Annotated in this window: 84 protein-coding genes and 1 pseudogene (2 of these 85 only partly in view); 21 read left to right on the plus strand and 64 right to left on the minus strand. The window is 43.6% G+C overall.

Going from position 1 to position 115343, the window contains the following annotated elements:
* The 9 genes in view from ACFWMP_RS05825 to essC are tightly spaced (at most 27 nt apart) and all read right to left on the minus strand, a layout consistent with a single transcriptional unit that may run on beyond the window.
* Window positions 1–1650, minus strand: partial view of an ATPase, T2SS/T4P/T4SS family gene (locus ACFWMP_RS05825; RefSeq protein WP_081383100.1) — the 5' portion only. Its footprint begins 198 nt before the window's first position; only the first 1650 of its 1848 coding nucleotides appear in the window; its start codon is at window positions 1648–1650; its stop codon lies beyond the left edge, outside the window.
* Window positions 1643–2476, minus strand: coding sequence for a hypothetical protein (locus ACFWMP_RS05830; protein WP_379422479.1), 834 nt, complete (start codon window positions 2474–2476; stop codon window positions 1643–1645). The genes ACFWMP_RS05825 and ACFWMP_RS05830 overlap by 8 nt, the downstream gene beginning before the upstream one ends.
* A 6-nt stretch (window positions 2477–2482) precedes the next feature.
* Entirely contained in the window at window positions 2483–3052 is a 570-nt protein-coding gene (locus ACFWMP_RS05835; protein WP_094878481.1) for a hypothetical protein, read from the minus strand.
* A 5-nt stretch (window positions 3053–3057) separates the two neighbouring features.
* Window positions 3058–4107: an SAF domain-containing protein gene (locus ACFWMP_RS05840; protein ID WP_379422482.1), complete on the minus strand. Its 1050-nt coding sequence runs from the start codon at window positions 4105–4107 to the stop codon at window positions 3058–3060.
* A 21-nt stretch (window positions 4108–4128) separates the two neighbouring features.
* Window positions 4129–4476, minus strand: a complete 348-nt coding sequence (locus ACFWMP_RS05845; RefSeq protein ID WP_379422484.1) for a hypothetical protein — start codon at window positions 4474–4476, stop codon at window positions 4129–4131.
* A 21-nt stretch (window positions 4477–4497) separates the two neighbouring features.
* Window positions 4498–5955 (minus strand): hypothetical protein, encoded by a 1458-nt coding sequence (locus tag ACFWMP_RS05850; protein ID WP_379422486.1) that lies wholly within the window; start codon window positions 5953–5955, stop codon window positions 4498–4500.
* Window positions 5956–5982: 27 nt separating this feature from the next.
* A complete protein-coding gene (locus ACFWMP_RS05855) occupies window positions 5983–6234 on the minus strand; it encodes a hypothetical protein (protein WP_076286996.1) in 252 nt (83 codons plus the stop codon).
* Window positions 6235–6254: 20 nt separating this feature from the next.
* Window positions 6255–6962, minus strand: a complete 708-nt coding sequence (locus tag ACFWMP_RS05860) for a hypothetical protein (protein ID WP_379422488.1) — start codon at window positions 6960–6962, stop codon at window positions 6255–6257.
* Between the two features lie 20 nt (window positions 6963–6982).
* Entirely contained in the window at window positions 6983–10978 is a 3996-nt protein-coding gene (gene essC / locus ACFWMP_RS05865) for a type VII secretion protein EssC (protein ID WP_379422490.1), read from the minus strand.
* A 668-nt stretch (window positions 10979–11646) separates the two neighbouring features.
* On the opposite strand from essC, the gene ACFWMP_RS05870 reads away from it, so the two are divergent.
* On the plus strand, window positions 11647–11982 hold the full coding sequence (locus ACFWMP_RS05870) for a cyclic nucleotide-binding domain-containing protein (protein ID WP_379422492.1): 336 nt from the start codon (window positions 11647–11649) through the stop codon (window positions 11980–11982).
* Between the two features lie 242 nt (window positions 11983–12224).
* On the opposite strand, the gene ACFWMP_RS05875 is transcribed toward ACFWMP_RS05870, so the two are convergent.
* The 4 genes from ACFWMP_RS05875 to ACFWMP_RS05890 form a co-directional block, all read right to left on the minus strand.
* Window positions 12225–12365 (minus strand): hypothetical protein, encoded by a 141-nt coding sequence (locus ACFWMP_RS05875; RefSeq protein ID WP_379422494.1) that lies wholly within the window; start codon window positions 12363–12365, stop codon window positions 12225–12227.
* A 685-nt stretch (window positions 12366–13050) separates the two neighbouring features.
* Window positions 13051–13464, minus strand: coding sequence for a hypothetical protein (locus ACFWMP_RS05880; protein ID WP_379422496.1), 414 nt, complete (start codon window positions 13462–13464; stop codon window positions 13051–13053).
* An 18-nt stretch (window positions 13465–13482) separates the two neighbouring features.
* Complete coding sequence (locus tag ACFWMP_RS05885; protein ID WP_379422498.1) at window positions 13483–15447, minus strand: hypothetical protein; 1965 nt, start codon at window positions 15445–15447, stop codon at window positions 13483–13485.
* 959 nt (window positions 15448–16406) lie between these two features.
* Window positions 16407–17156, minus strand: a complete 750-nt coding sequence (locus tag ACFWMP_RS05890) for an AraC family transcriptional regulator (protein WP_379422500.1) — start codon at window positions 17154–17156, stop codon at window positions 16407–16409.
* Window positions 17157–17267: 111 nt separating this feature from the next.
* On the opposite strand from ACFWMP_RS05890, the gene ACFWMP_RS05895 reads away from it, so the two are divergent.
* On the plus strand, window positions 17268–19556 hold the full coding sequence (locus ACFWMP_RS05895) for a glycoside hydrolase family 65 protein (RefSeq protein ID WP_379422502.1): 2289 nt from the start codon (window positions 17268–17270) through the stop codon (window positions 19554–19556).
* Window positions 19557–19576: 20 nt separating this feature from the next.
* Entirely contained in the window at window positions 19577–20269 is a 693-nt protein-coding gene (gene pgmB, locus ACFWMP_RS05900) for a beta-phosphoglucomutase (protein ID WP_379422504.1), read from the plus strand.
* Window positions 20270–20401: 132 nt separating this feature from the next.
* Here pgmB (ACFWMP_RS05900) and ACFWMP_RS05905 read toward each other — a convergent pair whose 3' ends face one another.
* Together ACFWMP_RS05905 and ACFWMP_RS05910 are read right to left on the minus strand one after the other, a co-directional pair.
* Window positions 20402–21781, minus strand: coding sequence for an MATE family efflux transporter (locus ACFWMP_RS05905; protein WP_042186397.1), 1380 nt, complete (start codon window positions 21779–21781; stop codon window positions 20402–20404).
* On the minus strand, window positions 21778–22140 hold the full coding sequence (locus tag ACFWMP_RS05910) for an MmcQ/YjbR family DNA-binding protein (protein WP_042193530.1): 363 nt from the start codon (window positions 22138–22140) through the stop codon (window positions 21778–21780). The genes ACFWMP_RS05905 and ACFWMP_RS05910 overlap by 4 nt, the downstream gene beginning before the upstream one ends.
* Before the next feature lie 272 nt (window positions 22141–22412).
* Here ACFWMP_RS05910 and ACFWMP_RS05915 point away from each other — a divergent pair, with 272 nt between their 5' ends.
* Complete coding sequence (locus tag ACFWMP_RS05915; protein WP_076284173.1) at window positions 22413–22928, plus strand: DUF3231 family protein; 516 nt, start codon at window positions 22413–22415, stop codon at window positions 22926–22928.
* Window positions 22929–23042: 114 nt separating this feature from the next.
* The gene (locus ACFWMP_RS05920) at window positions 23043–23675 is read left to right on the plus strand and encodes a LysE family transporter (RefSeq protein WP_339248484.1); all 633 of its coding nucleotides are present in this window, start codon (window positions 23043–23045) and stop codon (window positions 23673–23675) included.
* A gap of 60 nt (window positions 23676–23735) precedes the next feature.
* Here ACFWMP_RS05920 and ACFWMP_RS05925 read toward each other — a convergent pair.
* From ACFWMP_RS05925 to ACFWMP_RS05990, 14 genes and pseudogenes are all read right to left on the minus strand, one after another.
* Window positions 23736–24807: pseudogene (locus ACFWMP_RS05925) on the minus strand (amino acid permease).
* Between the two features lie 155 nt (window positions 24808–24962).
* The gene (locus tag ACFWMP_RS05930) at window positions 24963–25532 is read right to left on the minus strand and encodes a manganese catalase family protein (protein ID WP_042186391.1); all 570 of its coding nucleotides are present in this window, start codon (window positions 25530–25532) and stop codon (window positions 24963–24965) included.
* Window positions 25533–25582: 50 nt separating this feature from the next.
* The gene (locus ACFWMP_RS05935) at window positions 25583–25849 is read right to left on the minus strand and encodes a spore coat protein CotJB (protein ID WP_042186389.1); all 267 of its coding nucleotides are present in this window, start codon (window positions 25847–25849) and stop codon (window positions 25583–25585) included.
* A gap of 3 nt (window positions 25850–25852) precedes the next feature.
* Window positions 25853–26071, minus strand: a complete 219-nt coding sequence (locus ACFWMP_RS05940; protein ID WP_042186387.1) for a spore coat associated protein CotJA — start codon at window positions 26069–26071, stop codon at window positions 25853–25855.
* 201 nt (window positions 26072–26272) lie between these two features.
* The gene (locus tag ACFWMP_RS05945) at window positions 26273–27289 is read right to left on the minus strand and encodes an AI-2E family transporter (RefSeq protein WP_042186385.1); all 1017 of its coding nucleotides are present in this window, start codon (window positions 27287–27289) and stop codon (window positions 26273–26275) included.
* Between the two features lie 48 nt (window positions 27290–27337).
* The gene (locus tag ACFWMP_RS05950) at window positions 27338–27832 is read right to left on the minus strand and encodes a DedA family protein (RefSeq protein ID WP_042186384.1); all 495 of its coding nucleotides are present in this window, start codon (window positions 27830–27832) and stop codon (window positions 27338–27340) included.
* 7 nt (window positions 27833–27839) lie between these two features.
* Entirely contained in the window at window positions 27840–28364 is a 525-nt protein-coding gene (gene pssA / locus ACFWMP_RS05955; RefSeq protein ID WP_379422509.1) for a CDP-diacylglycerol--serine O-phosphatidyltransferase, read from the minus strand.
* Between the two features lie 41 nt (window positions 28365–28405).
* The gene (locus tag ACFWMP_RS05960; protein ID WP_339801989.1) at window positions 28406–30160 is read right to left on the minus strand and encodes a sensor histidine kinase; all 1755 of its coding nucleotides are present in this window, start codon (window positions 30158–30160) and stop codon (window positions 28406–28408) included.
* The gene (locus ACFWMP_RS05965) at window positions 30157–30837 is read right to left on the minus strand and encodes a response regulator transcription factor (RefSeq protein ID WP_060624606.1); all 681 of its coding nucleotides are present in this window, start codon (window positions 30835–30837) and stop codon (window positions 30157–30159) included. The genes ACFWMP_RS05960 and ACFWMP_RS05965 overlap by 4 nt, the downstream gene beginning before the upstream one ends.
* A gap of 164 nt (window positions 30838–31001) precedes the next feature.
* Complete coding sequence (locus ACFWMP_RS05970) at window positions 31002–32330, minus strand: hemolysin family protein (RefSeq protein ID WP_339248482.1); 1329 nt, start codon at window positions 32328–32330, stop codon at window positions 31002–31004.
* Between the two features lie 51 nt (window positions 32331–32381).
* Window positions 32382–33518 carry a radical SAM/CxCxxxxC motif protein YfkAB gene (gene yfkAB, locus ACFWMP_RS05975; protein ID WP_379422512.1) on the minus strand — a complete coding sequence of 379 codons (1137 nt, stop codon included), beginning with the start codon at window positions 33516–33518 and terminating at the stop codon, window positions 32382–32384.
* 232 nt (window positions 33519–33750) lie between these two features.
* Window positions 33751–34854: an HD-GYP domain-containing protein gene (locus tag ACFWMP_RS05980; protein ID WP_042186374.1), complete on the minus strand. Its 1104-nt coding sequence runs from the start codon at window positions 34852–34854 to the stop codon at window positions 33751–33753.
* A gap of 145 nt (window positions 34855–34999) precedes the next feature.
* On the minus strand, window positions 35000–35827 hold the full coding sequence (locus ACFWMP_RS05985; RefSeq protein WP_042186371.1) for an undecaprenyl-diphosphate phosphatase: 828 nt from the start codon (window positions 35825–35827) through the stop codon (window positions 35000–35002).
* A gap of 72 nt (window positions 35828–35899) precedes the next feature.
* On the minus strand, window positions 35900–37339 hold the full coding sequence (locus tag ACFWMP_RS05990) for a bifunctional metallophosphatase/5'-nucleotidase (protein WP_042186369.1): 1440 nt from the start codon (window positions 37337–37339) through the stop codon (window positions 35900–35902).
* A 136-nt stretch (window positions 37340–37475) separates the two neighbouring features.
* Between ACFWMP_RS05990 and ACFWMP_RS05995 the strand changes: the two genes are divergently transcribed.
* The 3 genes from ACFWMP_RS05995 to ACFWMP_RS06005 all read left to right on the plus strand — a co-directional run bounded on the left by ACFWMP_RS05995 (window position 37476) and on the right by ACFWMP_RS06005 (window position 40119).
* Complete coding sequence (locus tag ACFWMP_RS05995) at window positions 37476–38189, plus strand: molybdenum cofactor biosynthesis protein (RefSeq protein ID WP_042186367.1); 714 nt, start codon at window positions 37476–37478, stop codon at window positions 38187–38189.
* A 77-nt stretch (window positions 38190–38266) separates the two neighbouring features.
* Complete coding sequence (locus ACFWMP_RS06000) at window positions 38267–39307, plus strand: HD-GYP domain-containing protein (RefSeq protein ID WP_339246409.1); 1041 nt, start codon at window positions 38267–38269, stop codon at window positions 39305–39307.
* A gap of 563 nt (window positions 39308–39870) precedes the next feature.
* On the plus strand, window positions 39871–40119 hold the full coding sequence (locus ACFWMP_RS06005; RefSeq protein WP_042186363.1) for a DUF7667 family protein: 249 nt from the start codon (window positions 39871–39873) through the stop codon (window positions 40117–40119).
* Between the two features lie 69 nt (window positions 40120–40188).
* On the opposite strand, the gene ACFWMP_RS06010 is transcribed toward ACFWMP_RS06005, so the two are convergent.
* The 9 genes from ACFWMP_RS06010 to ACFWMP_RS06050 form a co-directional block, all read right to left on the minus strand.
* Window positions 40189–42048, minus strand: a complete 1860-nt coding sequence (locus ACFWMP_RS06010) for an ABC transporter ATP-binding protein (RefSeq protein ID WP_379422516.1) — start codon at window positions 42046–42048, stop codon at window positions 40189–40191.
* 5 nt (window positions 42049–42053) lie between these two features.
* The gene (locus ACFWMP_RS06015; protein ID WP_042186359.1) at window positions 42054–43814 is read right to left on the minus strand and encodes an ABC transporter ATP-binding protein; all 1761 of its coding nucleotides are present in this window, start codon (window positions 43812–43814) and stop codon (window positions 42054–42056) included.
* Between the two features lie 471 nt (window positions 43815–44285).
* Window positions 44286–45683 (minus strand): Fe-S cluster assembly protein SufB, encoded by a 1398-nt coding sequence (sufB, locus tag ACFWMP_RS06020; RefSeq protein ID WP_042186357.1) that lies wholly within the window; start codon window positions 45681–45683, stop codon window positions 44286–44288.
* 24 nt (window positions 45684–45707) lie between these two features.
* Complete coding sequence (gene sufU, locus ACFWMP_RS06025) at window positions 45708–46139, minus strand: Fe-S cluster assembly sulfur transfer protein SufU (protein WP_379422519.1); 432 nt, start codon at window positions 46137–46139, stop codon at window positions 45708–45710.
* A complete protein-coding gene (locus ACFWMP_RS06030) occupies window positions 46126–47352 on the minus strand; it encodes a cysteine desulfurase (RefSeq protein ID WP_076284184.1) in 1227 nt (408 codons plus the stop codon). The genes sufU and ACFWMP_RS06030 overlap by 14 nt, the downstream gene beginning before the upstream one ends.
* Window positions 47349–48650, minus strand: coding sequence for a Fe-S cluster assembly protein SufD (gene sufD, locus ACFWMP_RS06035; RefSeq protein ID WP_042186353.1), 1302 nt, complete (start codon window positions 48648–48650; stop codon window positions 47349–47351). Before sufD ends, ACFWMP_RS06030 begins: the two co-directional genes overlap by 4 nt.
* Before the next feature lie 27 nt (window positions 48651–48677).
* On the minus strand, window positions 48678–49460 hold the full coding sequence (gene sufC / locus ACFWMP_RS06040; RefSeq protein ID WP_042186351.1) for a Fe-S cluster assembly ATPase SufC: 783 nt from the start codon (window positions 49458–49460) through the stop codon (window positions 48678–48680).
* A 285-nt stretch (window positions 49461–49745) separates the two neighbouring features.
* Window positions 49746–50207 (minus strand): Dps family protein, encoded by a 462-nt coding sequence (locus tag ACFWMP_RS06045; protein ID WP_042125852.1) that lies wholly within the window; start codon window positions 50205–50207, stop codon window positions 49746–49748.
* A 243-nt stretch (window positions 50208–50450) separates the two neighbouring features.
* Window positions 50451–50753 carry a YunC family protein gene (locus ACFWMP_RS06050; RefSeq protein ID WP_042186349.1) on the minus strand — a complete coding sequence of 101 codons (303 nt, stop codon included), beginning with the start codon at window positions 50751–50753 and terminating at the stop codon, window positions 50451–50453.
* Between the two features lie 188 nt (window positions 50754–50941).
* Here ACFWMP_RS06050 and ACFWMP_RS06055 point away from each other — a divergent pair, with 188 nt between their 5' ends.
* Entirely contained in the window at window positions 50942–51496 is a 555-nt protein-coding gene (locus ACFWMP_RS06055; protein ID WP_379422523.1) for a hypothetical protein, read from the plus strand.
* A 79-nt stretch (window positions 51497–51575) separates the two neighbouring features.
* Here ACFWMP_RS06055 and ACFWMP_RS06060 read toward each other — a convergent pair whose 3' ends face one another.
* The gene (locus ACFWMP_RS06060; RefSeq protein ID WP_076284185.1) at window positions 51576–51962 is read right to left on the minus strand and encodes a DUF423 domain-containing protein; all 387 of its coding nucleotides are present in this window, start codon (window positions 51960–51962) and stop codon (window positions 51576–51578) included.
* Window positions 51963–52131: 169 nt separating this feature from the next.
* On the opposite strand from ACFWMP_RS06060, the gene ACFWMP_RS06065 reads away from it, so the two are divergent.
* Window positions 52132–52593, plus strand: coding sequence for a hypothetical protein (locus ACFWMP_RS06065; protein ID WP_052404212.1), 462 nt, complete (start codon window positions 52132–52134; stop codon window positions 52591–52593).
* A gap of 87 nt (window positions 52594–52680) precedes the next feature.
* Here ACFWMP_RS06065 and ACFWMP_RS06070 read toward each other — a convergent pair whose 3' ends face one another.
* The gene (locus ACFWMP_RS06070; protein WP_076284187.1) at window positions 52681–53148 is read right to left on the minus strand and encodes a hypothetical protein; all 468 of its coding nucleotides are present in this window, start codon (window positions 53146–53148) and stop codon (window positions 52681–52683) included.
* A 204-nt stretch (window positions 53149–53352) separates the two neighbouring features.
* On the opposite strand from ACFWMP_RS06070, the gene ACFWMP_RS06075 reads away from it, so the two are divergent.
* From ACFWMP_RS06075 to yhbH, 4 genes are all read left to right on the plus strand, one after another.
* On the plus strand, window positions 53353–53997 hold the full coding sequence (locus ACFWMP_RS06075; protein WP_042186343.1) for a methyltransferase domain-containing protein: 645 nt from the start codon (window positions 53353–53355) through the stop codon (window positions 53995–53997).
* A gap of 106 nt (window positions 53998–54103) precedes the next feature.
* Window positions 54104–60856, plus strand: coding sequence for a DUF7507 domain-containing protein (locus ACFWMP_RS06080; protein ID WP_379422526.1), 6753 nt, complete (start codon window positions 54104–54106; stop codon window positions 60854–60856).
* Between the two features lie 78 nt (window positions 60857–60934).
* Complete coding sequence (locus ACFWMP_RS06085; protein ID WP_379422528.1) at window positions 60935–62524, plus strand: hypothetical protein; 1590 nt, start codon at window positions 60935–60937, stop codon at window positions 62522–62524.
* Window positions 62525–62610: 86 nt separating this feature from the next.
* Window positions 62611–63774 (plus strand): sporulation protein YhbH, encoded by a 1164-nt coding sequence (yhbH, locus tag ACFWMP_RS06090; protein ID WP_042193520.1) that lies wholly within the window; start codon window positions 62611–62613, stop codon window positions 63772–63774.
* A gap of 205 nt (window positions 63775–63979) precedes the next feature.
* On the opposite strand, the gene melA is transcribed toward yhbH, so the two are convergent.
* The 6 genes from melA to ACFWMP_RS06120 form a co-directional block, all read right to left on the minus strand.
* Window positions 63980–65485 (minus strand): alpha-glucosidase/alpha-galactosidase, encoded by a 1506-nt coding sequence (gene melA, locus ACFWMP_RS06095; RefSeq protein ID WP_042186339.1) that lies wholly within the window; start codon window positions 65483–65485, stop codon window positions 63980–63982.
* Between the two features lie 118 nt (window positions 65486–65603).
* The gene (locus ACFWMP_RS06100) at window positions 65604–66536 is read right to left on the minus strand and encodes an AraC family transcriptional regulator (protein ID WP_042186337.1); all 933 of its coding nucleotides are present in this window, start codon (window positions 66534–66536) and stop codon (window positions 65604–65606) included.
* 166 nt (window positions 66537–66702) lie between these two features.
* Window positions 66703–68757: a methyl-accepting chemotaxis protein gene (locus ACFWMP_RS06105; RefSeq protein WP_339246390.1), complete on the minus strand. Its 2055-nt coding sequence runs from the start codon at window positions 68755–68757 to the stop codon at window positions 66703–66705.
* Between the two features lie 92 nt (window positions 68758–68849).
* Entirely contained in the window at window positions 68850–69692 is an 843-nt protein-coding gene (locus tag ACFWMP_RS06110) for a sugar ABC transporter permease (protein WP_042186333.1), read from the minus strand.
* A complete protein-coding gene (locus ACFWMP_RS06115; RefSeq protein WP_042186331.1) occupies window positions 69689–71002 on the minus strand; it encodes a sugar ABC transporter permease in 1314 nt (437 codons plus the stop codon). The genes ACFWMP_RS06110 and ACFWMP_RS06115 overlap by 4 nt, the downstream gene beginning before the upstream one ends.
* Window positions 71003–71109: 107 nt before the next feature.
* Window positions 71110–72444 carry a sugar ABC transporter substrate-binding protein gene (locus ACFWMP_RS06120; RefSeq protein WP_042186329.1) on the minus strand — a complete coding sequence of 445 codons (1335 nt, stop codon included), beginning with the start codon at window positions 72442–72444 and terminating at the stop codon, window positions 71110–71112.
* An 865-nt stretch (window positions 72445–73309) separates the two neighbouring features.
* On the opposite strand from ACFWMP_RS06120, the gene ACFWMP_RS06125 reads away from it, so the two are divergent.
* Complete coding sequence (locus tag ACFWMP_RS06125; RefSeq protein ID WP_042186327.1) at window positions 73310–75055, plus strand: alpha-glycosidase; 1746 nt, start codon at window positions 73310–73312, stop codon at window positions 75053–75055.
* Window positions 75056–75223: 168 nt separating this feature from the next.
* On the opposite strand, the gene ACFWMP_RS06130 is transcribed toward ACFWMP_RS06125, so the two are convergent.
* On the minus strand, window positions 75224–82738 hold the full coding sequence (locus tag ACFWMP_RS06130) for a pullulanase (protein ID WP_379422532.1): 7515 nt from the start codon (window positions 82736–82738) through the stop codon (window positions 75224–75226).
* Window positions 82739–83482: 744 nt separating this feature from the next.
* On the opposite strand from ACFWMP_RS06130, the gene ACFWMP_RS06135 reads away from it, so the two are divergent.
* From ACFWMP_RS06135 to ACFWMP_RS06160, 6 genes are all read left to right on the plus strand, one after another.
* A complete protein-coding gene (locus ACFWMP_RS06135) occupies window positions 83483–84529 on the plus strand; it encodes a LacI family DNA-binding transcriptional regulator (RefSeq protein ID WP_042186323.1) in 1047 nt (348 codons plus the stop codon).
* Between the two features lie 223 nt (window positions 84530–84752).
* Window positions 84753–85409, plus strand: coding sequence for a beta-phosphoglucomutase (gene pgmB / locus ACFWMP_RS06140; protein ID WP_042186321.1), 657 nt, complete (start codon window positions 84753–84755; stop codon window positions 85407–85409).
* A gap of 233 nt (window positions 85410–85642) precedes the next feature.
* Window positions 85643–87961: a glycoside hydrolase family 65 protein gene (locus ACFWMP_RS06145; protein ID WP_379422535.1), complete on the plus strand. Its 2319-nt coding sequence runs from the start codon at window positions 85643–85645 to the stop codon at window positions 87959–87961.
* Between the two features lie 94 nt (window positions 87962–88055).
* Window positions 88056–89738: a glycoside hydrolase family 13 protein gene (locus ACFWMP_RS06150; RefSeq protein ID WP_379422537.1), complete on the plus strand. Its 1683-nt coding sequence runs from the start codon at window positions 88056–88058 to the stop codon at window positions 89736–89738.
* Between the two features lie 144 nt (window positions 89739–89882).
* The gene (locus tag ACFWMP_RS06155; RefSeq protein ID WP_379422539.1) at window positions 89883–90746 is read left to right on the plus strand and encodes an AraC family transcriptional regulator; all 864 of its coding nucleotides are present in this window, start codon (window positions 89883–89885) and stop codon (window positions 90744–90746) included.
* A gap of 151 nt (window positions 90747–90897) precedes the next feature.
* Entirely contained in the window at window positions 90898–91749 is an 852-nt protein-coding gene (locus tag ACFWMP_RS06160) for a DegV family protein (protein ID WP_379422541.1), read from the plus strand.
* 60 nt (window positions 91750–91809) lie between these two features.
* On the opposite strand, the gene ACFWMP_RS06165 is transcribed toward ACFWMP_RS06160, so the two are convergent.
* From ACFWMP_RS06165 to ACFWMP_RS06245, 17 genes are all read right to left on the minus strand, one after another.
* Window positions 91810–93450, minus strand: a complete 1641-nt coding sequence (locus ACFWMP_RS06165; RefSeq protein ID WP_379422543.1) for a PAS domain-containing sensor histidine kinase — start codon at window positions 93448–93450, stop codon at window positions 91810–91812.
* 206 nt (window positions 93451–93656) lie between these two features.
* Window positions 93657–94349, minus strand: a complete 693-nt coding sequence (locus tag ACFWMP_RS06170; RefSeq protein WP_379422545.1) for an ABC transporter permease — start codon at window positions 94347–94349, stop codon at window positions 93657–93659.
* Complete coding sequence (locus tag ACFWMP_RS06175) at window positions 94342–95262, minus strand: ABC transporter ATP-binding protein (protein ID WP_379422547.1); 921 nt, start codon at window positions 95260–95262, stop codon at window positions 94342–94344. The genes ACFWMP_RS06170 and ACFWMP_RS06175 overlap by 8 nt, the downstream gene beginning before the upstream one ends.
* A gap of 117 nt (window positions 95263–95379) precedes the next feature.
* Entirely contained in the window at window positions 95380–96315 is a 936-nt protein-coding gene (locus ACFWMP_RS06180) for a sensor histidine kinase (RefSeq protein ID WP_379422549.1), read from the minus strand.
* Window positions 96315–97028 (minus strand): response regulator transcription factor, encoded by a 714-nt coding sequence (locus ACFWMP_RS06185; RefSeq protein WP_379422551.1) that lies wholly within the window; start codon window positions 97026–97028, stop codon window positions 96315–96317. The genes ACFWMP_RS06180 and ACFWMP_RS06185 overlap by 1 nt, the downstream gene beginning before the upstream one ends.
* Before the next feature lie 287 nt (window positions 97029–97315).
* Window positions 97316–98149 (minus strand): DUF4362 domain-containing protein, encoded by an 834-nt coding sequence (locus ACFWMP_RS06190; RefSeq protein WP_379422553.1) that lies wholly within the window; start codon window positions 98147–98149, stop codon window positions 97316–97318.
* A 226-nt stretch (window positions 98150–98375) separates the two neighbouring features.
* Complete coding sequence (locus tag ACFWMP_RS06195; protein ID WP_042186303.1) at window positions 98376–99137, minus strand: CPBP family intramembrane glutamic endopeptidase; 762 nt, start codon at window positions 99135–99137, stop codon at window positions 98376–98378.
* 179 nt (window positions 99138–99316) lie between these two features.
* Window positions 99317–100258, minus strand: coding sequence for an ROK family protein (locus ACFWMP_RS06200; protein ID WP_379422555.1), 942 nt, complete (start codon window positions 100256–100258; stop codon window positions 99317–99319).
* Window positions 100255–102072, minus strand: coding sequence for a class I mannose-6-phosphate isomerase (locus ACFWMP_RS06205; RefSeq protein WP_379422557.1), 1818 nt, complete (start codon window positions 102070–102072; stop codon window positions 100255–100257). The genes ACFWMP_RS06200 and ACFWMP_RS06205 overlap by 4 nt, the downstream gene beginning before the upstream one ends.
* A gap of 53 nt (window positions 102073–102125) precedes the next feature.
* Window positions 102126–103448, minus strand: coding sequence for a glycoside hydrolase family 125 protein (locus ACFWMP_RS06210; protein ID WP_379422559.1), 1323 nt, complete (start codon window positions 103446–103448; stop codon window positions 102126–102128).
* Between the two features lie 24 nt (window positions 103449–103472).
* Window positions 103473–105779 carry a glycoside hydrolase family 3 N-terminal domain-containing protein gene (locus ACFWMP_RS06215; protein WP_379422561.1) on the minus strand — a complete coding sequence of 769 codons (2307 nt, stop codon included), beginning with the start codon at window positions 105777–105779 and terminating at the stop codon, window positions 103473–103475.
* A gap of 28 nt (window positions 105780–105807) precedes the next feature.
* Window positions 105808–108252 (minus strand): glycoside hydrolase family 38 N-terminal domain-containing protein, encoded by a 2445-nt coding sequence (locus ACFWMP_RS06220; protein ID WP_379422563.1) that lies wholly within the window; start codon window positions 108250–108252, stop codon window positions 105808–105810.
* A 53-nt stretch (window positions 108253–108305) separates the two neighbouring features.
* Window positions 108306–109298 (minus strand): glycoside hydrolase family 130 protein, encoded by a 993-nt coding sequence (locus ACFWMP_RS06225; RefSeq protein WP_379422565.1) that lies wholly within the window; start codon window positions 109296–109298, stop codon window positions 108306–108308.
* Window positions 109299–109472: 174 nt separating this feature from the next.
* Window positions 109473–110516 (minus strand): glycoside hydrolase family 18 protein, encoded by a 1044-nt coding sequence (locus ACFWMP_RS06230; RefSeq protein WP_379422567.1) that lies wholly within the window; start codon window positions 110514–110516, stop codon window positions 109473–109475.
* 4 nt (window positions 110517–110520) lie between these two features.
* Window positions 110521–113088, minus strand: a complete 2568-nt coding sequence (locus ACFWMP_RS06235; RefSeq protein WP_379422569.1) for a transglutaminase domain-containing protein — start codon at window positions 113086–113088, stop codon at window positions 110521–110523.
* A gap of 6 nt (window positions 113089–113094) precedes the next feature.
* The gene (locus tag ACFWMP_RS06240) at window positions 113095–114123 is read right to left on the minus strand and encodes a carbohydrate-binding family 9-like protein (RefSeq protein WP_379422571.1); all 1029 of its coding nucleotides are present in this window, start codon (window positions 114121–114123) and stop codon (window positions 113095–113097) included.
* A gap of 29 nt (window positions 114124–114152) precedes the next feature.
* Window positions 114153–115343 carry the 3' portion of an alpha-L-fucosidase gene (locus ACFWMP_RS06245; protein WP_379422573.1) on the minus strand. 96 nt of this gene lie beyond the right edge of the window, so 1191 of the gene's 1287 nt are visible here — the last part of the coding sequence; its start codon lies beyond the right edge, outside the window — the gene reads right to left on this strand; the stop codon is at window positions 114153–114155.

A 115343-nucleotide genomic window follows, 5' to 3' on the forward strand; every position in this document is an offset into this window, starting at 1 on the left:
GGTATCCATAAAAGCATCCAGCTTGTCCGTAATATTCTCAGGATCCTTGTAGTTCTGAGGATATTCAAACTGGGGATCAGCCGGGATAATCTCTGTAATCCGTTCGATATATCTTTTCCCAGCACGCAGTACCAGGTGGACGTTGAAGCCAAGTGCCTCAACAACCTGAACCTCAGCAATTTTCTCATTACTGAAGGCTCCCGATGCGATAAGACTGTTGCGCAAAGCACTGACCAAATTGGGAAGTGTTTTGCCGTGGTGTGTAAACAATGTATATTCAGAAGCTACCTGGGCTGCCTGAATCACATAACTGACCACACTATGAGTAGCCGCCTCACCGACGATATTCACAGCGCCATCCGTTTTTTTCTGCACATCCAGTCCATCCTGCCCACTAACGGAGGGGGTTTCTCTAAAGGATAAAATATTTTTACCCGGATACATTTTTCTCGCCCAGATCTCGAAGGAAGTCTCCTGAATCCGGATATTCTTCGCATCAATATATTTGATCAGTGCCTTAAGCAGCGTAGTTTTCCCCGAGCCCTGTCTGCCTGTGATGGCAGTGACCTGATGGCCCAGGATGAGAAAAACAAGCATATCAATCGCAAGCTGTGCCCCTTGATCTTGAATCTGCTGATCCAATTCCACGAGGGAATCATTAAATTTTCGGACAAAAAAAGCCCAGCTTTCAGCCATTTTGGGCCGCACAACCACGACCCGGCTGCCATCAGCCATATCATTGATGATATAACCCTTGGATTCATTTAATTGTCCAGGGTTACCAAACCCATAGATATTTTGGCAAACCCGCTTAAGCTCCTTCTCAGAACCAAAACTTAAGAATTCCAGGTGAAGCGACTTTCCGCGATAGAACGTCCACACCGCATCATAGGATTGTGGTATGAAATGCTGCTGCTTCGTATATTCCAGAAAATCTGTAGTCTGAACGACATCAGGAGGCATGCCACTTGTTCCTCCATTGACTCCGTCGATGTTCTGATCTCGAAGCTCATCAATAACGCCGAGCCCCTTATAAATTTGATAAGCTCTCTGGACAATAATTTCAATCTTGTCCTGGATGGACAATCTCGGCTGCTCGGACTGATAGATATGGCGAATCTGCTCTTCGGTGATCTTATACCCCTTAGATCCATCAGGCAGCTTTTGCAGTGTATCCAGGCTATATTTGCTTACTATTACATTAAATGCATTCTGACCATGATCTTTTTTGAAAACATAAAGCAAGATATCGAAGCAATCCTGTGAAGTCAATCGATTCGTATGGCCGAAGCTGATAATCTTATCTACATTTCCTTCATCCAGACCGTAGGTCTGAACCAATAGATCCTTCATATAAAGCTTCACGTATTTTTTAGCGGATAGATCGCCGTGCATGCAACTTCGGAGCGCTTTCTGCAATTCCCTTCGCCGCGCCTTCCGACGGTTGTATTCTTCCTCACTTGGGCTTCCTTCATAAAGAGACGCAGCTATAATCTCCTCAAAAGCCCTTCTAAGAAACAGCACGATTTCATTCATATCATATTTCAGTTGGACGGAAGGTGGAGCAGCATCCTTACGTCTGCCCAGCCATAAGTAGAGGAACACTCCAATAGCTATCAGGACTACAAAGATCAGAATCAGATTAATCATTCGCAGCATCCAATTCCGATACTGGAGAAATCTCCAGCATCCGGAGAATAAGCTGTCCCATATGTCGTACCGCCTCAGTGAAGCTTCCGTCCTCACTAAACTCCAGAAAACGGGATTTAGCCTCTCTTGCCTTCAATAGAAACTGAACAAAACGCCGTTCATTTTGAGCATCCATATAACCAATATGATGTGGGATAACACCTACTGCTTTTTTCTTCAATTCATACAGCTTAATAATTCTCTCTTTATTGAACCTGGAGCTTCGCTCATAAGCCCCAATACAATAGAGGACTGGCTTATGGCTCGGAACAGGAGCTTTGTTCTTGTTCAAAAAATAGGTATCCAGACTTACCTGATTCTGATTTAGGTTTACCACAATCAAATCTGCCTGCTCCATAACCAGAGACACAACATCCGGATCATCTTCAGAGGAAAGGTCCACAAATAACAAATCATAAAACCTGCGATAATCCTTGTAGATATGCGGAAGCAAGAGCTTTGTCTCATGTTTCTCAGTACTCATAGATCCCCTAAGCAGTTCCAACCGATCCTTAAGAATGGACTCCGCATGATCTCTAATTCCTTCAGGTGTCAGCATTCCACACTGCACTAATCTCTCAATCGCATCCATTCCGCCGGTGGTCTGTGCAGACTGAAGCGTTGTTCTTGTCTGTGAGAACAAATGCTCAAGCACCCCTTGCTCCAAATGCGTATGTGTCATTAACACGCGGATATGATGATCTAGCGCTATGGTAGCCGCAACAGCTGCCATATTCGAAGTTGTTCTCCCCTGCCCTTGAGCAGGTCCCCAGAAAGCTACAAGCACAATTACCTACCCCCGTTTCCTTGCATACTGCCACAGCTTCTTGATGTCTTGCTTTGGAACATCGCAAATTTCAATCAAAAAGTCATTTACAGCTTCGGCAAAATCCTTATCTACCTTAAGATCCACCCTTCCATCATGGACCCAATCAATTCTTCGCTCCGGACTACTGATGTAACTGATTTTTGAAGTAATCACTGGATAATATTTATCCACATACTTCAGTCCAAGTCCGCATTCTTCTTCTATGATAAGCAGTACAGTAGGCATTCGTTTCTGATCCAGCAACATATCTACGTTCTCCATAGCCTGACGTTCATAGGTGGTTGCGAAGACAATAATCTCCTCCTCAAGACCCTCAGGATACCCATGATGCCAGTCATACAGAACGATATCCGGTTTGTCAGCTACGCTTGAATCAGCAATCTTTATACCAGACACTTCGCCTTCAAAATACTGATAATTCCTGCTGTTATCCGAAATAATCATGACATCGTTGTTGAAATAACTTTTCAACAGAATAGCCGCTGCCAGTATGAAATCGTGCTTCTCGCAATCCCCTGCGACAACAATGTGCAAATCGGTCACTCTCCTTCCAGCAGACTGTCATCTGTGGTTGCTTCTTTATTCGTCACACCCGCTGAACTCTGGTCTGCACTTGAATCGATCGGCGCTTGATTGGTCCGATCTATCACTCCGTTCACGGATTGGCTGTCATCAACTTTCGCAGCTTCCTCTGCTGCCGCCGCTCCCTGCACAGCCTTTCTCTGGATCACACCACTGCCGCTTGGTGCCTGTGCTCCCACACGAATTCTATCTTCATCCTCCATAACTTCGAGCCGTTTCTCCAGTTCCTTACGAAGATTGGCAGCAAGACTCCACTTGGCCTGATCTATTATGAAAGGATTATCCTTAATTACTCCAAGTACATCCAGATTAGGGACATAATTGACTACAGGTTCAGGCTGAAGCTCCGGTTCTACGTACTGTTTCATATACAGCTCTGCGTTATTTATGTATGCATCCACCAGGGCAGCTTGCAGGAGCTGTGCTTCTTCTTCATTGTCATTAAAAAATGTATATTGATTCGCTAAATCTACGTCCTTCAGCGACTTCTTTCCTACGACTATGTAATCCTCGCCATTTGGGAAAACTATCCGAATATCTACGACATCTTTTTTCGTTAACCGAAGCGGCAGTTTAATATATTCAGTCTCTTCTTTTCGTTCTGATGGCTCCAATCTCGCTTCATCACGTACCATTTCAGTAGTTACCGCTGTGCCTGACAATGCATCAATCTTCAAGTACTTGCCTACAATCGCTTTAGACTCACTGATCAGATTATCCGGTGAGGAGAATTTGGGTAGCTTCTCTTCCATTACATCCTCAGCGGTAATCACCTCTCCAGCTAGCTTTGGAGATATCAGAACATAGGCTGTCTGGGATTGATCCATATAGCGCTGCAAGACTTCATCTTTATCATTCAGCTGTTCTTCGTAAACTGCCCGCTCGTCGATCAGCTTAGCGTTATAATGGCGATAAGTTGCAAACCATACCCCGGATGTGGCAACGGCAACAAGACAACCTGATAGGATCGTATATCTCAGTATTTTTTTCCGCTTACGTATTGCCACTTCAAGACCTCATTTCCATCCCTATTTGATTTTCCCTTTCGATTTTGCGGCCGCGGCTGCCGCTGCTGCCCGTTCGGAGGCTTGTCTCTCAGCTTCCTTAAGTCTGGCTGCCTCCGCTCTCTCTTCCTCCACCTGCAATTTATCTGCATATTTCATCATATTTGATTCAATTTGGGCTACGGCAGCTTTAAATTCGTTCATTTTTTTAATCCATTCCTCACAATGCTGCTTAAACTCTTCCCCACCCAAATCTACCCAATAACCAGACACTCCTGTGATTGCCGCTCTCATCTTATCGCTGCACTCCTGGGCAGGGGAGAGAAGTCGATGGCAATCAAAAGCAATGCCCCTAACCGTACCTGAATTCATACCCAGCCTCCTGATTGATAATTACCGGCTCTCCGGAACAAATGAAAATCCTATGCCTATTAATAACAAGGTCACAAACAAGACCGTCCCAACAATTCCCCAGAGCAGCGTTTGCTTGCGAAAGAGCTTTTTCTGAACGGTCAGCAGCTTCATTACCCATTCGACAGCCGCTTTATCTGGATACAAAGGATCTTGATGTGCAGGCATCAGAGTCGTTTGAATTTCTGCAAAATCCTTTTTTAACATTTGTAATACTTCCTGATGTCCATTTTCCAGCAGTAACCTGCACCGCTTGCGCTCAAAAGGGTTAAGGGTGTTCAGCTTCTCTTTCAGCAGTTCATACTTCCACATAGCCCCGTTGCCTACCAAAATAGGAATTTGCGAGTTCCACCACAGCTCGAGTCCGCTGGTGCCCTTCCGCTCCCGATGGATATCCACCCATAGAATGATATGCGTGAACTCACTGGCCAAAAGCTCCGAAATATCCCACGAATACCCTCTGCGATAGAAAGTGACTCCTTCATATTCGAACATGGTTGAAACCGAATCTTCTTTCTCACCCTTAAAAACAATCTGTTCAAGCGAACTGATTTCGGGTCTGTCATCTCCGCATACCAGAGGCTTCCAGCCCAGTTCTGCCAGACCCGCAGCCAGCAGAAATGCCGCCGCACCTACATCTTCTTCCCCTCCGACACCACAAACTCCGATAACAAGTGGTACATTGCTGCCCAGAATTCTCGCACTCACTGCTGGCGTAGATTTCTCTTCTACCGGAATAGATTGTTCCAGACTCTCCAGCGTTTCCGCTTCGGCTAACGACGGGGTCTCCTTTCTGGCCGAAGGCCCCGGTCTAGGCGGAGTTGATCCTGCTGAAGAGCGAGGAGCAACGGATGGTCTCCTGTTGGCGGCATCTGCTACAGTTCTGGAACCAGCCACTGGCTGTGGACGGGTAAGCGACTCCACCGGTCTCGGAGGAGCAGACGGTGCCTCTTCCACTGCCGCGTCAGAAGCTGCTTTTGATGATGAGCCTTTAAACGAAGAAAAAAGGCCTTTCTTTTTACCCAGGATATGATAATAATCCCTTGTAGTTTTTTTCTCTTTGATCCAGTTCAGAAGATCATCGCCCTGGAATTCCGTAGTAAACTGAAGATCATGTATGTTCATATTTACCAGGGTCCGTATAAATTCAATATCCGTTTGCAGCGCCGGGTCTAACTGGACAATCAGCCGCGTATGTTTAAGATATTTACGGATCAGCGTCATGAAACTGATTATATCCGCAGCCTTGACCGGTGTGCCCAGACCCGCGCCGCCCTCCATAATTACAATAGATGAAGGATCGACTTCCTTGCTACTGAAACCACTTATAAAACTATGTAATGTAGAATGTTTACCGGAAATTACATAACCCTCATGCTCCAGCGACCTGGATAGCAGCATTATAAGTTCAGGTGAGCAGACTAAGTGTACGCTTTTCATAGGAATCCTCCTTTACGATCTCCCAGCTCAATAGGGCAAAATACGAACTATGGCTCCGTCCCCTTGTATAATCTCTGCGAGAACAGCATGCGGCCCCAACTCAATCCATTCTTCGCCCGTACGGCTGGCTTCACATTTAAATTCCCAGTTATCCGGAAGCCAGTTGGCTTGCTTAAGTAGCTCGATACATTGCCCTGTAGAAATAGAAAGAGAGACTTCCAAATCCAAATACTTCTCTCTTTCACCTTTAAATACAAAAGTAGTCAGTGCAGTTGACATAGTCTGATCCCCCAGATTTGTTAAGCTTCTTGCAGCCAATTACATAATTCATTTACTACTGTAGACAAGGATTGCGTGGTTTGACTGGCGTCTTCTTCCCCCCCGCTCAGCAGCCACATTTGATCTTCATGAATCAACAGGTTCAGTTCGCGAATCACCTGTGCCTCCTCGGTAATACATTGGATTTCTGCCAAGGAAGTTATGAATGCACCTGCTAGTAGAGACTTCCCCACCCACGTTTCAAAATCCACTTCTTTATTTATCGCTTTTTGTAATTTATCTTTATCGCTCAATTCCCACACTAAAGGGATTCTCTCAATGACCTGATACATCAGCTCATGTAATGCATAAATCTCCTGAAGCTTATAAGTGTTACTTTCCGGCTGATGCTCAAGTTCAAACCAAACTTCATCCTGAACAAAATAGAAGACCTTGCAAGTCTGTTGATTCGTATGCATAAGCTGGCAAAAATAAGATTTGCAGCTGGATGCAACAGCGATACCTCTATGAAGCACTTCATTCACTTTGGCGAGCCCCGCAAAATCAACCTCTAAATATCCCTTCACTTCCAGCGACCTCACCTGAGCATCCATTAGGGAGCGTAAATTACGCTCCGACTCGTCTTTGAGATCGATTTCCAGACCTGGAAAACTAGTTCCTCCTATCAAAGCAGTCAAATAGATAATTTCTAAAGGATGCAATTCAAACATTTCACGAGCCGGCTTCATCGCTTTTTTCACCTGCTTATCTATAGTTCTGTAATCATTTTGAGGCGTGAAATGGCCCCCTCAGTTAGCAGTATCGCTTCAGTATTATCCAATACCTCGTTCAGCTCATGGTATTCCATACTCTCGAGTAGTGGAGCATAAGACAAATGATCATTGGGTCTTCCATCGGACAACAACGCATGTCCACTGTTAATCAGTTCACCCGCAAAATCAGTGACCAATTGCATTTGATTCAGTTCAAACGAATCGCTGCCGACCAGCAGCATTACACCAAGTCCACCGCCAAACCTCGCTATCCGCTCCAAATGATCCAGTGAATCATTCTCCATCAGATCAAAAGCGGACTTAAGATGAGGCATTACAATGACGAGAAGCGGATACTTAGACAAAATATACTCTGCCTCGTCAAACTCTTCACGGTTTTGGGCATCTGCAAAAGCTTGCCGGGCATCATTTTTCCTTAGTTGCAGCTGATCCACTAAAGATTGTGTGAGCTGTAAAAACTCTTCAGCTGTACTCATATAGCGCGTAATCGTTGAACTAGCTTTCAGACTCGGTATACTGACAACACCACTGTCAAACAGATGGAATTCCATATTTACTTCGCCTGCCGATTTATCAAGAGCTTGTATTAAGGCGTTAAATCTAAAGTCCACATGCTTTTGAGTAGTATAAGACACTACAAAATTGCTAACCTGCTTTACATTAATCTCTACTGGAAGTGTAGTATCCCAATCCAGCCCGAGCGGTACCAGATAATTCCCCTGCGGTTGTTCCTTCGGCACACGTTCCAAAAGCTCTGCCAGTGAAAGCTTGTCCGGGATCACTGAAATCCCCACAGGGTTATTCACTCCTGCCACTGCTTTCATCTCCGAACTAATCCGGCGGAGAGAGGCAGCAATCTGATCATCAGAGCTGCCATCCACAGGAAGCGCGGTATGAAATTCCAGAATCCGGTTATCTTTGAGCAGTCCGCGCCCTACGGTATTCGTTGGCTCCATCCCTTCTGTTCTGCCCAGAATACTGGAATAATCCAATCTATCAGACATTTGATATACTAGAGCCTGCTTAATATTCTGGCTGATTCGGTAAGGATAAGAGTTTACAGCATTGGCAGCGAACACGAAGTATATCCCGTAATTACCGCCTTCACGCACCAACTTGGAAAGCTCTAAGATAAAGTCATCATAGGCTTCTGAGAATCCTGTGTAATTATCGAGCAGAATAACAATATAAGGAACCTTCTCTCCAGTGGCCGCACTGTACGAGATCAAATTGCTGATTCCAAGCTGAGAAAACTTACGTTTGCGTTCATCCAATTGGGACAACAACCAACTGATCAGTTTTCCAAGCTTTTGTTCATCCTCTGGAAAAATAATATCCCCTACATGTGGAAGCTCGTGGAATACTCCCAAGGTACGTGTACCAAAATCCAATATATAGAAATGAACGTAATCAGGTTCATATTTCAAGGCGAGGGACATGATAATTGTCTTTAACAGCGTAGTCTTACCGCTGCTCGGTGCTCCATAAACCAGTAAATGTCCATCCTGATTAAAATTAATATCCAGATTGTATTGCTCCTGATCTGACGGATTATCAATTCGTCCAACGGTGGCAATAAGATTCTGATCTGGCTGCTTCCATGATTGCCCATCCCAGATCTGATTCTGATCCATAACATCCGCTAAAGTCATAGTCTCCGGAAGAGGAGGCAGCCACAGCTGAAAGGCCTCTCCGATCGATTGCTCAGCAGAAATGGCAGCTATATGATTAACCACAGCCTGCAGCTCACTTAGTTGCCCGGCATGATCACTGTTTTTCCCCTTCGGAATCAGGGCTCTGCGTTCACCACTTAGTGAAACGATATCCATCTTTGGACTTCCATCCTGATCTGTCTCCCCTGCTTGATAAGGCGCTCCGCTCCAGGAGGATTGGAACAAAGTGAATACCTCATTATTACCAACTTGCAAATATCCACGGCCTTTTTCTTTGATCTCTGCCGCCTCCGTGCGTTTTAGCATCTCCTGACTATCCGAAGGTGTCTGCACCTTCAGACATAGCTTAAATCTGGAGTTACTCCAGATCTGGTCATCAACTACGCCAGAAGGTTTTTGTGTTGCCAATATTAAGTGAATCCCCAAGCTTCTTCCGACCCGTGCCGCACTGACTAGCTCTTTCATAAATTCCGGTTGATCTGATTTAAGTTCTGCGAACTCATCTACCACTATGATCAAATGCGGCAAGGGAAGGTTAACTTCTTTATTACGGTAAAGAACGATGTAATTATCAATGCTGGTCACTCCGGCTTCACTGAACAGTCGCTGTCTCCGCAAAAGCTCACTTTTGATGGAGGCAAGGGCCCGATTGATCTGATTACCGCCAAGATTGGTGATTGTTCCCACCAGATGTGGAAGTCCAAGAAAAGCATTAGCCATTCCTCCACCCTTATAGTCGATCAGTACAAAAGCAATCTCATGCGGATGAAAGTTCACTGCCAGACCCAAAAGTAGAGACTGAAGCAGCTCACTTTTCCCCGATCCGGTAGTGCCGGCTACTAGACCATGTGGACCATAGCTTTTTTCGTGCATATCGAACAAAAGAAATTTCCCGCCTGCCCCGAGCCCCAGAGGAATGGACAATGTACGGTTAGCCTGGTTTTTTGACCAGCGCTCCATTACCTTTAGAGCCTCTACCTGCTCAACCTCAAAGCTCTCCAGAAAAGTCACCATTGGTGGGATATAGCTGTTATTTTGACCTTCCTTAATTCTGAGCGGAGACAAAGAACGGGCAAAAAACTCTGAATTTTTTTTATCCAGAGAATCGGCAGAAAAATAATCCGCTAAATGACTTAACAGCTGATTAGTATCTTTTCGAACCATCCCCCTACCATCCTTGATTTCCAGAATCGCCTGGGAATTCAGCGGCAGCGCAACATCAATCTTTTCCGATGTAAAAATGCTGGTCACCCCAAGTGAAGCATTACCCGAGAGCAAATACTTCATCATATCCGTGCTGTCCCACAGTTCAGGAGCAAAAACCAGAAAAACATAATGCGGGGTCTGCATTGGCTGTAGTCCATAACCATTCGTGCTGTTTTCTTCTCTTTTTCTAAGCTCTGGAAGTAATTCATCCGCAATATTGGAGGCATCAAAGGATGTTGTAGCCAAACTTCTCTGGCTTCGATTTTTATTCCATGTATGGGGCAACCATTTCAACCATTCCCAGTGTTCCAGATCATCAGGCTGCATCACGCATATTACTCTTACATCATCGTAGCCTTGGTGTGTTGTTAAATGAACTAGAACACCATTGAGGAAATCACGAACCTCCTGCTGTTTGCCGTATATTCCGAGCGTATTAATATTCCTTAGCGGTATGTAGACCGGAATATCTCGCACAAAATACATCTCTTCGCATATTTTACTGGCGATTTCTTCAAGTGGGTTGTCATCGTCAATTGCTTTCGCTTTCGAGCTATATATTGGCACCAGAGCAATCGGCTGGATACCAACACCAACCCTGAGATTCAAAAAGTCATCTTCAATTCCGGTTTTTTCCCACAACTGCTTGCTTCTCCCCCGTACGATTTCTACGCAGGATTGAATACTTGGATGGATATATGTATAGGCTTCTCGTTGCGTACTGGCGGCACTTTGTAAATCATTACGAACCTGGAATAAGTAGTTGAGATATTTTTTTTCAAGTTTTTTGTTCTGTTCATGATGTTTTTTCACACTGGATTTATAATTCAAAATTGAAACCATGACCGTCAGAACAGTCATACCCATGGTTGATATCAGCATGGTAAACGACCTGGTCAATGTTGACATAAATATAGAGATGACTAACATCCCGATGGGGGGGACTATAATCGTCAACCAAGAGAAGGTTGGTTTTCCCGATGGTCGGGCAGGATCCTCCAAAACCAATTCACCTTCCGGGTAATTTGGTTTAATTCGAGGGGTTCTTTGTACCTGATTAGTTAGCATTTCTTGAGCACTCATCTTTTTCATCACCACTGGATAGGAATTTTGGATTAACAAGAATAAATAGTGTAAATTTTAAATAAAAAATAAATTATTTTCCAATTTAGGAGATACATACTGCATTATCGGTTCGACGACTAAATAGTTTATATTTTCCATAACATTTTTTGCTAAAATGGTTCAAAGCTCCCCAATAAATTACCATTATTTTCATAAAAGTAAAATTACTAGTGTACATAGATCCAGTTCTAAGGTCACCTCATCGCACTTTCTTTTTGATATAATTTAAGACATTTGGCACATTTACTTTTTTTATTTCTTTTTGTTCATCTTACTTCTCAGGACTAAAATTACGAGTTTTTTGTATCCAATATTCCATTTTAGACCCTATGTATTAGACCATTTCTACCAAACTGGAGTGAATTCATACATTTGGAAGGAATTAACCCGTGAAAAAACTAGGAAATCCCTGCTAACTCGAACTATTTCCCGGTATCAAATCTCATATATGTTTAAGCAAATGTAAACAGACAACCTCGTAAGAGGCTGCCTGATGTAGTGTTTACGGGCAGAATGAGATCATTTTACGTGAGGGGGATGAGCTGGACGGAATTTATTTTTAAGTTGAGGGGCGTATTAAGGTTTCTTCTAGTGTGGGAACAGGAAAATCCTTGTTATTACGGTTCTGCTCACCCTTGTCATTATTCGGGGACATTGAATACTCGCAAGAGGTTGTGGTCCAATCACAAGTGGAAGCCGTACAGCAAACCACCCTCTTATTTATCTCAAAACAAAAGGTTGGATCTGACCAAATGGATAACCATAGCTTTAAAGATTTAATGCAGAAACATCTTTCTTACAAGCTTCTAACCTACACATCCGCATCACGAACGAACTTACTAGGCGCTGTCGAGGAACGACTTGCAAGTTATTTATTAACGATACAGCTACAACGGGAGTTTGGAAAAAAAATTCAGACGCCATACATCCCAGATATAGCCTCTTTGAATGAGACTCCCATCGCCATTTAAACCGTGTCATTCAGCGGCTCACCGACATGGAGATCTTATATAAAGTTAAGCAAGAAATTGTTGTACTCGATTGGGAGCATTTGGATGAGTTATCTAACGAAATAAGATTTGAATAACCTAAAAGTCCATCATTCAATTGAGGATAAAATGATCGATGTCATCATAACGGATATCGATCTTTTCTCCGTTTCTTTTGACAAGATTTATATACAGAGGAGCTGCATCAACACTTCCGCCACCAACTAATACATGGTAGTCATCATTGATTTCATATTTGCGGATGTACAACCTGAACCAACGTTTTCATAGAGATAACCTTCAAAATCCATCCACGACAACACCTCGCCTTGCTGAGCTAGATCACGTACTTCATCAATGGACAATATCTCAACTTTTTTATCACCACAGGCTGAATGTATAAATCGTCAAAGCAAACAACAACAGCATTATCAAGTTACGCTTATTCTCATTCATAAACCTCCCAACTCTATCGGGATCTTCCCTACATTGAAAGGCACACCTTCTGGTGCGTTTAAAAATGGCTTGAATTTCGGGAGTTCAGCTAAGTGCTCGGAATTCTAATTAGTTAACTTACCTGTATATGTTGACTGGTCGTTACCAGATTTCTTTCTTGCACCGACATCATCTTTGCAAGTGTCAGTTATGTTACGGACAAAGTCCTATTCTTTGAATAACACCTTACTATAGTTGTCGTGCTCTCCATCTTAAAAGGTGCGCTTTTTCTTTTTCAGTATCACTATAGTTATATAATATTTAACAAGTACGATTAATTTTGAAAAAACCGCAGATAACAAAGGTAACAAAAAACAGGTCAATCATGGTGGTATCTGACCATAATCGACCTGTTCTATGTAACGCCTTATTGTTAATTAGGTTATAACTTTCAAGCATTACTGTGCGTACAAACGAAATGACAAAATCTCTATACGGGTATTACATAGGTTAAGTGTGTTACTGGTTGATTGATAGGTTTATTCGGCACTGAGTAGCTCCCAACGAAGAAAAAACCTTAATAAGCCTAAGCTAAATTAAGTACCTCTAACAACTCTAGTCTCGACCATCTAATTTGGCGACATATGCAATCTCCCTCATGAAAGATGTTACAGCATGAGAATTTTCCAGATCATCCTCATCCAACATCGACCAATAATAAATAGTATTCTTATGAATACTAATATCTTGAAGAAGATGATATCTGATCAGACTAGCTGAACTCTCCTCAGCCTTACTTTCTAATATAGCATCATTGAATGATGAAATAATAATAATCATTAAAGCAAACTTTTCGTCTATGTTTAATTCGATATTTTCATAGGCGTATAAGAATTCGGTTATTCTTGAAGAGTCCGACACTTCATATTCCCAGTCTTGTGAAAATTCATCAGGAGCCGGTAATTTAATTTTCTTTACAAGACCTTCTACAGCACTCTTAGTAACATACTCCGGGTATACATTCTCCATGGTTATTGCTCCTTTTAATTATTTTCCTATTCCTGAAGGATGAGCACTGCTATATGGAAAAGCACACCTAATTCCACCATCCTCTTTCACTATCACTCTAGCCATATCAGGTTTTATTTCAGTACCATCTGGCAAGTATCCTCTCGACTTAATAGATGATGGTAATTGAACTTCATGAACACCAGGGCCCTTTTTCGCCATCTCTGCAAGAAAATCTGCCGCACTGTTCTCATCAAGCCATTGGCTGATTTGATGTCCCTTCCCTCTGGCTCTATCTATAAGCTGATATGGATTTTTCTTAGCACCGTGCTCTGAAAAAGTATGACCATACGTGGGAGTACTTTTAGGATTTCCCCATTTGAAATTATTGGCAGATTGTCCCGTCCCCTCAACCTTACCACCTTTCACATCCCCAAACCCATTCATCTCATTTATATAATGCTCCTGCACAAATGTTTTGGGCAGTGGATTCGAATCCATGGGGATCTTTCCTACACTGAAAGGCACACCTTCTGGCGTGCTTAAAAATGGCTTGAATTTCGGGAGTTCAGCCAAGTGTCCGGAATTCTGAATGACTTTATTAAGGTCTTTCACGCCTTCCATCGCTTTAGTGGCAAAATCTTGTACCCCATCGGCCACTTTTCCTACCTTTGTACCCTTAGTCACAGATAGCCCCGGTACCAATACAGAAGCAGCTGCACCCAGCATGGAAGCCTTTTCCTCCGGCGTTCCTTCATTAAAGTTATGATACATCTTCTTCGCTGCTTCTGCCAATACTTCTGGATGTTGCATGAGATAAGATGCTGTATCTGCCATTTCCTGTGTCGTCTTCTCCGGGTCTATGACAAAATGGAATGTAAACGTCACTGTATCCACTACACCCATAACGGTTTCCTCGATAAGAGATCCTACAAATGCCCGCGTAACCGCATCCGCTTGTAACACTTTTTTCCGCCATTCGGTCATTCCGTAGGTTGATTCCAACCACAAATAATATGCCGATAACGAATTGGTTTCGTTAGGTTTTAATACATGCGCATTAAAATAGTTGAGTGTTATCTCATTCTTATTGTTATATGCGGTAATCGGTGTCCCATCTGGAAGCTCCATCGGCGGAATATTCAGTCGTTCCCCTACGAGTTGGCGCTTAGCCCAGGCTCCCTGATCTCCTGGTTCCATCGCCATTCGGAGCATCAGCAGATACGATTCATTCTGAACTAATGGTACGCTGCTGGTAGTAATCGACGGATCATAATCACACGCCTTAACCGCTGGTTTCTTGAAATAACCACTTAGATCCTTACCTGCTTGGTAATGGACTTCGTCTATGCCTAGATATTTCAGCTTTTGGCGTGCGTCTTCCGCCAGCTTATGCATTGCGTCCATTTGAGCCTTGTTTCCAAACGCTTGATAGACTTTATATGCGGTCTGCGCTTTTGCAATTTGATCCCGTGCCTGGTAGATATCCATCAGCTTGCTATGGGCTGCAATAGAGTCGATCGTTCCCAGCCCGGAATTCTTAACCGTTGTTTGGAGTTTCTGCACCAAAGGATCGCTATTCAACTCATCCCGTCCCATTAAAGCAGCAATCGAGGTGATCAGTTTCGTGACCATCTTCTGGGCATACGTTGGGATCGGAAACTGTCCACTTGCACTGCCTCCCCCAAGTTTTCCGAACATCCCTCCAAGAGTGCTAAACTGCTGAAAAAGTTGATTAGCCTGCCTCTTGTTCTCATCCTGTGCACCTTGAACACCTTTTACTGCAAAACGAATAATATCTTCAAGCTTTTCAGCTTCTACCGTCAGTTCATTGATAAGTGTCTGAGCTCGTATCAAATCTGAACCCAGCGGAATACCCCCCCAGTTATTGGTCTGACCTCTCAGCTGCAAGTACAGCCGGTTGGTATCTTGGCTTACCTGTCTGATTTTTGTCTGCAGGCGTTCGACTTCATCTTCTTTAAATACCATTTTGTCCAATGCCATTTATGACTCCAGTTCTTACACTTAGACCATCCAATGCACTACTTCCTTCGACCCCTCAGGTCTTTATGTACTACTTCATCTTTAAAAACCTAAGTAATTGGAGCGCACACCTAACCTATATATCGGCTTAACCTCCCATTATTTTACTCTAAATCCTTTCTTTTATTTTTTTGATTCTAATCACTGATGTAAGAATAAGTAGATAGCAAAAAAACAGGTTGATTATGGTGGTATCTGACCATAATCAACCTGCTAGACGTAACGCTATTGCATTATGTAAGTTATAAAATTCAAGAGTTGATGAGCGTACAAAGGAAATGACTAAATCTCTATACCTGTATTACATGGATTAAGTGTGTTACTGGTTGAATAATGGGTTATTTTATAACCTCCTATGTATCTGTTAATAAAAAAATAATCACAAACTCATTGCTAACATTAACAAGTAAATCAGAATAACTCTCCTCTAATCTACATTTGAGTTCATTCATTTGAGGGAATACTTGTACATATATATAAATCTCTGTGATTTTATGGCTATCAGGATCAAGAAACATTGTAACATTCTTAATTGGGATTCCCTTTTCTAAATATCAAGAGTAGATCAACTAACAAACCATCGAGAGGCTTTTCAAAGGAAATCTTTTTGTAGTGCATCCCATTCATGATCAATAAAAGTAAACCAATTAGGGGTTTCAAGCTTGCCCTTTAACAATCCAGATAATTTCCATTTCCTTATGCCAATGTGGTGTAGTTAATATACTGCCATCGTTCTAAATACAGCGGTACGGAAAGGCTTTATCCAGTCGTGGGAATTCCAAATAAATGGCCATCTGATCATCTCTCTTACTTATTTAGTAGATTTACTATTGAAGCTGTAACGTAAGAAGAGCTATCCAGTACCCAACCAGGGAAGCATGGACAGCAAATTTTAGGGATCGTTAATGATTCAATTTCTCTCATTTCGTAATTGCTCCACCGTCCCTACGAAACTGCTTGGGGGTCAAGCCAGTGTATTTTTTAAATAACTGTGTATAGTAACTTTGGCTGCAAAACTTAAACATCAAAGCGATTTCGGAAATAGACTGATTCGTGTGAATGAGGATCGACTGCGACTCCTCAATTCTACGCCGGTTGATAAATTCCGTGAGCGGCATGCCCGTTTCACGCTTGAAGCGGTCGGACAAATAACTGGGATGCACACCGACATGCCGAGAGATCAGGCTAAGGTTCAAATCTTGAAACAAATGCTCGCGTATAAAATATACGGATAGATTGACAATATGTGAATAGTGAAGATTCTCCTTTTGCTGGCGCATCACTGTAATGAATTGCAGGACCATTTCATATTCGTATCGATGAAGTGCCTCAAGCTCCGTCGTAGCTTCCACCGCACGAATGAACGTATCACTCAGCTGAAAAGCTGTCTCAGGGTCAACACCACCCCGGATAATCGCACGTGTAAACAAGGTGCAGGATGCAATCATAGCGTTTTTCTTGGAGCGCAGCGGATATCGGGCTAGCGTAGCAGCTTCCATTGCGTTAATTCTATGCAGTGCTTCCAGTGCCCGGTTCTCGTCACCGAGTCGGATCGCTTCCAAAAGCTCATGTTCATAATCCAGCGGAGGATGGACAAATCCCTCTGACAGCTCCACAGAACGTGTGGACCAATATTCCGGCAGTTTATGTTGTCCTTTAAGTTGATCCATACTTGTTAACCTCACCTAAAAATTTTGATAATATCCTAAATAATTTAGTATAATTCTAGCCCTTTCGGACTTAAAATTCAATTCATAACCATCAAGGGAGGAAACATAAGCATGAGCTGGAGCATTGCCAATCAGGGATTGTCGGCAGATACCCTACTGAATTTGGAAAGTATTTTTGCGCTGGGGAATGGATATTTGGGCGTGCGTGGCAATTTTGAAGAAGGGTATTCCGATAAAGAAATCCGCAGTATCCGCGGAACATATTTGAACGCCTTTCACGATGTGATTGACATTCCCTATGGGGAGAAGCTATTCGCCTTTCCAGGTACCCAGCAAAAACTGGTTAATATTATAGATTCCCAAGGGATAAATATTTATATAGGCGAAGATATGGAGCCATTTGCACTTACAGCAGAGAATGTCCTCGCCTATGAGCGTAACCTCCATCTGGACAAGGGATACTCGGAGCGTAAAATCCACTGGAAATCCCCCTCCGGTAAAGAACTCAAGCTGCATTTCCGTAGACTCGTTTCTTTCACTACCCGTGAACTTTTTGCCATTCATCTGACTGTTGAGCCTGTCAATTTCACCGGTCCAATCCGGGTTGTCTCTCGTGTAAATGGCGATGTTAGCAACTATACGAACCCGAATGACCCGCGTGTAGCTGCAGGACATTCCAAACGCCTGAGTGTAGTAGCGTGCGAAGCTCGGGGTGAATATGTATGCCTGGAGAACGTGACGATGGCTTCGGCCCTGCGGACCTCCTGTGTTACCAGGCATGAATGGGAAGGTGAATGGCAGGTTGAAACTCAGGCTGGAGAAACCGATGCTACAGTGACGGCAAACGCCTCCTTGTCTGGGCCACTATCGTTGACCAAATGGAATGTCTATACCGATACACTACGACATGAGCAAATGCTTGTAGATACCGGTATTCAGGTACAAGAATCATTGAAGCACCTCTCCTTTGAAGACATGCTGGAACAGCAGGAGCATTATTTGGCTGACTTCTGGAAGCGTTCCGATGTAGTCATCGAGAACGACTTGTCGCTTCAGGAGGGCATACGTTTCAACCTTTATCAGCTGCTGCAATCAGCCGGACGAGACGCGCATAGCAACATCTCCGCTAAAGGCTTATCCGGTGAAGGGTACGAAGGCCATTATTTCTGGGACACGGAGATTTATATGTTCCCTGTGTTCCTGATGACTTCGCCTGACTTGGCCCGGCAGCTCCTATTGTACCGGTATTCCAAGCTGGAGGAGGCAAGGGAACGTGCTAAAGAGATGGGCCACGCCCAAGGTGCATTGTTCCCATGGCGAACGATTTCAGGTACGGAATGTTCCTCCTTCTTCCCATCCGGCACAGCTCAATATCATATCAGCGCCGATGTAGCCTACAGCTATATCCAATACCATCTAGCGGAAGAAGATGACACCTTCTTGCTCGAATACGGCGCCGAGGTGCTATTTGAGACAGCACGGCTTTGGATGGAGATCGGTCATTACTACGAAGGTAAGTTTCACATCGATGAAGTGACTGGACCGGACGAATACACATGTCTTGTGAACAACAACTATTACACCAATGTAATGGCCAAACATAATTTAAAATGGGCGGCACGCAGTTTTGCGCGGCTTCAAGAATATGACGAGGCTGCATTCCAAGCTTTGTGTGTGCGCCTGCATGTAACTGGACCAGAAGCAGACAGCTGGCTGAAGGCGGCGAATGCCATGCTGCTTCCTTACGACGAGAAGCTAGGCATTAACCCGCAGGATGATACTTTTTTACGCAAAGCAGTCTGGGATTTCGAGAATACACCACCGGAGAAACATCCGCTGCTGCTGCATTACCACCCGCTTACCCTGTACCGTTATCAAGTCTGCAAGCAAGCGGATACCGTACTGGCTCATTACTTGCTGGAAGACGAGCAGTCGCAAGAAACGATTCGCAAATCGTATGATTATTATGAGCAAATCACTACCCATGACTCTTCTCTGTCCTCTTGCATATTTAGCATCATGGCCTCGAAAATCGGATACAAGGACAAGGCGTATAACTACTTTATCGAGACTGCACGACTGGATCTCGATAATACACACGGCAACACCAAAGACGGATTACATCTCGCTAATATGGGTGGAACGTGGATGGCCATTGTGTACGGTTTTGCCGGAACACGTCTTAAGGAAAACGGCCTATCGCTCGCTCCGTCCCTACCTGCGGGCTGGCAGAAATATAACTTCCGCCTCACCTTCCGCGGACGTCTCATTGCTGTAACCATTCGCGAGGAAGGCCTGGAGCTGGAATTGTTAGAGGGTGAAGCACTTGATCTAATTCTCTACGGCCAATCGGTAACTCTGGGCAACGAGAAGCCGGTAACTCAGGCGTTGCAAGCCTAATTCATAAGGAGAGATACACAATGAATGCAACATCTCAAATTCAAGCCGTAATCTTTGATCTAGACGGCGTTATTACCGATACCGCAGAATACCATTATCAGGCTTGGGGCATGATTGCGAAAGAGCTGAGCCTCCCGTTCACCCGAGAATTCAATGAGAACCTCAAAGGTGTATCGCGCATAGCCTCACTGGAGTTGCTACTTGGACAAGCGGCAACTCCGCACACCTACTCTCCCGAAGAGATTGAGGAGATGGCGAACCGCAAAAATGAGTTTTATCAGCAGCTCATTCAGCAGGTAACCCCGGCCGATGTGCTGCCTGGCATTTCTGAATTGCTCGCCGAGCTGAAGAACCATGGAGTGAAGACTGGCATTGCCTCCGCTAGCAAAAATGCCTTTACAGTTATCCGCCTTCTAGGTATGGAGAAAGACTTCGGAGTTATTGTAGATGCAGCAAAGCTTGCTCGCAACAAACCAGACCCGGAAGTGTTCCTGACCGCCGCCGATGCGCTTGGTGTAGATCCGCAATTTTGCGTCGGGGTTGAAGACGCAGTCGCCGGGGTAGAAGCGATCAAAGCGGCAGGTATGTTCGCTGTATATATCTCCTTACAGGAGAACTTGTCCATCGCTGATATGAACTTGAACCACACTGCTGAACTTAACTACTCTGAGCTAAACCAGCAGTTCGCTGCTATAAAGAATAGAGTAAGCTAAATAATTGGGCTTCCCAGTCTCAATATATGTAAGTCACAAACTAAGCCGGCAAGCTCCTAAAGGGAGCTTGCCGGCTTTTGTTTGAAATATACTTTTCAGAACACCGACTTCTATTCGCCATTGCGGGCATCCTCACAGCATTCCAGCTTTATCAGACCTATCTTTAAAAAGCTTCTTTATAGTGAGTCCAAATAAAACACAGCAAGTCAGTGCCGCACAAAAATCAGCAATAGGCTCAGCAATAATCACTGCATCTGTTTTCGGGCTAATAAATGTCGGGAGCAAAAGTACTAATGGAATAAGCAAGATAATCTTACGCAAGATCGCGATAAAAATAGAAACTCGTGCTTGTCCCAAAGCAATAAATACTTGTTGAAACGCTAATTGAATACCAAAAATACAAGTGCCAAGGAAAAATATCTTCATTAATCTAGCTGTCAGAGCCACAAGCTCAGGATTATTGGTAAAAATGATAATGGGCAGCTTCGGAACAAAAATGGCCACGCCCCACATCGACAATCCGAAAGCTGCGCAAAAAACACTGCAATATAAAATGGTGGATTTTACACGTGCGAAATCGCGAGCTCCATAATTATAGCTAATAATAGGCTGTGCCCCTTGCGCAAAACCAGATAACAACGTCCCAAAGATTTGCATCAGCGTGCCCATAATCCCCATGGCAGCAACGTACATATCGCCTCCAAATTTAGCTAAGGACGTGTTAAATACAATTTGAATTAAACTTTCGGTCGACATCATAATAAACGGAGAAAGCCCCAATGCAAGTACACTTGCAGCTTCTTTAGGTTTAATGCGCATATTCGATAGACGCAAGCGCAGATGAGCTCGTTTAGAGATTAAGAACCCTAATACCCAAATAGCCGAAATAAATTGGGCAATTACAGTTGCCAACGCTGCACCCTTAATGCCCATATTCATCTCAAAAATAAAAATGGCGTCAAGGACGATATTCACAACCGCTCCAATACATACCGTGAGCATGGCTGTTTTGGCGTATCCTTGTGCTGCAATGAACGGATTTAATCCTAAAGAAATGAGCACCGCCACAGTTCCTAGAAGGTAAATGCTTAAAAAATCGTTGGCTAGCGGCAATGTATCGTGGCTCGCCCCGAATAACGTTAAGAATGGCGACTTAAAGATAAGAAACAAAGCGGTTAGGATTATGGATGCCATCAGCAGCATAGTAAAACAACTTCCCAGTAATTCTTCTGCTTTTTTATGTTCTCCTTCGCCCATCTTTATGGAAGCTAGGGGTGCCCCACCAGCTCCGATTAGAGCTGCAAATGCTGAAATCAACATAATGATCGGAAAAGATATCCCTATAGCGGATAAGGCTAGCGTTCCCCCCTCCTCCATTCTTCCAAGAAACATCCGGTCAACTACACTGTACATGGCATTGATTAGCTGAGCTATAACGGCAGGAATAGCCAATAAGAAAATAAGCTTGGGTATACTTTGGTTGGCAAAACGATCCTTCATTTGATTATTCATTTATTCATTTCCAATATAGCTTCCCGGAGGCTTTTAGGAAGCTTTTTGACAACCATATCGTAGGAATGGTCTATCATGTCAAAGACATCCGACGCTGACAAGGAACCATCGATCATGATTGAATTCCAGTGCTTTTTATTCATATGAAAGCCTGGTCGAACGCAATCATGTTGCTCTCTTAAGTTCTCCGCAATGATCGGGTCACATTTTAGATTTAAGCGAACAACCTTCCCTGTTTCCTCAAAAATAAGTGCGAACATTTTATCAGCCACTTTGATGACCAATGGAGTAGGCCCAAACGGATGCTCCTGAGTCGCCCCTTTCTTTTTCAAACAATATTCGATGATGTTATTCTTCAACTCTCTCTCTCCTTTGCTGATCAACAATCTGATCATTTCTGCCATTAACCATGTTTCTTAATTATATCATTTTGTTCTGCTGAGCAGTTTCTGCATAATTTCTCAGGGAGGAAATCATGAACTTATCTAGGATTGTTAATTAAGAGCTAACCAAAGGAGCTATTTCATAGTTTTGGGTAGCTCTTATTTTTTGAAGCAGACGAAAACTGCAACATCTGAACATTTATGGGCATACTACATACGTTTAAATTTAAATATAAAGGAGCTTTTTTATGACAGGAATTTTAGGTGGCAACCCCAAGGATGAACCGATGCATTATGGAGAGATCTTTAGTGTATGGCAAGCTTCGATGGTAGCAAAGGGGGCCCTTTCGTGTTACCGAGCTTACTTGTATCATGCCGGTGATAATGATCTCAAAAAAGTATTAGGCGCATTAATTGATCAAGCCGAGCTTGAGGTTAGTGAGTGTGATACGCTGCTGGCAGATAACGGGATTGCTTCAGTACCAGCGATGCCGAATAGACCCGAAGCCAAGCTTGAAGATATTCCTGTAGGTGCACGATTCACGGATCCCGAGATTGCTGCTAAAATTGCTGCTGACACTGCTACAGGATTGGTAGCTTGTAGTCAGGTTATGGGTCTTTCTATCAGAGAAGATATCGGTGCATTATTTGCAAAATATCACCTAACTAAAGCAGCGATAGGCGTTAAAATCCTCAATTTGAGCAAGAAAAAAGGTTGGTTAATTCCTCCCCCACTTCAGGTAAAAAGACCAGAGTCTGAATAAGATTGTACCCTGAAAAGGCCTTCGATAAATCGGAGGCCTTTTTGGGTTGTCCTACAAAATGTTTCCTTTGAATAGGCTAGTACTACACACAAACATTAGAGAGGAGGGAATGCTATCAATACTTTCATAGGATATATTTTTCTTGGTCTTTCGCTATCCGCACCTATTGGTCCTATTAATGCCGCTCAACTGGACAATGGAATTCGTAAGGGCTTCTGGCATGCTTGGGTAGTGGGGCTTGGAGCCATAAGTGCTGATATCATATTCATGTTACTAGTTTACTTTGGGGTGATCCATCTGCTCGAATCCCCTTTTATTAAAGCATTCTTGTGGTTATTTGGTTTCTTTGTGCTGGTGTATACGGGCATAGAGAGCATTAAAAATGCTGGTGTGATTTCTGAACCCGGTATGAGAAGCAGTGATTCATCTTTAACTAAGTCTTATTGGTCCGGTTTACTGATGTCTTTATTCAATCCGCTTTCCATATTATTTTGGCTAGGGATATACGGGTCCATTTTGGCCAAAGCGGCCATGGAGTATCCGATGCAACAGCTGTTGATTTATAGCGGAGCTATTGTACTCGGAATTTTGATCTGGGATGTATCTATGGCGGTCGCCACAAGCATGTTTCGTAAAGTCCTGACAATCCGTGTTTTAAAATCGATCTCCGTGCTGTCAGGTCTTTCGCTTGTTGGTTTTGGGCTTTATTTTGGTATACAAGCTGCTCAGCTATTGTTTTTTCATTAAGTTTTGTTTTTTTGGGGGTCTAATGATTTTTGTCGGACCCTTTGAGTAATCTATTATTCCCTAAATTTCTAACAATAAATTTCCTTTACTCGCTTCCTTTTCCGTATCAACGGTATATTTCTTACGAACACGTGTCACGATCCAATTACACACGGCGATCAGTGTGACAAGCAACAGACTAATATATAACCCTGGGCGGCTGAGTGAATGAAAAAGAGTACCTGTGACCGCGAGCCCAATGAGCAGCAATCCTAGCCAACGTTTAATCGTGCTAAACCAACTTCCTTTTAACAGTTTTCCAGAAGACAGCAGGATAAACGACCAATTGTACAGCAGCATTAACCCAACCGCAGTAGTGATATACTCATACACTTTTCCTGGTAACAATAGTGACATCACCACTGCCGCCGTAATCCCAACGGTGATCAAAGTAAGGGCATAAAAAGGATATTTATCCTTCCACTTCCGAGAAAATAACTTCGGCGCATCTCCTTCTTGAGACAGGGTAATCATCATTGAAGTTACAGCGTAGAGTGACGCAGTCATTGTAGAGAAGCCAGCGACAATCAACACTCCGTTAAATAAATGAGGCACGAAAGCCAAATGATCACTACTTAGCGCTAGAACAAACGGACTTTCTTTTGAGTTAAACGCACTAAACGGCACCATGATACAGCTAGACCAATAGACAAGATGTATACAATAACCAAAGCGATCAGCATAACCTTTCCTTTCTTTGGTGCATCCTCCGGCTTTAGGTACCGCTGGGAACCAAAAGCGCGAAAAAATAGATAAAGCAGTTAGTTGACTACCCATGATTAACAACTCCGAGAACCAATAAACCCAGCCACTGCAGAAACCCGCCCAGCTACCAAACGCTTTTTTTTGCATATGAACGAAAAGATCCTTGCTCTGGTTGTTCTGCTGTCATACGTGAAAGAGCATCAAATACTATATACGTTCCAATAGCAGCCAAGATGTAAGCGATCAGTACTGCAGGCCCGCCTATAGAAATCGCTAAGCCTGAACCTAAGAAATACCCGGTTCCAATTGTACCTGCAACGCCTAATAAGCTTAACTGCCACCACTTCAATTTCTTTTCATTTTTTGAATTACGAGAAGCTTGGTTCAAAGAATTCAGTCCTTTTGTAAAGAAGATATAAGCTCACCTTCTGAATTTTACTCTCACTCCAATAAGCTGTCCTTATACTCTTAACTACATGCAGACGTATAAATTTAAAAAGAGTAAAGCGACCTATTGGTCGCTTTACTCTTTTTTAGTATCACTCAGAATACCCGCTTCTGATTCCGGTCATCAATAATAATCTGCACAGCTTCTTTAAACCGAATCGCATGAATAATTTCCCGCTCCCTCAGGAACTTAAGGCTATCCTGCAGATCCACATCATCCGTCATATCAATCAGCCACTGGTATGTAGCCCGAGCCTTTTCTTCAGCCGCAATGTCCTCATAAAGATCAGCCAGTGGGTCACCCTTAGCTTGAATATAAGCCGTTGTAAAAGGTACGCCTGAGGCATTATTGTAGAACAAGGCATGATCATGTGCTGCAAAATGCGGTCCTAATCCAGCTTCCTCTAATTCGCAAACCGACGCATCCTTTGTCAGCTTGTAGATCATCGTGGCAATCATTTCGAGGTGGGCGAATTCTTCTGTAGAAATATCGTTCAAAACGCCAATAACTTTATCCGGAATCGTGTATCTTTGATTCATATAGCGCAGGGCTGCGGCGAGCTCACCGTCGGCTCCTCCGTATTGCTCACTTAAATAACGCGCCATCCGGATATCACATTTACCGACCCGTACCGGATATTGCAGCTTCTTCTCATATATCCACATTCGGGAACTTCCCCTCCTCTAGAAACTTAGTTCCTTACAGTACACACTTCTTACACCTGCCAAGGCCAAGGAGCCTGATTCCATTCCCACGGACATTTCGAATAAGCGCGACCAAAATTCTGCAGCGGACCATATAATTCCTGAAATTGATTCGCTAGCTTAGTACGTTCCTGAGTCAGCTGATTAAATTGTTCAATACTTCTTAAATCATCTGGATGAGTGTTCAGATATAAGTTTAACTCCACCAAGGCAAAATCAAGAGTCTGCAGCTGTTCAAGCATTTCATAATATCGTTGATCGCAAGGGTTTGCCTCCATAGTCTACTTTCCTCCTCCTTTGCACTTAGATTCATACGGGCTGAACAGTGCTGGCCAGAGCGTGCCATACTTCAAAGCTTCCTGTAAACTAAACTGCGGAAGATCGGGTGGCTGAAAGTTAATGAACTGATTCGGTGGAACTACATATGTCTTGAATGGTACCGGTGGGCAAGGATCAAACGGGCCCCTAAACGGGGTATACCTCCGTAGCTGTGATTCCATTTTTCTTACCTCCTTTGTTCCTGTTCCTTGTTTATTACTCCCTTAGCTAACTTATGACAGCAGGACACATTATAAAACGTTATTTATAAAAAAAGCACTGGAGCAAGATTGTCATACAATTGCACAACAAATAAGCTGCCTTCGGAAAAGTACCGAAAACAGCTTATAACTTGGATCTTATTGAATATTAAGATCTAGACTTCATTTTTTTGACGAATCTTCGTGGGTAATCTCAAGGATATCCAACATAAAAACAAAGATGGGAATGCCAAGAAGAAGTCCCCAGACACCTATATAATGCTCAGAAAACAACAACACGATAAAGGTGTAGAACATCGGCAAATTCATTTTTGTGGACATCAACTTGGGATTCAAGAAATAGCCTTCGATAAAATGTAATACCGCAATAATCGCCAGCACATAAGTGACTGTTGTCAGACCGCCGATGTTGTAGCCGATGATTAGGAGCGGAATGAGCGAAATCAAAAAACCAACCACCGGAATGAGACTGAGCAGAAAAATCAAGATCGATAAGGCAAATAAATATGGGAAGTTAAGCAGCCACAAACCAATAATAGTAAGACAGGTGTTGAACAGAGCAATGAGAATTTGCGCTTCAATTACTTTCCCAAAGGAAACAATGAATTTTCGGCTAAAATACTCCAGATCTATATAAAACCAGGCAATTCGGCTCTCTCTCATTCTAGAAGTGAAACTGACGACCCGGTTCTTCTCCAGAATAAACACAAAACTTAGAATGGTCGATATAACGAAAGTCGCACCCCAGTTGCTAACCTTCAGCACATAATCGATACCTCTTTTTATATAGGACTGATAGTTAAGGTCCCTGAGCATATCATACAAATACAATGTAATCTTGTTCTGCGGGAGATCTTCTGGTTTGAGATTGGTAAGGAAGATGGTTAATTGCTTAATCTGTTCCAATACTTTAGGGAGATACTTAGCAAGGGCCAGTACAATCACTGCGATTAAAGCGAGGTATAAAATGACAATAATCACCTTACTGTTAACCTTCATAAATTTACCAATTCGTTTACTAAGCAATGTCTGAAAGCTGTTCATGACAAAAGCAATCAAAAACGTCAGTAACACCAGATTAAGCATCCCTCGAATACTGAACAACAGCAACCCGATAAGTGCGAGAATAAAAAAACGCCTGGTGGTTATATTCGCGTAGAATCGCTTCAATACATTCATAGATCTTGCTCCATTCGATTGCGATTAATATTGCTGATCATCCATTGGCTATAAAAAGGAAAACTTAGCCCCCACAAAAAAACCGATGGAAACAAAAAGGAGTGACCAGGTTAGCGCTCCTGCAGTCGTTATGAGTATATATTTTTTGAAAGACATAGCACTGATTCCAGAGATATAGCTTGATACATGCCTCAGACCGGGAATGAAATAGGCAATGAAAATCGCCCAGTTGCCGAACCGCAAAAACCATCTTTTCATACTGGCAAAACGCTTGGGTGTAAGGCCAACCCACTTGCCGAATTTTTCTACCACAGGTTGCCCTAGTCTTAAACCAATGGTATAGCTGATAAGCATTCCGGTGATAGATCCCATGAAACAAACCAATACCGAAAGTGAAAAGTCCAAAACCATAACGGAGGATAAATAGCCTACAAACAGCATTAACACCTCATCCGGTACAGGAAGTCCGATAATCCCAAGTGCCATAAGGGCAAATATGGCTAAATATCCGTACTGCGAAATGATCTCAATAATCCAAGGCATGGGTGTATCACTTCCTGTTGAAGGATTTTTTAAGTGACGGAAATGGGATACGACTGACCATCATTACGGACAGTATTGCCATTAATACGATGACTAGTCCTGGTTTTATGCGTTCATCTAGTAAAGAAATCATCGACAGAATGACTCCAGCAGCAGTAATGGGCATCCCCACGAACCCTTTGGAAGGTGCCGATAGATTAAATCTGGCCAAACGAAGTGCACCACAGATCAAAAAGAATACTGAAGCTGCAGGTCCAATCCAGTGAGCATCTTCTAACCTATACAATAAGATAAGGAAGGTTGGCGCTAAACCAAATGATATAATATCCGCCAATGAGTCCAATTGTTTACCGAATTCACTGGTACATTGCAGTATCCTTGCCAGTAATCCATCGAGTACATCGCATATTGCCGCAAGCAATATCATAAATAAAGCCAGGCTGTATCGTTCTTGAATCGTGAAATACAAAGATAGTGATCCGAGTCCCAAGTTTGCAAGTGTGCACATTGAAGGCAACCAATTCAATTTCATACGATTTCACCCCTTTCATTGTAGTATTTTTGTTGATCCGTTTAACCTTCAAAGGTCACAGTAAAGCTGACGCCGTTCTCCGTATTTTTCACAGAATAAAGACAAGCGTGCATATCTAATATTCGCTTCGCAATGGAAAGCCCCAGACCTGTACCGCCCGTCATTCGACTGCGAGATGGCTCAGACCGATAGAACCGTTCCCAGATTTGCTCTAGCTGATCTTCGGGGATGGATTCTCCTATATTTTGAACAGTGAACACAATAGTCTGGGCATGACTCTCAATATTGACGGTGATAGAACTTCTTTCTTCTGCATGTCTGATAGCATTAGTCATAAAATTCAGCAGAACTTGTTCGATCCAGTTCACATCAGCATATATCGGTAATTCGTTTGCAGGAATAATGATGACCTCCAAATGTTTTTCACTCAGCAAGTGAACCAGCTTGTCCGTCACCTTTTCCGTCAGTTCACTTAACATAAAGGAAGTTTTCCGAAGTTTAATCGTGCCCGACTCCAACCGCGCTAGATCTAGCATATTTTTAACAAGAAACTCCATTTTATCTGCTTCCTCAATAATCACCTTAATGTAGTGATCCTGCTTGCCGGCGCTAACGCCGTCTTCTAATCCCTCGGCAAAACCTTTGATAATACTGAGCGGTGTCTTCAATTCATGGGAGGCATTAGCAAAAAAGTCCTGCTGCATGATCTCCATTCTTTGTTTCTGCTCCATATCCTCAACTAGCTGCTGATTGGCCTCTCTTAACTCTCGTAAAGCAGAATCCAGACTTAGTGATAAGGTGAACATGCTATTAGAAAGACTGCCTAGCTCATCCTTCTGCCGAATCGATGTGTCCCCTGTAAAGTCCAGAGAAACCATCCGTTTGGCTATGTTGTTTAACTTAATTAGCGGACGTGTCACCATTTTCGAAAAAAAGAGAGAAAGAACCAAAATCAGGACAATGCCGCCTATTCCCAGATATAAAAAGAACCAACGCAACGCCTCGTTCGAATCCTTGACTTCCTGTAATGAGGTGACTGTGAATAGTAGTTCAATTTCTCCGGTACTTTGTTTAAGAGGCAAAATAATCACAGAATTACGACTCCCACTCCAGGGAGCAATCCAGTCTTGCTTCTGTATTTTCAAATTCTTGAAGTCGTTTATCTGCGCCGGTGTCAAAGGAAACCATTCCTCTAGAGCTTCAAACAGTATTCCCTGGCGTGGATTCCATATTTTCAAATCAGGCAATACAATTTCTGTAACAGTACCTGAAGCGTGAATCATCCCAGTCTCTTCCGTATCCCCTATTGTTCCGGTCTCTTTTTTTGTAATACTTATAGGGTAGATTATAGCGGGTGAAGAACTGTCTTCATCCAGTAGTTCGCCTTCGATGCTGAGCTGATCATCTACTTTAATGTTCGCTGCTCTAAGCGCATCTCCGTACTGATTCATGAATAGGGATAAAGAGACAACCATACTCTTTCCGTCATCATCGATTAACTTTATGTGAAATGGATCTTCCGAATTCATTTTTCCGTCCAGCTTCAAAATAACCATTTGTGTTTTATTCCGCAGCATAAACCGAACGAGCTCCTGGGAGGTTCGAGTGCTTCCCCACGGCTCGCTTATATATCTTGCAGCAAAGCTCTTAAGATGTTTCTCCACGCGGTTCTCTTTTTGCTTCTGATAGAAATTGTCAAACAACAGCAATTGGCTTAGAATCACCATGCCATAAAAGCAGAGGAAAAAGATAACGGTCATCACAAACAGTTTAAAAGTAATTCCGCGTCTTCTCATGCCTCTTCCTCGAACATGTACCCTGTACCAATCACCGTACGAATAAACCGAGATTCATAACCCAATTTACTTCGCAGCTTTTTAATATGACTGTCCACAACTCTAGAATCTCCTTCAAATTCAATTCCCCAGATCCGACTAAGGATCGTATCCCTTGAAATGACAATCCCTTTGTTTCGTATTAAAAGCCATAAAAGATCATATTCCTTAGGGGTAAGCTCCACTTCCGCATCTTCTACCTCTAAGCGATGAGCTAAGGTGTTAAACATCGCGGAACCAAATTTTATTATGCTGGATTCAGGCTGATGAGAGCCTTCAACACGCTTCATAAGTGCATTTGCCCGGGCTACCAGCACCTTTGGACTAAATGGCTTTGTAACATAATCATCGGCTCCTAATTCAAAGCCGTAGATTTTGTCGTCATCCGTAGACTTGGCGGTTAACAAAATGATAGGTACCGCTGATTTTTCACGAACTTCACGGCATACTTCAAAGCCATTCATAGCAGGCATCATGATATCCAAAATCAGCAGATCCGGCAGCAGTGAGTCAAACCAAACCAATGCATCTATTCCATTATCGGCTTCGAGTACTTCCCAATCATTCTGTATGAAATAATCAGACACCAGTTCACGAATACGAATTTCATCCTCAACGAGAAGAAGCTTCTTTTTCAATCTAGACCCCGCTTTCAAACCATTTATAAATATTAGCATAGTCGAACGCTATGTCCTTTATGTGTCCACAAAAAACTCCTCCTGTCATGAGCCATGCAGCTCTAGCAGGAGGAGTTCATTTTATCCCTGAACATCCGGAACAATACTTTACTATTTTCAATAGGTTATTCTTTATTTCCGTCCGGCTCTGATGGATTTTCTTCGTTCTCAACAGGGGGTTCCCGATGGATATTAATTCGAGTAATCCGCAATCTTGTCGATTCCTCGACTTCAAATATCACATCTTCTACTTTAACCCGTTTTCCTTTGGTTGGATTCCCCTCCAGCTCCTTAAACAACCAGCCACCAATGGAATCCACTTCATCATCCTCGATCACTACACCCGTAAGATCATTGACATCTTCAATCAACATCCGGCCTTCAACGGAAATATAATCTCCATTGCGTTCCACACTCGGACGCTCATCTTCGAATTCGTCATGCAGATCGCCTACGATTTCTTCCAGAATTTCTTCTGCTGTCAGTAGCCCGGCTGTACCGCCGTATTCATCGACAACTAGCGTAAGCTGAGCTTTATTCTTCTGCATAAAACGAAGCGTATGGCTAATCTCCATCGATTCCGGCACGTTAAGGATTGGTCGAACCAACGTCGTAAGATCATTCTGCTGCTCAGGTGGAGCAAACAGCAGGTCGGTAATATGAATAAAACCAATAATACGGTCCTTATCTTCAAAAGCAACCGGATAACGTGAATGTCTTGTTTCGGTAATAATCTTCATATTTTCTTCGAGCGAAAGATTGCTGTACAGCACATCCATATCCGTACGAGGCAACATGACTTCACGAGCGAGAAGATCAGAGAATTCAAAGATGTTATCCATCAGCTTCATCTCATCTTTATCAATGACACCACTCTTAGCACTCTGATTCATAAGAATACGAATTTCCTCTTCCGAGTGGGCTGCCTCACTCTCATTCGCGGGCTCAACACCCACTAAACGAAGCAATGCGTTCGCCGATGCATTCAGTATCCAGATAAAAGGCATAAAGAGATTATAGAAGAACATCAGCGGTGCCGAGAGTAGTAGCGCAGATCCTTCTGTTCTTTGAATCGCAAGCGATTTCGGTGCAAGCTCACCAAGTACAATATGTAAAAATGTAATAATCGAAAATCCGATAACAACAGAAACAGTAGAAATCAGAGTACCGTCGGTAATCCCCATTTTATACATTAACGGTTCAACGAGCAGCTCTGAAATGGCCGGCTCACCGACCCAGCCTAATCCCAGTGACGCGAGTGTAATCCCAAACTGGGTGGCAGATAAGTAAGAATCCAGTCTCTTATTTACCTTGAGTGCATATCCAGCCATTTTATTACCTTCACTGACAAGTTGGGTCAGACGAGACTGCCTGACCTTAACTAATGAGAACTCCGCTGCTACAAAAATACCGTTCAATAATACGAGCACCAGAACAAGCAAAAGATTAAGCATTAATCTCCCTACTTCAAATTCCGTATGCGCCACTTTAACAACGCCTCATTTCTACAGATTGATCGCTTTTCTAGTTTTGAAATCAACTTCCGGATAATACATATCCGCTACTAACAGGTTAGGTCCGCAACAACCTGCTGCATCGCAGTAACAATTCACCTTCTGGTTCAGCGGATGCTTCGTCTGCCAATCGATAAATATATCATCCAGTTTTTGGCTGTCTATGTTCCCAAAGGCTGCGATATCAGCGAAATCTGTAACGAAAACATCTCCAGTAAACATATTTACGTTCACACGATTCCGACCATCCGGATCGTTACGAAGCGTAACATTCTTCTCTGCACGCATTCTACTTAGCAATTTCTGATCTTCTTCAAGGAAGCTGCAAGCAAAAAACGGAAGCGTGCCGAACAACATCCATACCTCTGGATCACGCTGGTCCAGTAACGAATGGATCGCTGTCCGCATTTCATTTAAAGATAACACTGGCAAAGCGGAAGCAAAGCTCGAATTGTACATCGGATGAACTTCATGGCGTTTTGCTCCCATGTCAAGAATCAGCTTATGAATTTCAGGCAGCTTAGTGTGGGTACGGTAATTAATCATAGTTTCCGCAGAAATTAACATACCATCCTCACTTAGTTGGCGAGAGTTCTCAATCATTGTATTATATAGCCGGTAAGCGGCTTCCTTGGCAACCGCATGACCACTGTTCGCAAAACCTACTTCATGAAAATCGTCACCGTTCACATAATTAAATGAAATATGCATAACGTCCAGATATGGAAGCAGCTTCTCATATCGGGAATACGGCATCGTCAGATTAGAATTAATTTGTGATCTGATTCCCCGCTCTTTGGCATATTTCAACAATGGCACAATGATATTATCCACCGTTCCGGCGCGAAACATGGGCTCTCCACCCGTAATACTAATAGTTTCTAGATGCTCAACTTCCTCTAAACGGTCTAGCATATTCTTAAGCGGTAGCATATCTCCTTCTTTGGAGGTTAGACTATCACCAACAGCACAGTGCTCACACCGCATATTGCATAAATTGGTTACAGTGAATTCCACACTCGTTAGCACATGGCGGCCATGCTTACGTAGAGAAGTGATTGGATCCCATGGATCGTAACTTGGCGACAGCTCCCTCGGTGAAGATGTTAATGGTCTTAAAACATTCATTTGCACTAGCTCCTTTAAATCTTATTCCTATTATTAACCCAAAATCATGAAGAAAGAACGATGACTTACCCTATATCATACCACGTTAGGCAAAAAAACTGCACTTATGATGTCTTTCTGGCCTTCTATACTTGCGCTACATTTCAAAAAAAATAAAAGCAGCGAGACGAAAAATAGGCTTCCGACATATCTTCGGACAAGCCTAATCTTCTCTCCACGCTGCTATAAATAATCAATTTGGCGTTTCCAGAGAACCGCCTTGTTCTGCGACGTCAATAATAACAACGGAGAGGGCTTTACTAAGATCTCGTTCAAACGGTACGACTTTCTCTCCTTCAGGACCCGTAAGCACACGTACGGTGGGTCTGTGAGGCGTACTTGGATCTATTTTGACCACAACCCCGCTCTCCCCGGTACTGAGCTTCACCGTAAGCCCCAGCGGATAGATAGCTACGCGATCTCTAAACAACTCTAAATGCTTCTGCTCATATAAAGTACCGGAACCAACATAGAGGGCCTCAACGGCTTGATGTGGCAGCATAGCCTTTTTGTAGACTCTATTGGAGGTCATGGCATCGTAGGAGTCCGCTACACCCAGCCACTTGGCATATTCATGGATTTGGGGCCCTGTTAATCCGCGAGGATATCCGGAACCGTCAATGCGTTCATGATGCTGCAAGGCACAATGTGCTGCGAGCAGCGGGATATTCGGCTCCTCCTTTAGAATCTGAAACCCAATCTCGGTATGAGCCTGCATGTGGCGGAATTCTTCATCACTGAGCCTGCCGGGTTTCTGTACGATTTTTATCGGGATTTGTGTCTTCCCAATATCATGCAGCAGCGCGCCTAGCCCAATCACTCGAAGTTCCTCTTTACTATACCCGTGAGCAATACCTAGCACTAAAGTGTACAAGCAGACATTCAGGGAATGGACATATAAATAGTTATCAGCAGTGTGCATATCCATCAGCATGATCATCGGATCTTCTTGTAAAGACATATCGTCTAAAATGTTATCCATGATCTTAGAAAATTTTTTGTCCAGATGATACAGACCCTTGGTAATTCCTGAAGCCCCAGACATTTGCTGAAATTGATTACGAATCACCTTTAGCGCCTGATTGCGCGTCTCATCCTGTAGAATACCAGTAATCACAATATCGTCCGTGACAGAATCCTCTATGTAGATATAGCCGATATCAATTCTTGCAAGACGCTTGATCAATGCATCCGTAAGCTCCACCCCGTCTGCGAGTAGAGTTAGACCTTCATCATTATATATTTTTTTACCTAATTTCATGCCTGCTTGAAGCTGATTCACGGATACTAAACGCACTAAACTCACTCCTGCCTTTAACGGTAAAATACTATTCTGTATTGAAATCCTTGGGTCACACGCTTTGTCTATACCGTTTCTATGGAAATTCAGACAGGTGTACCTTAAAGAAAATCAGATGTGTCTAGGTCTATGCCAACGGGCATTAACGCATAATAAACAACCAGAATACAGCAGCAAGAATAAATCGATAGATCGCGAAATGCGTTAATCGAATCTTTTGAATCCATTTCATAAACAAAATGACCACTAAATATGCCACTACAAAAGAAATCAGAAAACCAATTACAAAATAACCAATCGTCTCACTTGTGAAGTTTTTATACGAATCCAACAGTTCATATCCGGAAGCCGCACACATAATAGGAATGGCTATGAGGAAGGAAAAATCCGCAGAAGCCTTGTAGCTGACCCCGCTTAACATCCCCCCGGAAATAGTAGACCCGGAACGGGAGAAGCCCGGCCAAAGTACCGAAATAATCTGATACAATCCAATCGCGAGCGCCTGTCCGTAAGACAAATCATCCAGTTCGTGAGCAGTAATTCGTATTTTGCGTCTGTTCACCCATTCTGCAACAATCATTAGAATCCCTCCGGCCACCAGTGCCCAGAGTACAGTCGAAGCTCCAAAAAGACTTTTGATAAAATCGCGGGCAAAAAATGCCACAGCAAGTGCTGGGGCAATCCCGAGAATCACATGAATTAAGTTCAGACGGGATGCCGGCATAACGCCTCCTCTACCTGAACTACTACGTCCAATCCCTAGCAAATTGAGTACTCGCTTGCGGTAAACAAGTGCAATCGCCAAAATCGCCCCTAGTTGAATTACAATTTCATAAGTCTTCATAATCGAATCTTGCTCAGCGAAACCTAATAGCTTCGTGGTCAAGATCATGTGTCCGGTCGAAGATACAGGAATAAATTCAGTGATCCCTTCGACAATTGCTAAAATAATAGCTGTAATCGTGTCCATAATGTCCTCCTATTTTTGGGAATCTAGCACTGTTAAATGGAGTCTATAAGTGTAGATTATGAGCTGTCGGCCTTATTCAGACTTAGCCTCCCAGCGAGTGAGCATGCATTCATCGAGGCTGTTTGGACGCTGTAACTCCATCCGCAAGAGATCGCGCAAAAAATGAGGTAATAGAAACAAAGCATCCTTCCCATTCGCGATCGTCTCATAGCCGGCCCTGAAAGTAAACATGTCCAGCGTACCAACATTATACTCTCTTTCATCCTCCAGTGGGTTTCCTTCGACAAAAACTGCAACACTCTTATCATACGGTATCATTAGTGGGTCGTACAAGATTTTTAATCCATCTACTGCCAAGCTGCCCAGATGATTCCCGCGGAAACCGTACCCGTAAATGACCTTACTATAAAACTCCTCTGTAAGGCTCTGTTCCAAAGCTGTGCGAATATCTATACCCTTCAGCTTAATGATGCAAGTATTGATGGGAGAAGGACAAAGTGCGTGCAGCATCCCTGTCGTAACCTCGCCTTCCGGCAATGGTCCTAGCAGCTGACCCGTATTAACTAATGACATACTAGTTCCTGTAAATCCACGTACTGCTTGTGCCAAAAGATTGCCAAAGGGGGACTCTCCCCGCAAGTTCAAAGGAAGCTCACGGTCAGTAATCGCAGCGATCGTCTGAAGAGATTCTTGGCCATGCTTCAAATGAATAGCGACTGCAGGACCTATAACCTCCTCCTTTAGAAGGGGGTCAATAGGAATACATTCACCCGTCACTAAGCTGAAATCAGACTGAGGATCTAGTCGCTCAAATTGTAGGCGCCCGAGATACCGACCGAATTTCCCAGCACCGCATACGGCAGTACCATTAATCATAATAGGCTCTTCTAACAGATGGTGCGTATGTCCACCAAGAATGGCATGTACGCCCTCTAACCGTTCTGCCAGAATTTTATCCGTAGGAAGTCCGAGATGAGATAGAACGATTAAAATATCCACCTGTGGCGCTAAAAGTAGGCATTGTTCCCGGAGCGCAGTCTCAGGATCTAAAGCATCCCAGCCCAAAAGGGAATAGAACGAAGTAAATGCCGCTGTTGCTCCGGTCACTCCAATTTTAATTCCATCCTTCTCCAAGACCGCATGACGCTTCATCCAGCTTGGCGGCTCTCCTGTCGAAGACTCTACAAAATTACAGCATACTACCGGGCACTGTAACCCGGAAAAAATAGATGACAACATCTCCTGAGAGAACGTGAGCCCCTCATTATTGCCAATGGTTACAGCATCATATCCTGTTAAATTTAATACATCGATGTTAGCCTGACCCATAGTGCCTTCTGTCTCAACAGCTGCACGATCCATATGATCACCAATATCCAGCAGCAGTACAGGCTCTTCTCCCGCTGCAGCCCTTTGTGCGGCGATTTCCGCTGCCACCGGACTTACCATTTCAAAATGGCTATGTATATCATTGGTATGAAGTATGGTCAGTCTTTGTGGCACATGCCCCATAAGCAACATTCCTCCTACCCTTGAGCTGCTCTTTAATGAAGCAGTCGGTGCGTGATCTTATAGAGCCTAGCATAACATTTTCAGACACATTATGGTATATTGAAGACATCAGATCATACATCAGAGGAGAATAAAAATGCATATTACTATCCGACTATTCGCGGGTCTGGCTGAGACAATCGGCTCTTCTTCTCTGTCCTTCCAAGCGACTGAGATTCCCTTAACAGCTGGCAAGCTGAAGGAGCTTCTATCTGCCTCTTATCCGAATGCAGCATCCCAAATTGGGGCTTCTTTAATTGCCATTGACCGGGAATATGCTCCTGATGATTCTATCATCACAGCGTCTTCCGAAGTCGCACTTATTCCTCCAGTTTCCGGGGGAGAGAATGGCACTATATATGAAACTACTACTGATGGTCTCTATAGCATAACGGACCAGCCTTTAAATGCAGAGAAGCTTCTAGATGCCGTTCTTGACGTCAATCACGGAGCATCCTTATTATTTATCGGCACTACACGTGAAATGACCGGAGAACAACGTACAACCGCACTTCATTATGATGCCTATATTCCTATGGCCTTAAGTAAACTAGAGGAGATTGGTAAAGAAGTGAAGAACCGCTGGAACGCAAACTGCGCCATATCTCACCGCATTGGGCTTGTAGGTTTAAAGGAAGCAAGTGTTATCATTGCCGTCTCCACACCCCATCGCGATACCTGCTACGAAGCCAGTCGCTTTGCCATTGAACGATTGAAACAGACGGTTCCCGTTTGGAAAAAAGACATTAATGAATCGGGCCAACATTGGGTGAACTCTGATCAAAAAGCTAGCGATACAATCCACAAATAATCTTTTCTCCTTTTTGATTGAAAAATCTGAACTTTGTTGATATTCTGGATAAAATCGGATAAAAGGTGGCATAGGCATTGAGAGTACACGTCTCGGATCTAAAACCTGGTAATCACCTTAACGCGGACGCGTATAGTTCTAGGGGTTTACATGTATTACCAAAAGGATCACTGCTCCAAATAAATGATATCGCCAAGCTGATGCAGCTTGGAGTTGATTATGTTGATATCGAGACGTTAGAGGAAGAGGTATCCCCCCTCAGCAGACCTTCAATTATTCAGACGGTGACCACTAGTTTTGATACCATGATTGATGGCTTCGAGTCTCTTTATATGGAAGCGTTATTAAAAGGAAGCTTCAACCAATCCGTGGTAAACGACATTCTTCAGCCTTCGCTTCAAACTTTGGACAAGCATAAAGATGTAGTGTCCCTCCTGCTTTTGCTAGATCGGGAAGATAACTATACCTACAATCATTCCCTTCAGGTGGGCATGCTCTCTTATTATATTGCGATATGGCTTGGTTATTCCAAACAAGAATGCTATGAAATTGGTCGTGCAGGCTATTTGATTGATATTGGAAAATGCCGAATTTCACCCTCTCTCTTGAATAAACCAGGGAAGCTAACGCCAGATGAGTTCGAGGAAATTAAACTACATACTAAGTACGGCTACGAAATTATACGTAATTCCATGGACGATTCTTACACAGCTTTGGCTGCTCTCCAACATCATGAGCGTGAGGACGGCTCTGGCTATCCGAGCGGTCTAACCAAAACTGATATTCATCCTTATGCACAAATTGCAGCTGTAGCTGACATTTATAGTGCGATGACTTCTAAACGAGTCTATCAGTCGAAGCAAGAGCTTATTTCCGTCCTGCGTGAAATAAACAATCTAAGTTTCGGCAAACTGAACGCTAAAACCGTTCAAGCCTTTATCCAGCATTTAATGCCCAACTTCATCGGCAAGCGTGTGTTGCTGAACACAGGTGATATTGGCGTAATTATTATGAACAATCTGGTCGATATTTTCCGACCACTGGTAAAGGTTGACGGAATGTTCGTGGATCTTTCCCGCGAACGGAACGTTGCCATTGTAGAAATTTACATGGACTAGGGCGCTTCGCCCCCTCCCAAACCCTTTCTTCAAAGGGAGGGCCCTTAGGGTTCCAACCTCTGGACAACCAGAAGTTTGGTGTAAACTTGTGGCGGTGGTGGATAGAAGGAACGCCTTGTGTAACCTCGCTTTGAGGCTCCTTCTTTGCTTCGCAAGAATCGGGGCCTCAAAGCTATCTTTCGAAATCCATGATCCTCCGTTTTCTTTCGGGGGATTTTTTCTGTTGTATTTTGTGCAATCAAAAATAAAGAAAACGTCTTTTATAAGCACATTTTCCTAATACTGTTGCACAAAGTGCAGTAGATGTTATTTTATGAGTGGATAAGGTGCTTTCTATTGTAAATACTGCAATAGAAAGCTCCGAATCCAGGTTCCTAATTCCTTACCTTCTTTAATCTGTACCTACCTAAATTCTTCCTTCCTACAAATCCCCAACAGATCCTCCCATTGCCCATAACCCTTAGTCAGTTGTACCCCTCCTATCATTAATCTCTTGATGATTGAATTACAATTTTCTTGGCGAGACTAATATGTGGTTTAAATATTTCCAGGAGGTAAAAAGTATGCTTCCAGTCCATGAACGTCTTGCCGAGCTATTCACTCTAAGTCGTCTACGCCAGCTTACAGCCTCCGAAGAAACGGAACAACAGCAATGCCTTCAGGTGAATGCCACTTACTGTTGGGAGATGGCACGACTACAGAATGAAATACTGTTAGCGGAACAAACAACGGATACACAGTGGCATCAGGATATTTGTGCCCAAATGTTTGAGCTACGTATAACGGGTAGATTACCTAAACGCCCGAAATAATTGGACGTACGATATAAAACAGCCCACTCCTCATTTGCTTTCGCAAAGGGAATGGGCTGTTGTTCTTTGCTATAGAAAGCGGAACTGCGCTTCTATTAATCCGTTATACACACCATCACGTGATGTCAGTTCTCGGTGGGTTCCTTCTTCTTTAATCTCACCATGGTCCAGAACGACTATTTTATCCGCATGGCGAATGGTAGATAGTCTATGAGCGACGATAAAGGAGGTCCGGCCCTGAAGTAAGATTTTGAGTGCCTCTTGAATCTTCAGCTCCGTCTCTGTATCAATACTTGCCGTAGCTTCATCAAGGATCAGAATCCGCGGATTCGCCAATAGTGCACGGGCAAAGGAGAGCAGCTGACGCTGTCCCATGGACAAGGCACTACCACGCTCTTCTACCTCTGTCTCATACCCTCCAGGAAGCTTCATAATAAAGTCATGGGCATCTACTGCTTTCGCGGCATTTTCCACTTCTTCATCGGTAGCATCCAGTCGACCAAACCGGATATTATCGCGAATCGTTCCTGAGAAAATGAAGGTGTCCTGCAGCACGATTCCGATCTGCCTTCTCAGACTATCTAGAGTAACTTCACGGATATCTTCACCGTCAATCGTAATTCTTCCGCTCTTAATATCATAGAACCGGCCAATCAGGTTAATAATCGTGCTTTTCCCCGAGCCAGTATGACCCACCAGCGCGATCGATTGCCCAGCTTTTACATCCAGATCGATGCCTTTTAAAGCCGCCCGACCTTTTTCATATTCAAAAACGACCTTATTGAAGTTAATATCTCCACGAATCGTTCCTAGTGGTTTAGCCCCTGGATTATCTTGAACCGAAGGCTGCTCATCCAAATATTCAAAGATCCGTTCTGAGGAGGCCATCGCTACCAGCAGCTGGTTATACATCTGCCCCAGACGGTTAATCGGGTCCCAGAAGTTGCTGACATAAGAGCTGAACGCTACCAGCAAACCGACAGTAAGCTCGCCAGATTGGATGAGATACGCCCCTAACCAAAAGAGGATCATCGTTCCAAAACCACCAGTGATCTCGATCATCGGCCCGAAAGCTTGGTTCATCGCAGATGCTTTATTCCAGGACTTTTTGCTATCTGTATTCATAAAATCGAAATAATTCATGTTTTCACGTTCTTGTGTATAGGCCTGTGTGACTCTGATCCCCTGAATCGATTCATTCAAGTGAGAATTAATTCTAGAGTTCTTCATCCGCACATCCTGCCAAGCGATCCGAATCTTCTGACGCAGCTTAGTAGAAATAAAGAACATGATCGGAACCGTAACCATTACTGCAAGACCAAGTTTCCAGTTGATCAATAACAGAATAATGGTAATCCCTAAAAGCTGTACACAGTCAATCATCAGATTGACTACCCCGTTCGTGAACAAGTCCTGCAGTGAGTTGATATCATTCGTCACACGTACTAATACCGAACCTGCTGGGCGTTTATCGAAGAAGTTAAAAGAGAGCTTCTGAATATGCTTGAACAAGTCAGAACGCAAGTCATAAATGACTCTTTGTCCAATGATGTTCGTGTACTTAATCCGGTACACACCTGCAATCCATTGAATGAGATATAAGACAATGACACCTGCCGTAAGCGAATAAAGAAGTGTTAAGCTTGGATTCCCAACCTTAGGCGCTATAGCACGGTCGATAGCTAAACTTGTCAAGAAAGGAACGGTCAGCTTCGTAATGGTTCCCAGAATCATCATGATAGAAACCAGTGGAAGCATCTGTTTGGCGTAAGGCTTCATATAGCTGAATAATCTGGTGAACTGCTTCCAGTCAAACGCTTTGTCGATCACATCATCATCTTTGTACACGAAACGTTCATCAAGTGTCTTCTGCTCGGCTGCTTTACGCTTTGCTCCCGTAGCGGTGTTCTGTTTGGCTTCAAGTTTCATATGCCTCACTCCTCCCCTCTTCCGGTAGCTCTGGCCAGATAGTCAGCATATTGTATCCGGTATACATCCTGGTATGGACCTGGAACTTCAATTAGCTCCTGATGAGTACCACGCTGCTGAACATGACCTTCGTTCATGACAATGATCTGATCCGCATGTCGCAAGGAGGATATCCGATGGGCAATTATAAGTGTTGTACGCCCATTCATGACCTCCTGGAATCCCGCTTGAATCTCATGTTCCGTTTCCATATCGACCGCACTGGTCGCATCGTCGAGGATGAGGATACGCGGATTCTTAAGCAGGGCTCTTGCGATCGCAATCCGCTGCTTTTGTCCGCCAGAGAGACCCATCCCGCGTTCACCCACTACAGTGTCATAGCCGTCTGCCATCTCCATAATGAAATCATGCGCCTTTGCCAGCTGTGCAGCACGGATAATCTCCTCCATGCTTACATTTTTCAAGCCATATGAAATATTGTTGCGGATGGATGAGGAGAACAGGAATGTTTCCTGGAATACGGTGGCAATCTGTGACCGCAGGCTGCGCACACTGTACTCTCTAATATCAATGCCATCCAGCGTAATACTCCCTTCATTGACATCATAAGCACGCATCATCAGTTGAGTAATAGTGGATTTACCTGAACCTGTGCCTCCAAGAAATCCGATAATTTCACCTGATTTAGCTTCAAAATGGATGTCAGTAACAGCAGGCATTTTGTTCCCGTACGCAAAGGTGACATGATTAAAGGCAACATCCCCCTTAACCTCGGAAGGCACCAGTTCACGGGCATCCTCTTTATCCTTAACATCAATTTTTTGATTAAGTACTTCAAGTACACGTTCTCCCGAAGCTTTGGACTGTGTATAGTTATTAATATGAAAGCCTAGACCCCATACCGGTCCAATGATGTACCAAATCAAACTGAAGAAGGCAACCAATTCACCTAGTGACATTTTCCCGTTAATGACGAGTGTACCACCTACGCCTAACAGGATAGCTATACTGACCGATGCTAAAAGCTCCATGACCGGAAAAAACTTACTCCAGAGCTCAGCGGCAAAAATCTGATTATTCTTATAACGTTCATTACGGTGTGAGAATTTTTCAACTTCGTGAGCCTCTCTAGCAAACGATTTGACAGTTCGCACACCCGTGATATTCTCCTGTACAGCCGTTGTCAGAGAACTCAGCGCAAGGCGCATCTCTTGGAAGGCCGGATGAATCTTGGACTCAAATCTTAAAGCTACTGCTGCCAGAAATGGCATAGTAATCAAAGTAACCAATGTTAGCTGCCAATTAATGGTGAACATCATGATAGAACCAAAGAGCACCATAAAAAACACATTTAGCAACTGAGCAAAACCAAAACCGATAAAGTTCCGAATCGCTTCCAAATCCCCGGTCAGCCGGGACATCAGATCTCCTGTTTTCGCGGTATCATAATAACGGAAAGATAGAAATTGTAATTTCTCATAACAAGCGTTACGTAGCCGATATGCTAGAAAATTACCTAACCGCCCTCCAAAAAAACCATGTGCAAATTGCAGGCATGCTTTTACGATAACTACAGCTAACACACTGAGAGCCAACACGGGCACCTCTTTAAACTTGAGTGGAACAATTACTTCATCGATCAGCTTCCTTAACAAATTGGGGGTAATTAGCCCCACTGCAGTTGCAGCGGCCAAGCATACAATCGAAAGAATCAAATAATGTAGCTTCTCTCGGTAATAGCCTCGCAGTTGCCTGAGAACATCCATATCTCTCCTCCTTAAAGCTTTACGAAGTAAAGCTGCTTCGTAAGCATAGACTTAGCTTTACAAAATAAAGCTATTTTTTAGCGCTTTCAATTTTAGTGACTTTAAGCAGTGTATCATCCCTAATTTAAAGCGGCAAAGGGTAGAATTGAGCGTTTATCCTGTTATTTCGGAAAAAAGACCCATATATAGGTGATAAACGACCATCATTGTCTTAAAATACTCGAGTTTCCTCCTTAATGCTGTTGAATTAAGAAACATCATGATCCTTGATGTGATCACCCCCTCCAAAATAAACTTTTATCAAGCTTTTTTGCATAAAATTTGGATTTAACCCTCTAGAATGAAAACCCCATCTCAATTTCCAATAAAAAATACGTATTCGAGTGACTTGAGCATAAAAGCATCAAGATCACTGCGAATACGTATTTTGTATTACTTATTAGAATGAAGCCGGAACCTTGAAGATCAAGGTTAACCGATACTTCCTTCCATTTCGAATTTTATCAAACGGTTCATTTCGACCGCATATTCCATCGGCAGTTCTTTGGTGAACGGTTCGATGAAGCCCATAACGATCATTTGAGTTGCCTCAGCTTCTGTTAGACCGCGGCTCATTAGATAGAACAGCTGCTCCTCAGAAACTTTGGATACCGTTGCTTCGTGCTCAAGCACGATGTTATCGTTCATGATTTCATTGTAAGGAATCGTATCCGAAGTGGATTCGTTATCCAAAATGAGTGTATCACATTTGATGTTCGATTTCGCACCTTCTGCCTGACGGCCAAAGGAAGCAAGACCACGATAAGTTACTTTACCGCCGTGCTTACTGATCGATTTCGATACAATAGTGGATGTTGTGTCTGGAGCCAAATGGATCATCTTGGCACCAGCATCCTGATGCTGGCCTTTACCCGCTACCGCGATGGACAGTACTGAACCTTTAGCTCCACGGCCTTTAAGAACAACCGCAGGGTATTTCATAGTCAGCTTGGAACCGATGTTGCCATCGACCCATTCCATCGTAGCATTCTCTTCTGCAACCGCACGTTTAGTAACGAGGTTGTAGATGTTTGGAGCCCAGTTCTGAATCGTAGTATAACGAACGCGTGAGTTCTTCATACACAAGATTTCAACAACCGCACTGTGCAGAGAATTCGTGCTGTAGATTGGCGCTGTACAGCCTTCTACATAATGCACGAAGCTATCTTCGTCAGCGAGGATCAAGGTACGCTCAAATTGTCCCATGTTCTCGGAGTTAATACGGAAGTAAGCCTGCAAAGGAACTTCACATTTCACACCTTTAGGAACGTAGATGAAGCTTCCGCCTGACCAAACTGCACTGTTAAGTGCTGCAAATTTATTATCGGTTGGAGGGATGATCGTCCCGAAGAACTTCTTAAGAAGCTCTGGATGTTCACGCAGTGCAGTATCGGTATCTGTAAAAATAACCCCTTGATCTTCAAGGCTCTTCTGCATACTGTGGTATACAACCTCAGATTCATATTGTGCCGATACGCCGGCGAGGAACTTCTGTTCCGCTTCAGGAATACCCAGCTTATCAAAGGTTTCCTTGATTTCGGAAGGAACTTCTTCCCAAGTCTTCCCTTGTTTCTCGGAAGGTCTTACATAATATTGAATATCCTCAAAATCTAAATCATCCATATTGCCGCCCCATGTAGGCATCGGCATTTTACGGAACTGTTCAAGGGATTTTAAGCGGAAATCAAGCATCCACTGTGGTTCATTTTTGATTGCTGAAATTTCTTTAACAATTTCGGCCGTCAAACCTTTACCAGACTGGAATATCGACTTATGCTCATCACGGAACCCGTATTGGTACTCTTCCATATCAGGCGCTTTCTTAGCCATGGTGTCAGCCTCCTTGTTCTACTGTTATTTATGTTGCTGTTCTTCGTCAATTCCTTTACGAAGCGCGTTCCAAGCCAGTGTTGCACATTTGATCCGCGCAGGGAATTTATTCACACCCGATAGGGCTTCAATGTCTTCATAATCTCCAAAATCCACATCTTCACCCTTCATCAGTAAGGAGAAGTTATCGGCTAGTTCGAGTGCTCGTTCAACCGTTTGTCCTTTGATCGCCTCAGTCATCATCGAAGCCGATGACATACTGATCGAGCAACCTTCACCGTTATAACGGGCATCCTTGACGATTCCATCCTCTACCTTAAGCTGAAGTGTAATACGGTCACCACAAGTTGGGTTATTCAGTTCAATTTTCAGAGCATCATCTTCAAATGAACCACGATTCCTAGGACTTTTATAATGATCCATAATAACGCGTCTGTACAAGTCATCCAAGTTCATAGCCGAAGTACTCCTTTGTCTTGATTAAAGCGTCCACCAGTCGATCTACATCCTGCTCGGTGTTATACAGGTAAAAGCTCGCACGTGCTGTTGAGCTGGCTTCCAGCCAGCGCATCAGCGGCTGACAGCAGTGATGACCAGCACGGATAGCAATTCCCTCCGCATCTAGTACTGTAGCGACATCATGCGGGTGAACGTCACCCAGATTAAAAGTCACAACGCCAACTTCACGATTGCGCGGACCATAAATGGTCAAGCCATCAATTTCAGATAAACGCTGTTCTGCGTATGCGGCAAGCTGCTTCTCATGGCTGTGAATCTCATCCATGCCGATTTCTTGTAAGAAATCTACGGCTGCACCTAATCCAACAGCTCCTGCAATGATCGGCGTACCGCCCTCAAACTTCCAAGGAAGTTCTTTCCATGTCGATTCATAGAGACCCACATCATCAATCATTTCGCCACCGAACTCAATAGGTTCCATGGCTTCAAGGAGTGCTCTTTTGCCGTACAAAGCCCCAATTCCAGTAGGTGCTAGCATTTTATGTCCGGAAAGTGCATAGAAATCACAATCCAGATCCTGCATATCGACCTTCACATGAGGTGTGCTCTGTGCGCCGTCTACGACAATTACCGCACCGTTTCGATGAGCAATCGCCGCAAGCTCTTTAATCGGATGAGTTACTCCCATAACATTAGACACATAAGCGATAGCAACGATCTTGGTTTTATCCGTAATCGTCTTCTCAGCATCTTCAAGCGTAATCGTTCCGTCAGGTTGCAACGGTATATATTTTAAAGTAGCACCTGTCTTCTTAGCTAGCTGCTGCCAGGGGATCAAATTACTATGATGCTCCATCAGGGTGATGACAATTTCATCGCCTTCACCCACTGCAGATGGCCCGTAAGAAGAGGCAACAAGATTTAGGGCAGTGGTTGTGCCGCGCGTAAAGATGATTTCTTTAGTGCTGCGGGCGTTAATAAACTTAGCTAGCTTCTCCCGGGCTCCCTCGTAGGCATCTGTTGCACGGCTGCCTAGAGTATGGACGCCACGGTGTACGTTGGCGTTATCCCACTCATAATACGACTTGACCGCCTCAATCACTTGACGAGGCTTCTGTGAAGTAGCAGCACTGTCAAGATAGACCAGTGGATGGCCGTTCACATTCTGGTTCAGTATGGGAAATTGCTCCCGGATGGCGTTGCTAATCATTGACCTAACTTCCTTTCCACAAGAGATTGGAGCTGATTGCGCAGTCCCTCTAGTGGAATTTGCGACACAACAGGAGCCAAGAAGCCATAGATGATCAGAGTTTCTGCATCATGCCGTGTAATTCCGCGGGACATCAGGTAAAAGACTTGCTCGTGATTGACCTGTCCTACGGAAGCGGCATGGCCTGCTGTAACATCATCTTCATCAATCAGCAGGATCGGATTGGCGTCACCACGGGCTTTTGGACTCAGCATCAATACTTTCTCCGTTTGCTGACCGTCGGCTCTTGTAGCACCTTTCTCGATCTTAGTAATTCCGTTGATGATAGAAGTAGCATTATCACGCATAACCGCACGAGTGATCATGTCACTTGGGGTATTTTTGCCGAAATGCTGAGCTTGAGTAGTGTAATTCAGTTTCTGTGATCCCGTACCTACAGCAATTACTTTAGCATCCGAGCTAGAGCCATTACCTTTGAGCACAGACTTGGTATCACTTGCTGTATCACCATAATTCATCTCTCCAACAATCCATTCGATCGTTCCGTCATTCTCAACAACAGCGCGGCGGTAAGTCACATCTGTTGTATCCACGCCCAGCTGATGCACTGTAGCATAACGTACTTTAGCACCTGCACCCACGAATACTTCTACAGCACCATTGTGCAAGCCAGCTTCCTCTTTATCCGACACGTAGTTGTCTACGTATGTCAGGGAGCTGTTAGTATCCGCTACAATCAGAATGTGAGGAACAAATGAAGCTTCCGCATCATCTGTTAACAGCACCGCCTGAAGTGGAGTTTCAACCACTACATTCTTAGGAACATAGAGGAATACTCCCCCGTTCCATAGTGCTGCATGAAGCGCAGCGATAGAATGCTCGTCAGGCTGAATCGCCTTATGAAGGTAACGTTGTACCAAATCTCCGTGCTCTTTAACAGCCGTTTGCAGATCGGTAAAAATAACACCTTGTGCTGCAAGTTCAGGAGCTAGTCGTGTATATACTGCACCAGAGTTACGTTGAATAATCAGACTGCCTTCTTCCTGATCCTTGATCAAGGAGGAAATGGAAGCAGGTGCATCCTTCAGTGAAGCAATGGTTTCGCTTGCTTTGTAGCTACCATAATTATTCACATTCCAACGATCAATCCGTGTCTTCTCTAATTTAGGCAGTGTCAGAGTAGCTGCCAGTTCAAGTGCTTTCAAGCGGCTTTCTTTCAGCCAACCCGGTTCGCCGCTACTATGCGATAATTCGCTCAAGCGCTCGGCATCCACCGGAAGAATGGTCTGTGTCGTCATAAGTGTTCTCCTCCTTCCTGGCGTTTCTTACGCGTCTTGCCCTACTGTTTCGTCTTCAATTCCAAGTTCTTCTTTAATCCATTCGTAGCCTTCTGCTTCCAGACGTTGTGCAAGCTCAGGACCACCGGATTTTACAATTCTGCCTTGCATCATAACATGTACAAAATCAGGCTTGATGTAGTTCAAGAGACGTTGATAGTGGGTAATAACCAGGAAACCGCGATCTTCACTCCGCATGGAGTTTACGCCTTCGGCAACAATTTTCAAAGCATCAATATCAAGACCAGAGTCAATTTCGTCAAGAATCACGATTTTTGGATCTAGCATCATCATTTGTAGAATTTCGTTACGTTTCTTCTCACCACCGGAGAAGCCTTCGTTCAGGTAACGGTGTAGGAACTCAGGATTCATGTCCAGTTCTTTCATCTTCGCTTCCATAAGACGGATAAAACGAATCAAAGAAATTTCGCTTCCCTCTTCACGACGGGCATTAATGGCTGAGCGCAAGAAATCGGAGTTTGTTACTCCGGAAATTTCACTTGGGTACTGCATAGCAAGGAAAAGACCTGCACGTGCGCGTTCATCAACCGCCATCTCCAGGAGATCTTCACCTTCAAGTGTTGCTGTTCCTTCAGTTACTTCATATTTAGGGTGACCCATAAGAGCTGACGCCAAGGTACTTTTACCTGTACCGTTTGGTCCCATGATGGCGTGAATTTCGCCACCTTTCATTTGAAGGTTAATCCCCTTCAAAATCTCTTTTCCCTCAATCGTCGCTTTAAGTCCCTCAATGACAAAATCTGCTGCCATAATATTATTCCCTCCATTGATCGATTTGCGAAATCAAAAGTTGTATTGAAACAGGATGATCCTGATTCCCAGCACAATTAGATTCTATATCACATTATAATTATTATAAATTGAATCACAATGATTATCAATGATTCTCAACAATTTTATAACAAACCCTGTCTTTTTACAAATATCTCTTTTTATTTATCCTTTAATGCACCGCATGTTTCGCTATTTTCCGTAACCACCTAACGCAAAAAATAAGACCTCCCGCAGGAAGCCTTATTTCATATACTTTATCGTTTAGCTAAGGTAGGAACGCAGCATCCATTGATGTTTCTCAAGATCACCACGAATTTTAATAAACATGTCAGAGGTAGGCTGGTCCTTAATTTCCTCAGCAAGCTCAATGCCTTCTGTCAACTCTTCAGAAATAGTAGCAAAGTCTTCAATCAGAGACTGGACCATACCACGAGTATCCTCTTTACCAGTAGCTTCTTGAATCGTTGCCAATTCCAGATATTCTTTCATCGTTGCAGCGGGACTTCCTTTGATGCTTAGCAGACGCTCTGCAACTTCATCCATTTGCAGCGTCACTTCATTATATAGATCCTCAAATTTCACGTGAAGAGAGAAGAATTGTTCTCCTTTTACGTACCAATGAAAATTATGGATTTTAACGTACAATACATTCAAGTTAGCAACCTGACGATTCAAAATTTGTTCCAGTGAAGTTGTATTTACTTTATTAGATGCTTTAGCCATGAGATGATCCCATCCTTATCCTTTATATTTACCGGGCTACTTAATCCTTCATCCGGCAGCAACTTGTCTATTCTTAATTTACCCCTTAGCATGTAAGACGAAACAAGAAGAACCCTTCCATAAAATCTCTGTTTAAATTATTTACACTAAAGACGCTCTCTATAATGTTCAAATTCTGATTCTTGCAAAAAAACACAAGAGGCCATTGGCCTCTTGTGTTTTGGATTTTGTAAGATTGTTCAGTCAGACCATGAGAAGTAATGCATCCGCACCCGTCATGCCGGGTACGATACCTAGACGCTCCGCTTCTATGGTTACAGACTCCAATGGGGCAGCTAACAGCTGTGACAGCGTACGTACACCAACCGCCCGGGCTGCGATAATATGCCGATCACTGAGCTTCTCATTGAGCAAACCAACATCCAGCGCACCACACATAATATACCCTCGGCTTGTGCTGATTGAGAGCAGCGTTGTTTTCGGAAGCTTAACTTCTACCCCGATCAGCGTATGTTCACCTACGGTAATGGGCTCCATAGTAACCAATAGCAGCACCTCCTTTATTCACCAACCACGATGTATATGTATGCTTCACCCCCTGCTGATGTGCAGTTGGTAGTCCTAGGCTTTTCGTAAAAAACACAGTACCTTGGTCCCATTTTCTCTAGTGTCAGGTATATGATTATTACTTGTTTAATGTTATAGTTTATTTACATTCTTATAATTGTAAAGAAATGTTCAAACGAAAAGCTGGGGGATCTATGGACGAGAAACTACAACACACAGACGGCAACTATTTATTTAATGTCGACATCCTGATTAATGCCCGTACCAACCCGCTTGCATTGCAATATCTGCTTGAAATGTTGAACAATAATGACAAAATCACAGATTTCAACATTAACTCCGGTCTTGAATTGGGGAGAACCATTGACAGCTTGCTTCGTTCTGCCAAACTAGCCTTGAATCAAAGCTCTGCTCCTCCAACTTCATTTAAGCTGCCACCAAAGACCACTAAAAAGCAGCTCGATAAACCGATTGATAAACAGGCAATATTGCCTGCACAACAGTCAGCTATTGAGACGCCAGCTGATGCATACGGGAAAATTCGACAGTATATTCAGAACAACCAATTAGTACGTTTACGAGCGAATCGGTACGGAAAACAAGTGTCCATGCCCTGTCGTATTTTAAATTTTGATGAAGCAGCCAACTCTATTAGTGTCTATCACGTGGATGAGAAACAGGTATACAGCTTTAATTTAAATGAGATCGACGAATTTCTGTAAACGTATACGTTACAGATAAATAAGCATCCGCCCCTTTATGGAACGGATGCTTATTTATCAACTTCTGTAACTTGATTGCTTAGGATGCCTCTTTGCTGCGTGAGAATGCTTCCACAGCCAGACATAACCAGCCTGCTATGAAGCATACACCACCAATAGGTGTTATCGCTCCGAGCACCTTAATCCCGGAAATACTCAGTACATATAAGCTACCAGAGAACAAAATCGTCCCTGCTATTAATAGCCTTCCTGCCCAGCGTAACCGGGTACTTTCTCCCCATTGACCTACAGCCAGTGCTATCAGAATTACACCCAGCGCATGTACCAAATGATACTGTACACCCGTCTCATATACCTTCATATATTCTTCGCTAATAACAGGTTTTAATAAATGAGCGCCAAAAGCGCCTACTCCTACTGCCAGCATTGCTAGCACAGCCCCCCAGGCCATAAGTTTCCGTTGCATGCGATTACAACTCCTTAATATTAGACTTCTTCTATCATAAACGATTACCGATTGCTTTTTCCAGCAGCCATTTACGAATTAGCCACAATCAGGGGTTGCTTTTTTAGCATCAATATGAAAAAGTGGATATTAACAACATTTCATTCTTATCTCTCAAGGAGTGCAACCTATGGACCTTAATTCTCTCTCAAAATCTGACGCGCCTACAGCAGAGGTAGGAAATACCCAACCTGATCTGAGTCAGCCAAGTGCTGGTTCGTCGTATTCGTACCAGAAAGTAGATCATGACCTTCAACACTCTGGACCTGGTATTGCTTCTTTCATCATCAGCCTCGTGACCATAATGGGTTATGCAGCTCTCTTCGTTTTCATTATTATGAAGGCTTCTTCCATGGTTAACGAGAACTCGAATCTATTAGCCGAATCATCGCAGTCCATCATGCTTCTTGGAATGACTGTTATTATTCTTTCAGCTCTTAATGTAATTGGTGTTGTCATCGGCATTATTGGGCTTTCCATCCGGAAGAGACGTAAGGTTTTCGGCGTTATAGGCACTATCATCAACGGTGTGATTATCCTACTCTTTATGCTGCTTATTACTATTTTCTTAGTCAATGCCGGGACGCTATAACGTTCATTTCTAATTCCAAGACAAAAGGGCTGTTCCTGAAATCAATCAGGAGCAGCCCTTTTGTTATTCATAAATGATAGCGTTTCTTTATTTTGCAAGTGACAGCTTCGAAAGTACACGCTGTTTAACTGTAGCATCGCCTTCCACTGCTTTTTCAACATATTCAAAAGCTACAGGATCATCCGTATTTAACTTCTCAATAACGCTCTCCATACCAGCTGTGATCTCAAAAGCCGTAGGACCTTCTTTGGTCTCAATCTCAACAGAATGACTATCTATTTGGCCGACGTAAACGCCTGTTCCTTTAAGAATTTTGGCTTCTGGATTTGCAGTAGGTTTGGGTGCGGGAGTACTTGGATTCTCTGTTGGTGCAGTGGTACTTGTACCTTCTGTAGGTACGGGTGTGCTTGTGGTCTCCTCTGTTGGTACTGGAGAAGCTGTTGCACTTGGTTCTGCAGATGGCTGTGCTGAATTATTAGTAGCACCGCAAGCGGTTAGGGCTAGCGTTAATGCTGCTATTGCAGCTATAGCGGGTAAGGAACGTTGTTTTTTCATGTTGACTGCCTCCTCTATGTTTAGCGGTTGTTTGCAAAGTCATTTTCTATAAGCCTACTCCTATAAACGTATCAACTCTGCTAAGGTTTCATAATACGTTATTTTTAGTAACTTCCAATCTTTAATAGGCATCCGCCGGATGCAGGCTTAAGCGAGATTAATACAATAGTGTTGAGCCTGATTTATCCCTAAGGAGTGGTCCCCTTGAGAATCGATATCGGCTGCGGATCCAGTAAAGAAGCAGGTTATCTCGGGATCGATCGTATCGCGGGTCCCAACGTAGATATTGTCTGTGACATTAGCCAAGGCATCCCTTTGCCGGACAATACCGCCGAGTTTGTAATGGCTAGTCGTGTATTACCTTATATCGACGATTTATCCGCGGTTATGTCGGAAATTCACAGAATTAGCACCCACAAAGCCATTGTTTGTATACTGGCCCCGTATGCCCACAGTTTTGTTCATATGTCCAATCCTTCCTTTAAGCAGAAGTTTGATGAATATACTCCGAGGTATTTCACAGGATCCTTTTTCCAGCCCCCGTCCGGTCCAGTATGCCCATCGATTCCTGACTATCCCATCCCGGTACCGCCATTCGATTATCGATTGCTTAGGATGGAGCTTTTCTATCAATACCCTTATGAAGATCCTCTTTATGAAACAGAAGAACTAGAAATACTAAAGACGCTTCAAGCCAATGTTGTGCATGAAATCATGTACCATTTCACCGTAATCAAAGAAGATATTTCTATTCATGAGCTGGAATTGATGAGTAGAGGGCATTACGCTGAACCGCGTGTTCTTATGAAACGCAGGCTAAAATCACACGATAGACAAAATTTTCTATAATTTATTGATGGGACATACAATTATACCCGAATTACATCATAGGCTAACATACAGGTATTAACTGTGCCGTCCTGATTATGGGACGGTTCACTTTTTTAAAAGCAAATTGACCTCGAAGGAGGTGAGAATCATTCCACTAGTCGTACGGGCAACGATCAATGCGACCGGTGCTATCACATTTACAGGCAACACACTTGGACTTAGTCGCTCCGATACGGTCGGAGTGCCAGGGACACTAGACAGCATCGGCGGTTTCACCACTGTTAACACTACATCTATTTTTGGCACCTATCCTAATGGAACAACAAGTCTTTATACGAGCAACAGTTCATCCGCTATACTGGTCTTGCCATCAGGCAGCACTGTGCTATATGCAGAGCTGATATGGGGCGGTACTTATATTAACGGAACTGTGAATCTCAGTGCGGCCATAAACAACCCAGTCTCTTTAATTACGCCTACCGGAAGTACGTTCAGCATAACTCCCGATGCAGCTACTAGTAATACTGTTGATTTGGGAGGTGGTGCTTCCGCATATGTCCGTTCTGCCAATGTCACCAGCATTATTTCACAAGGCGGCGCTGGGACCTACACCACTGGCGGTGTAGTTGGTACGATCGTTATTCCTAGTGATTCCACAGCTAATCATGCGGGCTGGACACTTGGTGTAATCTATCAAAATACATCCTTGCCCTTCCGTAATATGTCCTTACGGGCAGGCGCAATACTTGTACAGGCAACTTCTGCACCAGTCTCTACTACAATAACAGGCTTTGCAACTCCAATTACAGGTGCACTTGGAGGCAGGGCACTATTTAGCGCACAGGAGGGTGATGCGAATCGTTCGGGAGACCAGGCATTGTTCGGGCCTACATCAGCTACGCTTGTAGCTTTATCAGGACCCAATAACTTTGCCAACAACTTCTTCGCTTCACAGATTAACAACGATCTAGGTGTACTGGATACCACTGGAACATTCGGAAATCGCAATCAAACAAACGGAAATCCAGGCACCAACATTATCGGTGGCCGACAAGGCTGGGACATTACTAATGTTGACGTGTCAGCCAGACTTGTAAATAATCAGTCTTCAGCGATTTTACAATTAACTACCTCTGGTGACGCTTATGTGCTTAATGGAAATGCCATACAAGTAGATATAAATGCACCCAAAATAAACCTTACTAAAAGTGCCAATGTGTCCGGGCCAATAGTCGGGGATACGGTAACTTACACTGTAATTATCAATAATACTGGTACAGCGAGTGCAGCTAGCGTCGTTTTATCAGATGCGCTGCCAGCAGGATCAACCTTTGTTACCGGAAGCGTTGTAGTGGCCGGCGTCGCAAGACCAACCTTTGATATTACAGCAGGAATCTCTCTAGGTTCATTAGCTTTGGGTACTTCAATAACGGTTACATATCAAGCCAAAGTTACTTCATTACCACCAAGTCCGCAAAATATCGCGAATACCGCAAATGCTGCCTTTACGTTTCAAAGTGTAGCAGGAGGCCCTATCATGACCGGGGTCATTCCATCCAACACTGTAACTTTACCCGTATATTCACCCGTTCTTAACATTGTAAAATCAGCCAACACTGCAAATGCGACCGTCGGAAATCAAATCACATATACGCTTCAAATCACCAACACCGGAAACATCGGTGCGCTAACGACACTTACGGATAACATTCCTGCAGGGAGCTCTTATGTTGCAGGAAGTTTCACCGTCAATGGAACACCATTCGCTGGAAATCCTGCTACAGGTATTGCTATTGGAACGATAGCTGCTGGAGGTAGTTCTACCGTTCAATTCCGTGTATTAGTGAACAGTCTTCCGTCCCCTCCACAACTGGTCGATCAAGCAAGCGCCGCTTATACCTTTCAGGTTCCAGATGGACGAATCATTTCTGGATCAGCCTCGTCCAATACATTGTCTATTCCCGTTAGACTCCCAAATGTTGTCGTGGTTAAAAGTGCAGGTTTTGCCGATGTCGCCGTCGGCGATACACTCCTATATACTTCTGTAATCACCAACAACGGAATCGAAGCAGTTACTAACGTCACCCTTACAGACACCATTCCCGCAGGGACTTCGCTGGTTACGGGAAGTGTTACCGTTGCGGGGACGTCACAACCCTCTGCAAATCCAGGAACAGGGATTACTGTGGGTGCAATCGCTGCGGGAAGTTCAGTTGCCGTCACCTTTCAAGTCAGTGTTACCTCTTTACCTAGTCCAGCACAGCTATTAAACAAGTCTACGGCATCCTACAGTTCAGGGGTCTTTACTGGCATTTCGCTTTCCAACACGACTACGACCCCGGTATACCAACCCATCATTCAAATTGTCAAAAGCTCGAACACCGCTAGTGCAACCGTAGGCGGTAATATTCTTTATACATTAAATGTTCAGAACTCTGGAAACATTGGGGCAAGCGTAACCTTAACCGACAATATTCCCTCAGGCGCATCCTTTGTATCGGGTAGCGTAACCGTCAATGGAGTCACACGACCCACAGACTCTCCACTTACGGGTATTAATCTAGGTACAGTAGCCATAGGAACGGTTGTGCCCGTAACATTTCTTGTCTCTGTGCAATCTTTGCCTTCACCACCTGTTCTGAACAATCAAGGCAGCAGCAGCTACACCTACCAACTACCAAGCGGTAGATCCTTATCCGGAACTAGCCAATCAAACACCGTTAGCATCCCAGTCTCCGCTCCAAATATTACGCTAACCAAATCCGCAAGCCTTGCTGATGTCACAGTCGGCGAGAATCTGACTTACACAGTCCAAGTGTCCAACACAAGCAGCGTAGCTGTGAATAACGTTGTCGTCTCTGACCCTATTCCTACGGGAGGCACTTTTGTAGCAGGCAGCGTTATTGTTGGCGGTTCATCGGTACCAGCCGCAAATCCAGGTACAGGAATATCTATCGGTAGTATTGCGGCTGGCAGCTCTATTACAGTCTCTTTTAGAGTGAATGTTTCTTCTTTACCAAATCCATCACAATTTACAAACAGAGCTAGTGCGTCTTTCTCATCCGGTGCCTTCACTGGTTCTTCACTTTCGAACACGGTAGTAACCCCTGTGTATCAACCTATTATTAGTATGGTCAAAAGCGCGAATACCGCTCAGGCATCCGTAGGAGGATCTTTGTCTTTCTCGATTCTCATCAGCAATACCGGGAATATTGCAACCACTCTACTATTAACTGATAATCTTCCACCCCAAGCTTTATTTAACGCGAACAGCGTAATCATCGGGGGAACACCTTTACCCGGATATAATCCAGTAACCGGAATCCCTGTAGGCCCATTGGCACCAGGTGACAGCGTATCTGTGAGCTTTCTGGTCACGATAACAGCGTTACCTCCTTCACAGATGTTACTGAACTCCGCTTCGGCAACATATAGCTTCACCCTCCCGGACGGGCGTCAACTCGGAGGAAATGTAGTATCAAATACGCTCTCTGTCCCTGTATCCGCACCTAATGTCAGTGTCGTAAAAAGTGTGAATGCAGCTACTGCCGTTACGGGTGATATCCTTACATTCACCTCAGTATTGACGAACAACAGCATAGCTACTGTAAGCAACATCATTCTCAGCGATCCTCTGCCTGAGAATGTAGCTTTTATTCCCGGAACCGTAATTGTAGGCGGCATTACTCAGCCGCTAGCAGTTCCGTCCGCCGGCATTCCAATCGGTAGTCTGGGTCCAGGCGCCACAGCTACCGTAACATTCGAGGTGAGGATAACGATGCCGATACCATCACAAATTAATAATCAGTCATCCGTCAGTTTTACATCCGGTGTATTCTCCGGTTCTTCTTCATCCAACATTACTAGCACACCAGTCATTCAGCCACAGATCTCCTTATTAAAAAGTGCTGTCGATGGAGATGGTGACGCCGATGCTCTTGTTGTAGGTGATACCGTCATCTACACAGTGGTTGTAAGTAATGCAGGTAATCTTGCTGCAAATGTAACCTTAACCGACAACATTCCTACTGGAACTGTCTTCAATCCTAACAGTGTTATTGTAGGAGGCATGCCGCAACCAGGTGCAGCACCCAATACCGGCATAGCTGTAGGAAATGTCGCGCCGGGAACCAGTGTCCCTGTTAGCTTCTCTGTTAATATCGTTTCCTTGCCATCACCACAACAAATCAGCAATCAGGCTTCTGCAAGCTTCACCTTTACTCCGCCTGACGGTAGACCCTTAAGCGGAACTGCTGTATCTAATACCGTCACACTACAGGTCTCAGCTCCTAATATCGTGGTAGTCAAAAGCTCCACCTCAACTTCCGTAGCGATCGGAGATACGGTCACTTATAACGTAAATATTTCAAATAACGGTATAGAAGCTGTCAATAGCATAATCCTTAATGATCCAACACCAGCAGGTGCTGCTTTTGTAACGGGTAGCGTATCCGTGAACGGAGTACCTTTCCCAAACCTGAATCCTTCTTCGGGGATATCAATTGGTACCTTAGCGCCTGGAGCTTCAGCTCTGGTTGCTTACAGTGTTACCGTGACCTCTGTTCCTCCTACTGCTACACTTATCAATAAGGCATCCGTAACCTTTACATCAGGTGTTTTTTCCGGTTCGACTTTCTCCAATACCGTTACCATCCCTGTTTACCAGCCGAACATCTCGGTCGTCAAAACAGCAAGTACGAATAACGCTACAACAGGTGACGCTGTCAGCTATACCCTGACCGTGAGTAACACAGGAAACTATCCGGCAAGCTTAATCATTACGGACAATATTCCTGCGGGTACCACCTTCGTTCCGAATAGTGTGCTCATTAATGGACTGCCCTTAGCGCAAGCAGATCCATCTACGGGGATTCCAGCTGGAGTTATTGCACCCGGTGCTACTACTGCAGTAATATTCACTGTTGATATCACCTCACTGCCCAATCCTCAGCAGTTGGTCAATCAGGGTACCGTAGCGTATAGCTTCACTTTGCCTGACGGCCGCACACTTGGCGGTTCCGTCCTATCCAATACAATTACTATCCCTGTCTCTTCACCAAATCTGGCTGTAGTAAAATCTACGCCTACCACATCAACTACAGTTGGAGACACGATCACCTATTCAGTTACAATTACCAATAACGGAATCGAAACGGTAAATAACGCAGTCTTCACAGACGCACTTCCTGCGGGTACCACATTTGTATCTGGGAGTGTATTAGTAGATGGTGTGCCTCGTCCAGGGGGTAGCCCTTCCACCGGGGTAACCTTGGGCAGTATTGCACCAGGTGTAACTGTAACTGTGGCATTCACAGTGAATACAGTCTCATTGCCACCTTCAGGCCTCCTAAATAACCAGTCAACGGTGAGCTTCACCTCTGGAGTTCTCTCGAATGTTGCCTTCTCTAATATTGTATCAACGCCTATTTACTTACCGATTCTAGCCGCAGCAAAAAGCTCGAATTCAATTCAAGCGACCGTCGGAGATACGATTACCTACACGATTAATGTAACCAATTCAGGGAATTACGGGGCTTTGGCTACTCTGAGTGATACTATCCCATCTGGAACAACATTTGTGCCAAACAGTGTGCTCATTCAAGGTGCCCCAGCTCCGGGAGCAGATCCAGCGGCTGGCATTCCACTCGGTGTTATATCCGCAGGTGCAACACTATCTGTTATGTTCTCAGTACTCATTTCAACACTGCCAGCAAGCCAGCAACTAATTAACCAAGCATCGGTAGCATTTGCTTACACCTTGCCTGATGGGCGGACGTTTAACAGTTCGATCAATTCCAATTCGACAACGATTTCGGTATCCTCACCGAATGTGATCGTAACTAAGTCATCACCAGCAACAGATGCCGTTGTTGGCGATACAATTACCTACAACCTTACAGTTACCAATAGCGGAATCGCCAATATCAGCAACGTAAACATCAGTGATCCAATACCAGTAGGTTCTTCGTTTGTTGCTGGCAGTGTGATCGTTGATGGCACTCCACGTCCTAATGCCAATCCAGCGAATGGCATCTCGCTCGGCACAATTGCACCGGGCGTTTCGGTCAATATTTCATTCAACACTATCGTCAATGTACTGCCTAATCCTGCCACGCTCACCGATCAAGCTTCCGTCAGCTTCACATCTGGAGCATTCTCGGGATCCTCATTCTCTAATACACTTGTTATTCCGGTGTATCAGCCTATCATCGTTGTAGTCAAAAGCGCAGACAGAACCGCGGCAACTGTCGGAGATACGATTACTTACTTCCTGAATGTTACGAATACCGGTAATCTCATAGCAAATGTAGTCGTAACCGACACAATTCCTAGCGGAGCCATCTTTGTTCCAAACAGCGTGCTCGTAAATGGAGTGCCACAACCGGGCTCTGATCCGTCCGCTGGATTAAATATTGGAGCAGTTGCTCCGGGAAGCACGATAACAGTGACCATAACCCTGCAAGTTACTGTAGCCTCCCTCCCTTCACCGCAGCAGTTAGTCAATCAAGCTTCGGCAACTTTCTCATTCACACCACCAGATGGTCGTCTGCTCACCGGAACTTCACTTTCAAACGTCCTAATCATCCCTGTCTCTTCTCCGGATGTGAGTGTCGTTAAGAGCACTACCTCTATAGATGCAGTTGTCGGCGATATCATCACCTATACCATTGTTGTTACCAACTTGGGGATTTCAGCAGTCAATAACGTTATCATGGTTGACCCTATCCCAGCAGGCAGTCAGTTTGTAACAGGCAGCATCACTGTAGACGGAACCCCACGACCTAATGGCAGCCCGGCTTCCGGCATTGCCATCGGAACGATTGCTGCTGGCGCTTCCTCAACCATCACCTTCCAGGTTCAGGTAGTAGCGTTATGATTCCCGGCTCACGTACCCAACCTGTCGTAACCAATCAATCTATGGTACTCTTCAACTCGGCAGCGGGTGTTGACGGCATTGTCTATTCCAATAGTCGTGGGCCCCGTGCTTTCATTGCTGAAGAGTACAGACAAACTCCATGCCTCTTTAGGTGACACTCTGGTGTATACCATTAAAGCTTCTAATAATGGAAACACAGATGCTTTGCTAACGGTGTATGACATTCTTCCAGAGGGTGTATCCTTTATTTCCAACAGCGTGCTTAGAGACGGTGTGCCTCTCCCAGGGGCTACACCGTCTTCGGGCATACCGCTAGGTTCTATTGCTCCGCAGAGTCAAGTGAGCATCGCCTTTCAAGTGGTTATCATTTCACTTCCCTCTTCACTAGTGCTGCAAAATAAAGCACTGGGCCGTTTTTCTTTTGCCACACCCGAGGGAAGAATCGTTAACGGAGATTTATATTCTAATTCCGTACTAGTTTCTTTACGCTCCTACCAGCTCTCTACCTTGTTGTCTGCAAGCACTCCGACCTCTTTTATAGGTGATGTAATTACCTATACATTACGGCTTACGAACGAAGGTAACAGCCTATTAAACCAAATCATCGCAACGATTTCTATTCCTAACGGATCTGTGTTCATTCCAGGGAGTGTCATTGCAGGTGGCGTCTATTATCCAGAATCAGAGCCTACGCAAGGAATATTAATTGGTCAACTTGATAAAGACCTAAGCATTGATATTACCTTTCGCGTTCGAGTTACAGAGATCCCCTCATCCTTGGACCTGACTAACCGTGCTGCTGTCACTTATACCGTCGACGACGATCCCAATACAACCGAGAGTAACACCGTCGTTATCTCACTTGTTTTGGCAGGCGTCACCATCAGCAAGAGAGTAGATCATGTTACAGCAGCTCCGGGTGACAACCTAAGATATGAACTAACGGTAACCAACAGCGGGAACTTGGCCGTAAATGCGGTTCTGACCGATGCTATCCCTTCGGGCACTCTTTTCGTATGGGATAGTGTTCTCTTAAACGGAGTGATGCAAAAAGGCGCCCGTCCTGCTGATGGCATTCAGCTAGGCACATTAAGAGGCGGAACTTCAGCGGTCGTGGTCTTTCAAGTGAGCATTCCTGCAGCCATAAACATTCATGCCCACGCAGCTGTCCAAAATCATGGCAGTGTTCAGTATACTTTTGTGCTCCCGGACGGACGGACAGTAAGACAAACCTCTCGTTCCAATATCGTTACTACCTTAATAGTCCTGCCTATCATTTCTCTCGAAACTCATGCAAAGCCTACCCTTGTAGAAGAAGGAGAACATGTCCAATGCTGGATCTCCCTAACGAATAGTGGGAATTGGCCAGCAGAAGTATCCCTTGATCGGCTCACACCGGAGGAATGTCTTATTGATCCTAGCAGCATTGTGATTGATGGGATTCCAAATCCACAATCTTCATTTAACGGTATCTTGTCGCTAGGGACAGTCAAAGCTGCTGCCACTGTAAACATCCATTATTTTGTCAGGGTTAGTGAACATGTACTGGGTCGTTTTCTTAAAGGCTTAGTAACCGCTCCATACTTCTTCAATCTGGATGGACGTGAATACACTGGCGAGAGCCAGTCGAACAGTTATATATTGACCGTGGAAGAGATCAGTGAATAAGAAATCACATATCCCCCATCCCCATGAATATACTTTAGTTACAACCCCAAAACATAAATATTTATATCCCATGGGAGGTGGTCATCCTGTCGCAATCATCTGGTCCCTTTTCCTTTGTAGTCTCAAAAGAAGACTGGTCCCTTCATCGCAAAGGCCATCAGGATCAGGAACGTCATCAGCAAAAGGTCAGAGAAGCTATCAAGGATAATTTGCCGGATCTCGTGACCGAAGAAAATATTATTTTGTCAGGCGGTAAGCAGATTGTAAAGGTTCCGATTCGCAGTCTGGATGAATATCGAATTATCTATAACTTTCGTAAGCAAAAGCATGTAGGACAGGGCGACGGGGAAAGTCAGGTCGGTGATGTACTTGGGCGGGATTCACAGTCGGCACAGCCCGGCAAAGGGGAAAAAGCAGGCGATCAACCCGGTCAGGACACCGTGGAAGCAGAGGTCAATCTGGAGGATCTGGAGGACATCTTGTTTCAGGATATGGAGTTGCCACATCTGAAGCCAAAGAATAAGGAAGAGATCGAGGTTAAATCCATCATCTTCAACGATATTCGTAAAAAAGGCATGATGTCCAACATCGATAAGAAACGTACCCTGCTGGAGAACCTTCGGCGTAATGCAAGCAGAGGTAATCCCGGCATTCACAGCATAAGTCCTGATGATCTGCGCTACAAAACATGGGATGACATTCGAACGCCTCACTCCAATGCGGTCATTATTGCGATGATGGATACGTCAGGTTCGATGGGTTCTTTTGAAAAATACTGCGCTCGCAGTTTCTTCTTCTGGATGACCCGCTTTTTACGCCGCCAGTATGAGAAGGTGGAGATTGTCTTTCTCGCCCACCATACGGAGGCTAAAGAGGTCAGCGAGCATGATTTCTTCACTCGCGGAGAGAGTGGAGGAACCATCTGTTCCTCAGCCTATCAAAAAGCGATTGAGATTATCGACAGCCGATACCCGCCAGCGCAGTACAACATTTATCCGTTTCACTTCTCTGATGGCGATAACCTCACCTCCGACAACGAACGTTGTGTGAAGCTAATTGGAGAACTGTTAAAACGAAGCAATATGTTTGGTTACGGGGAAGTGAATCAGTACAACCGCAGCAGCACACTAATGTCCGCTTATCGTCATCTGAAGCACGAGCAATTCATGCATTATGTGATTAAAGACAAAAAAGAAGTGTACCAGGCGCTAAAGACCTTCTTCAGTCAAAAGGGCACTGTTAATTCATAATTCCTACGTTTGATTATAGCCCACAGCTAGACTACCTTTTTTATTGTCCTACCCATATAAAAAAACCTCCATTCCAGAGCTTGGTAGGGGAGGTTTTTTTATTGAAATCTATTCAACTGTCCTAAACCGTTCCACAATACTTTAATTACCTCTTAGAAAATAGATGGCAAGAGTCATATTCCAAGTGAGCTTTAAACTCTACTGCCTATTGTACCTTCTCTCTATCCTTGCCTTTATCAGATTCACCCGCATTTCTATTCGCTGCTTCCCGGTCCTCCATCATCTCGTCCACCGTCTTTACCTTCAGGCGGGCTGCGCCTTCATTGTTGGCATTCGTTGGAATAAGATCTCCTGAAGCTAAGCGTTCCTTCGCTTTTGCAATGGCCTCGCTATATTGTGGCAGCCACTGCGCCCCAGCTACGAGCATCTCATCGACCATCTGCCAGATTTCTTTCGGGTTACATACGGCGCCTACCAACGGATCCATCATAAATGCTTGACGTAGCAGCTTGTCATCGCCGTGCACAGCAGCTTCGACGGCTAAACGTTGCACCGAGATACTAACGTTGCACACTGCGGCTGCTCCTAAAGGCAATTCACCCACAAGCGGCATCGATATACCGTTCCGATCCACATACCCTGGTGCTTCGATGATCGCATCATCTGGCAAATTAGAGATCACGCCATTGTTCACAGTGTTAAAGTGACCTCTATACACTCTGCCCGTTTCCAAGCCTTCAATAATAAACGAACCATGTTCTTCTCCGCGATTCTCCACTGTATACTCCAATGCCGAGTCCTTCATCCAATTTGGAAAATCCGTTTCGAACCAATTCCGCCCTTCGGTGCAGACACGTAGATATCCACCAGTCTCACCGTTAATCCAGCTTCCCAGGTCGATCCAATCCATAATTTCATCGCTGCGTTTACGATACCATGGCACATATTCACTTAGGTGACCATTGGATTCTGTACTGTAATATCCAAAGCGTCGCAGCATGTCGATCCGAACTTTTTCTGTGCGGCTGAATTCTGGATGACTCTCAAAAGCTTCTAAAAGACCTTCGGTCAAATCTTTGCCCTTATGACTCGCCGAAATATACCAAGTCTGGTGATTGATACCCGCACAAATAATATCGACTTCCGACTTCTTCAGCCCATACACATCTGCAATTTGTCCATGCCCATGCTGCACCCCATGACACAGACCAATCGTCCGTACACCACCGTATTTGTTGCATGCCCAAGTCAGCATAGCCATAGGGTTCGAATAGTTAAGTAGGAGTACATCCGGCGCAGCCATTTCCCTAATATCACGGCAAATATTCAGCATTTCCGCAATCCCGCGCTGACCATACATGATGCCTCCTGCACAAAGGGTATCCCCTACGCACTGATCGACTCCGTATTTCAATGGAATATCCACATCTGTAGCAAATGCTTCCAGTCCACCCATACGAATAGTACAAAATACGTACTTCGCATCCTTCAAGGCTTCTCTTCGATCCGTCGTTGCCTGGATTTGAATATTTAATCCATTCTCTTTAATATCACGTTGGCACAGCTCGGTAACCATCTCCAAGTTGTGGCTATTAATATCCATAAATGAGACTTCAATATTATTAAATTCCGGCACGGTTAGTAAGTCCCGCAACAATCCACGGGTAAATCCAATGCTGCCTGCCCCTATAAAAGACACTTTAAATGACATCCTTATCATCCTCCGGTAATGAATTGATTGTTCCTGTCCATTGTAGCAAGGGCGCTAGGGAAAGCGTAACCAATATCATGACCTCTTTTGAAGGAAGGTGTCAAAAATCCTAACTTATCTATTGAACATCCATCTCTTCATAACTCCAAGAATGACGCTCAATGGAATTGCGATATTCTACGGGCGTGTTGTCAGTATATTTTTTGAAGAGGAGATGAAAATATTGTCTGCTACTAACCCCTACATAATCGGCAATTTCAGCAATCGGAATATCACTCTGCCCCAGCAGCATCTTCGCTTTCTCCATTCGCAGCATATTCAAATAATCACTGAGTGTCCTACCTGTCTGTGACTTAAAAATACGGTGCAGATATCCGGGATGCAGATTGACCGCGGCAGCGATATCCTTAACCTGAATACTCTGGTCGTAATTCTGATGCAGGAATTCGATACTGCGCCGCACATAGAGCTGTGACGGCTGTTGACTGGCATGAAGCTGATCCTGTCGCAAGCTAGATAATCGAAGCAGAAGCTCGCAGAACAATAAGTCGACCATACTTCCGCCTTTCCCGCCACTTTGATCAAGCTCTAGTACAAGTCCTTTTAGAACATGATAAATTTCCTCCGGATCAGGCATGACTAGACTGGAAAAGGGAACCTGTAACCATTCAGCAAGCGCCGCTTCTTTCCGAGCGAGCTTGCCGATAGATGGAGCAACCCCTGTATAGTCCATAAATCCAAACTCCACATTCAGCATTCGGCAGGGCGTCCCATCCTCGACAATCAGTCTGTGCGGTACATTTGCATCGAGGATGATCAGTTCTCCCCGCTTTAACCTAAATCTCTCTTCTTCACCTGTTTTTGAACGGACATCCACAACACAGCTTCCTGAGATCAAATACATGATTTCGGTTGAATTATGCTGATGGTAAGACATACTGTAGTTGTTCCACTGTTTATAATAGTAAGCAAAAAAATGAGGACTATAATCTCTTTCAATTAATGCCTGCTGAAAAAGACTCCCACTAAGATTTAGAGGAAAATTCGTCAATCGATCACTCCTTTCTTCTATTAAAATGTTAACCCAAGTGTATCTCTCAAACTACTTCTAAGACAAGAAGAGCTACTTGAAGTCATTAAATTAGAAAAAAACGAGCAAAACTCCAATACAGAGGAGAGTTGCTCGTTTTATTGTTTTTACTAATAAGATTTAATTCTCATACTTGAAAAGAAACCATAGATTGCTTAAGATCTGCTGCTAAGCTCTCCAGCTTTTGAGATAAGGAAACTAGCTCCTCACTTACAGTAAATTGCTGTGAAGACATAGAAGCTACCTCCTGCGTCGAAGCCGTCGTCTGCTGCACAATAGAACTGACACTCGCCATGGATTCACCTAATTGACGCTGAAACTCTATCAGTTCATGAATAGAAGCAGAGGATTCACTAAGATGCCCCATGAAGTGCTCCATTTCCTCTTTGACACTTGCAAAGATCGTTGACGACTCTCGTACAGAAGAAATCTGTTCACGGAACTTCGGAGCGGTCTCATTGATATCTTTAACCGTATTCTCAATGTGTAGACCAATCTCTTCCGTAATCTTGGAGACCGATTGGATCGAATCATTCGATTGGTTAGCAAGCTGTCTGATTTCATCAGCAATCACTATAAAGCCTCTGCCTGCTGCACCGGCTCTTACCGCCTCTATAGTGGCATTTAGCGCCAAAATATTGGTCTGCTTATTTACGGCAATCATAGGACTAAGAATACTACGAATTAAATGAGTACTCTCTCTTAGCTTATTGGAGTTCTCTTGTATTCGATTGAACATCTCCACAGTAGATTCACTCTGCTCTACTAGCAGCTTCATCAACTCTGTCCCCTGATCACTAACCTCAATCACTCGCTCCGCCGAAGCGTCCATTACTGTATTTAGTTCAGTTACTTCACTCATCTTACTGCCAATGATTTCGACATTAGCATGGCTTTTTTCTGCTTCGACAGCAAGGCTTGCTGCTCCAAGTGCAATCTCACCCGTAGCAGATGCAACCTCTCTGGCATGAAGTGATGTTGTACCTGACGCTTTGACTAATTGTTCTGAAGTACCAAGCACTTCATCTGCTGACATTTCACTCTGGCTTGCAAGCAGAGAAATTTGCTCCATCATTTTGTTAAAGCTATGCCCGAGCCGACCAATCTCATCCTTACCCTTAAAATTCGTTCGTACACGAAGGTTTCCTCGCTCACCTTCTTCCATTAAGGTTGCCAGTTTACCTAGTGGACGCCCAACCAAACGAACAAGGACATAGCCAATTAACAGGGCTATCACGGCAGCTGCAAGCACAACAGAGAACGTAATATAAAGGAGCTTGTCCGCTGACTTCGTAAAATCACTAACTGGCGCATACCCCATGAGCGTCCACTTTGCAGTCGTTAAAGGTTGATAAACGACAAGCTGAGGACTTCCGTTCTCATCGGCTGCTGTAAAGGAATGTTTCTTTTCCACATCTTGCTCTTCTGATACTTTTATGTAAGAGAGTTGACCCAGTTTAGCATTATCCGCACCATAAACAATGTTACCATCTGTGTTCAAAATTCGAATCTCACCGGTCATTCCAATCTGAAGATTAGACAGCATTTCGGTCAAGGCCTTCCCTTTAACTTCGATCAGCATGTAGTACTCCGCTTCAGGATGTAATAGATTCCGAAGCAATCTCCCCATAGTTAAAGATGGCTCTGTATAAGCATCAAAGAAGCCCTTCTCACGAACTGGAAACCATACTGGCTCTCCTTTAGCATCTGCAATTTGTTTCAATCTTTCAGCAATACCTTCATCACTACGAAGGCCACTAACACCGGCAGATTTATACGATTCTGTTTCTTCCAAGCTCTTAGATACCAGTCTGACGCCATACATCCGCTCATCTGATCCTTTAACTAAGTCTAGCTTTCTACGAATCCGATCTTCTGCAGCGACTTTGGCTACCGTTGTAAGTTCTCCACTATTTATTTTTTCCAAGTCACCTTTTAATGCGGAGTCGAGTGCAAATTGCCTTGAGAGCGCTTCATATTCGGTTAGAACAAAATCCAGCTTGTCCGCTGCTTGAACTATAGACTGTGAGGAGGCCGCGGCAACCTCATCTGTAATGATATCTTTGGCAGCAAAATATGAAGTCAATCCTAGAACAGAGGATAAGAGCACTATGGAGCTGAAAAGAATAACGAACAATTTTATCCCAACTGATCTAAACTGTAGGGTCCATAGCTTTTTCATTAAGTTCACTCCCTATGATGGAAAAAGGGTACAGCCTTGCATTTCTGTACAAAGGCTGTACCCAGTTCATTCTGTAGTATGAAGCGAAATTGTTACCCCTTACTAGCTCCTGCAGTCAATCCATCAACAAGCAGACGTTGCAAGAATACAAACAAAATCATAATTGGAATAGAGATCAGAACAGCACCGGCAGAGAACAAAGTAAAGTTAGTGTTTTGGTTCGAGTTAACCATATCCCACATTCCGACTGCTACGGTCCAGTTCTCCTTCGTCCGCAAAATAAGTCTGGCAAAAATGAAATCCACCCAAGGTCCGACAAATTGAGTCAGTGCCATGTAAGTGATCATAGGACGTGACAAGGGAAGAATAACTCGCATAAATATCCCGAAATTACTCGCCCCGTCTATTCGAGCCGCCTCATCCAAAGAACGAGGAATCGTGTCGAGGAAGCCTTTGGCGATAAATGTTCCCCCGAGCGGCGCCCCAGCCGCATAAACAATAATCAAGGCAATATGTGTATCCAGCAAATTAAACTCCTTAAGGAGCATATAAATGGCAATCATACTCATAAAACCAGGGAACATACCAAGAATCAGAACGGTCGATAACGCTGTTTTACGCGCTTTAAACCGGAATCTGGATACAGCGTAACTGGTTAACAAGGTAAGAACTACACCGATAAGCATGGAGAATACGGCTATCTTCAATGTATTCGCATACCAAGTTCCAAACATATAGCTCGGTGATGTGAACAATTCTCTGTAGTGATCGAAGGTGAATTGCTCAGGGATAAACGTTTTACTGTACAGTGATTTACCAGGTCGGAAGGAAGCAAATAGAATCCAGAGGGCCGGATAGAGTGCCGCAATCGACAAAGCAATCAAGATGATGTAACTACCACTTAAGCGAATAAAGTTCGCGATCTTTCTGCTCATTGGATCATATCCTCCTCTTTGAATGATTTCGTCCGGCGGTAATTGTACAGGGAGAATGATGCAACAATGATAAAGATAATAATCCCTATTGCCGAAGCCATGTTGTTTTTATTCTGATCAAGTGTTAATTTGTATAGCCAGGTTACTAGCAAGTCAGTGGAACCGGCATATTGATAATCACCATTTACAGGACTACCACCTGTTAATAGGAAGATCGCATTAAAGTTGTTAATGTTACCTGCGAATTGCGTAATTAAAGTAGGCGCTGTGGAGAACAATACCATCGGTAGCGTAACAATACGGAACTTCTGATAACCTGATGCTCCATCTACCTCAGCGGCTTCATACATATCCCGAGGGATTGTAGTCAGTACGCCCATGATAAGTAACATCGAGACTGGAATACCAACCCACATGTTAACAATAATTACGGTAACCTTAGCCCAGAATGGATCTGTCAGCCATGGTAATCCGCCCATTCCAAAATACCCAAGGTATTGGTTGATCGGACCGAATTGACCGTTAAATAAATTGCGCATGAGCAGCAAAGAGATTAACTGAGGTACTGCGTAAGGCACAATCAGAATAACTCTCCACATTCCTTTGAAACGAATACCTTTTTGGCTCACCAATAAGGCTACCAATAGTCCTCCGAAATATGTAGTAATCGTTGAAAGAACTGCCCATATAATCGTCCATGTTAATACACCATAAAAGGTGTGGCTCCATGTTTTGAGAACTAATAAATTTCGGAAGGTCTGAAATCCAACCCAGTCAACCAATTTAGCGGGTGGAAGATGATCAGGTGCGGAATAGTTCGTAAACGCTAGCAGGATCATGAAGATGATTGGCATGATCGTAAAGAATAGAACACCAATACCCGGCAAGACCAAGAACGTCTGAGCGAACTTATAATCCAGTATATAGCGAACACTTTGTTTAAAGGTGTTTGCCTGAAGACCGTTTTCGCGTTTCTCTCCAGTCTTATAAGCATCTTTAATGTTCAAATACCAAGCGAGGATTATGATGATAAGCATTAGAATGGTGATCAAGCTTTGAATCAAAATATAAATCGAGTGATCCCCAGCTACCATCTTAGCGATGCCTTTTACTTTTACCAAACGGCTAGGGTTCTCTCCTAGTGTGACAAAACCCCATAAAGCAGTAGCAAGATTCTGAATAAAATAATAAACAGCGGCGGCTTCTACAACTAAAAACATGATTCCTTTGATGAATTGGCGGTTATATATTTGTCCCAATCCCATGAAAATCGTCGACAGTACTGCGGCCCTCGTGCGATGTCGCTGCATTTCGCTTCCGTTCTCCTCTCCGAGTGAAAATAAGAAGCTGCCCTCCGCTAAACATGCGACGGGCAGCTTGATTCACTGTATGCTGTTAAGACTGTGATTTATGATCCTTATTGCGATGAACTATTGTTCAAATCTTTGATTTGTTGAACGGCTTTGTCCATAGCTGCTTTTGGATCCACATTTTTATCCCAAATTTCTGGAAGTGCTGCATTTACTGGGCTCCAAACGTTACCCATTTCAGGGATAGAAGGCATAGGCTGGGAGCTCTTAGCTTGTGCTGCAAAAGCGGATACAAATGGATCATTAACGATTTGTGGATCAAGAAGCGCTTCGTTGTTTGTAGGAACAGAACCGATCGTTTTGTTCAATAGCAATTGAGCATCTTTGCTTGATGCAAAATGCGCGTACAATTTAGCAGCATTCGGATATTGAGTAAACGAGTTAACTGCGAAAATTTTGATACCAGAGAATGTAATGGCTGTTTTGCCATTCACTGTAGGGATCGGTGCGATACCAAGGTTGTCGCCAAGCGCTGCTTTGTATCCTCCAAGCTCCCAAGGACCTGTGATATCCATTGCTACATCACCTGAGTTGAACAAGCTGCGTTTGATATCAGCGTTGATATCCCCGCTCTTAATTGGCAATGCTTCTTTCATTTTCACAAATTCTTTAAGTCCTGCAACAGCTCCATCATTAGCAAGTCCGATATCGTCTTTATCTGTACCGTCTTTACCGAACAGATATCCGCCATCGGAAGCGATAAACATGTAGTTGAAGTACAAGTTTCCTACTTCCCACATAATTCCGTATCTGTTCTTGGATTTATCTGTGAATGTTTTGCTGAAAGCAAGAACATCGTCGAAAGACTTAGGTGCTTCTTTAACAAGTGATTTATTGTAGAACAATGCATAAGTTTCTGCTGCTCTTGGGTAGCCATACAATTCGCCTTCATACGAAGATCCGATAATCGAAGCTTCAGTATTGCTAGCTTTTGTTTCTTCACCGAAGACATCGTTAGGAAGAACCAAGCTCGCACTTGCCGCTTTACCTAAGTTGTCGTGAGGAATAAGGATAACGTCTGCTGCTAATCCTGAAGGACCATCTTGAGTAAGTTTAGTTACTTGATCTGGTGGTGCCAACTCTTCAATCTTGACTGGAACGTTATATTTTGCTGTGAACTGCTTAGCAATTTCGTCTGCGAATGGTCTTTCTTCCTTACTTTCCCATACAACTAGAGTCGCTCCATCTTCAGGTACAATCTCATCTGTCGCTGCTGCATCTGTGCCCTCTGGCGCTGCAGTCTCTGTAGTGTTATTAGCAGCATTAGTAGCTTTTGCTGCGTTGTTACCCCCGGCATTCCCATTGTTACTCGAACCACACGCTGTAACGGACAGTGCCATAGAGACAGCAGCGGTGATAACCATCACTTTTTTTAACTTCATTACTTTAACCCCTCCCAATTTTAAAAAAGCATAAGATGATAAAATAGTAGAGCAGAAACTTGCGCAAACGATTTCAGAAAAGCTAAAAAAAAAGTTATTCTTTTAGCTCACTCCTTCTAAAGCTGCATTTAGCAGATCAAGAAAGCGCTTCATTCATGAATACATCATACAACAGTATCGTTTGTTTTTAAAAACGTTTGCACATACCATATTTGACCATTTTCCATTAATTGATAAACAATATAGGCATTTATCTCCATTTTTCACATGATATCTTTTAATTAATCGATATTTCATGTGTTTAAAAATGGAATTGCTATTTTATTTGCCCCTGATATACCACAAATTCACTTTTCCAGTAGATTTACAATTATCGGGCAGTAGAAACGCTCATATACTCAAGTGAAAATTTGTGCAATGGTTTGAACAAGAGTATTGAAAGCCCTTTTATTCCATGCTATAATCCAAATCGTTAAGAGGCAATCCAACATGAGTCATTGCATCTATTGTCTGCCTCCTGTTCTATATAACTAAAAGGCAATGTTACTTATGAAAGGTACAACCTCGGACAAGCTACTTCGCGGCGGTTGTGCCTCTTTGTTATGTGCAAGTTTGCCTCATCATTTGCGCATGTTGCATAAAAAACTGTGCAACCATTAACAATAGCGACATTCTAAACCCCACGCGCTGTGGTGAATGGTTCGGGAAAGTATCGCTCACAAAACTTAAGCGTATACTTTCGAGTTAGTTTTGCCGAAGCTGGTCAGGGAAGTATCGCTTACAAAACTAAGCGTATGCTTTCGAAGTAGTTTTGCCGAAGCTGGTCAGGGAAGTATCGCTTACAAAACTTTAGGAGGACTTATTCATGTTACTGGAAGCTGTGTACCATCGCCCGCGGTTAAATTGGTCTTATGCCTATAATGAGAGTACGATTCACTTGCGCCTCCGCGCTAAAAAAGGGGATTTAACAGAAGTATTTGCTTTTGCAGGGGATAAGTACACTTGGGATACCACGAAAGAGCTAATTCCCATGACCCTCTTCACCTCTGATGCGATGTTCGATTATTGGGAATGTGCTTCAGTTCCCATCTATCGCCGATTGAAATACGGATTCTTACTGCAAAAGGATAACGAGAAGGTTTGGATGACCGAAAATGATTTTCAAACGAACCGGCCAGAAAATCCAAACAAGCTTTTCGAGTTCCCATTTATTAACCCCGTTGATGTGTTCACTCCACCTGCCTGGGTAAAGGATGCTGTTTTCTATCAGATCTTCCCTGAACGCTTTGCAAATGGCGACCCTAGCCTTGATCCAAAAGATGTTCAGCCATGGGGAGCAGAGCCAACACCAACCAATTTTTTTGGCGGGGACCTGCAAGGGGTTATTGATCATCTGGATCATCTTAACGAGCTTGGCATCAATGCTATTTATTTCACACCACTCTTCACTGCAACTACTAATCATAAATACGATACAGAAGATTACATGAAAGTTGATCCGCATTTCGGGGATATTGCAACGTTAAAAAAACTCGTCGACCTCTGCCATAAACGTGGTATTCGTGTGCTGTTAGACGCTGTATTCAACCACTCCGGTGGAACCTTCGCTCCATTTTTAGATGTTCAGGAAAAGGGAGAAGACTCCATTTACAAAGACTGGTTCCATATTCGTGAGTTTCCGCTTCAAGTTGTAAACGGGATTCCTACTTATGATACTTTTGCCTTTGAACCACATATGCCAAAGCTTAATACCGAACATCCTGAAGTTAAAGAGTACTTACTGAAGGTCGCTGAATTCTGGATTACAGAAGTTGGAATCGATGGTTGGCGCCTCGACGTAGCCAATGAAGTAGATCATGATTTCTGGCGTGAATTCCGCAAGGTGGTAAAGCGCGCTAATCCGGAGGCCTACATCCTTGGAGAAATCTGGCATGAGTCTGCTCCGTGGCTGGAGGGTGATAAATTCGATGCCGTCATGAACTATCCCTTCACTGATGCTGTCTTAGACTTTTTTGTTCATGGTAACCTTGATGCAGAGGGGTTTGCCAACTCTATTGGTAGACAGTTATCGCGCTACCCACTGCAAGCAAGTGAAGTTGCCTTCAATCTGTTAGATAGTCATGACACTCCACGCTTACTTACGCTGGCTGCTGGGGACAAAAATAAAATGCGATTAGCTGCACTATTCCAGTTCACCTTTATGGGTACTCCTTGTATCTATTATGGCGACGAGTTCGGAATGGACGGTGAAGGTGATCCAGGTTGTCGTAAATGCATGGAGTGGAACCCTGAGAAGCAGGATCGTGATCTGTTCGAATTCTACCGTCAGCTCATTCAAATCCGCAATGAGCAACCTGCACTTCGTACGGGGACATTTACTTTCTTAGAGGCAGGTCGACAAGGCAGTAAGATAGCCTATGAGCGCCGATTGGATCTTGAGACTATAGTTGTACTGATCAATAGCGAAGAGACCGCCCAAACGTTCCGTATTGACGTAGACGAGCGAAATTGGGAGAACTTGTTCACGGCCGATACAGTGCGTGCTGAGCGTGGCAAGCTGAACGTGAAGATGCCTGCTTATGGTTTCGCTATACTTAAAGCAATCAACTAGATTTAAATGCCTTTGGCCGTATAAAACATAACAAAACAGGGTATCTCACTAGCTATGATAGCTGTGGGATACCCTGTTTTCTATTAGAGATGACTAAGAATGACTGTCACATTACTAGCCAATTACTAATACTTCGGTGCACTAACAATCAGCACACCGAAGTCCAGTTTACTTGCTCAGTAGTGTATAAATAATCTGTGCGCTTTCGGCGCGGGTCATCCACCCTTTTGGAGCAAATTGATTGTTCTCTCTGCCTTGGAGAAGCCCTAGACCTGCTGCTGTCTTCACGTAGCTATCTGCCCACTTGCTAATGCTAGATGCATCTGCAAATGTCGTGACACCCACTGCTGGTTCGATCTTCTTACCAGACTTCACTTCAAGCGCACGGATCACCATGATAGCCATTTCCTCACGGGTAATGGAAGCATTCGGCGCAAAAGTATCCTTGCTTCGACCACTAACAATGCCCAGCTTAGACGCTGTTGCTACGTATGATGAATACCATGCATCTGACTTGATATCAGTAAATTGAACCGGCCCTTCCGCATTTAAACCAAGTGCACGAACTAGTAATGCGGTAAATTCCGCACGACTAACATTGCTCTTCGGATTAAATTCGGTTGTCGTAACCCCTGAAACAATTTGTTTTGCAGCAAGAGACTGAATGGCATGGAATGCCCAATAAGTAGTTGGAACATCCTCAAACGACTTCACAATCTCTAATACGGCATATTTACTAAAGTGCGTGACTTGTGTAGATATCACGTCTCCATTCAGCTGTCCACCTACGTACTCAAGCTCGCCATTATCGCCTAAATAGTAAATCCCCAATAGATCCTTATTCGATTGACCTTTAATCTTAAACGATATCGTGATTGGCTCATCGAACTTCTTAACTACAATCCGGGTACCATCTTTCTTCAGAATGCTAAGTCTCAGTTCAAACACATCGGAAAGCGAAGTTACGGTTCCCACCTCTTTGTTTAAACCATCGATTAATGCTTTTGTAGCAGACTGGACCAATGGTTTCAGCTCCAACAGGATTTGAGCACCTTCCGCATCCACACCTGAAGCTAAACTTGGTATTGTGCTTAACAGTTTGTTAGGGATAGTAAGTAATAGATCCCCCACTTTAAATACTAGATCATTAGATCCCAATGTTTTTACTGCTTGCAACGGTAACAATACCGCTGTCTTACCTGCAGCAATATCGATTTGTACCTTTCCATCTTTACCATTCTTCAAACTGTCCTCACTAACAACTTGCATATCAGCAGGAGTTGTTGGGCTAACTTCAGCACCACCTGAGGTTGGTGTTGGTGTCACTTTAGATACAGCAGCTAGAATAACCGTACCCCCATCATCTCTACCTGGTAGATCAATGATTACTTTTTGATCTTCGGATACCGTGTATGTTTTACCGCTGTACTCATCCTTTACAGATGAATTGGCAGCAAACGGTACTGGAATCGTTGCGGATTCCTCACTTGTTTTAGTGTTAATAACCGTCACGACGTTCTCATTATCGTAAGACTTATTGAAGGCTAAATAACCTAAATCATCTGAACCTGCCAACTTCGTGCGCGTACCTTTAGAATACACTTTGGAGTATTTTGCACGGATATTCAACAGCTTCTGATAATGATCATGAAGTGGCTTTTCTGCAGTCAACTGATCCCAAGGCATATCTTTACGGTTCTCACTGAACTCACCTTTAGACATGTCTCCTGCATTTTTACCCGATTTCCCCAGTTCTTCTCCGTAGTAAATGACTGGCTGTCCCTTGGCTGTGATTTGCAGAGCGGCTGCGATTTTCAGCTTGCCTTTATCTCCATCCACATAATTAGACAAGAAGCCATCCTCATCATGACTACTCAGGAATTGAGCCATCATCTTCGTGTTATCAATCTTTAACTCCCGTTCCTGCAAATAGGAATCAACACTGTTAACTTTACCATCAGTAAAGTCTTTCGCAGCATCATTAAATCCAAAATCAAGCAGTCCGTCCATCTGGCCTGTTTCAAGCATTCCACCATTGCTATCAATGGTTCCGCCGAAGTATTCACCGGTCATTTTGAAGTTTGGATCAATTGAAGTCAGTGCATTTTTAAATGCTTTCCAAGTTGTATCTTCTACATGTTTGACTGTATCCACACGGAAATAGTCAATCGTATCTCCACGTTCCGTCCGAGCGTTATCTAACCACCCTGTTTGCCAAGCGATAATTTTTTCACGAACGGCTGGATCTTCCGTTTTGAAATCCGGCAATCCTGCAAGCTCGCCTTTGATTGGATCTGTATCCGCGGATACACCATCCGTACGAAGCATTCCTTCAAAACGTGCTTTATCCTCAGCTGTAATCGTCGGCTCTTTATCCTCAGCCTTTAAACCGTAGCCCGTATGATTGAGTACAACGTCGACCATGATCTTGATGCCCTTGTCATGTGCCTTTTCGATCAATTCCTTGAAGGTCTCCATATCACCAAGATGCTCGTCGAGCTTTGTAAAATCCTTGGCCCAATAGCCATGATATCCGTATTGTTTGAAGCCATCACCTTTATTAAAATCAATATTATCTACAATTGGCGTAATCCAAAGCGTGTTAATACCAAGTTCTTGCAAATAATCGAGATTGTCGATCATTCCTCGGAAATCACCACCGTGGTATGCTTCCAGTTGATCTTTATCTACATTCTCATTATTTGTTGGATCTCCGTCTTTGAAGCGGTCTGTAAGCGCGAAGTATATACGAGCCTCATCCCAATCAAAATCCAACTTATCACCTGTGTAGGTTCTCGCTTTTACCTCGAGTTTAGCATTTTCTTTATGTGAATTTCCGTACTGGTCCACGAGCGTAATCGGAATATTTTTGATCCCCGCTGACACCGTGTCCTTCACAGCAACTGTCTGCTTCATCAGCTCCGTATCCAGCTTAACTTTGCTTGGTCCTCCAAGATTGGTTAAATCCATGTATCCCTCTGAATATGTTACCTCTTCTGAAGTCACTACATTGATGGTTACAACCGCATTCTGATTAGATGCAACTGCTTCCGGATTCACGGATGTCGTAATCTTAACGTCAGGAATATGATACACAACAATAGATTCATCATTCACTGTATTCTTAGGATCTGTAAATTCAGTAGTGATTCCGTTTTTCGTGATCAAGAACGTGTACTTATACGTACCTTCTACTAAATCAGTCAACGTGTAAGTGAACCACTCGTTAGCGGAATCATAAACCATTGGATATGTTTTTCCATTCACTTTTACTTTAGCAGCTGTGATCGCTTCCATATTCCCACTGCGGAACAATGCATCATCGCGATATCTAAAAGTAATCGTTCCATCCTTAAGGATAGGACCGCTAATACTTGGTTTGATATCAAACTCCTTCACCCCGCTAGTTACATTCACTTTAGTGAATAATTCACCAGGCGTCAGCGGAATGATACGGTCATCCCCGTAGGCATCCTTATACTTCCAAGGATCATCCCCTTCACCTTTACGAAGGACGAACCCTACACTTGTCGCATTCTCAGCAACCTCAATCAAAACACTCGCTGTGCCATTCTTAAAGGTTGTAAAATCAATCTGATCATTTTTAACTCCTGTATTCCAGACCCAGATGTTCCAATCCTTATAATCCTTATCACTACGGGTATAAGTGAACAGAACATATCTCTTATCCGTAACCTTAACTGTAACAGTTGTAGAAATACCGCCATAAGTGATGGTAATTACAGCTGTTCCATTACCAACTGCCTTCACTTGACCTTTATTGGTTACTGTAGCCACTTCAGGCTTATTGGAAGTGTAAGTAGCCAATTGCGTAACATTTCTTCTGCTGTTGTCGTCGTACTTCGCAAAAACAGCTGTTTGATGCGTATTGCCTGCTGCCAGCGTGTAGCTTGCACTATCGGTCTCTATAGAAGTAAGCGTAGCGGCTTCAGCTTCCATTTTGATAATCACTGCAGTCAAAGGATCTAGCTTGATTGAATTAGCAGTTAAAATGAAACCACTCTGTTGACTAACCGCAGTAACACCAGCTTCATCATTGTCAACAAGCACCTGACCACTCGTCAAATCCTCTGATAAAGTAAGAGTTCTTTCTGTGCTATCGCCATTCATGAAAACATAATAGATACCTGTGCCATCAGTAGCTTTGTTTGAATAGCCAATGACAAGATCATCAGTCTTCATTTCTGGTGCAGGAATTAGGTTAACATTGGAATCAACCAGATCCTTGTCGCCCAATCGGAATGCATCGGTAGACTTTCTCAATTCCATCAGACCTGACGTGTATTTTCTTGTTGTATTCTGTACTGGGAATTGTGATTCATCCGTTGCTTTGGTCCAATCAAACATGTTGACAGCATCCGAAGAATCATACGAATCATGAATAAAATAACCAAAGGATTTGCCTTCACTATCAAACATTTCAGTGTATTTATCCTGAGGAACCGAAGTGCTATTCCATTGCTTGGTACGCCCATATTCCTGGCCTGCATGAATGAAGGCAGTGCCTTGGGAGGTTAGAACAAGCATGTTTCCAAGTCTAATCCGTTTCTGGATTTCAAGCTCATTCTTCTCAATGGCAGGATCTTTCTTGATCGTTTGTGCAATAACATCGTGCAGCGTCAGGTTGTCATGCGCTTCGATGTACGGAACGATATCACCTGGATCATCAGCAGGCGTATTTGAGGGCTCCGCCTTAATATTGTTAAAGATTGTCGCTATTGGACGCGCTCCGCCTGTAATAAATCTAGGTTGACCTTCGGAACCATAACCAGATTTCAATTCATTGCGGAATTCGTCAGAGAAAACACCGACGCTATCCGTTTTATCCATCCAGTCCTGATCTGCCCCTTTTCCAGCAAGGGAAGGATCAGCTGCGGCACCACCGAATGTTCTCCAGCCTTCACCGATAAAAAGTGCCTTCGGATTAATTTCTACCGCGGCATCATAAGCATTCTGAACAGCCTCCGCTGTCGCATCGCCCATCATATCCCAGCGCATTCCATCAATCTTGTACTCTTCAAACCAGTATTTCACGGAATCAACCATCAACTTCTCAGCCATTTTATGGTTAGTGGCCAGATTGTTTCCGAAACCTCCGATAAAGTTGCCATTTGCATCTTGGAACGCGTAATAATTAGGAACGATGTCGTTTAAAAATTCTTTTTTAGCCATATGTGTGTACACTACATCCAGAATGACACCCATTCCAGCTTCATGTACGGCGTCAATCAATCCTTTTAATTCTTTAATCCGCTCCTCAGGATCAGCAGGTTTCTGCGAATAAGCACCATCTGGAGAGAAGTAGTTGTGAGGATCATATCCCCAGTTGTATTCATTGTTTTTAGCGGAATATTCTGTTTCTCTAGTCCCCATCTTCGTCTCATCCCCGTAATACCAAGCCATCACAGGAAGTAATTGAATATGAGTTACACCGAGAGATTTAATATAATCGAGCTTCTTTTCAAAAGCGCTATAAGAGCCCCATCTTTCGCCACTCAGACTATCTTCAATCGATACATCGGATGTAAAGTCTCTGACGTGAACTTCATAAATGATTGCGTCTTCGCGTTTTTCGTAGCCTTTAATATCAGCATAACCAAAGGTATCTGGGTTCGTCTGGCTTAAATCAACGATAGCCGCTTTACCGACTGTATCCCCGCCAGCACCAGCAGCACCTGTGGTATCCACAGTAAATACCGCCATTGATTTAGCATAAGGATCAAGGACCTTATTGGTTACACCGTCATTCGTCACTTCATATTGATAAAAGAATCCTCTTACATCGTTTGTAGTCGTGCCTGTCAAATCAGTCGGCTTTAAGTCCACCGACCAGACTCCTTGCTCACCGCTCGTTAAGTCCACACTACCCACGAACACGTTGGAGTCATTCTTATCGTACACATTTACGACAACCGAGCTAGCTTTAGGAGCCCACAATTTTAACGTGGCTGTTTTGTCAGCGTTGTACGTAGCCCCTAGATCATCTCCTGTATAATTGTACATTTCATCAAGCATTCTCCAACCACTAGCCGCAGAGACCGTTTTGCCTGAATAAGTAACGCTAAGCGGAACTTTATCCAGATCAAAGGCTTTTGTATCAACTTCAATTGAAGTTTTGCTAGTAATGGTTACAGCCGATACAGGAATAGCAACACCGTCTTTATCTTTAACGGTAATCTCATTCTTCAATGCTGCTGCATCCAAGCCGTCAGTTAACGTGAAACCAAGAAGGATTTTGCTCGTCGACAACACTTCAGCAGATACTAAACCGATAGGTGTTTCACCAAATGGTGAAACATATACATTGTTGTCTCCTTCTTTTATCCACAGCTGGTTATAACGATCCAGTAGAGTAAATCCTTTGTCACCGCCGTCTTTATTATCGCCATTCAACGGGTTCACTACGAGAAACCCAATTTTTTTTGCAGCTTCTTTCAATGGAATATCAATATAAGCACCAAAGCGACCTACTTGATCGGCTTGGAATGGAACTGCATCTTTAGGCCAATCCTTAAGTGAAACTGCAACATCATCCCACAACCATAATCCATATTGACTTTGATTGGAATCTGATCTCATATAATGGATCCGAACGGTATTTGCCGGAAGCTTAACCGGTTCATAAGGCGTAACTACATCAGAGCCTTCTGTGATCCATACTTCATTAGTTTGTGGAGTATTAATCGAGAAGTTCTTATCTCCTCCATCTTTAGCACCACTTGCACGCTGAAGCGCGATGAATGAGATTTTCTTAGCCCCATCCTTAATCGGCACATCAACATATGCACCATAGGAATCCATTTGTCCATCAGGAAAAGGGGTCGCACCCATAGCCCAATCAACAGAAGGGCTTACAACATCACCCCATAACCACAATCCCTTATCGGTGTAATCACTAGCTTTGTAGTGAACACGAATGTGCCCTGCTGGAACAGGTGTAACCTCTACAGGTTCAGTAGGGATTTTATATTCTGCGGTCACACTGTGATCTGCAGTATTGTACTTGAAGGTTACCTTAAGATCTAACGGTAGGCTCAACGCTAGATCGCTTTCTGGATAAGACATATCCTCTGCTTCTGTGGCTCCTGGAACAGAAACCTTATATGTGTAATCTCCCTGCGGCACAGTAACAACTGTACTGTACACACCATCAAAATCCGGATCTGTTAATGTGGATAACGCCTCTGCTGGCAGGTTTCCTGTCAATTTAGGCGTAATTGGCGTGTAATACGTAGAATCAGCTATTTTATGAGTGATGTCATTATAATAAAAGGTTACAGTCGTTTCTGTTTCTAGCTTGATGTGGATATTCTCTCCATCATTTTTCCCTTGAGGGTTTGTATACTTTGCAAATCCATAGTTCTCATCCCAACTATCGTTCAGAGCAACCTTATAATTATATTCTCCTGCTGGCAGAGTCCCAGTAAAAGAATACAACCCATTGTCTGAGTAAGTCATTTGGGTGACTACTGATGTCTCATCCCAATCCTTGCCGGGATTTTCCGCCCCAGTAGAAATAAACTGTGATTGCAAATCACCGACCAAAACTACCTTTGTCGTTTCTGCTGAAACCTTAACTGGGTGTAAGCCGAGACTGGAGAACACAAGAGCAACGATCATGAAGATCGCGAACGTCCTCTTACCCCATAAATTTATTTTCATTTTTGTAAAACCTCCCATAATTATGAATTCTCTTTGTGCAAGCGGATACATAATTTCTCAAACCCCGCCAATTATTCTGAGGTTATGAAATCATGCGTCTTCCTTCTGTGGTTGGAGAAGGTCTATGTGTGCGGCTCGTCAAACCGGATTAACAGCATCATCCTCCCATCAAAGTTAAAGATCAACACCAAAATCATGAATTTAGTGCAAACGTTTGCAAATAGTCGTGCACAAACCTAAGTACATAAAATTCATTCCTTAACACAACTGATATCGATCCAAAATCACCCAATGTAAACGCTTGCTATATTTTGATTTACATACTAATGCTGTATTTATGGTATTGTCAACCAGTATTTTTATGTGTTTAACGAACTCAAATTATCATAAAAGTAAAAATAAAGAAAAGTGAACCTGATAATCCCATTTAGGATTTATCCGTTTTTTTGACTGTCACTCTAATTCCATTCCTCGAATCAAATTGTTCCAAAAAATTTAAGCCACACGTTTGCATTTACGAAATGCTCCTCTCGATGAAATTGGATATCTTTTATACATATTAAGATCAATCTTGCTAAATCATTCATACTTTTTTGGTGAAAACAAACAATTTTACACATAAATTTCTAATACTCTTTCCAAAAGTAGCAATATTGCCCTTCCAAATGACTTTATCTATTTACAATTTAGAACTCTTAGATTAATATTACTGTGTAAAGCAAACGGTTCCATAAGGAGGTTTCTATGACAGTTACCATTAAGGATGTGGCCAAGAAAGCGGGAGTATCTCCCTCCACGGTATCCCGGGTATTGTCCAATCACCCCAGAATCAGCCTGGAAACTTCCCGCAAGGTCAAAGCTATTATGGAAGATATGGGCTATACACCTAACATGATGGCTAAGAGTCTAGTGTCGAAAACTACAAATAGCATATGCTTCAGTCTTCCTAAACCAGCTGAAGAGCTGTTCTCAAATTTATTTTTTATGGAATTAATCCGAGGGATCGTTACACAAGCTAGCCGTTCCGGCTACGACGTGTTAATTAGCTCCGGAGCAAACGAGAAGGAAGAATTGGAAGCCGTTTCAAGACTTCTAAAGGGTCGTCGAGTAGATGGTGTTATTCTGCTTTACTCTCGTACAGATGATGCTGTTATTGATTTTCTAGAGAGTAACGATTATCCATTCGTACTGGTAGGCCGAAGTGATCGATATGAGAATATTTTATCTGTCGATAACGATAATGTGATGGCAGCATATGATGCTACAAACCACCTCATTTCAATGGGTCATGAACGTATTGGCTTCGTAAGTGGACCGCCTAATCTAATTGTTTCTCGCGATCGTCTCGCAGGATACCGTAAAGCACTGCTGAATAGCGGTCTTGAAATGCGTGATGAATGGATTGTAGAAGGTGAATTTCTACAGGATAGCGGATATAGAGCGATGTCTTTTTTCATGAATTTGCCTAATCGGCCTACTGCTCTAGTTGCAGTGGATGATATGGTATCGTTCGGAATTTTACGTGGATTGAATGAGCTGAAATACAAAGTGCCTGACGATCTCGCTATTGTGAGCTTTAACAATATTCCATTATCTGAATTATCCAGCCCTCCGATCAGTAGTATTGATATTGGAATTTATCATCTTGGCTACACTGCATCTCAGGTACTTATTCAGAATATCAAGAGTCCGAATCACGATGCTGGTTATACAAACCGATTTGTTATTCCACATCGCTTGATCGTGAGAGAGTCATCCATGTACTCACATGCTAAGAACAAAACCGAATGAATAAGTGAAGCGATCAACGCTTCATTTATTTTTTGAAAATCTGTACAAACGTTTGCGCTAAATTACTAAAACTTCTTGATCCAGTTCTTTTCAGGGTGAATATTCGAATCTGAGGTTAAGATAAACTTAACATCTTTAGCAAAGCTTATACGAATTGAAAGCAAATTCAGATACGATTACCCAATGGATCACGATACTGTCACAAATTTTAGGAGGTACTACAATGACGGAAATTAAAGCCTGCTTGTTCGATTTGGATGGTGTTATCGTTGATACTGCCAAATACCATTATATCGCATGGAAAGAGCTTGCAGATGGATTAGGGTTTCTCTTCACAGAACAAGATAACGAACGCCTTAAAGGAGTTAGCAGAACTGCCTCGCTAAATATTTTGCTGGAAATCGGCGGACTAACTATCGATGAAGAAGAGAAAGCTAAGCTTGCGGAACAGAAGAATAATCGATATGTCGAATATATTGCGAAAATGGACAGCTCAGAGATTTTGCCAGGTGCACTTGATTTTCTGAAAGAGTGCCGTGAGAATGGCATCAAAGTTGCCCTCGGTTCTGCTAGTAAGAACGCAATGACGATATTAAATAATACCGGATTGACCCCTTACTTTGATGCAATCATCGATGGCACACACACAAGTGCTGCTAAACCTGATCCGGAAGTTTTTCTTTTAGGAGCTAAAGCACTTGGCGCTGATCCTAAACACTGTGTTGTCTTCGAAGATGCAGAAGCAGGAATTGAAGCTGCGTCGCGTGCTGGAATGTTCAGCGTTGGTATTGGTTCACCGGAAACGCTCAATGCGGCGAACATCGTTGTTCCATCGCTCGCTCATATGAGTGTGTCACAACTCAAAAAATCTTTTGCTTAAAGTCTAACGAACATTAATCAACTGAAAGTGTTAATGTGATTCGCTCTGCTGCATTCCACTTATAAATGAAATATGTATATCTAGAGGTACGCTTGAAGTGGAGATGGCGAAAGGATTGTGTAGAAGCGCTAGCGATCGGAACAACCTTTCGCCAGCGGAGCGACTCACAAGCACCAAAGTAGAGATATAGTTCATTATATATCCCCACAACATATTTAAAGGAGCCGGTTATCGTGAAACAATATTTAACAATTGATGAATGGTCCATTATTGAAGAATCCTTTGATCCACAGACACAAGAAATCTCTGAAAGTGTATTTAGCCTTGGCAACGGATTTATGGGTGGTCGAGCTAATTTTGAAGAGCAATATAGTGGAAGTAGCCTACAAGGCAGCTACATGGCTGGCGTGTACTATCCTGACAAAACACGGGTCGGCTGGTGGAAGAACGGCTATCCTGAATATTTTGCTAAAGTACTGAACAGCACAAACTGGATCGGTATTAACATCGACATTGAAGGAACTCCTTTAGACCTGGAAAAATGTACGGTTTCCGATTTCCGTCGTGTTCTTAACATGAAGGAAGGTACGCTTTCCCGTTGTTTCACTGCCACACTCGAAGATGGTAAGGAAGTTAAAGTTGAGAGTATCCGATTCGTCAGCATGACTCGTCAAGAAATCGGCGCTATTCGTTACTCCATCATTCCTGTGAATTTCTCAGGCAAGATTACGATCACTCCTTATCTCGACGGTGACGTGAAGAACAAGGATTCCAACTACGACGAGAAATTCTGGAATGAAGTTGAGAAGCAAGCAGGCACTGAAGGTGGACACCTCACCCTTAAGACTAAAAAACTCGATTTCCATGTAACCTCTGCTATGGCTTTTGATATCCTTGTCAATGGTGAGAAAGTCAACGCTGATGCTGAAGCTATTGAACAAGAGAAATATGTAGCCAGCAAAATGAATGTATCCGTACAATCTGGCGATCAAGTCGTCATTTATAAATATGTTGCTAACGTAACCTCGCGTAATCACGGTCTTGGACAATTGGTCGATGCCGCTCAAACTGCTTTGCAAGCTGCTAAGGAAGCTGGTTTTGTAACCCTTCTGACAGAACAAATAGAAGCTTGGAGAGAGAAATGGAAAGAAAGCGACATCATTATTGAAGGTGACGTTTCGGCACAGCAAGCGATTCGTTTCAATATTTTCCAGCTAAATCAAACCTACAATGGTGAAGATGACCGTCTGAACATTGGACCTAAAGGCTTTACAGGTGAAAAATACGGCGGCAGCACTTACTGGGATACAGAGGCGTATTGCGTTCCCTTCTATCTCAGTACAGCAGACTCCTCTATTGCTCGCAACCTATTGATCTACCGTTACAAGCATTTGGAAAAGGCTAAGGAAAATGCTCGTAAGCTTGGTTTCGCAAAAGGCGCATTGTACCCAATGGTTACAATGAATGGCGAAGAGTGCCACAATGAGTGGGAAATTACATTTGAAGAAATTCACCGTAACGGTGCTATTGCTTATGCGATTTACAACTATGTGAACTACACAGGAGACAAAGCTTATCTTGGTCAATATGGCCTTGAAGTTCTGGTGGAAATCTCCCGCTTCTGGGAAGAACGTGTTCACTATGCAAATCGTAAAGACAAATACGTGATGCTTGGCGTAACGGGACCTAATGAATATGAAAATAACGTAAATAATAACTGGTACACCAACCGGATGGCTTCCTGGACTATGGAATATACCTTAGAAGCTCTGGATTATCTGAAAAAGAACGAATCCACACGCTATGCAGAACTAGTTGATAAACTAGGACTCCAAGAGAGTGAAACTGCAAAATGGAATGATATCATTGCCAAAATGTATTATCCTGCAGATGAAGAAATGGGTATCTTCTTACAACAAGATGGCTTCCTAGATAAAGAGATTATTCAAGTCAAGGATCTGGCAGCTGAGAACCTGCCGCTAAACCAAAAATGGTCTTGGGATCGTATCCTTCGTTCTTGCTTTATTAAACAAGCAGACGTTCTGCAGGGATTATATTTCCTAGGGGACCGCTACGATCTAGATACCAAAAAACGGAATTTCGACTTTTACGAGCCGATCACTGTTCATGAGTCCTCCCTATCCCCTTGTATCCACTCTATTCTAGCCAGCGAACTAGGATATAAGGATAAGGCTTATGAAATGTACTTGCGTACTTCAAGACTGGATCTTGATAACTATAACAATGATACCGAAGACGGCTTACACAGCACTAGTATGGCCGGTACTTGGATGTCAATCGTACATGGCTTCGGCGGATTACGTGTTCATGATGGCAGACTGACTCTAAGCCCATCGAACCCAGGTCACTGGACAGCGTACTCTTTCAAAATCATGTTCCGCGGCTCCCGTCTAAAAGTAAGCGTTTCGGACGCACAGGTTACGGTTACGAATGAAACTGATATTCCAGCTTCTATTACTATCTATGACAAAGAATATACCGTGAACGGACTAAGCAGCATCACTGCTGACAGCAATTCCGTCACAGTATAAACCGACACCACAAGAGACCCTTTGAAGCCAATAGCTTTTTAGGGTCTCTTTATTTTTTTCCTAAATGGATAACTTATATAAGGAGTGATTATTAATGAAAAGAACCTTTTGGAAGGAAGCTGTCGTTTATCAAATTTATCCACGCAGCTTTCAAGATAGTAATGGTGACGGTATTGGAGATCTGCAAGGCATCATTTCACGTCTGGATTATTTGCAGAAGCTCGGTGTCGATGTAGTGTGGTTGTCACCAGTGTATAAATCGCCAAATGATGATAATGGTTATGACATCAGCGATTACGAAGATATTATGGATGAGTTCGGCACGCTAAAAGACTGGGAGGAACTACTGACTGGACTGCATGATCGTGGCATTAAGCTAATGATGGATCTTGTAATCAACCACTCTTCTGATGAACATCAATGGTTCGTAGAGTCCCGTTCGTCAAAAGATAATCCATACCGTGATTACTACATATGGCGTCCAGGTGGACCGAATGGCGAACGTCCAAACAATTGGAGTTCCATATTCAGCGGTCCGGCTTGGGAACTAGATGAGACTACCGGTGAATACTATCTACATCTGTTCTCACGCAAGCAACCGGATCTCAACTGGGACAATCCAAAGCTGCGCGAGGAATTATACAAGATGATTACCTTCTGGCTCGACAAGGGTGTGGATGGATTGCGGATGGACGTCATTAATTTGATTTCTAAAGCAGAAGGGCTACCTTCCTTCCAAATCGAGGGCGAGGCGCCAGAGGAACTTGCTTGGGGTGGCGATTACTTTATGAATGGCCCCCGGGTCCATGAGTTTTTACATGAAATGAACCAAAAGGTTCTTTCAAGCTATGACATTATGACCGTCGGAGAAACGCCAGGGGCTTCAGTAGAGGATGCCGTTCTTTACACAGACGAAGATCGTGAAGAACTTCAAATGGTATTCCAATTCGAGCATATGGACGTAGATTCCGGCCCAGGAGGCAAATGGGATGTAGCCCCATGGACATTAACTAAACTGCGCGACATACTTCATAAATGGCAGGTCGGTCTGGCTGATAAGGGTTGGAATAGTCTGTACTTAAACAATCATGACCAGCCGCGTATGGTTTCACGATTTGGTGATGATGGGAAGTATCGCGTAATATCTGCCAAAATGCTCGCTACCTTACTACATACACTTAAAGGCACCCCTTATATTTACCAAGGTGAAGAAATTGGGATGACGAATGTAAAATTCACAACGCTGGAAGATTATAAAGACATCGAAATTCTGAATATGTACCGTGAAAAAGTAACTGAGGGTGGCGCAGATCATGAAACGATTCTGAACGCTATCCATGTCAAAGGCCGAGACAACGCCCGTACCCCAATGCAATGGGATGCATCTGCTAATGCTGGATTTTCAGAAGGAGAACCATGGCTCAAAGTAAATCCGATTTACAAGGAAATTAATGTGGAGCAAGCATTGGCGGATTCTGATTCAATCTTCTACTACTACCAGGAATTAATTGCTTTACGCAAAAAAAATCCGATTATGGTATATGGAGAATATAAGCTGCTACTGCCTGATCATGAGAACCTTTATGCTTATACAAGAACTTTAGAGGATGAACAATGGCTGATTCTGTTGAACTTTAACGAGGCCCCTCAAACCGTTGATCTCTCCGCTGAGCTGAGCACCGTTACTGATTTAATCATTGGAAATTACCCGGATGAATCACCAACACGAGAAATTCTGCGTCCTTACGAAGCAAGAGTGTACAGATTACAAAGCTGACTCTCTCCACCTTCCTGAGTTATACTATATAGGATGATTTTGTTAAGATTATTCTTCCATCAGCAACCTGTCATTAGAGAGCAAGGAATAACAGGATTTGCAAATGGTGGCATGATAGTATGAACTCAAAGGGAGATGGCAGGCTTGGAATGGCTTATCCGCATGAAAGAAGCTTTAGATTATATGGAGAGCAAAATGGAGGAAACCTTTAATATAGAAGATATAGCAAAGGTTGCTTATTCCTCCCCTTTTCACTTCCAGCGTATGTTCTACATGCTCACCGGAGTATCAGTCAAAGACTATATCCGTAAACGGAGACTAACTCTGGCGGCACAGGAACTCGCTATTTCTAAAGTTAAGGTGCTAGATGTCTCATTAAAATACGGATATGACTCTCCCGAGTCGTTTGCCAAAGCATTCCGCAAAGCACATGGAATTACTCCTTCTGCTGCGCGGGAGTCAGGGGTACAGCTCAAAGCCTTCCCTAGACTCTCCTTCCATCTATCACTGAAGGGAGATAAAGAAATGGACTACAGAATTGAGACAAGAGACGCTTTTAATGTTATCGGACTAGTAGAGGAAATGACAACGAAAGATGGGGAGAATTTACGCCGTATCCCCCAGCTGTGGATTGAAGCTAATGAAAATGGTACGTCGGATAAGCTGATTGAGATCGGTGTTGATAAGGACATCCTTGGTATTTGTAAAGATTTCAATCACGAAAAAGAAACCTTCTCCTATTGGATTGCTGTCGAAGCCTCTCCAGAGACGGACGCTCAGGGCTTTGCTTCTACGACGATACCAGCTGCGAGTTGGGCTGTGTTCACCTCAGTAGGGCCAATGCCGAATGCTATTCAGCAAGCATGGTCACGGATCTTTCAGGAGTGGTTCCCTGCAACAGGCTATGAGCATACAGGAGGACCCGAGTTTGAGTTATACCTTCCGGGAAGACCTGATGCAGAGGATTATCGCTGCGAGATCTGGATACCGGTTATGAAAAAAGATTAATGCTTACTTAGACTATTCGGAATTCCGGATAGTCTTTCTTTCAGAATTTCTACTATTTCATTTTGAGAATCAGCTTTATCTTGGTATAATAAATAGATTATGTAATTCAATAATGACTATTGTCGTCCGATTATCGGTGAAGGAGAAATTCATGTCTACTGTAAAAATATTTTCAGACAGCACTTCCGATTTGCCTCAAGGCTGGAAGGATACTTTTAATATCGGCATCGTTCCCCTTTACGTAGTGTTTGAAGAAGGAACCTACAAAGATGGTGAAGATATCACACCAGAAGAAGTCTATCGCCGTGTCGCAGCAAGCGGAGTATTGCCAAAGACGGCCGCGCCTTCGCCAGCTGACTTTATCGCCGCTTTTCATTCGGTAATTAGCCGTGGAGATGATATTGTATATATCAGTCTCTCCTCATCACTATCCTCTACATATCAGAATGCACTTTTGGCTGCTGGGGAATTCCCAGAGGGGCGTGTACAGGTTATTGATTCACAGACCTTATGTGGAGGCATCGCTCTTCTCGTTATGAAAGCTGTCAGAGCCGCTGAAAAAGGTTACAGTGCCATTGAGATTGCAGCTATGCTGAAGCAGAGTCGTAATCTTGTAGAAACAGAATTCGTGGTAGATACGCTAGATTACTTATATATGGGTGGACGCTGTTCAGGTATGCAGAATTTCATCGGTAGTCTGCTAAAAATTCGTCCTGTTCTTAGACTTGTAGACGGCAGCATCGTACCTACTAGTAAAATTCGTGGCAAAAAAGAAAAAGCCGTGGAACAAATGCTCCAGAACGCCTTGGTTAACGTCGATCGGATGGATAAAGAGCTGCTCATCGTTGTTCATACCTTAGCGGAAGAAGATGCTCGCTATCTAGAGACAGCGATACGAGAGAAAACTCAAGTGAATGAGATCGCTATCCTCAACGCAGGTTGTGTTATTGGTAGCCATTGTGGCCCACATACTGTAGGTCTCATGTATATGCTTCAAGATTAATATTCTAACGCAAATCTCCGGTCATTGCTTCGTAAGTCAATGAACCGGGGATTTGTGCGTTTACCCCTCCTGATTTGAAGTTGAATTTAACTCGACCTCTTTTTTTATGAAGGGTAACATAAACCGGAATGTTGAACCTTTATTCTCTTCACTTTCTACAAAGATTGTCCCACCCATCAGCTCAACCAGCTGCTTACAAATAGCGAGTCCCAACCCTGTACCGCCATATTTACGGTTGATGATCGGGTGCAGCTGTGAGAAGGATTGAAATAATAAATTGAGTTTATTATCGGCAATCCCAACACCTGTATCACGGACAGAGAATTCCAATAAATATTCTTTTGAATCCGAAAGTGGAATGTTCTTAACCGATAGTGTAACACTCCCATGTTCAGTGAATTTCAGAGCATTTCCAACCAGATTGACAATAATCTGTCGCAAACGGATCGGATCAGCCAGTAACGTTGTTGGAACACTCGTATCCGCCCACCACCGCAAGGCCAGCTTCTTCTCTTCGGCTTTAGGCGTAAATAAATCAATAATGTCCGATATCATCTTTCGAAGTTCAAACGATTCGGTTTGCAGTGGCATTTTACCCGCTTCCATCTTGCTGAAATCAAGAATGTCATTCAAGATCTGTAAAAGCGTGTAACTACAGCTTCGTAAAATCTCGACATACCCCCGCTGTTCTTCTCCAAGATCAGTTTCAAGTAAAAGATCTGACATCCCTATCATTCCATTCATCGGTGTCCGAATTTCATGACTCATCATCGCTAAGAAGTCAGATTTGGCTTGCGCCGCCTGTTCTGCAGATTCTTTAGCGCGAATGATTTCTTTCGCATTCGTGATATCACTAAAAGCAATAACTGCTCCTGAGATCATCCCCCCATCCATAAGAGGCGACACCCGATAATTGACAAAAAAGCTGGTTCCATCCTTACGCCAGAAGATCTCATCGTCTTTCCTGCGGATAATTCCATCTGCAATTGTAAGACTAATCTGACAATCAGGGGTTGAATAACGTGAGCCATCGCCTTGGATTTGATGAATATATTCCATCAGCTTCAGGCCAACCAATTCTGTAGGCTGGTAACCTAACATATCTGCTCCCTCACGGTTAATAAAGAGCGTTCGCCCTATATTATCTAGTACGAATATTCCAGCTGAGACGGAGTTCAGAATAAGATTCGCTCGTTTATCTTCGACTTCAGCAGCAAAAGTAGATTTGAAGTTTGACTCTAGTTCTACCTTATTCGATAATTTAGCATGAAAAGAATCTGCTAATGCGTTTAGCCAGTCATGTAACCCTTCCGAATAATGATGATAGTTGCTGTTATCCACTTGTATGATCGCGAATACCCCGACAATTCCCTCGTCTATCGTTATAGGAATAAAGTTTCCCTTCACAACGTCCGCTTTGGGATTGTTCAGATCTTGCAATTCAAAGCTAGAGGGATTCCCTTGCAGGGCAGCCTCAAAACTAGCTACATCAACAAGGTATATTCTTTTAAGTGCTGTCAGACCTATATCTTGGAACGATGCTTCTGCACTGGATTCTAGATAGAACGTACGATTCGTTCCTACGCAGCGACCTTGCCGATCCAACACAAATATCAAATTAGGATGATGGTCATATAACGATTTATAAGCGCTCTCTTCCGAAAGCAATCGTGTTAGAATGGACGTCCAGTCTTTATCCACAATTCATTTCACCTCAGGCTCTCTCATCCATTATCATTACCCTAAAATGAGCGGAAATCATCTCAAATTTTAAATTCTTCTATTTTGACCATTATAGCAAATATACTTTAACCGGTCGCAGATAAACACTAAATCCCCCTTTAGAACCCGACCACGATGACTTACACATCGTACTGAGATTCTTAAGAGGGATTTCTATAAATATTTTAGGCTATATCTTTATGGTCAATATTGCGAATCGCCATATAGGCAATACCTGCTCCAATCAAGCCAAGCGAGATCGACACCGCCGCTAAATTACCTAAGCGTGCTTGATCAAATCCACCAGAAATTAGGGACGTAACTAAAACCGCCGAGACGATGGTGGCAGGAACTGATTTTTTCTTCATTCCAAAGTACAAAGGAATCAGAGCAATACCCGCTGCGTAAAATGCGTTTGCGCCTAACTTGATCAGCTCTGAAGTGATTATAGGAAGGTTTAACTCACCCGGGATAAGCCCTACAAACGAATTAAATCCTATTAGCATAGCTCCAACTACAATGTCTGACACGATGATGGCAACAAATGTGAAGGCGAACACTATCAATATTTTCGCAGTCATTAGCTTTTTACGTGAGATAGGGTACATGAAGAGAAGAGTAATAGTGTTGTTCTTATACTCATCAATCACCAGCTTGCTAATAATAACGGAAGCGAAAATAATATAAGCAGCCTTAACAAAAACGAACACACCTTCAAACATATCTGCGTAAGAAGCGAACGACGGTTCATTCTCATTTCGATCAACGAATAAAACCATAATCATAAACCCAAGAATAGCGAGATTGACGATTGCTGCCCCTGTAAGAAGAGTCTTTAGCTTATTCTTCCGAATCTCCAAAGATATTAATTTAAGCAACGCCTTCACCCCCAATCAATTGTAAAAAATAATCTTCCAGCGTATGTTGTTTCTTGCTGATGCTCTCAATCTCCACGTCTGCTAGCACTAACGCCTTATTCAGATCACGTTGTGAGATACCACCGTCATAAATTCTTACTGTAATATGATCTAGTACTTTGAAGTTATTGAGGCCAAGCTTGTGCTCCAACACGTACACTGCTTTGTTAATCTCATTCGTAACCACTTCGATATATTCTGTATTTTGACCGCGAATGGAATCCATCGCCACCTCTTCTACCAGAGCACCCTGCCGGATCACACCGATAGTATCAGCAATTTGCTCGATCTCCCCCAGAATATGACTAGATACAAGTAACGTCATACCATATTCACCGCTAAGCATCCGGAACACTTCACGCATCTCTTTGATTCCCACAGGGTCTAGTCCATTAATCGGCTCATCCAGAATGAGCAGCTCCGGTTTCGTCATAAAGGCTCTGGCAATACCAAGGCGCTGCTTCATCCCAAGCGAAAATTGCTTCACCGGCTTTTTATCGATACCCGTAAGCTTTACCAGCTCCAGCGCTTCGCCAATCGCTTGCGGATCATAATAGCCCATATATTCTCCATGCAGGATCAGGTTTTCCTTGGCTGTGAGTTTATCATAGAACACTGGATATTCAATGATGCAGCCCATCCGTTTGAGCATTTCATACGAATGATTTGTCATTTTTTCATTAAAAAACTCAATCTCACCACTCGTCGGTTTAACGAGGTTCGTGATCATTTTCATGACCGTTGTTTTTCCGGCACCGTTCGGTCCAAGAAAGCCATAAATTTCACCTTGTTTAATATTCATATTCACATTGCTAACGGCTTCTTTGCCTTGGTAGGTTTTCGTTAAATTTCTTGTTCGAAGTATCGTAGTCATTTCCGTGCTCCCCTTTGTTTTCGTCTCGTCTTCCTTAGTTCTTATTGTACACAGCAGAATTTTCTTTTTTATTACTCGATTCTTACAAAAATCTTAAGCTGCACACAATTTCATTCTTTAGAAGCTTAATCTACGAAAAGAAAGGGTAAATACTGTTCTCACAAACGGTTGACTAACCAGTGTAATGGTACCATTCATCTGTTCCGTTAATCTTTTGGTGATCGTCAGACCTAGACCACTCCCTTGATATGTTCGATTTCTCGAATCCTCCAGTGTATAGAGCCGTTCGAATACTTTATCCTGGTGAACTTCACTAATGCCTTTTCCCCTGTCCCAAACATCTATGTATACTTTGTTCTTATCACTATAGAGTTTCAAGCCTAATACGCCTCCGGCATCGCCGTAAGCAATCGCATTCGATAACAAATTGGACAATATTCGATCCAGCGCCTCTTCGTTCCCCATAAAATATAGCGAGTCATCAGGGATCTCTATCTCCACCTCACTGCCCTTGGCGCTAAGGATATCATAGAAAGAGAGAATATTACGTCTGCATACCTCGCCTGCCTCAACACGTGTAAGATTGATTTCCCGATCCCCCGATTCCAGCTTAGCCAAGTCAAAGAACTTGTTCATCAGATGGATCACTTCATTTGCTTTTTGGTGAATCGTATTCATCATACGTTCCCGTTCCTCGGCTGGCATATGTTCATCCTGAAGAATCGTCTCAATATAACCGAGTACTACCGTTAGCGGAGTCTTAAGATCGTGGGAAATGTTCGACAGCATATTACGCATGGACTTCTCCAGCTTCACGCGCTCAATGCTTCCTTTATGATTAATGTCGAGCAGCCGATTTAGATCAATCAGCACACTTTGCAGCTCCACGTTACTACTGAATAACAGTAGTCTTTCGTGTGAACCTTCAGCCATGATGCTACTTAGCTTGTCATGAATATATTTCAGGTCTCTGGAAGCTTTACGCGAATGCTGATATTGCCATACAATGACGACGAGCAGGAGTACAATGACCACACTAAACGCCATGCTCATTATAGCTGCTCTCCCAACTTATACCCGATCCCCCACAACGTCTTGATGAACTCTGGATGGGAGGGATCATCTTCTATTTTTTCGCGTAATCTTCTCATATGTACATTAATAACGTTCTCATCTCCGAAATAATCATCTGCCCATACGCTAGCATAAATCTGCGCTTTGGTGAAGACCCTGCCCGGATGTGTAACGAACAGCTTAAGAATATGAAATTCCTTAGACGTTAACTTCACTTCTTCCCCGTTCTTTAGCACAGAGAAATTATCCAAATCCACAGTCAGGCCACCAATGGAAATCTTTTGCTTCGCAGGAATTGGAGCTTCCGGTTGGATGGTGGGGGTAGCATAACCCGCTCTTCGAATCGCAGCCTTCACTCTTGCAGCTAATTCGATCATTGAAAATGGCTTGGTAATATAATCATCCGCCCCAAAGCCAAGTCCAAGCGCTTTATCCACATCGCTGTCCTTGGCTGACATGATCAACACCGGAACTAGACTTGTCACACGGATCGTCTGGAGAATATCAGTACCGCTGCGCTTGGGCAGCATGAGATCTAATAATACAAGATCAAAAGGATTGCTAGTACGGAATGTCCTTTCCGCTACTTCACCATCAAACGCCGTTTCCACTTCATAGCCCTCTTTTACTAAATAGGACCTAACCATTTCACTAATTGCTTCGTCATCTTCAATTAATAATATTCGGTGCATGAATGTTGCCTCCAATGATTTGAGAATAAAGATTAGTTAAAAACTTAAGGTATTTCTTTAAGGTAAACGTGACTGCGGTGAATGTTTGGACTTCCGGTCGCTGTTGTCCCCAGATTTCTTGATTATATACCGTGTTTCACGGTTGAAATCCGGTGAGCCTATGCTTCCGGAGCGAGCTTTCCTACGGAAAGCTTTCAGGCGAACGCTATCGCTCCTACAGTTCAAAATCCCCCTCCGTCACTCCGTTCCCTTTTCCAAAGTTTCAAAATTCAATTTATATAGTGTAATTATTCGTAATACCCCTTAACCTCAGGCAGTTGCTTATAAATGCTTCCGTCCTGCACGATCTTAATGATCGCTTGAGCTAGTTCAGTCATCTGACCATCATCCTCAGTATTCTGGCATTCTGTCCACTGATAATGACGCTCTCCACTATTAATCTGAACCGATAAATCGTAACTTACAGCAGGTTTTCGATTACACTCGGTAGATAACTCTTTTTCACCTAAGTAATTCGCTAGTACCATTTCTTTATAGATTTGTCCACGTTCCTGTTCAGAAAACTCAAAATCACTAACCTCGACTACTTCCCCATTCTGGAGATCTTTGACCAACTTCTTCTCTATCGTATTAATTTCGTTCTTTTGGTTCACACCATACTTTAAAACAAACTCAAACTTATCTTGTTTCGTTACGTCAAAAGGAATCTGTAGCAGCTCGATCTTTGCTTGTTCGCCCTCGCAGCCCGTTAAGGTATACGACAGAAGTTTATCCGTTTCGTTTCTAACAAGGTTCTGACAAGTGTATGTGGTTACTTGGGGACTACCAAACGTATCTTCTGAATTATCATGCCGCATTTCAATCCCTTGGTCAGTATATTTCAAGTCATTAAAGATCGGATCACCCTCAATTGTGTAATGAACCACACGCTGCTTACCCGCTTTATTTTGGATAAAAGCATCCAGCTTCTTAAAATTCTTAACAATCATTCCATGGCTGTTTATCACATCTTCTTGTTCATTAATGGTAGTTGTGAATTTGTCTTCTCCATTGGATGGCTGGTTAAAGCAACCGGTTACTATAAGCGCTATAAAAATCAGAAGAATACCGCTCGATCTCATCGATCATAACCTCCTTAAACACTCCATAAGTAGAATCATTTGTTAAAGTATACCAATAATAACGGGGGCTGGGTATCCCTTCACAGGGATATCTGATGATAGAGAGATTGATAGGAATTTAAACTAGATAGCAAAAAAAGCTGATTGGATATCCAATCAGCTGTGCTTCTGTACTTCAGAAATCTCCTCAATATCTATCGCTAAGTCTACGGAAATTCTCCGGCTCTTAATGCAAGAAATGCATCAGGAACGGTGCTGCTACTGCGCCACCTAACATACTAGTCCCAAATATTGCCCAGTCATTTAAAATATGTGCAATGATCGACGTCCAGATATTCTTTGTTTTCATGTAAGCAAGCGTTAGAATAATTCGAGCGATTCCGATTCCCAGAATGGCCTGAGCAAAATTAAAATTGTACGTTTTTAAGTGTAGTGCACCAAAAATGAGCGCTGTTACGATTAATGCAATAAACACGGACGCCTTGCGTGACATTTTAAAGCCAATAAAGCAAAGCTGCATAATCGCCAGGAATGGCAAGATCGTTAACAATTCCTCGCCAATTAATTGAAATCCTGAGAAGAACAATGTCCAGAGCTTCTCACCTGTTGAAAGGGTATCCCCATGACCTAGCACCGCATTTACTGTTACAGCTCCCATCGATGAAAGCAGCGCAGCTACCCCCAACGTTACGATGAAATTAATAATAAAGAATAAAATCCCGTATAATACATGACTTACTTCAGGCTTTTTGAAGAGAATTCCTAACTTCCCTTTGGTTGCCCACACTAATGCGATTAACGGAAACAGCGTGAATAGAAACGGAGCAATCTTGCTCTGCACTTCATTAGGCAGAAAAGGAATCTCTACTGTCATTGTTAAATAGCCTACAACGATACTTGCAAGGATCACTACCCATTTGCCAATAGGCATGAAATACGGCTGTCCATTATACAAAGGATAATCTACGGTTTGTTTTACTTTTGTCATGTTGCACGACCTTCCAACGCTTATTATTATACTGTGAATCCTATCACTGGAATATGAACTATAAATGAACCGACAAGTTGATTTATAATCCCTGATGAAATGCTCAATTTCTGGCCGAAGATGGAGCATAAAAATAACCAGTCACCGACATCGATCGGTAACTGGTTATCTTTGAATTATCAATTGAATCCTAAGGAATCGTCAAATAATCTCGATATTCCGATAAGCGTGTGTTCGAACACATTTTCTGAAGTAAATATACCAATAGATGAATCAGCCAATCCCTTCTGGAGGGCGGGGCTAAATAAATCGATGCTCTTGGCAATCTGTCCGCCAATAACGATGCGGTTTGGTTGATAGTCTATAACATAGGACTTTAGCATCCTAGCCAATCGTGCACCGAATTCTTCAAACACCTTGCAGCACAAGCTATTCCCGTTTCTTGCTTGTTCTGCGAGTTCCTTCACGTCCATTCCTTTTTCTAGAGCTCCCATCTGCTCAGCCAGGCGAAGAATTCCCCGACGTGAGAAGGCATTATCTATGGTGCTCTCCATGAAAGGTTTATCAAAAAGCCAACCGTCCTTGGGGACACCTGGTCCTTCGTTCAGGATCGATGCACGATCAATAAATGCGGAGCCTAGCCCTGTCCCTAAAGTTAACGAAATATATCGTTCATTTGGAAATAACCTACTTACGCCTAAGGCAAACAGCTTCGCATCATTCTCAAAGCGAATATCTGCCTGCAGCAGGTGCTTCGCCCATTCCTTATGTTGTAAGGTATTGAACCGGGTATATAATACTTCTCGTACATTCTTACCATACAATGCCTCATATTTACTAAGCCCCTGAATATAACAGATACCTTGCTGATAATCAAAGGGCCCAGGAAAGGCGAGACCGATATTCCAAGTACAGTTTGCCGATTTCCCTAGTGTAACGGTATAAAACTGATATTGATCTTCGAATATAGAAATAAATTGCTCTATAATCACTTCGGCATCTTGATCAGCAAGTGCAGGATGCTGCTTGCAGCTAGCCTGTTGCAATTCTCCATCCACGACTAAACCAGATTTAATAAAGGTTCCTCCCACGTCTAAAGCGATCACGACTTTAGGCTTCAAAGGAGACTCACATCCCATGCCTTGGATACGCCTGCTTTCACAAGCTTACATGGCTTGTTTCCGATATTTATAATTTCATAGGCACTGAACACGGCTGGAAGGATATATGATTCCGCGTATTGTAACTCCACATATATAGATTCATCTGCACAGGATACTATACGAACCTTTTCTCCCTCAACCAAGTTATACATTACCATTTCGTTATTTGTATGGTCCACCCATGTATCATGTAAGTGCACACGATGAACATAAAACAGTAGATCTTCACGCTGTCCAAGAACATACTCCTCGTTAATCCCCTGCTTTTGCAGCAAGCTTGGCTTAGGAATCAAATTGTCCTCTACCCATGCCGTTCTTTTATCGAAATCAATATTATCAAAGGCATGATCAATATTAATAGGACGTGGCTTGCCATCTATTCCTTTACGAAGGAAATCGTAGATTTTGAACGTAAACCACCATGTCGTAGAGGATATTTCGAGTACTAAGTTGTTCTTTCCAGAGGCATGAACAGTCCCTGTAGGAATTAGGAATAAATCCCCCTTATTCGCTTCATATTGATTAACGAAGTCAGTGATTTGAATGGGTTCACCAGTTTCTTGTGCATGGTGTACCGCGTTAAAGAATTCCTCCTTCGTACATTGTTCGGTCAGTCCCAAGAACACAGATGTATTCTCTAAATTCTCCATGATATAGTACGATTCTTGCTGTGCCATAAATTCATTAAATGTCTCACGAATATACTCCTGCTTCGGATGTACCTGGCACGACAAGCTATCTCCGTCGATGGTATCAAGGTAGTCGAAGCGAATCGGAAAATAATCACCAAACAGCCCGACAATACGATTCCCGAGAATGGCCGGATGCTCATAATGCATGACTATGAGGAAGGGGACCTCGATTATTTCGTCGTTGTATTTCAGCAAAATGGAGTTCTCCGGTGCAATCGGTTCAAAGCTCCATGCGCAGTTGGCCCACTCCTTCGGAAGCTCCGCGAATTTCTTCAAATATTGACCGCCCCATATCCCTGGCGCGAAGAACGGCTTCACACGCATAGGGGACTTGGCGATATCTGCAATCATCTGGCGTAGGGTGAAGACCGTCGTTAGCTTGGGACACTCAGGCTCATTCATATCCACGTAATAGTGGATCGAATCCAATACTTCTTTTCGGTAAGTTTCCAGTACTGGCCATTCCACAAATAGACAGATTTTATACTTCTCCACCACATCTCGGTTCCAACTAAAGCCGAAATTCAATAAATGTGCTTTATGTTCCAATTGCTGATACTCACGAGATACATCCAAGAAGTAGGTAATATCGTAGTTGCCGTTCCCGAGCCAATAGGCCCCTGGTCCAAACGTGATGATGAAGGTTGTTTGGTGGGCAGGTAATTGAATCTGTTTTTTGTAGTTGTCTATCTTGTCTTGTGCTTCTAGGACGAAATAATCTGCAATCGTAGCATCCGAAAAATAACCAAATGCACGATTATCTGTAATATTCGCTTCAAAGAACATACGAAGTTCTTCGCTTGTCTTCACAAAACTATTGGTACCGATGAGAACCGTCTTATGCCCTTCTTGCTCCAATACATCTATGATCCTTGCCAGGACGTGCTGATATTGGGCACCATGCGTTCCGTCAATAGCTACATTAATAATACTAGTGGAATTCATTGCAGCTTGTTGTAGAAGCGGGGACAGTATTGCTTCAAAACCTCGCTGGACTCCGGCTTTTGCATATGGCGTAACTGTATCTGGCTTCATTTGTTGAGTGTACCGAATAGGGTTAATAGGTCTTTTCTCGAACATAGTTGTCACTCCTATACAGTTAGTGAGCTCTATCCCGCTCATAGTGATATATTTTAGGGCAATATGCCTGATTCCAATGCCTTCCACACAAGCTGTGCGAACTGGCTGTTCGACCAAGCGAACCACTCACGTGTAAATTGGGTTGAATCATTGACATCAAATCCCTCATGCATAAACCCAGTACCAGCATCTGTCGACTCACAGATTTCAATCATCTCGAGCATTTCTTTAGGATCAACTGCGGTTAAGCCCTGCATCGTATAGGCAAGATGCCATACGAATCCCGTGCTAGTATGTGGACTGCCAATGCCGCTCAGCTTCTCGCCTTTGAAGAAATAGGGATTATCCTCACTCAGGGCAAATTTGCGGGTATTCAAATATATTGGATCGTCTGGCGCACAGTAACCTAGATAGGGTGCTGACATTAAGCTCGGAGTACCTGCATCGTCCATCAATAAATGGTTACCGAAACCATCCGTTTCGAACGCATACATCTTGCCGTATTTGGAATGGTCAATGATTCCATAAAGCTCAATTGCATGCCGGATTTCTTCTTCCATTGCCGACATTCGGGCTACGAGATTTGAATCTCTATATACATATTGAGCAATTTCCTGCAATTGGTGAAGCGTTACAGCGGCAAACATATTCGATGGAATATTGAAGTGAAAGTCACACGCATCGTCGCTGGGGCGGAAGCCTGACCAGATCAGTCCAACATTATTTACCGGCATCCCCAAACCGTTCTTACGTAATGTATCTATCATGATGCCGTTGTGACGTTGAAAGCGGTAGGTTGACTGCTCCTTGTGCTCCTGCTCAATCTGCCATATGTTCAACATCTTCAGTAGTGAGGTTCGGAAAACTTCATCAAAGATCCCGGTGCGTCCGGTTTCTTTCCAATATAGATATGCCAAGCGGAATGAGAAGCACATGGAATCCAGCTCAAATTTACGCTCCCATACCCAAGGCGAGCTGTCTGTCTCATCCGTTGCATTCCAATGCCAATCATTTGCAGACTCGTTAAAGGCATTCGCATAAGGATCGATTTGAATATAAAACATATGACGGCGTATTAAGCCTTCTAGAATCCGCCCAAGCTCAGCATCTTCCTTGGCAAAAGGAACATAATGAATAACCTGCTCAACAGAGTCACGCAGCCACATCGCCGGAATATCGCCAGTTAACACAAATGTTGTTCCGTCATCCAACAGCTTAGTAGTTGTTTCTAATGTATTTGGAAAACAATTCTGGAATAATTGACTCAGCTTCGGACGATGAGCCAGACGTTCACTAGCGTCCTTCATAACTTGCTGAACCGCCTGAGGCAGAGGGAACTTATTAATTTCAATAGTAGGTAAACGATGCTCTTTCATAATTTGGTAACCCTCCCGTGATTACTATCTCAAGTAACGAGGAACAACCTCTAAGCTTGTTGAAATGATATTGCCTACGTTCGATCCAATCATGATCTCAAATTTGCCAGGCTCAACCATCCACTGCAAATCAGAACCGACAAACTGCAGCTCCCGTGGAGTAATATGAAATTGAACAACACGCATCTCACCAGGCTCAATATAAATCTTCTGAAATCCTTTTAATTCTCGTTCCGGGCGTGTAATTGTGCTAGTGCAATCTTTTATATATAGCTGAACAACCTCATGTCCAGCTACATCGCCAATATTCGTAACCTCCACGGATACAGTACAAGAATCATCCAGCTCTATTTGTGTCTGATCCAAGCGAATATGCTCGTATTGATAGCTTGTATAGCTTAGACCATAACCAAACACATATTGCGGATGAAAGTCCACCTCAAGATAGCGATGACCTCTGGAGCGTTTCTTATTGTAATAAATCGGTAATTGCCCTGGATGCTTTGGAATGGATAGTGTAAGCCGGCCGGATGGATTATAGTCTCCGAACAAAATATCAGCAATCGCATGCCCGCCCTGCTGTCCCGGGTACCAAGCCTCCAGAATGGCATCCGCATGCTCATCTACCCAAGGCTCGACAATGGGACGACCATTGATATAGACAACAATCAGTTTTTTATTCAAGCTGTGCAGCTCCTGCAGCAGATCAAGTTGCACACCGCATAAGTTCAGCTCTGCACGATCGAAGCCTTCTCCACATTCCATATCACTAAGACTAAATTGATCCGTAATGACGGCAGCCCCTGTCTTCAAATCAATCGTACCTTCACCGAAATCACGTGCACTTGATCCCCCGACAACTGCAATAATGGTATCCGCTGCTGACGCCACCTCCATTGCCTTCTCAAAGCCTGCTTTCGATGGATCTTTCACGCGGCAGCCCGGAGCATACAGCACTTCGCTGAGTCCTGCACATTTAGCGCGAATCCCGTCCAAAACGGTAATGATGTGATGACGCTCCTGTGGTGAAGTATAGTCACCCAATTGATTATAAATATTGTTGGCATTCGGCCCAATAACGGCAATCTTACCAAGTGACGGAGAAAGCGGCAGAGCCTCATCATGATTCTTCAAAAGAATGATGCCTTCACGTGCAGCTTGTCGCGCCATCTCTAAATGCAACTGTTGTCCAACGACACGCTGTGCTGTAGTCGGATCAACAAAGGGACGTTCAAACAATCCCAATTCAAACTTCGCACGCAGAATTCGTTCGACTGCGAGATCAATATCGGAAATGTCAATCAACTGCAGCTGTAATGCATTTATTAGATATCTGCCAAATGTTTCACCAGACATCTCCATATCCACACCAGCTTTAAGTGCAAGAGTCGCCGCCTCTTCTTCGGTCTCACAAATCTGGTGACCGTGTTTAAGCTGGCTGATCGCACCACAATCCGTAATGACGAAGCCATCAAAGCCCCATTGCTCACGAAGCACCTCTGTTAATAACTCCTTACTCGAAGTACACGGAACACCGTCAATTTCATTGTAAGCGGTCATAACAGATTTAGCCCCAGCTTCAATTGCCTTCTGGAATGGCAGCAAATCCTTCTCCATTAACTCGCGTTTTCCCATCCGTACGGTGTCCGCATTACGACCACCATCCGAGCTGCCATACGCGACGAAATGCTTTAATGTTGCCAGGATCGTATGGTCTGTATTTAATGAATCACCTTGTAAGCCCATTACCGCAGCTACTGCCATTTCACTATTTAAATATGGATCTTCCCCAAAGCATTCTTCTGTTCGCCCCCAGCGCGGATCACGTACAATATCTAGTACTGGGGAGTAGGTTGCTGCCCCTCCTTGAGCGCGAGTCTCTGCAGCCACTGCTTGACAGATCTGCCGGAATAATTCCCTATTCCATGTGCTTCCGATAGCAAGCGGTACGGGAAAGACGGTGTTGCCAATCGCCATATGACCATGAGAGCATTCCTCGCCCAGCAGAATCGGAATACCCAGACGTGTATGCTCAATCGCATATTGCTGGATCAGATTCGTTACTTCTGCGCCTTCCAAAGGTGACAACCCAGTTTCCAATGATACCTCTGTCCAAGGATCTGCACGCAGCACACCATACAAAGAGCCCACGCCACCGCTTGCAATTGCTTCCTTAAATACTTCTGTCAATTGAATCTTGCCTTCTGATTTCTCATACGCCTTCCAGCCGAAGGGCTGGAGGAGCTGCCCGATCTTCTCCTCCAGCGTCATTTGAGCCAATAAATCTATAGCACGCTCATGAATCGGCAAAGATGAATCTTTATATCTCATAGCTTACAATTCCTCCCGTTCACATGAACTAGAATTGTCTCCACGCCAGGATTCCTGCATTCATCCCCCGACACATGTCGAACGATACTTCAGGGTTGTTAAACTTCTCACCCCATGTAATGTAATAGCGGAATTCATAGAAGCCGCCAAGCGTAGCTGCAAAGTTGGTTTCCCAATAGTTATTCATCACCCAGGCGTACAAGTGCGCAGGGTCCTGTTCTAGTCTTGCATCGCCATTAAGTAGACGATATTTATGCTCTAAAGCACCCACTTGAATCAACGGAGTGTCTGGCATCGCAATCACAATACCTTGCTCCTTTGAAATGTATGCAGCACCTTCGCCAACAGCCGTATAATCGGCCAAGCTGCCTGGTAATTGATCCTTGCGCAGACGAGTTAGTGCATCCATCTTATCTACCCACAGCTCCTGCGTAGAGGTTGTCAATGCGCCGCCAAACGGAAGTGAAATATACAAATTCTCAGGCTTCCATACACTTTCCTTATGCATCCGTACCGACACATCGACACGAGGACGATCCGCATACACGGTTAAGAATAAGGAATAATGCTCACAACCGGAGACTTCATAGGTCAATTGAATCATGCTATAAAGCTCTCCCTGTCCAACAATTTCTGCACTTGTCAACACACCTGTAGATACAATCGCATTCGGACCTTTCCGATTACGGCCCATAAGACGACGAACCTCCGTCATTTCGACCACCTTTGTGGCTGGCGTAACATCATATACCGGTGTGAATGCATGATGATTCCGGTCTGCACGTAGCAGCTCCTGTCCAGTCTCCTTATCCTTCCAAGAGGTGATTCCTTCACCCTTCTTCCATTCAATACGTACAAATGGTGTTTCAGCGTATGTGGATGTCACATGGAAGTCCTTTACTTCATGGGTAACATCCAAATCCAATACACGATCCGATGCCACATAATCGTTCATATATGCGGTTTTAATTGTTGGCTTAACCGCTACGATATGAAGCACTTTTTCTTCCTGAGGCTCCAGCATGACCGGAATGGTTACAATAACCCCGCGATGCGCAAGACGCAGTTGAGATGGGAGCACCTCACCTGTATTGAAATCACGCACCTCAAACCCTTCTTTAATCTGCTCGTAATACCAACCCTCAAGAATAAGATGGGCATGATCCTCCTGAACATAGCTGTAAGGATTGCAAATTTTGAACTTCATCGGCCGACCCGGTGCAAGCAGTGCATCTCCCTTGGCTTCAAGGATTTCGTACAACGCGCGATGTGCAGCGGTGCTCGCATTAGCAGCGAACGCTTCCTTGCGCAGCCCTAACTCTTGAACAAACGGGTTCCAAGGCTCTGAAATCGAAGAATGATAGCCCCATGTGTGCTCAGCGAACATCGTTAATTGATATTCCATTTCTTTAATAGCTTCCGGGGAAATGATGTCATAATTAGGATCCAGTCTTCTTACCTTTTGGTACACCCGCTGCGCCTCACGGAATACTTGTACATGCTTTGGTGTCGAGCCAACCCCATCCGTCCACCAATCTGGCCAATCTCCGCGATAGACAGGAATATCTTCCGGGTGCTGTGCTGCATGGGCACGGACTTCTGCAAAGAAGTCATCTAGCGTTGCCATTTGAATTAAAATCCGGTCCCCATGCTTGGTATTCCATTGTTGGATAAACTCTATTGCCGCCGCATTTGGCGGGTTATTATCCGTAGGTAAGCCTGAGAACATCGCCGGGAAGAAATCAAATGCATAGCCATCCTCTGTCAGACGATCGATATAACGCCCGATCCGTTGTTCAGCAATTTCAAAATCCGCGCCATTGCTCATATCGAATTCATCTTTAATCGTATATTTACCACCCATACCAGGTACAAGCCCCAGATCATTTCCGAACACATAATGCTCTCCACTCCACGTCAACAGGCGATCCCCTGAAGGCATCTCCCACCAGAACGGCTGCTGCTTCTTCCAGCAAGGAAACATTCCATGATGCGTATGAATACAGGTCGACAAATTCTGGATCCCAGCATCCAGCAATACCTGACCATACCCCCAACTGAAACCGTTAATATCTGCTGTCATTGCCGATGTTACAGGAATTTTAATCGACTGTCCGTAATCAGACACTCGCGCAATCATCGATTGGAACAGCTCTTTACCTATTAATTCTGTCATATTTAGATAAGTCCCCGACAACCCGATAGCTCCCTGTCTCACGCCTTCAGCGAACTCTATCTTCTCTTGCTCTGTCGCCTGCTTCAGAAAGGTTTCAATCGGCCAAAAGGTCTCACAGACCCACTTAAAGCCTTGCCATTCCGGACGACGTCCCGATTTGCTTTCACGTAAAATATGCAGGACCTGCCGAATGAAATTAACATGATACTGCTGAATTTTCTCTTGACGCTCTGTATATCCGATATCTGTATGAGAATGATGGATTGCGTATATTTTCCAAGGTCGTTTGCTGGACATCTCGATCTCTCCCTATAGTTATTTTCACTTGCTATGATACTTCGCTTACTCTACTAATTCTCGAGCGGATACTTATCCATATAGTCGAACAATTCATCCACAGTTGTGAAGGCTACGCCTGTTACGGTATCAGCACAGCCATAGTAAATTGCAATTCGACCTGTATCGCCATCTGAAAGTGCTGCGCAAGGGAAGGTGACATTCGGCACATCTCCTACACACTCATACATTGTCTCTGGTCCAAGAATATAATTCCGTGAGCGTGCTAACACCTTCCATGGCTCATGCAAATCTAATAAAGCAACACCCATCCGATATACGAACCCGTTACACGTATTTATTACACCATGATAGATCAACAACCATCCGCGATCTGTTTCAATTGGAATCGGCCCTGGACCAATTTTCTTCGATTGCCATGCAGAAGTGTCCGAATTGATCGTACCCATCACGTAACGATGCTTTCCCCAGTACGTCAGGTCAGGGCTCTCACTAAAAAAGATATCTCCAAATGGTGTATGCCCCGTATCACTTGGACGGCTTAACATCGCATATTTGCCATTTATTTTACGCGGAAATAATACACCATTCCGGTTGTATGGCAGGAAAGCGTTTTCTAATTGGTGAAAGGTTTTGAAATCATACGTATATGCGAGACCAATTGTAGGACCATGGTATCCATTACACCAAGAAACATAATATTTATCCTCGATTTTACAGACGCGTGGATCGTAGCGATACTCCCGCTTTGTTATATAATCGTCGCCTTCGAATTGGATCGGATTCTCATTAATCTCCCATTGAAGCCCGTCCTGACTGAAGCCAGCGAATATGTCCATACTTACAGATCTGGAGTCACAACGGAATACCCCTGCATAACCCTCTTCAAAAGGAATAACCGCGGAATTGAAAATACTGTTCGAATTTAACTGTGCATCTCGCTGAATAATCGGATTATGGGTATATCGCCACACTGGAGCGTTATAGCCACTCGGCTTATCCTGCCAAGGAATATTTGATAGTGCTTCACCAATAATTTTGCTCATTTCATAAACTCCTTCCATGTATACAATTGTGATCTGCAACTACGTTTTCAGTATGTCTAACCCTACTTGCACCCCTACTTTAAATCATAATAAAGCGCATTAAAAGGGAATTTATCCTGAATCTAACGTTTGTTGACTGAAGTATCATGTTTCTTAACTAATTGAACAGGTAGCTCACTTCACGCTCTCATATAAGCCTGCATACAGTGCATCAAGCAACGTGTGTGTCCTATCACAGCTATATTCCCAGAACATGGCACCCGCAAGTTTTTCACGTTTGACATACTCACATTTATGTGCGATCGAATCTACGTCATCATAGGAAATAAACGTGTCTCCATTAAATAAATATGGTGCTTTGGCCTCATCGTCCCAATGCCGTGTGTAGCCATTCTGATTGATGTAATTAGCAAACAGCTCTGTATATTCTGGACCATAGCCACCCGTTGTGCCCGCCATTTGTAGAAATCCATGGTTCTTATTCGGCACCTGCTTCCACATTCGGGAATAGAACGCCACGCCAATGACGATTTTCTCTCGGGGAACGCCTGCCTGAATGAACATATTCACCGATGCCTCTGTACTGATACGATACAAATCTCCTGTCGTATGAAATAAATTCGTATGATGTCCCGTTAGAATCTGGAAACCGCCACGCATATCGTAGGTCATCAGCTGTATAAAATCCAAATATTTCTGTACTTGATCCATCTCGGTGCCATCAATGTAATACTGATCAGCACCTGCCGCAATTGTAAGCAGGTAATGCCTGCTATCCGCTGTACCTTTCACATCCAGTGCATCTCGAATCGCCTTTAATAGCAGTGTGAAATTGCATTTATCATCCGGCGACGATTTAATATCCGCTTCACTGTAACAAGGATATTCCCAATCCAAATCGATTCCATCGAACGGGAAATCTGTTACCACTTGCACAGCCGACGCTGCAAATTTCTGACGTCCTTCTTCGGTAGAGGCAGCCTCAGAGAATCCCCCATTCCCCCATCCGCCTACGGAGAGTATCAGCGTCAGATTCGGATACATCGCTTTCATCTCTTGTAGCTGGTTCGTGCATTTCAAATGTGCTGTTGTAATTTGATCATCTTTCACATAACCAAATGCAACGTTGAGATGCGTTAACTTCATCAAGTGGTCACCCGATAACTCAGATAGTTTGGAATCACTCACGTAGCCTGCTACAATCATCTTTTGATCCATCCTTTCACAACCTTCTTAAGATTTGAATCGCTTCCTTGCTCGCTGCAATCTTATATCCTGATGACATGTAACGAATCTGATCTTCACGGTCCACAATGATAAGATGCGGGAAGCCCGCTTCACTCGCTTGGGACGATGCAAATAATTCGGGCAATAGATTATTCGTTGAATCACGTACAAACACTGCATTTGCAGGAAGATCTGGATAGTCCTCGGGATGAAACGAAGCTGCACATTGCTTGTCACCAATAATAAGAATGATGGGAGCACCTAGCGCATTGAACTCTTGCTTCAACTCAGCGAGTTCACGAAGTAAATGCTTTGAAGGCTCTCGTTCCGGCTCCAGCCAAGCGACATAGGCGCCCTTTCCACCAATAAGATCTGCGAAAGTCTGTTCTACTCCTGCCCATGAGGTCAGCTGCTTGAGTCGTTCCACCTTGCCGTACACTGGAATTTCCAATGTAGATTGACGATATTTCATGACCAGCTTCGTCTCTTCCCCTTCTGCAATATGGAAATAAGTGAACTTTATAAGCACGATGCCATCCTTTAATCGTACGCCTGTCGTCAGACGGTATGCTCCCTGCTCAACCTCAAGTGGTGTATCATATAGGTCATTTGCGCCATGCGGGTAACATAAGGTTTTATAAAAACCGTTCTCCAGCCGAGCTAATGTGAAATTCTCATAGTATGAAGCCGTTGGTTGGACTGTCCCTGCACCCTGATCACGATGAAGTATGAGCGTGCCGTTCGCTAATTCTATCCCGCCTCCAACAACGCCTTTGGTAAATTGAGCATCCACGAAAATATTATCCACTATAAATTGCGGTTTGGATTCAATGGGATGAATTCGCGCTGGGATTCCTAAACTACGACAAATGGATACGAACATGATATCCAGGGAACTGCGATCGCCTACGCGCAATTCAAAGGTACCCACTGCCGTTCCCTTCCCTTTCAGATTCGGAAGGTCTGTCCATATATCCCACGTTTCATCTATGAATTGAACCAGCTTCGTTGGGTCCTTACGGAACAATGCCACTTCATCCGAAGTGAAAGCTTGTTGGAAAAATGTACGATACGGTGTAATCATCTCGTAGTGAACACGAGGACGCAAAATGTAGGGCACGAACACTTCCTCTGTGAGCTCACCACGTACAGCAAGCGCACCAGCCACATGATCTGTAAGGGTAGGAATAAATGTGTCAATTAAATCCTTTTCATTAATACATTCCAATAACCGTAAAGCCCATTCTCCATACGCGGATGTGGCTGCCTCCAGAAATGCGGCTATCTCTACACTGTTACCACGTGCCTTCTGAAGCACTGTCCATACACGATCTTCCGGGAGACCCAGTGTTTCCCCGAGCTTCCTCGCTGCTTCTTCTGTCACAAAAGTCGCTTCATATTTCGCACGGATTGAGATCCCTTCCTCCAAACGTTCATTATGTCGCTGGATACGAATTTTAGACAGTTCCTCTATTACCTCACCTTCACACGCTGGAGGTGGAACCATTTCATAATCGGCCATCGTTCCTACAGCGGGCTGACTTTCTTGATTCAGTACAAGCTCAACGCATACACAGTCCGCCACTGAAATTTTCACTTCCCCCCAAGTACCACCCTTTGCAGCACGAATCATGAGGTCACCGAGACCTGTTTTGAAAGTTGCTTCTCCTTGAGCATTGGTAGGAAGGATGGCAATCGGGAAAAATTCCGCCATGTTATACACTTGGAACTGTACTTCTGCATCCTGCACAGACTGTCCGAATTCATCTTTCACATGAATCGTAATTGTCCGCGTGGATGCGTAATTTTCCAACACATTAATTTCAGTGAACCACTCATCTGCAAGCGTAATATCTTCTGGACCTTGATAATTAGCGAGAATACGCGTGTTAATTAACATTGCTCTACGCGCTGGAGGTCCAAACCATCCTTGATTAGGACGAGCTTCCGGCTCACAAGCCCCAATAAAATACCATTCACCGTCTGCCCATGCCTCCACCCATGCGTGGTTATCATCACAATGTGCCCAACGTGGCGTATACACTTGACGTGCAGGTATACCTATACTGCGAAGGGCTGCCACAGCTAGTGTGGATTCTTCACCGCAACGACCACGTGCATTTCGAATCATCGATAATGGTGAAATCGTCCGCAAATCACTCCCAATATACGTTGCCACCTCATGACACCAGTAATTTGTCTCCAGAATGGCTTCCGTCATGGACAACTTACTAGTTCGCTCTGCTAATTGTTCATGAAGAATTTGGCGGTGTTCTTCAATGTTTTCGGTATTAACACGGTAGGGCAGTACGAAATGTAAAAATATATGATCCGGGACTTGCCATGGCATATCTCGGCGAATCTTTAGTGTCGTTCGCACATGATTCAAGAAAAGCTCACCATTGTAATCCGCCAAATCATTCACTGGCATATACGCATAGAGATACTTAATTGCAATTATTTCTTCCTCTGTCAAGTCCTGTTCAAAGATTTGAAATAACTGCGTTGCACGTGCCTTGGCCAAACTCTTCTTCTCCTGAAACTTACGTTCAATCTGTTCCATATCTGATTACTCCTTCCAGAGAAACCCGTCCTCGCGAATGTAAAGACGGGACGTCTCATCTGATGTTGATGCAGATATAATAAAAGTTTTAGTCGTCGTTTCAATGTTTGGTTCTATGGTCCATGTATCTTCTTCACACAATGCATTAAAATGGGCTGTGAACATGCCATGTGTTTCGTAATAGTTCCGCTCACGATAATAGAGCTTCCGTAATTCCCATTTGATATGTTCATCCCGAGGGATGTCGAAGTGATATGGACCCGCTTCATTCACGAATACAACATAGCCCCACAGTTCTGGATAATGCATATTTATGACTCCTTGTGGTGACCACACCCAATTATCCTCAGGATAAGGTTTCCCTGTGTCGGGGTTGAGAAGCTTACGATACTTGCCATCGACAACCTCAGTCCGCCATTCAACACGTGAAAAATTAACACGCCAAAATTCCCCAGCGTAAGGTGATCGTCGATCCGTAGCACATTCTTTTAAACTATTCCATGGTATTGCAACTTCAACCGTCCATTTCCGATTGTCAGCGTGCGGGTTATTTAACTCACCTTCGATATGAACAGCCGTCTTCAGCCCTTGGATATCCCAACCGTTAATTGGAGGACCTCCGTCACGATAAGGTTTCACAAGAAGTAAGTCCCATACCGTGTTCAAGGCGTTAATCTCAAACTCGTAATATTGATGGGAATCTCCTGTTGGATCTATAAAGATCTCAAAATCATTATCGTAAAAAATAACGGAGTCACGTTCTGTCAGCATTCCCCAGATCTGATCTTCCATCAGCTCTGCACCAAAGTAAAAATACTCATCATCCCATAGCATTTTTACCCTCGTATCCTTTCCTGGCATCGGACGCAAATCCCCTTCAATATCAACAAACTTTTCTGTCCATGCTGCATGCTGCCAAAAGGGCTTATCTAGCTTCCCATCCAAGACAAGCGACTCCGTCGCTCGTCTACACAGATAATGCTTGGGGGCGTATGAAACAATGTGTGGCTCTGGTACTCCACTTCGATTTACCATACGAATGCTCCTTTATCCGTTAATGTACTTTAGTTGTGAGTTACAACTGCGCCTGAACCGCCGTACATCTCAATTTCTTCATCGAATTCCAATTTAAGTACTGTCACTTGTTCATGCATATCTTCAGGTGTTATCTGAATCCAAGTTGTACCTGGTATGTGGAACCAGGGCACACCACCGTGAATTTCATGGTTGAGCTCCTTGCCTGAGTGAAGCACCGTAATCTTGGTAATGGGATTACACAGCCCTTTGAGGCAAATGTTCTCCTTCGGCGTATCGTAAACGAAGAGATACAAGTTCTTCTTATCCGGAGACAATGTACTGCCACCCAGATAGTAGCGTGTCATAATACCCTCTTGTGTTCCATAGATGGCTTCTTCATGTGTACGTATCCAATCACCTAATCCGAGCAAGATCGCTTCCTGCCTAGGATCAATCGTTCCATCTTCCATGGGCCCAATATCTAACAGCATATTACCGCCCATGCTGATACAGTCACAGAACATTCGGATCATTTGATTCAATGATTTATAATTGTGGTCTGTATGCACATAACCCCATGACGTATTTATCGTCGTACAGAATTCCCACGGACCTTCCGGACGCGTAATGGGAAGACCTTGCTCAGGAGTCTTATAATCCCCATACCCTTGCAAACGTGAGTTTATAATAAGATCAGGATTAAATGATTTTAAATAATCTTTGAATGCTGGTAATCCCCACTGCTCTGCGCTTCGTTCCCAATCTCCATCGAACCATAACAGATCAACCTGACCATAATCCGTTAACACTTCTCCTAGTTGATTACGGTTAAATGCCAGAAATCTCTCCCATCGCTCTGGATCTTGGACACCATCCATCGGACTTGAATAACGATTTATCTGTCTCAAGTCATCTGGTACGACACCATTCTCATAGACTGAAGGATAATCAGGATGAGACCAGTCAATGAGGGAGTAATACATCCCTACGCGAAGACCCTGATCTCGAATCGCCTCAGACCACTCCTTAATAATATCTCTCTTGGCAGGTGTCGCCTTCATAACGCTCAAATCACTGAATTTCGTATCAAATAATGCAACTCCGTCATGATGTTTCGTTGTAAGAACAGAATACTTAGCTCCTGACTTCGCAATCAGATCTGCCCAATACTTCGCATCAAATTTAGAGGCCGTAAAACCATTCAATTGCTTCATATAGTCCTCATAAGACATTCTCCC

The organism is Paenibacillus sp. NPDC058367 (assembly GCF_042723305.1).
Classification (GTDB): Bacteria; Bacillota; Bacilli; order Paenibacillales; family Paenibacillaceae; genus Paenibacillus_AQ.

Coding starts and splice junctions, on each gene's coding strand:
- ACFWMP_RS05845 (WP_379422484.1), bottom strand. CDS start 4,476: ATGAATTCAGGTACGGTTAGGGGCATTGCTTTTGATTGCCATCGACTT.
- ACFWMP_RS05850 (WP_379422486.1), bottom strand. CDS start 5,955: ATGAAAAGCGTACACTTAGTCTGCTCACCTGAACTTATAATGCTGCTA.
- ACFWMP_RS05855 (WP_076286996.1), bottom strand. CDS start 6,234: ATGTCAACTGCACTGACTACTTTTGTATTTAAAGGTGAAAGAGAGAAG.
- ACFWMP_RS05860 (WP_379422488.1), bottom strand. CDS start 6,962: ATGAAGCCGGCTCGTGAAATGTTTGAATTGCATCCTTTAGAAATTATC.
- essC (WP_379422490.1), bottom strand. CDS start 10,978: ATGAAAAAGATGAGTGCTCAAGAAATGCTAACTAATCAGGTACAAAGA.
- ACFWMP_RS05880 (WP_379422496.1), bottom strand. CDS start 13,464: ATGGAGAATGTATACCCGGAGTATGTTACTAAGAGTGCTGTAGAAGGT.
- ACFWMP_RS05885 (WP_379422498.1), bottom strand. CDS start 15,447: ATGGCATTGGACAAAATGGTATTTAAAGAAGATGAAGTCGAACGCCTG.
- ACFWMP_RS05890 (WP_379422500.1), bottom strand. CDS start 17,156: ATGGATCAACTTAAAGGACAACATAAACTGCCGGAATATTGGTCCACA.
- ACFWMP_RS05895 (WP_379422502.1), top strand. CDS start 17,268: ATGAGCTGGAGCATTGCCAATCAGGGATTGTCGGCAGATACCCTACTG.
- pgmB (WP_379422504.1), top strand. CDS start 19,577: ATGAATGCAACATCTCAAATTCAAGCCGTAATCTTTGATCTAGACGGC.
- ACFWMP_RS05905 (WP_042186397.1), bottom strand. CDS start 21,781: ATGAATAATCAAATGAAGGATCGTTTTGCCAACCAAAGTATACCCAAG.
- ACFWMP_RS05915 (WP_076284173.1), top strand. CDS start 22,413: ATGACAGGAATTTTAGGTGGCAACCCCAAGGATGAACCGATGCATTAT.
- ACFWMP_RS05930 (WP_042186391.1), bottom strand. CDS start 25,532: ATGTGGATATATGAGAAGAAGCTGCAATATCCGGTACGGGTCGGTAAA.
- ACFWMP_RS05935 (WP_042186389.1), bottom strand. CDS start 25,849: ATGGAGGCAAACCCTTGCGATCAACGATATTATGAAATGCTTGAACAG.
- ACFWMP_RS05940 (WP_042186387.1), bottom strand. CDS start 26,071: ATGGAATCACAGCTACGGAGGTATACCCCGTTTAGGGGCCCGTTTGAT.
- ACFWMP_RS05945 (WP_042186385.1), bottom strand. CDS start 27,289: ATGAATGTATTGAAGCGATTCTACGCGAATATAACCACCAGGCGTTTT.
- ACFWMP_RS05950 (WP_042186384.1), bottom strand. CDS start 27,832: ATGCCTTGGATTATTGAGATCATTTCGCAGTACGGATATTTAGCCATA.
- pssA (WP_379422509.1), bottom strand. CDS start 28,364: ATGAAATTGAATTGGTTGCCTTCAATGTGCACACTTGCAAACTTGGGA.
- ACFWMP_RS05960 (WP_339801989.1), bottom strand. CDS start 30,160: ATGAGAAGACGCGGAATTACTTTTAAACTGTTTGTGATGACCGTTATC.
- ACFWMP_RS05970 (WP_339248482.1), bottom strand. CDS start 32,330: ATGCTTAATCTTTTGCTTGTTCTGGTGCTCGTATTATTGAACGGTATT.
- yfkAB (WP_379422512.1), bottom strand. CDS start 33,518: ATGAATGTTTTAAGACCATTAACATCTTCACCGAGGGAGCTGTCGCCA.
- ACFWMP_RS05985 (WP_042186371.1), bottom strand. CDS start 35,827: ATGGACACGATTACAGCTATTATTTTAGCAATTGTCGAAGGGATCACT.
- ACFWMP_RS05990 (WP_042186369.1), bottom strand. CDS start 37,339: ATGGGGCATGTGCCACAAAGACTGACCATACTTCATACCAATGATATA.
- ACFWMP_RS05995 (WP_042186367.1), top strand. CDS start 37,476: ATGCATATTACTATCCGACTATTCGCGGGTCTGGCTGAGACAATCGGC.
- ACFWMP_RS06005 (WP_042186363.1), top strand. CDS start 39,871: ATGCTTCCAGTCCATGAACGTCTTGCCGAGCTATTCACTCTAAGTCGT.
- ACFWMP_RS06010 (WP_379422516.1), bottom strand. CDS start 42,048: ATGAAACTTGAAGCCAAACAGAACACCGCTACGGGAGCAAAGCGTAAA.
- ACFWMP_RS06015 (WP_042186359.1), bottom strand. CDS start 43,814: ATGGATGTTCTCAGGCAACTGCGAGGCTATTACCGAGAGAAGCTACAT.
- sufB (WP_042186357.1), bottom strand. CDS start 45,683: ATGGCTAAGAAAGCGCCTGATATGGAAGAGTACCAATACGGGTTCCGT.
- sufU (WP_379422519.1), bottom strand. CDS start 46,139: ATGAACTTGGATGACTTGTACAGACGCGTTATTATGGATCATTATAAA.
- ACFWMP_RS06030 (WP_076284184.1), bottom strand. CDS start 47,352: ATGATTAGCAACGCCATCCGGGAGCAATTTCCCATACTGAACCAGAAT.
- sufD (WP_042186353.1), bottom strand. CDS start 48,650: ATGACGACACAGACCATTCTTCCGGTGGATGCCGAGCGCTTGAGCGAA.
- sufC (WP_042186351.1), bottom strand. CDS start 49,460: ATGGCAGCAGATTTTGTCATTGAGGGACTTAAAGCGACGATTGAGGGA.
- ACFWMP_RS06045 (WP_042125852.1), bottom strand. CDS start 50,207: ATGGCTAAAGCATCTAATAAAGTAAATACAACTTCACTGGAACAAATT.
- ACFWMP_RS06055 (WP_379422523.1), top strand. CDS start 50,942: ATGTTCAAACGAAAAGCTGGGGGATCTATGGACGAGAAACTACAACAC.
- ACFWMP_RS06060 (WP_076284185.1), bottom strand. CDS start 51,962: ATGCAACGGAAACTTATGGCCTGGGGGGCTGTGCTAGCAATGCTGGCA.
- ACFWMP_RS06065 (WP_052404212.1), top strand. CDS start 52,132: ATGGACCTTAATTCTCTCTCAAAATCTGACGCGCCTACAGCAGAGGTA.
- ACFWMP_RS06070 (WP_076284187.1), bottom strand. CDS start 53,148: ATGAAAAAACAACGTTCCTTACCCGCTATAGCTGCAATAGCAGCATTA.
- melA (WP_042186339.1), bottom strand. CDS start 65,485: ATGTCATTTAAAGTGTCTTTTATAGGGGCAGGCAGCATTGGATTTACC.
- ACFWMP_RS06105 (WP_339246390.1), bottom strand. CDS start 68,757: ATGAAAAAGCTATGGACCCTACAGTTTAGATCAGTTGGGATAAAATTG.
- ACFWMP_RS06110 (WP_042186333.1), bottom strand. CDS start 69,692: ATGAGCAGAAAGATCGCGAACTTTATTCGCTTAAGTGGTAGTTACATC.
- ACFWMP_RS06115 (WP_042186331.1), bottom strand. CDS start 71,002: ATGCAGCGACATCGCACGAGGGCCGCAGTACTGTCGACGATTTTCATG.
- ACFWMP_RS06120 (WP_042186329.1), bottom strand. CDS start 72,444: ATGAAGTTAAAAAAAGTGATGGTTATCACCGCTGCTGTCTCTATGGCA.
- ACFWMP_RS06125 (WP_042186327.1), top strand. CDS start 73,310: ATGTTACTGGAAGCTGTGTACCATCGCCCGCGGTTAAATTGGTCTTAT.
- ACFWMP_RS06130 (WP_379422532.1), bottom strand. CDS start 82,738: ATGAAAATAAATTTATGGGGTAAGAGGACGTTCGCGATCTTCATGATC.
- ACFWMP_RS06135 (WP_042186323.1), top strand. CDS start 83,483: ATGACAGTTACCATTAAGGATGTGGCCAAGAAAGCGGGAGTATCTCCC.
- pgmB (WP_042186321.1), top strand. CDS start 84,753: ATGACGGAAATTAAAGCCTGCTTGTTCGATTTGGATGGTGTTATCGTT.
- ACFWMP_RS06150 (WP_379422537.1), top strand. CDS start 88,056: ATGAAAAGAACCTTTTGGAAGGAAGCTGTCGTTTATCAAATTTATCCA.
- ACFWMP_RS06160 (WP_379422541.1), top strand. CDS start 90,898: ATGTCTACTGTAAAAATATTTTCAGACAGCACTTCCGATTTGCCTCAA.
- ACFWMP_RS06175 (WP_379422547.1), bottom strand. CDS start 95,262: ATGACTACGATACTTCGAACAAGAAATTTAACGAAAACCTACCAAGGC.
- ACFWMP_RS06180 (WP_379422549.1), bottom strand. CDS start 96,315: ATGAGCATGGCGTTTAGTGTGGTCATTGTACTCCTGCTCGTCGTCATT.
- ACFWMP_RS06185 (WP_379422551.1), bottom strand. CDS start 97,028: ATGCACCGAATATTATTAATTGAAGATGACGAAGCAATTAGTGAAATG.
- ACFWMP_RS06190 (WP_379422553.1), bottom strand. CDS start 98,149: ATGAGATCGAGCGGTATTCTTCTGATTTTTATAGCGCTTATAGTAACC.
- ACFWMP_RS06195 (WP_042186303.1), bottom strand. CDS start 99,137: ATGACAAAAGTAAAACAAACCGTAGATTATCCTTTGTATAATGGACAG.
- ACFWMP_RS06205 (WP_379422557.1), bottom strand. CDS start 102,072: ATGTTCGAGAAAAGACCTATTAACCCTATTCGGTACACTCAACAAATG.
- ACFWMP_RS06210 (WP_379422559.1), bottom strand. CDS start 103,448: ATGAAAGAGCATCGTTTACCTACTATTGAAATTAATAAGTTCCCTCTG.
- ACFWMP_RS06215 (WP_379422561.1), bottom strand. CDS start 105,779: ATGAGATATAAAGATTCATCTTTGCCGATTCATGAGCGTGCTATAGAT.
- ACFWMP_RS06220 (WP_379422563.1), bottom strand. CDS start 108,252: ATGTCCAGCAAACGACCTTGGAAAATATACGCAATCCATCATTCTCAT.
- ACFWMP_RS06225 (WP_379422565.1), bottom strand. CDS start 109,298: ATGAGCAAAATTATTGGTGAAGCACTATCAAATATTCCTTGGCAGGAT.
- ACFWMP_RS06230 (WP_379422567.1), bottom strand. CDS start 110,516: ATGGATCAAAAGATGATTGTAGCAGGCTACGTGAGTGATTCCAAACTA.
- ACFWMP_RS06235 (WP_379422569.1), bottom strand. CDS start 113,088: ATGGAACAGATTGAACGTAAGTTTCAGGAGAAGAAGAGTTTGGCCAAG.
- ACFWMP_RS06240 (WP_379422571.1), bottom strand. CDS start 114,123: ATGGTAAATCGAAGTGGAGTACCAGAGCCACACATTGTTTCATACGCC.